This window comes from Streptomyces sp. NPDC107471 (genome assembly GCF_055582845.1).
Genome location: NZ_JBVJPC010000002.1, coordinates 563,133 through 676,974, shown reverse-complemented (window position 1 = coordinate 676,974; position 113,842 = coordinate 563,133). Strand labels below are relative to the sequence as shown.

Annotated in this window: 99 protein-coding genes and 1 riboswitch (2 of these 100 only partly in view); of the genes, 59 read left to right on the top strand and 40 right to left on the bottom strand. The window is 72.5% G+C overall.

Annotated features, from left to right (window positions below; all coding sequences use genetic code 11):
• On the top strand, nt 1–1,221 hold the 3' portion of the coding sequence (locus tag ACZ66S_RS07940) for a hypothetical protein (protein ID WP_469900491.1). 69 nt of this gene lie to the left of the window's left edge; only the last 1,221 of its 1,290 coding nucleotides appear in the window; its start codon lies off the left edge, out of view; it ends in the stop codon at nt 1,219–1,221.
• A 178-nt stretch (nt 1,222–1,399) separates the two neighbouring features.
• Nucleotides 1,400–1,930 (top strand): DoxX family protein, encoded by a 531-nt coding sequence (locus ACZ66S_RS07935; RefSeq protein WP_469900489.1) that lies wholly within the window; start codon nt 1,400–1,402, stop codon nt 1,928–1,930.
• Between the two features lie 148 nt (nt 1,931–2,078).
• Here the strand turns inward: ACZ66S_RS07935 and ACZ66S_RS07930 are convergent, their stop codons facing one another.
• Together ACZ66S_RS07930 and ACZ66S_RS07925 are read right to left on the bottom strand one after the other, a co-directional pair.
• On the bottom strand, nt 2,079–2,348 hold the full coding sequence (locus ACZ66S_RS07930) for a hypothetical protein (RefSeq protein ID WP_469900488.1): 270 nt from the start codon (nt 2,346–2,348) through the stop codon (nt 2,079–2,081).
• On the bottom strand, nt 2,335–3,735 hold the full coding sequence (locus ACZ66S_RS07925) for a PspC domain-containing protein (protein ID WP_469900903.1): 1,401 nt from the start codon (nt 3,733–3,735) through the stop codon (nt 2,335–2,337). Before ACZ66S_RS07925 ends, ACZ66S_RS07930 begins: the two co-directional genes overlap by 14 nt.
• A gap of 688 nt (nt 3,736–4,423) precedes the next feature.
• Here ACZ66S_RS07925 and ACZ66S_RS07920 point away from each other — a divergent pair.
• Nucleotides 4,424–5,716 (top strand): ATP-binding protein, encoded by a 1,293-nt coding sequence (locus ACZ66S_RS07920; protein WP_469900486.1) that lies wholly within the window; start codon nt 4,424–4,426, stop codon nt 5,714–5,716.
• The gene (locus tag ACZ66S_RS07915) at nt 5,713–6,438 is read left to right on the top strand and encodes a LuxR C-terminal-related transcriptional regulator (RefSeq protein WP_469900485.1); all 726 of its coding nucleotides are present in this window, start codon (nt 5,713–5,715) and stop codon (nt 6,436–6,438) included. Before ACZ66S_RS07920 ends, ACZ66S_RS07915 begins: the two co-directional genes overlap by 4 nt.
• 34 nt (nt 6,439–6,472) lie before the next feature.
• Here the strand turns inward: ACZ66S_RS07915 and ACZ66S_RS07910 are convergent, their stop codons facing one another.
• Nucleotides 6,473–7,534 carry a C40 family peptidase gene (locus tag ACZ66S_RS07910; RefSeq protein WP_469900484.1) on the bottom strand — a complete coding sequence of 354 codons (1,062 nt, stop codon included), beginning with the start codon at nt 7,532–7,534 and terminating at the stop codon, nt 6,473–6,475.
• Nucleotides 7,535–7,986: 452 nt separating this feature from the next.
• On the opposite strand from ACZ66S_RS07910, the gene ACZ66S_RS07905 reads away from it, so the two are divergent.
• Nucleotides 7,987–8,340, top strand: a complete 354-nt coding sequence (locus ACZ66S_RS07905) for a hypothetical protein (protein WP_469900482.1) — start codon at nt 7,987–7,989, stop codon at nt 8,338–8,340.
• Here the strand turns inward: ACZ66S_RS07905 and ACZ66S_RS07900 are convergent.
• The gene (locus ACZ66S_RS07900; RefSeq protein ID WP_469900481.1) at nt 8,318–9,301 is read right to left on the bottom strand and encodes a tellurite resistance/C4-dicarboxylate transporter family protein; all 984 of its coding nucleotides are present in this window, start codon (nt 9,299–9,301) and stop codon (nt 8,318–8,320) included. The genes ACZ66S_RS07905 and ACZ66S_RS07900 overlap by 23 nt on opposite strands.
• A 113-nt stretch (nt 9,302–9,414) precedes the next feature.
• Entirely contained in the window at nt 9,415–10,548 is a 1,134-nt protein-coding gene (locus tag ACZ66S_RS07895; protein ID WP_469900479.1) for a C40 family peptidase, read from the bottom strand.
• Between the two features lie 549 nt (nt 10,549–11,097).
• Here ACZ66S_RS07895 and pcrA point away from each other — a divergent pair.
• Complete coding sequence (gene pcrA, locus ACZ66S_RS07890) at nt 11,098–13,581, top strand: DNA helicase PcrA (RefSeq protein ID WP_469900478.1); 2,484 nt, start codon at nt 11,098–11,100, stop codon at nt 13,579–13,581.
• Nucleotides 13,582–13,649: 68 nt separating this feature from the next.
• On the opposite strand, the gene ACZ66S_RS07885 is transcribed toward pcrA, so the two are convergent.
• Together ACZ66S_RS07885 and ACZ66S_RS07880 are read right to left on the bottom strand one after the other, a co-directional pair.
• The gene (locus ACZ66S_RS07885; RefSeq protein WP_469900477.1) at nt 13,650–15,224 is read right to left on the bottom strand and encodes a M23 family metallopeptidase; all 1,575 of its coding nucleotides are present in this window, start codon (nt 15,222–15,224) and stop codon (nt 13,650–13,652) included.
• A 275-nt stretch (nt 15,225–15,499) separates the two neighbouring features.
• Nucleotides 15,500–16,369 (bottom strand): lipase family alpha/beta hydrolase, encoded by an 870-nt coding sequence (locus ACZ66S_RS07880; protein ID WP_469900476.1) that lies wholly within the window; start codon nt 16,367–16,369, stop codon nt 15,500–15,502.
• Between the two features lie 595 nt (nt 16,370–16,964).
• Here ACZ66S_RS07880 and ACZ66S_RS07875 point away from each other — a divergent pair.
• On the top strand, nt 16,965–17,381 hold the full coding sequence (locus ACZ66S_RS07875) for a cobalamin B12-binding domain-containing protein (RefSeq protein WP_469900474.1): 417 nt from the start codon (nt 16,965–16,967) through the stop codon (nt 17,379–17,381).
• 474 nt (nt 17,382–17,855) lie between these two features.
• Here ACZ66S_RS07875 and ACZ66S_RS07870 read toward each other — a convergent pair whose 3' ends face one another.
• Both ACZ66S_RS07870 and ACZ66S_RS07865 read right to left on the bottom strand, forming a co-directional pair.
• A complete protein-coding gene (locus ACZ66S_RS07870) occupies nt 17,856–19,460 on the bottom strand; it encodes a DUF5691 domain-containing protein (RefSeq protein ID WP_469900472.1) in 1,605 nt (534 codons plus the stop codon).
• Between the two features lie 41 nt (nt 19,461–19,501).
• Nucleotides 19,502–20,857 (bottom strand): SWIM zinc finger family protein, encoded by a 1,356-nt coding sequence (locus tag ACZ66S_RS07865; RefSeq protein WP_469900471.1) that lies wholly within the window; start codon nt 20,855–20,857, stop codon nt 19,502–19,504.
• Nucleotides 20,858–21,014: 157 nt separating this feature from the next.
• Here ACZ66S_RS07865 and ACZ66S_RS07860 point away from each other — a divergent pair, with 157 nt between their 5' ends.
• The 7 genes from ACZ66S_RS07860 (at nt 21,015) to sucD (ending at nt 33,001) form a co-directional block, all read left to right on the top strand.
• Nucleotides 21,015–22,145, top strand: coding sequence for an ATP-binding protein (locus tag ACZ66S_RS07860; protein ID WP_469900469.1), 1,131 nt, complete (start codon nt 21,015–21,017; stop codon nt 22,143–22,145).
• A gap of 687 nt (nt 22,146–22,832) precedes the next feature.
• Nucleotides 22,833–25,547: a DUF5682 family protein gene (locus tag ACZ66S_RS07855; protein ID WP_469900467.1), complete on the top strand. Its 2,715-nt coding sequence runs from the start codon at nt 22,833–22,835 to the stop codon at nt 25,545–25,547.
• 238 nt (nt 25,548–25,785) lie between these two features.
• A complete protein-coding gene (locus tag ACZ66S_RS07850) occupies nt 25,786–27,048 on the top strand; it encodes a VWA domain-containing protein (RefSeq protein ID WP_469900901.1) in 1,263 nt (420 codons plus the stop codon).
• Between the two features lie 249 nt (nt 27,049–27,297).
• Nucleotides 27,298–28,347 carry a hypothetical protein gene (locus ACZ66S_RS07845; protein WP_469900466.1) on the top strand — a complete coding sequence of 350 codons (1,050 nt, stop codon included), beginning with the start codon at nt 27,298–27,300 and terminating at the stop codon, nt 28,345–28,347.
• Between the two features lie 178 nt (nt 28,348–28,525).
• Complete coding sequence (locus ACZ66S_RS07840; protein ID WP_469900464.1) at nt 28,526–30,460, top strand: hypothetical protein; 1,935 nt, start codon at nt 28,526–28,528, stop codon at nt 30,458–30,460.
• A 459-nt stretch (nt 30,461–30,919) separates the two neighbouring features.
• Nucleotides 30,920–32,098: an ADP-forming succinate--CoA ligase subunit beta gene (gene sucC / locus ACZ66S_RS07835; RefSeq protein ID WP_469900463.1), complete on the top strand. Its 1,179-nt coding sequence runs from the start codon at nt 30,920–30,922 to the stop codon at nt 32,096–32,098.
• 18 nt (nt 32,099–32,116) lie between these two features.
• Nucleotides 32,117–33,001 (top strand): succinate--CoA ligase subunit alpha, encoded by an 885-nt coding sequence (gene sucD / locus ACZ66S_RS07830; protein ID WP_123762597.1) that lies wholly within the window; start codon nt 32,117–32,119, stop codon nt 32,999–33,001.
• Nucleotides 33,002–33,205: 204 nt separating this feature from the next.
• Here sucD and ACZ66S_RS07825 read toward each other — a convergent pair whose 3' ends face one another.
• A complete protein-coding gene (locus ACZ66S_RS07825) occupies nt 33,206–34,090 on the bottom strand; it encodes an RNA polymerase sigma factor (protein WP_469900461.1) in 885 nt (294 codons plus the stop codon).
• Nucleotides 34,091–34,203: 113 nt separating this feature from the next.
• Here ACZ66S_RS07825 and ACZ66S_RS07820 point away from each other — a divergent pair, with 113 nt between their 5' ends.
• Nucleotides 34,204–35,844, top strand: a complete 1,641-nt coding sequence (locus tag ACZ66S_RS07820) for a cell division protein PerM (protein ID WP_469900900.1) — start codon at nt 34,204–34,206, stop codon at nt 35,842–35,844.
• 25 nt (nt 35,845–35,869) lie between these two features.
• Here the strand turns inward: ACZ66S_RS07820 and ACZ66S_RS07815 are convergent, their stop codons facing one another.
• Entirely contained in the window at nt 35,870–36,649 is a 780-nt protein-coding gene (locus ACZ66S_RS07815; RefSeq protein ID WP_469900460.1) for a hypothetical protein, read from the bottom strand.
• A gap of 283 nt (nt 36,650–36,932) precedes the next feature.
• Here ACZ66S_RS07815 and purN point away from each other — a divergent pair, with 283 nt between their 5' ends.
• Together purN and purH are read left to right on the top strand one after the other, a co-directional pair.
• The gene (purN, locus tag ACZ66S_RS07810; protein ID WP_469900459.1) at nt 36,933–37,580 is read left to right on the top strand and encodes a phosphoribosylglycinamide formyltransferase; all 648 of its coding nucleotides are present in this window, start codon (nt 36,933–36,935) and stop codon (nt 37,578–37,580) included.
• Nucleotides 37,577–39,139 carry a bifunctional phosphoribosylaminoimidazolecarboxamide formyltransferase/IMP cyclohydrolase gene (gene purH / locus ACZ66S_RS07805; protein ID WP_469900458.1) on the top strand — a complete coding sequence of 521 codons (1,563 nt, stop codon included), beginning with the start codon at nt 37,577–37,579 and terminating at the stop codon, nt 39,137–39,139. Before purN ends, purH begins: the two co-directional genes overlap by 4 nt.
• A 45-nt stretch (nt 39,140–39,184) precedes the next feature.
• Here the strand turns inward: purH and ACZ66S_RS07800 are convergent, their stop codons facing one another.
• Both ACZ66S_RS07800 and ACZ66S_RS07795 read right to left on the bottom strand, forming a co-directional pair.
• Complete coding sequence (locus ACZ66S_RS07800; RefSeq protein WP_469900457.1) at nt 39,185–40,852, bottom strand: protein kinase domain-containing protein; 1,668 nt, start codon at nt 40,850–40,852, stop codon at nt 39,185–39,187.
• Nucleotides 40,853–41,069: 217 nt separating this feature from the next.
• The gene (locus tag ACZ66S_RS07795) at nt 41,070–41,753 is read right to left on the bottom strand and encodes an RDD family protein (protein WP_469900455.1); all 684 of its coding nucleotides are present in this window, start codon (nt 41,751–41,753) and stop codon (nt 41,070–41,072) included.
• Between the two features lie 246 nt (nt 41,754–41,999).
• On the opposite strand from ACZ66S_RS07795, the gene ACZ66S_RS07790 reads away from it, so the two are divergent.
• The 6 genes from ACZ66S_RS07790 (at nt 42,000) to ACZ66S_RS07765 (ending at nt 48,086) form a co-directional block, all read left to right on the top strand.
• A complete protein-coding gene (locus ACZ66S_RS07790; RefSeq protein ID WP_469900453.1) occupies nt 42,000–42,854 on the top strand; it encodes a bifunctional methylenetetrahydrofolate dehydrogenase/methenyltetrahydrofolate cyclohydrolase in 855 nt (284 codons plus the stop codon).
• Between the two features lie 88 nt (nt 42,855–42,942).
• Complete coding sequence (locus tag ACZ66S_RS07785) at nt 42,943–43,563, top strand: DUF3017 domain-containing protein (protein WP_469900451.1); 621 nt, start codon at nt 42,943–42,945, stop codon at nt 43,561–43,563.
• A 234-nt stretch (nt 43,564–43,797) separates the two neighbouring features.
• Complete coding sequence (locus ACZ66S_RS07780) at nt 43,798–44,274, top strand: helix-turn-helix domain-containing protein (RefSeq protein ID WP_469900449.1); 477 nt, start codon at nt 43,798–43,800, stop codon at nt 44,272–44,274.
• A gap of 233 nt (nt 44,275–44,507) precedes the next feature.
• Nucleotides 44,508–45,698, top strand: coding sequence for a helix-turn-helix domain-containing protein (locus tag ACZ66S_RS07775; protein WP_469900447.1), 1,191 nt, complete (start codon nt 44,508–44,510; stop codon nt 45,696–45,698).
• 377 nt (nt 45,699–46,075) lie between these two features.
• Entirely contained in the window at nt 46,076–47,065 is a 990-nt protein-coding gene (locus ACZ66S_RS07770; protein WP_469900445.1) for a malate dehydrogenase, read from the top strand.
• A 151-nt stretch (nt 47,066–47,216) separates the two neighbouring features.
• Nucleotides 47,217–48,086 (top strand): hypothetical protein, encoded by an 870-nt coding sequence (locus ACZ66S_RS07765; RefSeq protein WP_469900444.1) that lies wholly within the window; start codon nt 47,217–47,219, stop codon nt 48,084–48,086.
• 476 nt (nt 48,087–48,562) lie between these two features.
• Here the strand turns inward: ACZ66S_RS07765 and ACZ66S_RS07760 are convergent, their stop codons facing one another.
• Complete coding sequence (locus ACZ66S_RS07760; protein WP_469900442.1) at nt 48,563–49,459, bottom strand: bifunctional helix-turn-helix transcriptional regulator/GNAT family N-acetyltransferase; 897 nt, start codon at nt 49,457–49,459, stop codon at nt 48,563–48,565.
• Nucleotides 49,460–49,599: 140 nt separating this feature from the next.
• On the opposite strand from ACZ66S_RS07760, the gene ACZ66S_RS07755 reads away from it, so the two are divergent.
• The 8 genes from ACZ66S_RS07755 to ACZ66S_RS07720 all read left to right on the top strand — a co-directional run bounded on the left by ACZ66S_RS07755 (nt 49,600) and on the right by ACZ66S_RS07720 (nt 60,368).
• Nucleotides 49,600–51,384 carry a hypothetical protein gene (locus ACZ66S_RS07755; protein WP_469900441.1) on the top strand — a complete coding sequence of 595 codons (1,785 nt, stop codon included), beginning with the start codon at nt 49,600–49,602 and terminating at the stop codon, nt 51,382–51,384.
• A complete protein-coding gene (locus ACZ66S_RS07750) occupies nt 51,371–51,727 on the top strand; it encodes a hypothetical protein (protein WP_469900440.1) in 357 nt (118 codons plus the stop codon). Before ACZ66S_RS07755 ends, ACZ66S_RS07750 begins: the two co-directional genes overlap by 14 nt.
• A 159-nt stretch (nt 51,728–51,886) precedes the next feature.
• A complete protein-coding gene (locus ACZ66S_RS07745; protein WP_469900438.1) occupies nt 51,887–53,050 on the top strand; it encodes a hypothetical protein in 1,164 nt (387 codons plus the stop codon).
• Nucleotides 53,051–53,248: 198 nt separating this feature from the next.
• Entirely contained in the window at nt 53,249–54,775 is a 1,527-nt protein-coding gene (locus tag ACZ66S_RS07740) for an aldehyde dehydrogenase family protein (RefSeq protein ID WP_469900436.1), read from the top strand.
• Nucleotides 54,776–54,843: 68 nt separating this feature from the next.
• Nucleotides 54,844–56,373 (top strand): GMC family oxidoreductase, encoded by a 1,530-nt coding sequence (locus ACZ66S_RS07735; protein WP_469900434.1) that lies wholly within the window; start codon nt 54,844–54,846, stop codon nt 56,371–56,373.
• Entirely contained in the window at nt 56,373–57,479 is a 1,107-nt protein-coding gene (locus ACZ66S_RS07730; RefSeq protein ID WP_469900432.1) for a quaternary amine ABC transporter ATP-binding protein, read from the top strand. Before ACZ66S_RS07735 ends, ACZ66S_RS07730 begins: the two co-directional genes overlap by 1 nt.
• Nucleotides 57,479–59,419 carry an ABC transporter permease gene (locus ACZ66S_RS07725; protein WP_469900430.1) on the top strand — a complete coding sequence of 647 codons (1,941 nt, stop codon included), beginning with the start codon at nt 57,479–57,481 and terminating at the stop codon, nt 59,417–59,419. Before ACZ66S_RS07730 ends, ACZ66S_RS07725 begins: the two co-directional genes overlap by 1 nt.
• Before the next feature lies 1 nt (nt 59,420).
• On the top strand, nt 59,421–60,368 hold the full coding sequence (locus tag ACZ66S_RS07720) for an ABC transporter substrate-binding protein (protein WP_469900428.1): 948 nt from the start codon (nt 59,421–59,423) through the stop codon (nt 60,366–60,368).
• On the opposite strand, the gene ACZ66S_RS07715 is transcribed toward ACZ66S_RS07720, so the two are convergent.
• Genes ACZ66S_RS07715 through ACZ66S_RS07705 form a run of 3 tightly spaced genes read right to left on the bottom strand, consistent with a single transcriptional unit; the run spans nt 60,369 to nt 62,058 of the window.
• A complete protein-coding gene (locus ACZ66S_RS07715; RefSeq protein WP_469900426.1) occupies nt 60,369–61,097 on the bottom strand; it encodes an isocitrate lyase/PEP mutase family protein in 729 nt (242 codons plus the stop codon).
• Nucleotides 61,094–61,564 (bottom strand): carboxymuconolactone decarboxylase family protein, encoded by a 471-nt coding sequence (locus ACZ66S_RS07710; RefSeq protein WP_469900424.1) that lies wholly within the window; start codon nt 61,562–61,564, stop codon nt 61,094–61,096. Before ACZ66S_RS07710 ends, ACZ66S_RS07715 begins: the two co-directional genes overlap by 4 nt.
• Nucleotides 61,561–62,058 (bottom strand): carboxymuconolactone decarboxylase family protein, encoded by a 498-nt coding sequence (locus ACZ66S_RS07705; protein WP_469900422.1) that lies wholly within the window; start codon nt 62,056–62,058, stop codon nt 61,561–61,563. The genes ACZ66S_RS07710 and ACZ66S_RS07705 overlap by 4 nt, the downstream gene beginning before the upstream one ends.
• Nucleotides 62,059–62,104: 46 nt before the next feature.
• Between ACZ66S_RS07705 and pdxR the strand changes: the two genes are divergently transcribed.
• Nucleotides 62,105–63,526 carry a MocR-like pyridoxine biosynthesis transcription factor PdxR gene (gene pdxR / locus ACZ66S_RS07700; protein WP_469900421.1) on the top strand — a complete coding sequence of 474 codons (1,422 nt, stop codon included), beginning with the start codon at nt 62,105–62,107 and terminating at the stop codon, nt 63,524–63,526.
• A gap of 94 nt (nt 63,527–63,620) precedes the next feature.
• Here pdxR and ACZ66S_RS07695 read toward each other — a convergent pair whose 3' ends face one another.
• The gene (locus tag ACZ66S_RS07695; RefSeq protein ID WP_469900419.1) at nt 63,621–64,475 is read right to left on the bottom strand and encodes a DMT family protein; all 855 of its coding nucleotides are present in this window, start codon (nt 64,473–64,475) and stop codon (nt 63,621–63,623) included.
• A gap of 136 nt (nt 64,476–64,611) precedes the next feature.
• On the opposite strand from ACZ66S_RS07695, the gene ACZ66S_RS07690 reads away from it, so the two are divergent.
• The 4 genes from ACZ66S_RS07690 (at nt 64,612) to ACZ66S_RS07675 (ending at nt 69,184) form a co-directional block, all read left to right on the top strand.
• Nucleotides 64,612–64,995, top strand: a complete 384-nt coding sequence (locus tag ACZ66S_RS07690) for a hypothetical protein (protein WP_469900417.1) — start codon at nt 64,612–64,614, stop codon at nt 64,993–64,995.
• Nucleotides 64,996–65,007: 12 nt separating this feature from the next.
• On the top strand, nt 65,008–66,195 hold the full coding sequence (locus ACZ66S_RS07685) for a glutathionylspermidine synthase family protein (protein ID WP_469900416.1): 1,188 nt from the start codon (nt 65,008–65,010) through the stop codon (nt 66,193–66,195).
• Between the two features lie 444 nt (nt 66,196–66,639).
• A complete protein-coding gene (locus tag ACZ66S_RS07680) occupies nt 66,640–67,491 on the top strand; it encodes an LLM class flavin-dependent oxidoreductase (RefSeq protein WP_469900415.1) in 852 nt (283 codons plus the stop codon).
• A 110-nt stretch (nt 67,492–67,601) separates the two neighbouring features.
• Nucleotides 67,602–67,691, top strand: a riboswitch (ZMP/ZTP riboswitch).
• A 41-nt stretch (nt 67,692–67,732) separates the two neighbouring features.
• Entirely contained in the window at nt 67,733–69,184 is a 1,452-nt protein-coding gene (locus ACZ66S_RS07675) for a glycine hydroxymethyltransferase (protein ID WP_469900414.1), read from the top strand.
• Between the two features lie 53 nt (nt 69,185–69,237).
• Here the strand turns inward: ACZ66S_RS07675 and ACZ66S_RS07670 are convergent, their stop codons facing one another.
• The 4 genes from ACZ66S_RS07670 to ACZ66S_RS07655 all read right to left on the bottom strand — a co-directional run bounded on the left by ACZ66S_RS07670 (nt 69,238) and on the right by ACZ66S_RS07655 (nt 72,317).
• Entirely contained in the window at nt 69,238–69,891 is a 654-nt protein-coding gene (locus ACZ66S_RS07670; protein WP_469900898.1) for a hypothetical protein, read from the bottom strand.
• A 140-nt stretch (nt 69,892–70,031) separates the two neighbouring features.
• A complete protein-coding gene (locus ACZ66S_RS07665; protein ID WP_469900413.1) occupies nt 70,032–70,697 on the bottom strand; it encodes a hypothetical protein in 666 nt (221 codons plus the stop codon).
• A 152-nt stretch (nt 70,698–70,849) separates the two neighbouring features.
• On the bottom strand, nt 70,850–71,764 hold the full coding sequence (locus ACZ66S_RS07660; RefSeq protein ID WP_469900412.1) for a hypothetical protein: 915 nt from the start codon (nt 71,762–71,764) through the stop codon (nt 70,850–70,852).
• A complete protein-coding gene (locus tag ACZ66S_RS07655) occupies nt 71,757–72,317 on the bottom strand; it encodes an RNA polymerase sigma factor (protein WP_469900411.1) in 561 nt (186 codons plus the stop codon). Before ACZ66S_RS07655 ends, ACZ66S_RS07660 begins: the two co-directional genes overlap by 8 nt.
• A gap of 142 nt (nt 72,318–72,459) precedes the next feature.
• Between ACZ66S_RS07655 and trpS the strand changes: the two genes are divergently transcribed.
• Both trpS and ACZ66S_RS07645 read left to right on the top strand, forming a co-directional pair.
• Entirely contained in the window at nt 72,460–73,473 is a 1,014-nt protein-coding gene (gene trpS, locus ACZ66S_RS07650) for a tryptophan--tRNA ligase (protein ID WP_469900410.1), read from the top strand.
• 177 nt (nt 73,474–73,650) lie between these two features.
• Entirely contained in the window at nt 73,651–74,235 is a 585-nt protein-coding gene (locus ACZ66S_RS07645) for a 2'-5' RNA ligase family protein (RefSeq protein WP_469900409.1), read from the top strand.
• A gap of 71 nt (nt 74,236–74,306) precedes the next feature.
• On the opposite strand, the gene ACZ66S_RS07640 is transcribed toward ACZ66S_RS07645, so the two are convergent.
• Both ACZ66S_RS07640 and ACZ66S_RS07635 read right to left on the bottom strand, forming a co-directional pair.
• Complete coding sequence (locus ACZ66S_RS07640) at nt 74,307–75,062, bottom strand: decaprenylphospho-beta-D-erythro-pentofuranosid-2-ulose 2-reductase (protein WP_469900408.1); 756 nt, start codon at nt 75,060–75,062, stop codon at nt 74,307–74,309.
• Between the two features lie 56 nt (nt 75,063–75,118).
• Complete coding sequence (locus tag ACZ66S_RS07635; protein WP_469900407.1) at nt 75,119–76,492, bottom strand: FAD-binding protein; 1,374 nt, start codon at nt 76,490–76,492, stop codon at nt 75,119–75,121.
• A 178-nt stretch (nt 76,493–76,670) separates the two neighbouring features.
• Between ACZ66S_RS07635 and ACZ66S_RS07630 the strand changes: the two genes are divergently transcribed.
• The gene (locus ACZ66S_RS07630; protein WP_469900406.1) at nt 76,671–77,582 is read left to right on the top strand and encodes a YihY/virulence factor BrkB family protein; all 912 of its coding nucleotides are present in this window, start codon (nt 76,671–76,673) and stop codon (nt 77,580–77,582) included.
• Here the strand turns inward: ACZ66S_RS07630 and ACZ66S_RS07625 are convergent.
• Nucleotides 77,527–78,822 carry a D-alanyl-D-alanine carboxypeptidase family protein gene (locus ACZ66S_RS07625; RefSeq protein ID WP_469900404.1) on the bottom strand — a complete coding sequence of 432 codons (1,296 nt, stop codon included), beginning with the start codon at nt 78,820–78,822 and terminating at the stop codon, nt 77,527–77,529. The genes ACZ66S_RS07630 and ACZ66S_RS07625 overlap by 56 nt on opposite strands.
• A gap of 91 nt (nt 78,823–78,913) precedes the next feature.
• Between ACZ66S_RS07625 and ACZ66S_RS07620 the strand changes: the two genes are divergently transcribed.
• The 4 genes from ACZ66S_RS07620 (at nt 78,914) to ACZ66S_RS07605 (ending at nt 82,852) form a co-directional block, all read left to right on the top strand.
• Nucleotides 78,914–79,174 (top strand): SCO4848 family membrane protein, encoded by a 261-nt coding sequence (locus tag ACZ66S_RS07620; RefSeq protein WP_007384221.1) that lies wholly within the window; start codon nt 78,914–78,916, stop codon nt 79,172–79,174.
• Nucleotides 79,175–79,180: 6 nt separating this feature from the next.
• Complete coding sequence (locus ACZ66S_RS07615; RefSeq protein WP_469900401.1) at nt 79,181–80,584, top strand: metallophosphoesterase; 1,404 nt, start codon at nt 79,181–79,183, stop codon at nt 80,582–80,584.
• A 190-nt stretch (nt 80,585–80,774) separates the two neighbouring features.
• Nucleotides 80,775–82,331 carry an ABC transporter substrate-binding protein gene (locus ACZ66S_RS07610; RefSeq protein ID WP_469900399.1) on the top strand — a complete coding sequence of 519 codons (1,557 nt, stop codon included), beginning with the start codon at nt 80,775–80,777 and terminating at the stop codon, nt 82,329–82,331.
• A 122-nt stretch (nt 82,332–82,453) separates the two neighbouring features.
• Entirely contained in the window at nt 82,454–82,852 is a 399-nt protein-coding gene (locus ACZ66S_RS07605) for an ATP-binding protein (protein WP_469900398.1), read from the top strand.
• Between the two features lie 18 nt (nt 82,853–82,870).
• Here the strand turns inward: ACZ66S_RS07605 and ACZ66S_RS07600 are convergent, their stop codons facing one another.
• Complete coding sequence (locus ACZ66S_RS07600) at nt 82,871–84,325, bottom strand: ATP-binding protein (protein ID WP_469900397.1); 1,455 nt, start codon at nt 84,323–84,325, stop codon at nt 82,871–82,873.
• Nucleotides 84,322–85,023: a response regulator transcription factor gene (locus ACZ66S_RS07595; RefSeq protein ID WP_469900396.1), complete on the bottom strand. Its 702-nt coding sequence runs from the start codon at nt 85,021–85,023 to the stop codon at nt 84,322–84,324. The genes ACZ66S_RS07600 and ACZ66S_RS07595 overlap by 4 nt, the downstream gene beginning before the upstream one ends.
• Before the next feature lie 164 nt (nt 85,024–85,187).
• Here ACZ66S_RS07595 and ACZ66S_RS07590 point away from each other — a divergent pair, with 164 nt between their 5' ends.
• Nucleotides 85,188–87,599, top strand: a complete 2,412-nt coding sequence (locus tag ACZ66S_RS07590) for an MMPL family transporter (RefSeq protein ID WP_469900896.1) — start codon at nt 85,188–85,190, stop codon at nt 87,597–87,599.
• Nucleotides 87,600–87,629: 30 nt separating this feature from the next.
• Here ACZ66S_RS07590 and ACZ66S_RS07585 read toward each other — a convergent pair whose 3' ends face one another.
• From ACZ66S_RS07585 to ACZ66S_RS07570, 4 genes are all read right to left on the bottom strand, one after another.
• Nucleotides 87,630–88,367 carry a TetR family transcriptional regulator gene (locus ACZ66S_RS07585; RefSeq protein ID WP_469900395.1) on the bottom strand — a complete coding sequence of 246 codons (738 nt, stop codon included), beginning with the start codon at nt 88,365–88,367 and terminating at the stop codon, nt 87,630–87,632.
• Between the two features lie 11 nt (nt 88,368–88,378).
• A complete protein-coding gene (locus ACZ66S_RS07580) occupies nt 88,379–88,903 on the bottom strand; it encodes a thiol-disulfide oxidoreductase DCC family protein (protein ID WP_469900393.1) in 525 nt (174 codons plus the stop codon).
• Nucleotides 88,900–89,295 carry a hypothetical protein gene (locus tag ACZ66S_RS07575; protein ID WP_053853181.1) on the bottom strand — a complete coding sequence of 132 codons (396 nt, stop codon included), beginning with the start codon at nt 89,293–89,295 and terminating at the stop codon, nt 88,900–88,902. Before ACZ66S_RS07575 ends, ACZ66S_RS07580 begins: the two co-directional genes overlap by 4 nt.
• Before the next feature lie 117 nt (nt 89,296–89,412).
• The gene (locus ACZ66S_RS07570) at nt 89,413–89,823 is read right to left on the bottom strand and encodes a VOC family protein (RefSeq protein WP_469900392.1); all 411 of its coding nucleotides are present in this window, start codon (nt 89,821–89,823) and stop codon (nt 89,413–89,415) included.
• Between the two features lie 128 nt (nt 89,824–89,951).
• Here ACZ66S_RS07570 and ACZ66S_RS07565 point away from each other — a divergent pair, with 128 nt between their 5' ends.
• The 4 genes from ACZ66S_RS07565 to ACZ66S_RS07550 are packed head-to-tail and all read left to right on the top strand — an operon-like array spanning nt 89,952 to nt 93,763.
• Complete coding sequence (locus tag ACZ66S_RS07565; RefSeq protein ID WP_469900390.1) at nt 89,952–90,419, top strand: TM2 domain-containing protein; 468 nt, start codon at nt 89,952–89,954, stop codon at nt 90,417–90,419.
• A complete protein-coding gene (locus ACZ66S_RS07560) occupies nt 90,391–90,846 on the top strand; it encodes a DUF2752 domain-containing protein (RefSeq protein WP_469900389.1) in 456 nt (151 codons plus the stop codon). The genes ACZ66S_RS07565 and ACZ66S_RS07560 overlap by 29 nt, the downstream gene beginning before the upstream one ends.
• Before the next feature lie 50 nt (nt 90,847–90,896).
• Complete coding sequence (locus ACZ66S_RS07555) at nt 90,897–91,289, top strand: hypothetical protein (protein ID WP_469900388.1); 393 nt, start codon at nt 90,897–90,899, stop codon at nt 91,287–91,289.
• Nucleotides 91,290–91,291: 2 nt separating this feature from the next.
• Complete coding sequence (locus ACZ66S_RS07550) at nt 91,292–93,763, top strand: DUF4132 domain-containing protein (protein WP_469900387.1); 2,472 nt, start codon at nt 91,292–91,294, stop codon at nt 93,761–93,763.
• A gap of 21 nt (nt 93,764–93,784) precedes the next feature.
• On the opposite strand, the gene ACZ66S_RS07545 is transcribed toward ACZ66S_RS07550, so the two are convergent.
• The 6 genes from ACZ66S_RS07545 to ACZ66S_RS07520 form a co-directional block, all read right to left on the bottom strand.
• Nucleotides 93,785–95,056, bottom strand: a complete 1,272-nt coding sequence (locus ACZ66S_RS07545; protein WP_469900385.1) for a M48 family metallopeptidase — start codon at nt 95,054–95,056, stop codon at nt 93,785–93,787.
• A 197-nt stretch (nt 95,057–95,253) separates the two neighbouring features.
• Nucleotides 95,254–96,033, bottom strand: a complete 780-nt coding sequence (locus tag ACZ66S_RS07540) for a succinate dehydrogenase iron-sulfur subunit (RefSeq protein ID WP_469900383.1) — start codon at nt 96,031–96,033, stop codon at nt 95,254–95,256.
• Nucleotides 96,033–97,787 (bottom strand): succinate dehydrogenase flavoprotein subunit, encoded by a 1,755-nt coding sequence (gene sdhA / locus ACZ66S_RS07535; RefSeq protein ID WP_469900382.1) that lies wholly within the window; start codon nt 97,785–97,787, stop codon nt 96,033–96,035. The genes ACZ66S_RS07540 and sdhA overlap by 1 nt, the downstream gene beginning before the upstream one ends.
• Nucleotides 97,788–97,806: 19 nt before the next feature.
• Nucleotides 97,807–98,289 carry a succinate dehydrogenase hydrophobic membrane anchor subunit gene (locus tag ACZ66S_RS07530; RefSeq protein WP_469900380.1) on the bottom strand — a complete coding sequence of 161 codons (483 nt, stop codon included), beginning with the start codon at nt 98,287–98,289 and terminating at the stop codon, nt 97,807–97,809.
• Between the two features lie 5 nt (nt 98,290–98,294).
• On the bottom strand, nt 98,295–98,675 hold the full coding sequence (gene sdhC, locus ACZ66S_RS07525) for a succinate dehydrogenase, cytochrome b556 subunit (protein ID WP_007384241.1): 381 nt from the start codon (nt 98,673–98,675) through the stop codon (nt 98,295–98,297).
• A gap of 190 nt (nt 98,676–98,865) precedes the next feature.
• On the bottom strand, nt 98,866–99,414 hold the full coding sequence (locus ACZ66S_RS07520; RefSeq protein WP_469900378.1) for a 2-oxo-4-hydroxy-4-carboxy-5-ureidoimidazoline decarboxylase: 549 nt from the start codon (nt 99,412–99,414) through the stop codon (nt 98,866–98,868).
• A 200-nt stretch (nt 99,415–99,614) separates the two neighbouring features.
• Here ACZ66S_RS07520 and ACZ66S_RS07515 point away from each other — a divergent pair, with 200 nt between their 5' ends.
• The 4 genes from ACZ66S_RS07515 to ACZ66S_RS07500 all read left to right on the top strand — a co-directional run bounded on the left by ACZ66S_RS07515 (nt 99,615) and on the right by ACZ66S_RS07500 (nt 103,367).
• Nucleotides 99,615–101,213, top strand: coding sequence for a beta-N-acetylhexosaminidase (locus ACZ66S_RS07515; protein WP_469900894.1), 1,599 nt, complete (start codon nt 99,615–99,617; stop codon nt 101,211–101,213).
• A gap of 122 nt (nt 101,214–101,335) precedes the next feature.
• Nucleotides 101,336–102,100 (top strand): DUF4328 domain-containing protein, encoded by a 765-nt coding sequence (locus ACZ66S_RS07510; RefSeq protein ID WP_469900376.1) that lies wholly within the window; start codon nt 101,336–101,338, stop codon nt 102,098–102,100.
• Between the two features lie 87 nt (nt 102,101–102,187).
• Complete coding sequence (locus ACZ66S_RS07505) at nt 102,188–102,691, top strand: hypothetical protein (protein WP_469900374.1); 504 nt, start codon at nt 102,188–102,190, stop codon at nt 102,689–102,691.
• A 76-nt stretch (nt 102,692–102,767) separates the two neighbouring features.
• Nucleotides 102,768–103,367 (top strand): hypothetical protein, encoded by a 600-nt coding sequence (locus ACZ66S_RS07500; protein WP_469900372.1) that lies wholly within the window; start codon nt 102,768–102,770, stop codon nt 103,365–103,367.
• A gap of 27 nt (nt 103,368–103,394) precedes the next feature.
• Here ACZ66S_RS07500 and ACZ66S_RS07495 read toward each other — a convergent pair whose 3' ends face one another.
• The gene (locus ACZ66S_RS07495; protein WP_469900370.1) at nt 103,395–103,856 is read right to left on the bottom strand and encodes a DUF1877 domain-containing protein; all 462 of its coding nucleotides are present in this window, start codon (nt 103,854–103,856) and stop codon (nt 103,395–103,397) included.
• A gap of 176 nt (nt 103,857–104,032) precedes the next feature.
• Between ACZ66S_RS07495 and ACZ66S_RS07490 the strand changes: the two genes are divergently transcribed.
• Nucleotides 104,033–104,473, top strand: a complete 441-nt coding sequence (locus ACZ66S_RS07490; protein ID WP_469900369.1) for a hypothetical protein — start codon at nt 104,033–104,035, stop codon at nt 104,471–104,473.
• Between the two features lie 77 nt (nt 104,474–104,550).
• Here the strand turns inward: ACZ66S_RS07490 and ACZ66S_RS07485 are convergent, their stop codons facing one another.
• On the bottom strand, nt 104,551–106,755 hold the full coding sequence (locus tag ACZ66S_RS07485; RefSeq protein ID WP_469900367.1) for a peptidoglycan recognition protein family protein: 2,205 nt from the start codon (nt 106,753–106,755) through the stop codon (nt 104,551–104,553).
• Nucleotides 106,756–107,048: 293 nt separating this feature from the next.
• On the opposite strand from ACZ66S_RS07485, the gene ACZ66S_RS07480 reads away from it, so the two are divergent.
• The 4 genes from ACZ66S_RS07480 (at nt 107,049) to ACZ66S_RS07465 (ending at nt 110,668) form a co-directional block, all read left to right on the top strand.
• The gene (locus tag ACZ66S_RS07480; RefSeq protein WP_469900365.1) at nt 107,049–107,666 is read left to right on the top strand and encodes an RNA polymerase sigma factor; all 618 of its coding nucleotides are present in this window, start codon (nt 107,049–107,051) and stop codon (nt 107,664–107,666) included.
• Nucleotides 107,663–108,574, top strand: a complete 912-nt coding sequence (locus tag ACZ66S_RS07475) for a hypothetical protein (protein ID WP_469900363.1) — start codon at nt 107,663–107,665, stop codon at nt 108,572–108,574. The genes ACZ66S_RS07480 and ACZ66S_RS07475 overlap by 4 nt, the downstream gene beginning before the upstream one ends.
• A 322-nt stretch (nt 108,575–108,896) precedes the next feature.
• Nucleotides 108,897–109,559, top strand: coding sequence for an RNA polymerase sigma factor (locus ACZ66S_RS07470; protein ID WP_469900361.1), 663 nt, complete (start codon nt 108,897–108,899; stop codon nt 109,557–109,559).
• The gene (locus tag ACZ66S_RS07465) at nt 109,559–110,668 is read left to right on the top strand and encodes a hypothetical protein (RefSeq protein WP_469900359.1); all 1,110 of its coding nucleotides are present in this window, start codon (nt 109,559–109,561) and stop codon (nt 110,666–110,668) included. The genes ACZ66S_RS07470 and ACZ66S_RS07465 overlap by 1 nt, the downstream gene beginning before the upstream one ends.
• 221 nt (nt 110,669–110,889) lie before the next feature.
• On the opposite strand, the gene ACZ66S_RS07460 is transcribed toward ACZ66S_RS07465, so the two are convergent.
• Nucleotides 110,890–111,702, bottom strand: a complete 813-nt coding sequence (locus tag ACZ66S_RS07460; protein ID WP_469900357.1) for a L,D-transpeptidase family protein — start codon at nt 111,700–111,702, stop codon at nt 110,890–110,892.
• Between the two features lie 122 nt (nt 111,703–111,824).
• Here ACZ66S_RS07460 and ACZ66S_RS07455 point away from each other — a divergent pair, with 122 nt between their 5' ends.
• On the top strand, nt 111,825–113,405 hold the full coding sequence (locus ACZ66S_RS07455; RefSeq protein WP_469900355.1) for an acyl-CoA mutase large subunit family protein: 1,581 nt from the start codon (nt 111,825–111,827) through the stop codon (nt 113,403–113,405).
• Between the two features lie 17 nt (nt 113,406–113,422).
• Nucleotides 113,423–113,842: the 5' portion of a leucine efflux protein LeuE gene (gene leuE / locus ACZ66S_RS07450; RefSeq protein WP_469900353.1), read on the top strand. The gene runs 231 nt beyond the window's last position; the window shows 420 of its 651 coding nt (coding positions 1–420); its start codon is at nt 113,423–113,425; its stop codon lies off the right edge, out of view.

Below are 113,842 nucleotides of genomic sequence, written 5' to 3'. Positions count from 1 at the left end.
ACCTGTGGGGACTGCCCGCACGGGGCGCGGGCCGGACACCGGCGGGCGGTGGCCGAGTTCCTCCTCAAGCGGGACGAGTTCGCCGCCGGCCAGGGACTGCCCGCGGCCGTGGCGCACTCCGCGTCGGCCTCCCGGCAGTGGGTCTCGGAGGAACTGACCCAGTCCGCCGAGGCCGTGGCCGAGCGGGGGCGGGCCGAGGGCACCGCCTGGCTCGCGCGGCTGTGGCGCCGTACCGCGTACGCGGTGTGGGCCGCCGTCGTGGTGCTGCTCCTCGTCCAGGCGCTGACGGCCATCGGCGCGGGATGGAGCGCGGCGCGTACGGCCGGACTGGTGGCGGCGCTCGTGGTCGCGGGTGCGCTGACCGCCGCGTCCTGGTTCCACCGGGCCCGCGGCGGGGTCCTCGCGCCGGTCATCGGTGAGGACAACCGGCTGTCCACCTCGCGGGCCGTCGCGGTGGCCTGGGTGCTGTTCGTCGCCTACGCGGTCCTGGTGCTGGTGGGCCGGCTGGCCGCCGCCTCCGACGGCGCTGAGCGGGACACGCTGATCTCCGGTCTCGAACTGGCCCGCGGCGCCGGGATCGTGACCGTCCTGGCCGTGGTGTCCGCGATCGCCGTCCTGGTCCGGCGGGTGGTCGGGCTGCGGGTGCTCGGACAGCGGCTGCAGAAGGTACGGGCCGACCGGCCGCGCGCCGCCGATCTGCTGACGGACGACTCCGGGCGGGGTGCCTTCGCCGACATCCAGTACGTCGTGATCTGCGGGGTCGCCCTGCTGTTCGCGGCGGTACGACTGGCCCGGCGGCCGGACCAGTTGCCCGACCTGCCGTGGGGACTGGCCGTGGTGGTGCTCGTGTCCGCGGCGACCTATGTGGCGGGCAAGTACGCGGAGGGCGGCCGCCCGGTGATCCTCTCCGTGGTGCGGTCGCGGGAGGCGGGTGACCTGGACGGGCCCGTCCGCACCGGGGACGACATCGAGATCCGGGGCGCCGGGTTCGTGCCGCCGGGCGCACAGCGGGCGGACCGGCTGGCCCGCATGGTGGTGCGGATCGGGCCGGTGAACGTGCATGTGCCGTTGGTGCCGGTGGCCGGTGGCTTCAGCAACCCCACCGACGAGGTGCTGACCGTGCCGGTGCCGGCGGATGTGGAGCCGGGCCGGGTGGAGGTGCAGGTGGTGACGGCCGCCGGGGTGGAGACCAACCGGTACGCGATCGACGTGACGGACTGATGGATTGAGGGGCTGACGGACTCGCGGGGCCGTCGGACCGGCGGGCCCGTCGGATCGGCGGTCGGGGCCCGTGTCGTCACGGCCGCGGAAACCCGTCGGCGCATTGAGCACGGCCGTCCCTTCGTGCGTATGGTCTTGTGAGGGGTCTCGGCACCCTGGTGAGAGGCGGCTCGAAGCGATGACTCACAGTTTTCGTACGGACACGCACACCCCCTACTACGACGAACAACGCTCCTGGCGCGACAGCATCGGCCAGTACGCCCTGCTGCCGCTGCGGATCTTCCTCGGTGTCACTTTCGTCTACGCCGGCCTGGACAAGCTGACCGACAGCGCCTTCATGAAGGCCTCCGGCTCGGGCTCCATCGGCGACATGATGCGCGGCGTCCGGGACTCCGCGGCCATCCCCGCGCTGGTCGACCTGTCCCTGAAGAACCCCGTCGGCTTCGGCTACGCCATCGCCTTCGGTGAACTCGCCGTCGGTATCGGCACCCTGCTCGGCATCCTCGCCCGCCTTGCCGCACTCGGCGGGGCGCTGATCTCGCTCAGCCTGTGGCTGACCGTGAGCTGGGCCTCCGACCCCTACTACTACGGCAACGACCTCGCCTACCTGATGGCCTGGCTGCCGCTCGTCCTCGCGGGCGCCTCCGTGTTCTCCGTGGACGCGGCCCTGCGTGCCCGGCGACGACAACGGGCGGGCACCTACCGGTAGCTCCGGTCGGGGGTCTCGGCGGAGTCACCGGTGGCGGGGGAGCGGCCACGGTCCGGTGCCGGGCTGGGGGAGCGGCCACGGTCCGGTGCCGGGCTGGGGGAGCGGCCACGGTCCCGTGCCGGACTGCCCCCCAACCCGTCGTCGGTGATCAGTGGGGCACGGGCGGCCGGGTCGTCCGGTCGCCCTCCGGGGGCGTGCTCCCGGGGCTGTTGTCGCGGCGCCTGTCACGGCGGTTGCGCACGCTCCGGGCCAGCAGGCCCACCACGCCCGCGAGGCAGAGGCCGCCGACGACGATGGGGATCACCGCGAACCACGGGGTGTCCCAGGCGTCGCCCGCGTCACCGGCGTAGGTGATGCCCGCGACGGTCAGGAAGAACCCGGCGACCAGTTGTCCCGGTCGGAACTCATGACGCAGCACGGCTGACCTCCGCCTGTCCGATGCCCACCCGCAGGTCGATGTCGAGGGTGGCGGTGTTCTCGCTGCCCGGAGCCGGTTTCAGGGTGACCTCCTTGCGCTTGCCCGGTGCCACGTCCACGTCCTTCTGGTCGTCGCCCGGCAACTGGATGTCGCCCACGCCCACGTCCATCACCGCCTTCACGGTCACGTCCGGCGGCACGATCACCAGCAGCCGGCCCACTCCTACCTCCACCTGGGTCGTCACCGTGCGGCCCTCGGCGAAGTCGACGCGGGACAGGTCCAAGGTGCCCACGCCGGTGCCCAGTTCGTACTGGGAGCGGATGTTCTGCGGCGCGGTCGGCGTCCAGTTCGTGCGCACCCAGTGGGTGGTGATGTCCTTCGGGAGGGCGGCCGAGGTGGCGAGCAGACCGGCCGTGACGACCGCCAGGAAGATCGAGCCCGCTCCGGTACGGCCCAGGAACGAGCTGGTGGCTATGCCCAGGCCCAGGACGATCAGCGCGCAGGACAGACCGGTCTGCAGGCTGGTGCCCAGGGCGTGGTCCTCCCAGGTCGCCGCGGTGCCGAGACCGCCCGCCAGCAGGGCGAGCAGGAAGACCCAGCCGCCGATCCAGCGGGGCCCGCGGGGCTTCGGCGGGCGGGTACGGGCCGCGAACTCCTCACGCCGGCTCCAGGTGCCGCGGCCGATGTTGACGGCGGCGGCGATGTCACGGCCGCGCGAGTCGCTCGGTCCCCACAGATAGCCCGTGCCGCCGACATGGGTGCCGTCCTTGACGATGGGGTCGCGCCACCAGGACGGGTAGCCGGCGGCCACCGGCGGGGCCTGCGCCTCCGGCGGGGCGTCGGCCACGGCCTGGGCGGAGAGCGGGTCGGGGTCGGGGGTGCCGCGGTTGCGCGACCAGTACCCCGCGCCCGCGAGGAGCAGGGAGAGCACCACGGCGAAGGTCAGCACGCCGGTGTTGCTCAGCATGGTGAGGAACACCCCGCAGCCGACCAGGGCGAAGAGCACGCCGGTCAGGGCCTGGCCGTCGACCCGGCCGGTGAGCAGCTTGCGCACCTCGTTCTCGTCCTCGTCCTCGTACGGGACGAAGAGCCAGGCGAAGCCGTAGAAGAGGAGACCGATGCCGCCGGTCGCGGACAGCACGGTGAGCGTGATCCGGAAGATCACCGGGTCCATGTCGCACTGCCGCCCGAGCCCGGCGCACACCCCGGCGAGCAACTTGTGCCGCCGGTCCCGCCGGAAGCGCAGGGGGGCCAGGGGGCCGTCCTCGGCGGGGGCCGGGTCCTGGGAAGCGGGGGTGGGCGGGGGCGGGGGCGGGGTGGAGGTGCTGTCGGTCGCCGTGGCGCGCCCGAGGGGGTCGGTCGCCGTGGCGCGCCCGGCGGGGTCGATCGGCGTCGCGTGCCCGGCGGGGTCGGACGGTGTCCGGTGTTCCCGCGGGTCGGTCGTGGGCCTGTCGCTGACGAAGTCGGTCGGCGTCGGGTGTTCCTGCGGGTCGGTCGTGGGCCCGTCGCCGAGGTGCTCGGTCGTGGGCCCGTCGCCGACGGGGTCGGTCTGCGTCCGGTGCCCGTGGGCTTCGGTCGTGGGCCCGTCCCCGAGGTGCTCGCTCGTCGGTCCGTCCCCGAGGTGCTCGGTCGTCGGCCCGTCCCCGAGCTGCTCGGCCGCGGTCGGGTGCCCGGGGGACTCGGTCGCGGGCCGGTCTCCGGGGGCTTCGGTCGCGGGCCGGTGGTCGCGGGGCTCTGCGGGTGGAGCCGCCGGTGTGCCTCCTTCTTTCCGCGTGCCCGCCCGCCCGTGCGCGCGCGAGGCCCCGCCGGTGTCGGCGGGCCGGCCCGCGCCGGGACCGGTGCCCGGGTCCGGGCCTCCGCCGGATCCGGCGCCCGCGGCGTGCTGGTGATCTGTCATGTGTCCATGGTGACGGGCGAGAGGGCGCCACGGGAGTCGGAACGACCCTGGCCGGACCCTGATATCGGCCCTGAGAGGGGGGAGGGAAGCGTTCGGAGGGCACGCCGTTCGAAGATCAGGGGAGTCTCGGGGGCCAACCCTGATGCCCCCGCACTCCCGCCGTGTGACCATCGATGGCATGCCGGAAGCCGTAGCAGCGCCCCTCGTCGAACCGCGGCCGCCGCGCAAGCTCTACCGCAGCAGTGACGGACGCTGGCTGGGTGGTGTGGCGCGGGGGCTCGCCGGGCATCTCGGGCTGCCCGTCATCTGGGTGCGGCTCGTCTTCGTCGGCCTGTTCATGGCGGACGGACTCGGCGCGCTGCTGTATGCCGCGTTCTGGTTCTTCGTGCCGCTCGGCGTCGGCGGGGTCGGCGGACAGAAGCCGCCGTCCCTGGTCACCACCGAGACCTCGCCGGACGGCCGCCGCAGACTGGTCGCCCGCCGCCCGGACCGGGGCCAGATCGTGGCCCTGCTGCTCATGGTCGTCGTGGCCATGGTCTTCGTCGGCAATGTCAACGTGGGCAACGGCGCCAAGGCCTACCTCTGGCCCGTCGTCCTGGTCGGTGCGGGCGTCGCCCTGGTCTGGCGCCAGGCGGACAACGCCCGCCGGGCCCGCTGGATGGAGGTGGGCCGCCGCCGGCGCACCCTGACCCTGCTGCGCGCCGCGGGCGGTGTCCTCCTCGTCACCGCCGGTGTCTCCGGGGTCTTCGTCCTCCAGGGCTCCGCCGCCCACCTCGGCTCCGTCCTCCAGGCCGCGCTCGCGGTCCTCGTCGGGATCACGCTCCTCGCCGGGCCGTACCTCGTCCGCATGACCCAGGACCTCTCCGAGGAGCGCCTGATGCGCATCCGCGCCCAGGAGCGCGCGGAGGTCGCGGCCCACGTCCACGACTCGGTGCTGCACACCCTGACCCTGATCCAGCGCAACGCGGAGAACCCGAGCGAGGTCCGCCGCCTCGCCCGCGCCCAGGAGCGCGACCTGCGCACCTGGCTGTACAAACCCGAGGGCACCGGCAAGGACGAGGCCGACGAACCCACCGACCTCGCCGACGCCGTGCGGCGCAACGCGGCCGAGGTCGAGGACAAGCACGGAGTCCCGATAGAGGTGGTCGTCGTCGGCGACTGCCCCCTCGACGAGAGAACGAGCGCGCAGATGCAGGCCGCGCGTGAGGCGATGGTCAACGCCGCCAAGTACGGTGGCGAGGGCGGCGCCGTACAGGTCTACGCCGAAGTCGAGGGCAGGACGGTCTTCGTGTCCGTCCGGGACCGCGGCCCCGGCTTCGACCTCGACTCGATACCCGCCGACCGGATGGGTGTCAGAGAATCGATCATCGGCCGCATGGAGCGCCATGGCGGCACGGCCCGGCTGCGTGCGGTGCCGGACGGCGGCACGGAGGTCGAGCTGGAGATGGAGAGGGCGGAGAAGACGTCATGAGTGACCCCACCGAGGCGAACACGGACCCCGTGGAGCCGGCTGCGGCCGGCGGCGCGGGCGGGCGGCACGTGCGCGTGGTCCTCGTCGACGACCACCGCATGTTCCGCACGGGCGTCCAGGCCGAGATCGGCCGCACCGAGGAGACCGGCGTAGAGGTCGTCGGGGAGGCCGCGGACGTCGAGCAGGCCGTCACCGTCATCACCGCGACCCGCCCCGAGGTCGTCCTCCTCGACGTCCACCTCCCGGGCGGCGGCGGGGTCGAAGTCCTGCGCCGGTGCGCCCCGTTGATGGCCGACGCCGACCGGCCCGTCCGGTTCCTCGCGCTGTCCGTCTCGGACGCGGCGGAGGACGTGATCGGGGTGATCCGGGGCGGTGCGCGCGGCTATGTGACCAAGACGATCACCGGCACGGACCTCGTCAACTCCGTCTTCCGCGTCCAGGAGGGCGACGCCGTCTTCTCCCCGCGGCTGGCCGGTTTCGTCCTGGACGCCTTCGCCTCCACCGACGCCCCGCCGGTCGACGAGGACCTCGACCGCCTGACCCAGCGCGAGCGCGAGGTGCTCAGGCTCATCGCGCGCGGCTACGCCTACAAGGAGATCGCCAAGCAGCTCTTCATCTCGGTGAAGACGGTCGAGTCCCATGTCTCGGCCGTGCTGCGGAAGTTGCAGCTCTCCAACCGTCATGAGCTGACCCGCTGGGCGACGGCACGGCGACTGGTCTGACACGGCTGTTCGCGCGAGGCCACCTCACCCACGCTCACGCCACGCGCGTGGCGCCCGCGAACGGCATCTCGTCGATGGGCGCCACCCGCACCGGGGCCGACGGGTTCGGGGCGTGGATCATCTGCCCGTTGCCGACGTAGAGGCCGACGTGGCTGATGCCCGAGTAGAAGAACACCAGGTCGCCGGGGAGCAGTTCGGAGCGGGAGACGCGCCGGCCGGCGTCGATCTGGGCGTAGGTCGTGCGGGGCAGGGAGACGCCCGCGGAGCGGTAGGCGGCCTGGATCAGGCCCGAGCAGTCGAAGGCGTCCGGTCCGGTGGCGCCCCAGACGTAAGGGCTGCCGAGTTTGGAGTAGGCGTAGGAGACAGCCGCCGCCGTACGGGAGTTGGGGGCCTGCGCGGTGGCCGCGCCGGGGGTCGTCAGCTCCCCGCGGGCGCCCGTGGCGGCCCGTGAGGCGTGTTGCCCGTCCTCGCCCAGGGCCGCCCGTTCCTCGGCCGACAGCCGGGACATCAGGCGGCGGGCCGAGCCCAGTTTGCCGGTGATCGTCTTCTTGTGGCGCTGGAGCTCCGCCTGGCGCGACTTCAAGGCCGCCAGCTCGACGTGTGCGGCCCCGCGGAGCTGCTCGATCTCCCGCAACTGCCGGCGCACGTTCGACACGGAGGCGGCCTGGCGGGTGCCGGCGCGTTCGGCGAACTCGGCGCTGTCCAGGTACCGGTCGGGGTCGGAGGTCAGCGCGAGCTGCATCGCGGGGTCGAGGCCGCCGCCGCGGTACTGCGCCGCGGCCATCGAACCCAGCGCGTCGCGCGCCTCGTTGAGCTGCTCCGTCCGGCGTGCGGCCTCGTCCCGCAGACCGTCCAGGCGGTTCTCGGCCGCCTGTGCCTTCTCCTTCGCGCCGTTGTACTTCTCGGTGGCCGTCTCGGCCTCCTGGTACAGCCGTTCCACCTTCGCCCTGACCTGCTCCGGGGTGAGCTGCGGCTCGGCGTGTCCGATCCCGTCGAAGCCCGTCGCGGTCGCGGCCCCCGCGAGGGCGATCGTCGCTGCCGTACGGACCGTATGGCCGCCGGCCGAGCGCCTGCGGGACTTGCGGTGCGCTGCCACGTGGACTGCACGTCCTTTCGTACGATCGCCCGCCCCGGGGCTCAGGGCCGTACGACGCCGGGGAGCGGCCGTACGACCGCCCGGGGCGGTGTGCGCGTCCGGCGACGGCTCGCACAGGGGGAGCGGGCCGCCGCCGGACCTTCTCGGCGGTGGTGGCCGACTGCCGCCCCTGGCCCGGGCGGCGGTGGGGAGCCGGTCACCTGGGGGAGGACGCTAAACCTGACCGTGACCGGGAGGTAACGCGTTGTGCGGAACTGCCTCCAGGGGACCGCGGGGTGACCGAAGGTGACCGTGGTGCCGGGGTGGCGTCGTCGACTTCGCGCGGTGGGCTGACCGAACTCGGGATTCACGGACGCGCGGCGGGTGCGGAGTGCTATGGGGCGCATATATGCAAGGTCCGGGTGAGGGGGCGGTGCGGACGGCCGGGCCGCCCCTGCATAAGCTCCGGCCTCATGGACGTACTCATCCATCTCTTCGTCGGCCTGCACATCATCGGCATCGCCTCGCTGCTCGGCGGCTTCCTCACCCAGATGAAGGCGATGGGCTCGGGGACCGCCCGGTTCGTCCCGGCGATGCTGCACGGCGCCGCGACGATGCTGGTCACCGGAATGATCCTGGTCGGCCTCAACCAGGCCGACGACCAGCACGTCAACAACATCAAGATCGGCGTCAAGCTGGCCCTGCTGATCGTGATCCTCGGCCTCGTCTACGTGAAGCGGGACGACGAGAAGGTGGACAAGAGCCTGTTCGGCCTGGTCGGCGCGCTGACCACGGCCAACGTCTTCATCGCGGTGCTGTGGACCTGAGGGCCGCCCGGGCGGAGCCGACCGCCCCCGCCGCGACGGCCAGCCAGGCCGCCACGGAGATCCACAGCAGTACCTCGCCGGGCGTCTCCAGCCACGGGACGTCCACGACCGCCGAGACCGACAGCGTCGCGACCGCCGTCATCCCCATCGGGAACACGGTGGCCCAGCGGCGCACGTCGTAGCGCGGACGGGGCCGTACGACCTCGGCGGCCAGCAGGACGGCGTACCAGGCCAGGTCGAGCACCAGCAGGGCGACGGTCACCGCGCGCAGGACCCCGCGGTCGTCGTCGTTCCACAGGTACAGGCGCACGCTGTCGGCGGCCAGGAGTTTCGAGCCGGCCAGCGCCGAGATGGCGAGCGCGCCGCCCGCGATCCACTGGTCGCCCGGCCCCTCCAGGACCTGGCGCAGGTCGAAGCGGAACAGCGCGATGCCGTAGAGCACCAGGCCCAGCCAGAACAGCACCAGCGCGGTGTGCGCGAGCCAGGCCGCCGACTCGGTCGCCGCGAGGGTGGCGCCGAGGACCGCGAGGCCCTGGGTGGCCACACAGCACAGGAACACCCCGCCGGGCATCCGCCGCTTCCAGTGCCGCATGACGAGCGTGATCAGCAGCGGCCACAGCAGCACGGACAGGGCCAGCAGCGCCTCGGCGAGGGGCTGCCGGCCCAGCGCGGAGAAGCGGGTGCCGAGCACGGTGGTCGCCGCCACGGCCGTCAGGGCGCCCGGTGTCTCGGCGTCCGCGACCCAGCGCGCGCGCTCTCGCAGCAGTCGTACGGCGAACTCGGCGGCCAGCCCCAGCCAGGCCGCGCAACCGATCACCAGGGCGATGCGGGACAGCGTCTCGTGGCCGGTCAGATGGAGCCCGACCGACACGATGCCGGTCGCCATCACCGCGGCCCCGGCCGCGGGCGGGCGCTGCGTCCACCAGACGCGCTGAGCGGGGTGCGGGGAGGTACCGGACATGGGTCGATGCTAGGAAGTTCCCCGCGCCGTGCCGGCGGGGCGCGCACGCGCGCGCGTGAAATGCACGCGAGTGCGGGCTCCGCGGGACGGCCCGGGCACGGGCGGGACGGGGCTCAGGCCGGGCGGACCACGCTGTGGATGCCCGACTCGCCGTCGTAGTAGATCGACTCCTCGCGGACGTACGCGCCCGGCTTGGGGGCGTGGATCATCATGCCGTTGCCGATGTAGAGGCCGACGTGGCTGATGTCGTCGTAGAAGAAGACCAGGTCACCGGGCTGGGCGTCGGCCAGGGAGACCGTGGTTCCGGCGTTGACCTGGTCGTAGGTGACACGCGGGAGGTCGACGCCGGCGGCCTTCCAGGCGGCCTGGGTGAGCCCGGAGCAGTCGTAGGAGTCGGGGCCGGTGGCGCCCCAGACGTACGGCTTGCCGACCTGCGCGCGGGCGAAGGCGAGGGCCTTGGCGGCCTTGGTGGCGTACGACGAGTCGGGCGCCGTCGGCGTGCTGTCCTGCGGGGCGGTGGTCTCCTGCGCGGCCTTCTCCGCGGCGGCCTGCTGCTGCGCCAGCTCCGCCGCCTTGCGGGCCGCCTCCTGCTGCTTCTGCCGCTCGATCGCCGCGAGACGCGCCTTCTCCTGCGCCGTCAGCTCCGACAGCAGCTCGCGCGCGTCGGCGAGCTTCTTCTGGACGGTCGCCTTGGCGGTCCGCAGGTCGCTTTGCGTCTCGGTGAGCGTCCGGAGGCTCTGGGAGGCCTCCTGGCGCTTCTTCATCGTGGCGGACTGCTCGGTGACGTAGTCGTCGACCGCGCCCTTCTGGCGGCTGGTCAGCCGGCCCATGAGCTGGGTCTGGTCGAAGTAGTCCTGCGGGGTGTCGGCGAGCAGGAGGGTCGCCGTGTCGGGCGCGGCGGCGCCGGTGCGGTACTGGGCCGCGGCGAAGGCGCCGAGCTCTTCCCGCGCCTCGTTGAGCTTCTGGGTGCGCTGGGCGACGTCGTCGAGGAGCGTGTCGACCTGCTTGCGCTGCTTGGTCGTCTTCTCCTTGGCCGCGTTGTAGTTGTCGGTCGCCGACTCGGCCTGGCGGTAGAGGTCGTCGACCTTCTTCTCGACCTCTTCGAGACTCGGCTTGTCATCGGCCGGCGCGGCGTTCGCCGACTGGGAGAGCAGGGCCACGGAGGTGAGGGCGGCCGTCGCGAGGGCCGGGGTCCGTATGCCTGCTACGCGCGTACCGACGGGACGCGACTTGCGGTGCGACGCCAAGGGAGGCGACTCCTTCCCATGCTCCGCCTACCGGGTCAGTGGGGGTCCCCCCAGGCCGTTCAGGCTCTGGGGGAGGGTTCGGGCGGCGATGCTTCGGAAGGTTTGCCCTACGGCCCTCCCCTGCGCGGGAGTCGGCCGATTCACCCCGATTTCGGTGGGTCCCCGGCTCCGGGCGCGCGGCGGCGCTGCGGACTCGGCGGAGGCCGTGCGGCCCGGCGACGTTCGCCGGTGGGGGTCGTACGGCCTGCCGGAACGGTAGCCAACTGGTGTGGCCCGTGTGAAGGTTGATGTGCGATATGCCCGATACATTTTCGTGACCTTCGTCCCAGGGGACGCTCGGAGTGGTCGATCCGGGGCGGTCTGGACGGAGGTGTGTCGATCTTGTGTTGTGTGACACCTTCCGCCTGTTTTCGGGATCGTCTTCCGGCCGGCGTCCCCCGTTGCGCCCGGGTCGCGCCCGGGTCCGCAAGATCGTCGCCGCTCGGGTACGGGTGGATGTTCTCAGGGCGGCGGCGGGCTGTCAGTGGGGCACCCTAGACTCGGAGAGCGATGAGCAGCCTCTTTGACGACAGCTTCCTGGCGGACCTCCAGGCCCCTCGCGGGCACGCGGAGGAGCCCCCGCCACCGCCCGAGGACGAGCACGTACCGGACCAGGTTCCGGACGACCTGTTCGGTGGGAAGTTCGACGTGCCCCCGGACCGGGACGCCTACTACCGCGACGGCGCCCCCCGCCCCGCGGTGGACCCGGCCACCCTCCTGGAGGGGCTGAACGAGAACCAGCGCGCGGCCGTCGTGCACTCCGGCGGCCCCCTGCTCATCGTGGCCGGCGCCGGCTCCGGCAAGACCCGCGTGCTCACCCACCGCATCGCCCACCTCCTCGGCGAGCGCCATGTCCACCCCGGCCAGATCCTCGCGATCACCTTCACCAACAAGGCCGCGGGCGAGATGAAGGAGCGCGTCGAGCAGCTCGTCGGCCCGCGCGCGAACGCGATGTGGGTCATGACCTTCCACAGCGCCTGCGTGCGGATCCTGCGCAGGGAGTCGAAGAAGCTCGGGTTCACCTCGTCGTTCTCGATCTACGACGCCGCCGACTCCAAGCGGCTCATGGCCCTGGTCTGCCGCGACCTGGACCTCGACCCCAAGCGGTACCCGCCGAAGTCCTTCAGCGCCAAGATCAGCAACCTGAAGAACGAGCTGATCGACGAGGAGGACTTCGCGGCCCAGGCCACCGACGGCTTCGAGAAGACCCTCGCCCAGGCCTACGCCATGTACCAGTCGCGCCTGCGCGAGGCGAACGCCCTCGACTTCGACGACCTGATCATGACGACGGTCAACCTGCTCCGGGCGTTCCCCGACGTCGCCGAGCACTACCGCCGCCGCTTCCGGCACGTCCTCGTCGACGAGTACCAGGACACCAACCACGCGCAGTACGCCCTGGTCAGGGAGCTGGTCGGGACTTCTGAGCACCCGGTCGACGTACCCCCGAGCGAGCAGGACCTGCCGCCCGCCGAGCTGTGTGTCGTCGGTGACGCCGACCAGTCGATCTACGCCTTCCGCGGCGCGACCATCCGCAACATCCTCCAGTTCGAGGAGGACTACCCGGACGCGACGACGATCCTCCTGGAGCAGAACTACCGCTCCACCCAGACGATCCTCACCGCCGCCAACGCCGTCATCGAGCGCAACGAGTCCCGCCGCCCCAAGAACCTGTGGACCAACGCGGGCGCGGGCGCGCGCATCACCGGCTATGTCGCCGACACCGAGCACGACGAGGCGCAGTTCGTCGCCGACGAGATAGACCGTCTCACCGACGCGGGCGACGCGAAGGCCGGCGACGTCGCCGTGTTCTACCGCACCAACGCGCAGTCCCGTGTCTTCGAAGAGGTCTTCATCCGCGTCGGCCTGCCCTACAAGGTCGTCGGCGGCGTCCGCTTCTACGAGCGCAAGGAGGTCCGGGACGTCCTGGCCTACCTGCGCGTCCTCGCCAACCCCGAGGACTCCGTGCCCCTGCGACGGATCCTGAACGTCCCCAAGCGGGGCATCGGCGACCGCGCCGAGGCGATGATCGACGCCCTGTCCCAGCGGGAGAAGATCAGCTTCCCGCAGGCGCTCAAGCGCGTCGACGAGGCGTACGGCATGGCCGCGCGCTCCACGAACGCCGTCAAGCGGTTCAACGTGCTGATGGAGGAGCTCCGTACGATCGTCGAGTCCGGCGCGGGACCGGCGACCGTCCTGGAGGCGGTCCTCGAACGCACCGGCTATCTCGCCGAGTTGCAGGCCTCCACCGACCCGCAGGACGAGACCCGCATCGAGAACCTCCAGGAACTCGCCGCCGTGGCCCTGGAGTTCGAGCAGGAGACGGGTGAGGGCGAGGAGTCCGCCTCGCTCTCCGACTTCCTGGAGCGGGTCGCGCTCGTCGCCGACTCCGACCAGATCCCCGACGAGGACGAGGACGGCTCGGGCGTCATCACCCTGATGACCCTGCACACCGCCAAGGGCCTGGAGTTCCCGGTCGTCTTCCTCACCGGCATGGAGGACGGCGTCTTCCCGCACATGCGCGCCCTCGGCCAGGCCAAGGAGCTGGAGGAGGAGCGGCGTCTCGCGTACGTCGGCATCACGCGCGCGCGTGAGCGGCTGTACCTGACCCGGTCCGCGCTGCGCAGCGCGTGGGGGCAGCCGTCGTACAACCCGCCCTCGCGGTTCCTGGAGGAGATCCCGGCGCAGCACGTCGACTGGAAGCGCACGGGAGCGACCGCGGCTCCCGCGGGACCGGTCTCGGCGGTCGCCGCCTCGCTGTCGTCGTCGCGTTCCCGGTCCTCGGCGTCGGGCGCGTCCGGTTTCGCGACGCGCAGGACCGCGGAGAAGCCGGTGGTGTCCCTGGCCGTCGGCGACCGTGTCACCCACGACCAGTTCGGTCTGGGCACGGTGGTCGGAGTGAAGGGCACGGGCGCGAACGCCGAGGCGACGATCGACTTCGGAGAGGCGAAGCCGAAGCGGCTGCTGCTGCGGTACGCGCCGGTGGAGAAGCTGTAGCCCCGACCGGAGCCGGGAAGCCCCGGCTCCGGAAAGGCGGCCGGGCCCGAGGGATTACGTCGGGGGGTTTACGTCGGGTCCAGCCCGTGGCTGCGCAGCCACGGCAGGGGGTCTATGGCCGAACCGCCCGCCGGGTGCACCTCGAAGTGCAGGTGCGGGCCGGTCGAGTTGCCGGAGTTGCCGGAGTAGGCGATCGGGTCGCCGGCCTTGACCGTCGTACCGGAGGCGACGCGGTAGCTGGAGAGGTGGCAGTACCACGTCTCCGTGCCGTCCTTCGCGGTCACGACCATCATGTTGCCGTAGGCGCTGTTCCACTGCGTCCGTACGGTGCCGTCGGTCGCGGCCAGCACCGTGGTGCCGTACGACACCGGGAAGTCGATGCCGGTGTGGACGGACATCCAGTTGACGCCGGACTGGCCGTAGTAGGCGCTGAGTCCCCGCTGCGCGACCGGAAGCGCGAACTTCGGGCGCAGCCGCTCCTTGCGGGCCGCCTCCTCAGCCGCCTTCTTCTTCTCGGCCACCTGCTGGGCCTTGAGGTCGATGCGCTCCTGAGTGCGGCTGGCCCGGTCGGCGAAGTCGTCGGCACCGGCCGAGAGGCTCTCGAGCTGGGTGTCCAGCTTGTTGTTGGCGACGGACGGCTTGACGGCGCTCGTGTCCGCGAGGGTCGTCGAGGTGTCCTTGTCGTCGCCGGTCAGGGTGCCGACCGAGGCGGCGGCGATCCCGGCGACCCCCATGACGCACGCCGAGGGCACGGCGATCGTCAGCAGCGCGGAGCGCCTTGCGGGCATCCGTCGGCGGGAGCGGTTGGCGTTGCGCGCGGCGACACGGGAGCCGGGGGCGGGCGCCGAGGCCCGGGGTGCCTCCTCCTGGTCGTCCAGGAGCGGGGCGTCGGGGTCGTGGACGGCGGGCATCTCGCCGGTGTCCGTGGTGACGTTGTCCGCGTCGGCGTGCAACTCACCGTCGTGCGAAGTGTGTTCGGCGTAGGGCTCGCCGTAAGGATTCGCCTCGCCGTACGCGTGGCTCTCCTCGTAGGCGGCGGACTCGTCGTAGCCGACCTGCTCGAAGGCGGCCGTGTGCTGCGGGTCGGCCGGAGTGCCGTCGGTGTTCCACTGCGTGGCGTCGTACGCCCCGGTGTCGAAGGTCTGCGTGCCCCATTCCCACTGCTGGGTCTGGTCGGCCGGGGCCGCCGCGGACTGGTCCGGCTGGTGCCAGGAACTCGCGTCCCACTGCCCGGAGTGGTCGACGCTGCCGCCCTGCGGCGGGATCGCGGCGAGCTGCTGGTGGTCGGCGCCCCACTGCGTGGCGTCGTAGGCGCCGGTGTCGTAGGCGGCGTGGTGCTGGGCCGCGTACATGTCGTAGTTCAGGGTCTGGTGACCGCCCGTGGTCCACGTCGAGGCGTCGTACGAACCAGTCGCGTCCCCCGGCATGTTGCCGAAGAGCGGGTCGGTCTCGAAGGTGCCGGTGGTGTGTGCGCCGGCGTCCGGGGTACCCGCGGTGCAGAAACCGGTGGCGTCATAGCCGCCGTACGTGGTGAAGTCGCCGTACTGGGCCTCCTGGGTGCCGTACGACGCGTAGTGCGACGAGTCGGCGTCGGAGGCCGGAGCCGGGGTGGTCATGGTCCCCGACGGGTGACGGTCGTTCACCAACTTCTCTTTCGCCTCGACAACAGGGGCTGCCAGAGCAGTGCGGCGACTGTACCCGGCAGTACGCGGGCGCGACAATCTTCAACTGGTTTCGGGCGCGCAGGAAACGGGCATTCGGCCGTGTTTCGGGGGACTGCGGGCGGGACCTTGGCTCTGTGTTCGAAGCTTGTTCGATGTCGGTCCGGGCCGATCCGGGCTCCGGCGGCGCGCGGAAAGCTGTCGGCGGCCTGTGCGACGAGCTGTCCGAGGGCCGCGTCCGGCGACCGATACGACCGTTACGCCACGGTCAGTCCGCCCGCGCGCCCGGCCGTCTCCTCCCCGGCCCGCGCGGTGTCGAGCACCTGCCGTATCCCGGTCGCCACGGCGGGGTGCACGGGCAGGGCCAGATGTCCGATCCCGGTCACCCGGACGTTCTCCGCCATCAGGTCCTCGTGCTCGATGCAGGCGGTCTCCAGCGGGTCCATCACATGGTCGAGGTCGCTCCAGAAGCTGACGAAGTGCGTACGGCAGCCCGGGGCCGGCCGAGTGAGCTCCTCGAGCAACTCCGAGCCGGGGCGCATCTGGCGCACGATCGGGTGTGCGTTCGCCAGCGGCACCACCCTGGTGCCGGAGTGCGGGGTGCCGAGCGTCACCAGGGTGCGGACGCGGGCGTCGCCGCCGAGGCGCTGCACGTAGTACCGCGCGATCAGGCCGCCGAGGCTGTGCCCGACGACGTCGACCCGCTCGCTGCCCGTGCGCTCGCAGATCCCCTCTATGTGCCGGCCGAGCAGCTCCGCCGCGGCCCGGATGTCGCAGGTCAGCGGGGAGTAGTTGAGCGACTCGATCTGGTGCCTGCCGTGCTGGGCGAGGCTGCGGCGCAGGAGCACGAAGACCGAGCGGTTGTCGATGAACCCGTGCAGCAGCACGACCGGGGGCTTGGCCTCCGTCGGCAACTGCGCGGCGCCGTCCTCCGGCACGGGGAGCGGGGACACGGGGGAGCGGCGCTCCTGGGCGATGCCGGACGGGTACAGGAGGAGATGTCCCGCGAGGATCGCCAGCTCGAGCGCGGTCGCCTTCAGAAGGGCCATGGAGAGTCCCGCCAGCCTGCCGGGAAGCAGACGCTCACAGAGCGGGAGAAGGGGCAGCGCCGCCTTGGTGACCTTCATGGCCGACCTCCTGTCGGCACACGGGAGGACGACTCCGTCCCCCGTGTGCGCTCGTGGGGAGTCGTCGCGGAGTTCGTCTCCGACGCCGACGTGGCGCGAGGGGGTCGCGGGGGACGGGTACGGCGGTCGGCGCGCGGTTCCTGGGGTGCCGGACGGGCCGGCCGAGCCAATGGAACCGGTGGTGGGGGCGACGCCGACGGTGCCGGTGCGTTGTCCGGTCGTATCGGTGGTGCCGGTGCTGCCGATGGTGCTCGCGGTGCTGGTGGTGCGCCGGTGACGTGACGAGGCGCCCTGTCGGTGTGGCGACGAGGCTCCCCGCTGTCGTGCCTTACCTGTCCTGCGTGCCCTTCGTGCCGTCGCCGGCGCGCCGCGCCCCCGTGGCGCGCGGACTGCTGCGCGGCGGTGCGGCGACCTCGATACGGCTCCCGAACGTGTCCCACCATGTGTTTTCCCCCTCGGGGTCGCCTGGAAACTGCATGCTGCGAGATGAGGGCGATAACGTTCGTTCACATTCCCGGTCTGTGCGGTACTAGTCGGGAGGAATATCGGTAGGAATGTCGGTAGGAATGCACGCAGTCGCTTCATGGAGGCAGTGATGGGTGTGACAGCCGGTCCGATCCGCGTGGTGGTGGCCAAACCGGGACTGGACGGCCATGATCGCGGAGCCAAGGTGATCGCCCGAGCGCTGCGCGACGCCGGCATGGAGGTCATCTACACCGGCCTGCACCAGACGCCCGAGCAGATCGTGGACACGGCGATCCAGGAGGACGCCGACGCGATCGGCCTCTCGATCCTCTCCGGCGCCCACAACACGCTGTTCGCCGCGGTGATCGACCTGCTCAGGGAGCGGGACGCCGAGGACATCCTGGTGTTCGGCGGCGGGATCATCCCCGAGGCCGACATTCCGCCGCTGAAGGAGAAGGGCGTCGCGGAGATCTTCACGCCGGGGGCGACGACCCAGTCGATCGTGGACTGGGTCCGGGAGAACGTGCGGCAGCCGACGGGGGCGTAGGGCTTGGGGTTCTCGGCGTGCGTCGGGATCTCGGTCTGACGTTGGGTTCTCGGGCTTCTTGGCTTATGGGGCTGTCTTCGACTGCTGCATCTGCGGTTGTCTTCGGCTACTCGGGCTGCATTCGGTCCGGGGCTCGAGTGGAGGGCCGTGGGCCGGGCGGATGCCCTTAGGCCGGGCGGTCACGCGATTCCCGGGTCCGGGTGGACGGGCTCCGGGCGGGCCCCGGGCGGGTCGGCGGGACGTACCGCCCGCTGACGGCACGGCGTACGTGCACGCGCTCGGTGTGCCGCGCCGGATCGTGCACGCGACCGCGACCGCGACCCCGCGGCCGCGGCCGCTGGCGAATGGCCGGCCGGTCCGGGGTGCTGCCGGTGGCCCCGCAACTTCGGACGCCTCCCCACAACGGCGCGGACGCCTCCCCACGACGGCGCGGACGCCCACGCGTCCACCCCACCCTGCCGCTGACCTCCCTCCTTACGCGCCCTCCAGTTCCTCCGCCATCGCCGCCCGCAGCCGCAAGGTCGTCACCAAGCGCTGGAACGCCTCCGCCCAGTAACCCCCGGCCCCGGGACTCGCGTCCTCGCCCTCGTCGGGCACTGCCGTCAGCCCCTCCAAGCGCCCCGCCTCGGCCGGATCGAGACACCGCTCCGCCAGCCCCATCACCCCGCTGAAGCTCCACGGATAACTCCCGGCGTCCCGCGCGATGTTGAGCGCGTCGACCACCGCCCGCCCGAGCGAGGCCGACCAGGGCACCCTGCACACGCCCAGGAGTTGGAACGCCTCCGACAAACCGTGCGTCGCGATGAACCCGGCGACCCACTCGGCACGCTCGGCGGAGTCCAACGTGTTCAGCAGCTTGGCCCGCTCCGCCAGCGACACCGCCCCCGGCCCCCCGGCCTCCGGCGCCGCGGGCGTCCCGAGCAACGCCCGCGCCCACCCGGCGTCCCGCTGCCGTACGGCGGCCCGGCACCACGCCGCGTGCAGTTCGTTCCGCCAGTCGTCCGCCACCGGCAGCGCCACTATCTCCTCGGGCGTCCGTCCGCCGAGCCGCCCCGGCCAGCCGCTCAACGGCGCGGCCTCCACCAACTGCCCGAACCACCACGACCGTTCCCCCCGCCCCGAGGGGGCCTTCGCCACGACGCCGTCGCGCTCCATGCCCGAGTCGCACTCGTGCGGCGCCTCGACGACGATCGTCGGCCGGTCCCGGGTGTGGTCGACCGCCACGCACGCCCCGGCCCTGACCGCCATCCGCGCCGCCAGCGCCGACTCCGGCAGCGCGGACAGCAACTCGGCGGCCGTGGCACGTACGTTGCGGCTGCGGTCTGCCAGAGCCTGCTCAAGGAAGGGCTCGTCGTCGGGGCCCAGCCCCGTCCGCAGCGAGTCGAGGAACATCAGCCGGTCCTCGGCCCGCTCGGTCGCCCAGGTCGTCACGAGCAACTCGCGCGCGGCGGCGGGCTCCCGCGCACGGATCGCCCCGAGAAGCGCCACCCGCTCGGCGAACAGGCCCTCCTCCCACAGCGTCCGGACGGCCGCGGTGTCCTGCGGTGGCGGCAGGGCCGCTCCGCCGCCGGGTGTCGCCCGCAGTGCGAACCGCCACTCCGGGTTCAGCCGGGCGAGCCAGGTGGCCCGCGCGCCCGCGAACGCCAGCGCCGCCGGCCGCAGATCCGTACGCCCCCGGGCCGCGTCCAGCAACGCGGGCAGGAGATGCGGGGGTGCCGCGTAACCGTGGGTGTTCGCCGCCGCGAGCCACTGCGGGAGCAGCTCCATCAGATCCGGTGCCGTACCCCTGCGGCCGCCTCCGCCCGTGCCCGGCCGGTCGGTGAGCAGCATCGCGAGCCGGCGGGCCGCCGCCACCGGCAGCGCGGGGCGCGGGTCCACGGGCGCCGGCTCCGGCCGCTGAGCCGCACGCGCGGGCCTGAGCCCGGCCCGCCGCCGTACGGTCTCCACGGCCGCCGCGTCCAGCAACGCCACCGGCGCGTCGGGACCGGCCGTGACACCGGGTGGCGTGCGCCGTGCGGTGCCGAGCAGCGCCGAGGTGACGAGCTCCTCCCAGGCGTCCGGGGCGGAGGTCCTGTCCATGCGGTTCCTTTCCGTCCGGTCGAGTGCTCCGTCGGTTCCGTTCAGCACAGCGGGACCGCCTCGCCCGCGCCCTCCGGCCATGCCGTCAGCGGGGTGAAGCCGCGGTGCCCGCACTCCCCGAAAACCTTCACCGGCGCTCCGCCCGAGAGCGCGACCAGGCGCCACAGGCCCGGCCGGGAGCGGGCGGAGGCGGTGAGCGGCAGGGCCGAGTCCCCCTCGGCGTCGGCCAGTTGCCAGGAGTCGCCGTCCGGGGCCGGTATCACCTGGTCCAGGGTCACGGGGACGGAGTCGAGCCACGGGTCGTCCCGCAGCGCCTCGCCGTACCGGGCGGCGGCCTCCTCGGTCGTCACCCCCGGCGGACGCGCCGCCGAGGGCGCGGGCGGCGCGAACCGCTCGCCCAGCGCCGCCCGCACCTGACCGGTACCGGGATAGGCGGACACCTCCGCCTCCAGTTCCAGGCCCACCGGCAGCGCCAGTTCGGGAGCGCGGCCCGCCGCGCCGTAGGAGAGGAGCAGGGCCGTGCGGCCCGAGTCGGTGCCGTGCAGCCAGATCCGGCGGGTCGTCAGACGGGTGTCCGCGGTGTCGTACTGGGCGAGGACCAGCCAGCGGTCCCGTATCGCCGGGCCGTCCGCCGAGGCGGGCAGTCCGATCCGGGAACGGACCGTGGCCGCGAGGCCGTCCGGCAGCCGCTCGCGGCGCAGCCAGCCCTGGTCGAGGAGGTGCACGAGAGCGCACTCCTCCAGCAGCCGCACCGGCCAGCCCGGACCGGACGACGGGATCGACCCCAACTCCCGTACCCGCCCGGCGAGTCCCGGCGCCTGGGCGTCGACCATGCGGGCGGCCGTCTCCTCCCACATGCCGTACCCCGCCTGTTCCGCGCCCGCGAGGCCGCCGCGCAGCAGATCCGCCAGACGCTGCTCCAGCTCCGTCGCCCCCGCGGTGATCCGCGCCGCCCGGCGCTCCGCCCTGCGCCGCGCCGCCTCCGGATCACCGGACCCGGCAGCGGAACCGGCCTCCCCCGCCTCCTGCTTCTCCTGCGCCCGCTGCCTTCTCCCCTCCATCCACTGCTCGGCCCAGTCCGGCGCCTGCCCCGGCGGCACCGCGCCCTCCCCGCCCGCCCAGAGCAGCAGCAGCCCGAGGGCGTGCTTGCACGGGAACTTGCGGCTCGGGCAGCTACACCGGTACGCCGGACCCGCCACGTCCGCGATGTCGATGACCGTCTGATACGGCTTGCTGCCACTGCCCTTGCACAGCCCCCACACCGCCCCCTCCTCGGAACTCCCCGCCTCGGACCACGGCCCGGCCGCCCCGAGTTTGCTTCCCGCTTTGCGTGAGGCGGCGTCAGGAGCCAGTGCCAGCACCTGATCCGCCGTCCAGCGCACCCCCTGCTGAGTCATGTCCTCGAAGGTAGATCCCCCCACTGACAATCGACCCCGAGCCGACCGCCGATCCGGACCCCGTGAGCACGTTTCCGCAGCTCGGATCGCATTGTCAGTGGCGTGGTGCACGGTTGGTGACAGATCCGAACCGGCCGAGCTGGAGGGGGCCTCAGCCATGACTGTGTCCGTTGAACCGACGAGCGTGGAACCGAAGCGCGGAGAACCGGCCGAGGCGTTGCGGCCGCATGCCGAGGAGGCGTTCGCCGGCGAGCTCGCCGCGCTGGCCGCGCAGGACGACCGTCCGCGCCCGGCCCGCTGGAAGCTGTCGCCGTGGGCGGTGGCGACCTACCTCCTCGGCGGCACCCTGCCGGACGGCACGGTGATCACCCCGAAGTACGTCGGCCCGCGGCGCCTCGTCGAGGTCGCCGTCACCACCCTCGCCACCGACCGCGCCCTCCTCCTGCTGGGCGTGCCCGGCACCGCCAAGACGTGGGTGTCCGAGCACCTCGCCGCCGCCGTCAGCGGTGACTCCACGCTGCTCGTCCAGGGCACGGCGGGCACGCCGGAGGAAGCGATCCGGTACGGCTGGAACTACGCGCAACTCCTCGCCAACGGTCCCAGCCGCGACGCCCTCGTGCCCAGCCCGGTGATGCGGGCCATGGCGGAGGGGATGACGGCGCGGGTGGAGGAGCTGACCCGTATCCCGGCCGACGTGCAGGACACGCTGATCACGATCCTGTCCGAGAAGACGCTGCCGATACCGGAGCTGGGCTCGGAGGTGCAGGCGGTCCGCGGCTTCAACCTCATCGCCACGGCCAACGACCGCGACCGCGGGGTCAACGACCTCTCCAGCGCTCTGCGCCGCCGTTTCAACACGGTCGTGCTGCCGCTGCCGGAGAGCGTTCAGGCCGAGGTCGACATCGTCTCGCGCCGCGTCGACCAGATCGGCCGCTCCCTCGACCTGCCGGCCGCGCCCGACGGCATCGCCGAGATCCGCCGTGTCGTGACGGTCTTCCGCGAGCTGCGCGACGGGGTGACGTCCGACGGCCGCACGAAGCTCAAGTCGCCCAGCGGCACGCTGTCGACGGCCGAGGCGATCTCCGTCGTCACCAACGGGCTCGCTCTCGCCGCCCACTTCGGCGACGGCGTCCTGCGGGCCGGGGACGTCGCCGCGGGCATCCTCGGCGCCGTCGTCCGCGATCCGGCGGCCGACCGGGTCATCTGGCAGGAGTACCTGGAGGCGGTCGTCCGGGAGCGGGACGGCTGGAAGGACTTCTACCGGGCCTGCCGCGAGGTGAGTGCGTGAGCGATGGCCTGGTGGTCGGGCCGGCGGACGGGAAGCAGGGTGGGCGTCCGGGCGGGCAGTCGGCGCGTGGACTGACGGCGACGGACGGTCGTCCGTGGGCGTACGGGGCGCCGGGCCGGGACACCCTCGGGTGGCCTCGGCGAAGGGCGTCGGAGGGTGTTCCACGAGAGCCGTCGAGGGGTGCGGGGACGGCGGAGACAAGGGGGACGGTCGTGAAGGGTGTCGAGCGGATCGGCGGGAGCGGGGTCGGACGGGGCGGAGAGGACGACTCCAAGTGGCCTGGTAGGGGAGCGGTTCGGAGGGGAGGGGTTCGGCGTGACGGGCGTGGGTGAGGTCGAGGGAGGCGCGGCGAGCGGTCCCTTCGGGGGCGAGGTCGGAGCTGGGGCCGGGACCAGGTCCAGGGCTGGGGCCAGGGGCGAGGGGGCGGCTGGTGTGAGGGGGCCCGAAGGCGGGGGCGTGGCTCGGGGCGGAGTCGTGTGGGGCGGGGGTGTGGCCGACGTGGGCGTTCATGACAGCAGCGCGGGTGCTGCGGGCGATGCCGGCGCTCGTGACAGTGGCAGTGGTGCGGGCGGCGGCGCCGGCGTTCATGGCAGTGGCAGTGGCAGTGGCAGTGGCAGTGGCAGTGGCAGTGGCAGTGGTGCGGGCGGTGCCGGTGAGCGCGGCAGCCGGAGGGGCGGGTCCGGGCCGTTGCTGCTCGGGGTGCGGCATCACGGGCCGGGGTCGGCGCGGGCCGTGCGGGCGGCGTTGGACGCGGCCCGGCCCCGGGTCGTGCTGATCGAGGGACCGCCCGAGGCCGACGCGTTGATCCCGTTGGCCGCCGAGGAGGACATGCGACCGCCGGTGGCGCTGCTCGCGCATGCCGTGGACGAGCCGGGCCGTTCGGCGTTCTGGCCGCTGGCCGAGTTCTCCCCGGAGTGGGTGGCCATCCGCTGGGCGTTGGAGCACGAGGTCCCGGCCCGTTTCATCGACCTGCCGGCCACGCACACGTTGGCGTGGGGGAGGGATGAGGCGGGGGACGGGTCGACGAGCTCGCCGGGCGAATCCGCCGACGGGGAGCCCGGGACGAGTGAGCCCGAGGCCCCGGATGACAAGAGGGCGGGCGGCCCGCAGTCCCGTCGCTCCCGGGATGCCGGCGGCCCGGGCGCGCAGGGAGCCCCGGAGTCGGAAGCGTCCGACGCCGGGACCGCGGACGCGCAGGGCGCCGCCCCGTTCGGGGAGCGCCTGGCTCCCGCCGACAAGAACACCGTCCCGGAAGACGGCGAGGCTTCTTCCGCCGGTGAGGGCGCCGATTCCGCGGACGGGCCCGCCGTTCATGAGGCCGTCCGTGTCGATCCGCTCGGGGTGCTGGCCGAGGCCGCCGGATACGACGACCCCGAGCGGTGGTGGGAGGACGTCGTCGAGCACCGGGGCACGGGACAGGGAGACGTGTTCGAGCCGTTCACCGTGCTGGAAGAGGCGATGGGGGTACTGCGGGAGACGTACGGGACCGGCGGACACGACCGGGACCTCGTGCGGGAGGCGTACATGCGGCTCCAGGTGCGGGCGGCACAGCGGGAGTTCGGGGACGACGTGGCCGTGGTGTGCGGGGCCTGGCACGTGCCCGCGCTGCGGCACCGGAGCACGGTCACCGCCGACAAGGCCCTGCTGAAGGGGCTCCCCAAGGTCAAGGCGGACATGACGTGGGTGCCGTGGACACACCGCAGGCTCTCGCGGCACAGCGGCTACGGCGCCGGGATCGACTCGCCCGGCTGGTACGGGCACCTGTTCGCCGCTCCGGACCGGCCCGTCGAGCGGTGGCTGACCAAGGTGGCGGGGCTGCTGCGCGACGAGGACCGGATGGTGTCCTCGGCGCACGTCATCGAGGCGGTGCGGCTGGCCGAGACGCTCGCGGCGATGCGCGGCCGCCCCCTGCCCGGCCTGAGCGAGACGACCGACGCGGTGCGGGCGGTGATGTGCGAGGGCTCGGACGTGCCGTTGGCGCTGGTGCACGACCGGTTGGTGGTGGGGGACGTCCTGGGCGAGGTCCCGCAGGCGGCGCCCGCGGTGCCGTTGCAGCGGGACCTCGACCGGATCCAGCGGCGGCTGCGGCTCAAACCGGAGGCGCTGGAGCGGGAGTTGGAGCTGGACCTGCGCAAGGAGAACGACGCCGGGCGCAGCAGGCTGCTGCACCGGCTGCGACTCCTGGGCGTGCCGTGGGGAGAGCCGGTGGCCTCGCGGGGGAGTACGGGCACCTTCCGGGAGACATGGCGACTGCGGTGGGAGCCGGAGCTGTCGGTGCGGGTCGCCGAGGCGGGGGTGTGGGGCACGACCGTGCTCGCCGCCGCCACGGCCAAGGCGGAGGCGGACGCCGTCTCCGCGCCCGGCCTCGCCGACGTCACCGCCCTCGCCGAGCGCTGCCTGCTGGCCGAACTCCCGGACGCCCTGCCGACGGTGATGCAGATCCTCGCCGACCGTGCCGCGCTGGACGCGGACGTCGGCCATCTCGCCCAGGCCCTGCCGGCCCTCGTCCGGTCCCTGCGCTACGGCGATGTGCGGGGCACCGACACCGGCGCCCTGACCGAGGTCGCCGCGGGCCTCGCCGAGCGCGTCTTCGTCGGACTGCCCCCGGCGTGTTCCGCGCTCGACGCGGAGGCGGCGGAGGAGATGCGGCGGCACGTGGAAGCGGTGCACGGAGCGGTGGGACTGCTGAGCGAGACGGCGGACCCTGGGGGCACGATCCCCGCCTCCGGGCAGGACAGGGGCGGCCCGGGCGAGGTTCCGGCGGCTGGTCCGGGACAAGACGGCGAGAGTGCGGTGTCGACTGCTGTGCACCGCGGGCTGCGCGGCCGTTGGCAGTCCGTGCTCAGGGTGTTGTCCCTGCGGGACACCGTGCCCGGTGTCATCCGAGGGCGGGCGGTGCGACTGCTGCTGGACGACGGGGAGTTGGCGCAGGACGAGGCGGCGCGGCTGATGGGGCTCGTGCTGTCGCCGGGGACGGAGCCGGCGGACGCGGCCGCGTGGATCGAGGGCTTCGTCGGGGGCGGGTCCGGCGGCGGGATGCTCCTCGTGCACGACGAGCGGTTGCTCGGACTCGTGGACGCCTGGCTGACCGGGGTGTCGGCGGAGGCGTTCACCGATGTGCTGCCGTTGCTGCGGCGCACGTTCTCGGCGTACGAGCCGGGGGTGCGCCGGACCCTGGGCGAACTCGTCCGGCGGGGTCCGGGAGAGCGGGGGAGTGCGGCGGGGACCGGTTCCGGGGCGCCGGGGTTCGGGGACGACCTGGACAGCGGCCGGGCCGACGCCGTGCTGCCGGTGGTGCGACTGCTGCTCGGCCTGGACGACGAGCAGTTCCACGAACACGGTGGCGGTAAAGGCGACTTGACGCATACCGACGACAACGACTTCGCGGGGGTGGCGGGATGACGATCGAGGTGTCGCGGACGCCGAGGGGCAGGACCGACAGGACGGCCGTCGCTGGTACGGACGGGCGCGGCGGGGCGGCCAGGGACAGGACCGGTTCCCGGGTGCAGCGCGGCTCGGTGACGGGTGTGGCCGTGGTCCCGCTCTGGGACCGTTTCCGGACGGGGACACGGGCATGACGACAGAGCCGAACGACTCGACGACCGCAGAGACTCCGGCGACCGCAGAGACCCCAGCGATCATGGAGCCCCAGGCGACCACAGACACTCCGGCGACCGGGGCGGCCCCGTCGACTGCGGAAGGGACGGCCGTGGTTCCCGCGGGCACCCCGGTCGGGGCTCCCGATGACGCCTCGTCCGGCACCGACGAGCGGCTGCGGCGTTGGCGGCTGGTGCTGGGCGGCGAGGCGGCCGACGGGACCGGGTGCGCGCTCAGTGGGCGGGATGCCGCGATGGACGGGGCGTTGACCGCGCTCTACGGCAGGGGAGACGGGAAGGGGCAGCCGGGAAAGGAGCGTTCGGCGGGGCTCGGGGCCTCGGCACCGTCCGTGGCGCGGTGGCTGGGGGACATCCGGACGTACTTCCCGTCCTCCGTCGTCCAGGTCATGCAGCGGGACGCCATCGACCGGCTCGGGCTGTCCACCCTGCTTCTCGAACCGGAGATGCTGGAGGCGGTCGAGGCCGACGTACACCTGGTCGGCACGCTGCTCTCCCTCAACAAGGCGATGCCCGAGACGACGAAGGAGACGGCACGGGCCGTCGTGCGCAAGGTCGTCGAGGACCTGGAGAAGCGGCTCGCCACCCGCACCCGCGCCACGCTCACCGGCGCGCTCGACCGCAGCGCCCGGATCAGCCGGCCGCGCCACCACGACATCGACTGGAACCGCACGATCGCGGCCAACCTCAAGCACTACCTGCCCGAGTACCGGACGATCGTGCCGGAGCGGCTCGTCGGCTACGGCCGGGCCTCCCGGTCGGTGAAGAAGGAGGTCGTCCTCTGCATCGACCAGTCGGGGTCGATGGCGGCGTCCGTGGTCTACGCGTCCGTCTTCGGAGCGGTGCTGGCGTCGATGCGGTCGATCGACACCCGGCTCGTCGTCTTCGACACCGCGGTCGTCGACCTCACCGACCAGCTCGACGACCCGGTGGACGTGCTGTTCGGCACACAGCTCGGCGGCGGCACGGACATCAACCGGGCGCTGGCGTACTGCCAGTCGCAGATCACCCGCCCCGCGGAGACCGTGATGGTGCTGATCAGCGACCTCTACGAGGGCGGCATACGCAACGAGATGCTCAAGCGGGTGGCGGCGATGAAGGCGTCCGGGGTGCAGTTCGTGACGCTGCTGGCCCTGTCGGACGAAGGGGCGCCCGCCTACGACCGGGAGCACGCGGCCGCGCTCGCCGCGCTGGGCGCACCGGCGTTCGCCTGCACGCCCGATTTGTTCCCCGAGGTGATGGCGGCGGCCATCGAGAAGCGCCCGCTCCCGATACCGGACCCGGTATGAACCCGTGAACCCGGGCCGTCCGTTGGTGATTTGTCGACCCGGTGACCAGCGGATCGGCCAGCAAAACGGACATGACTACGCATCGGTAACAGGGGACTTGCGCGACCTCGGGCACCCCGTGCAAGGATCGGCTTCTCCACAGTCTTCACCCTTCCCCTCCGTTTTTCTTTCGCCGTCGCTCCCTTTCCCCTCCGTTTCGTTTCGCTTTCTGCCTCGCTCGTTCCGCCGCACGGAAGGACTCGCTCCCTCTTGACCTGGTCAGCAGCCTTTCCCGGTGCCGCCGCGCGTGTGCTGCGCGTGGTGGTCGGGCGGCGCGCGCTGCAAGTAGGTCTGCTGCTGGGCGGGTTGTTCGTGCTCGGCTTCCTCGGTGGGGAGCAGGCGCATGCGGCGGACGGCGTGGGGGCGTTGGCGGGCGGGGCGATCGGTCAGCCGGTGAAGCTTCCGGCCGTCGGTCAGCCGGTGAAACTCCCTGTCGAACTGCAGGCCCCGCCCACCTCCGCGGACACGGAAACGAAAGCCGACACGAACGCCGACCCCGAAAAGGCCGGCGCTCCCAATTCGACCGCCCCCGACGCCCCCGCCCACCCCGCCGACGACAAGGCCCCCCACCCGCGCCCGGTGACCGACGACGTCATCGGCACCGTGACCAACGGCGTGGTGCAGCCAGTCGGTGATCTGGTCCGGCCCGTGGGCGAGTTGGTCCAGCCGGTCGGTGATCTCGTGGAGACGGTGACCACGGGGCTGACGGAGACGATCGGGACACCGGCCGAGCCGAGCCTGCCGGGGTGGCCGACGTTGCCGTCGTTCCCGGAGTCGCCGTCGTGGCCGACCCTGCCGACGGTGCCCGGTGTCCCCACCGTTCCGGGACTCCCCGGGGCGCCGGGGCAGACCCTGCCCGCGCCCGCGCCGGTCACCTCTGCGCCGCAGCCCCAGCCAGGCGATCACGCGGCGGAGAAGCCGGCCGGTGACAAGGGCTCCGCGGCGGGCGGTGCCAAGTACGGGCCGCGGTCCGCCGGACACGGCACCGTGACCGAGCTCGACACGCGTTCCTCCGCCCACCGCACCACCACCAAGACCACCACCGCCCACGCCCCCGCCCACCCGGCGCCTTCGGACAACCCCGGTGGCACCCTGGGCGGCAAGTCGGCCGTGGACAACGGCTCGTCGCGACACGGCGACGCGCACGCCATCACCCCTGACCACCGGGCGCCGCTGCGGCTCGTGCCCGGTGCCGCCGCGAGCGTCGACGCGGCCGGGACCCGGGACAGGCACCGGGACATCCCCGTCTTCCCCGGCTAGGGCAGACCTCCCCCCGCTGATCTCCGCGGGGCGCAACAGGACTGCCCCAGCCGTTCGGACCCCCCAGATCTCCCCACAGATCGCTTCGTACCTCCGGACGGATCCCCCTGGAGCCCCGTGGCTCCGGATGTCCCCGTGCCTCACCAGGCACCCCAAGATCCAGGGATCTGACGCGCACATGAACAAGAACATCCGCCGTTCCATCGTCATAGCCGCCGGCGTCACCGGTGCGTGGGCCCTCGGCTCCACCGTCGCCGGCGCGGACGAACTCCCGGCGAGCTCCCTCTCAGCGACCGACACGACCACGGACAAGGTGACCGACACAGCCGCCGACCTCTCGTCCGACGCCGACGCCGACGCCGCTGCGACCACCACCGTCACCACCGCCGCCACCGCCGCCCTCGACACCCCGATCGACGGCATCACCGACCCGGCCTCCCACGTGGACACAGCAGCCTCGAAGTCCACGACGGCCACCGCACCCGTGTCCCAGCCCACCCGCGCGAACGCGTCCCGAGTGAAGGCCGCCGCCGCCATCCAGGGCGCGAAGGCTGCCCGGGCCGCGCAGGCCGAGGCGAGGACCAACGCCGCTCAGGCAGCCGCAGCCAAGGCCACCGAAATCGCCACACGCCCCACCCCCACGACACCCACCCCCACCAACCCCACTCCCGACTACCTCTTCGGCCCCCTCGCTGCCTTCGCCCCCGAGGTCGAGCAGGCCCTGGCCGGTGCTCAGACGAAGATGCAGGGCGTCCAGGCGGCGGCCCGTGCCCAGGCGCAGGGCGTCGACGGCGTCGTACGGACGAAGAAGCAGCACACCCTCGCGGGCGCGGACCGCACCGCGACGGGTGCGACGGATGCGGCCCAGGCCACGCTCACCGGAGTACGGGGCCGGGTCGCCGACGTGTCCGGCCCGGCGGGGACGGAGGCCGGCGCCGTAGGGACCGCGGGCGAGGCCACGGTCTCCTCCGTACCCGGCCATGTCACCGGCACGGTGACCGGCGTGCACGGGCAGGTCGTCGGCACGGTCGGCGGCGTCGAGCAGCAGGCCCTCGGCGTCGTCGCGGGCGTCCCCGGCACGGTCACGCCCGTCGTCGACCGGACGGTGGCCGCGGTCGTGCCGCCGGTCGTGACGGCCGCCGTGGGCGGCGTGGTGCCGGTCGCCGCGCAGGCGGTGGACGGTGTCGTGCCGGTCTCAGAAGGGGTCGTGCCCGCCGCGGGGCGGACCGTGGGCGGGGTGACCCCGGTCGTCACGGGCGGGGTGACCGGGGTGACCCCGGTCGCCGGAGGAGCCGTGGGCGGGGTCGCGCTGACCGCGGGGCACGCCGTGGGCGCGGCGACCGGGCTGGCGTACGGCGTCGTCGGGGACGTGTCCCCGGTCGTGGGCGGGACCGTCCAGGGCGTGCGGCCCGTGGCCGGCGGCGCAGTCGCCGGAGTCGGGGGACTCCAGGAGGGCGTGGCCGGGTACGCCGGCGGCACGGTCGCCGGTGCGGTCCCGGTCGCCGGTGGTGTGGTGGCCGACGTGCCGCCCTACGCCACCGGGCTCGTCGGGCAGGTCGCCCACGACACCGCCGACGCCGTGCTGCCGCCGGTCGTGAACACCGCCGTGCACGGCGTGGTGCCGGTCGCCGGGCAGGCTGTCGCCGACGCGTCCGCCCTCGCGCACGGCGTCACCCGGGACGTCCGGCCCTTCGCGACCGCGGTCGCCGGGGACGTCGCTCCGCTCGCGCACGGCGTGGCAGGCCACACCACCGACCTGGCGTACGGCGTCACGGGCGAGGTCCCGGCGTTCGCCGACGGGGTGACCGGGGCCGTGCGGCCCGTCGTCGACACCGTCACCCGAACGGCGGAGCCGGTCGCCCAGAGCGTCACGGCGCTGGCGTACGGCGTGACGGGTGACGTCACGCCCTTCGCGTACGGCGTCGTCGGCGAGGTCGCCCCCGTCGCCGAACAGGTCGGCCCCTTCGCCGGAGACCTGACCGGGACCCTCCAGGACACCTCGGGACCGCTCGCCGGGCACGCCGTCACCGGCGTCCAGGGCGTGACCGAGGGCGTCGCCGAGGGCGTGGCCGCATCCCGCACCCCGGGTCACGCGCGGGACCACCGCGCCTGACCGTCCCCACCACCGACTCCGTGAGGCGACGGCCCCGGACGGCCGAAAGCCGTCGGTCTGTCCTGCCGGAACCTCACGGGCGGGGCGGAGAGGTCCCCATCGGGGTGGGGACCCACCGCCCGGGCCCCTCATGAAGAGGGGCTGCACCATGGGCCCCACCGGGACAACCCCATCCCGGTGGGGCCCTTCCCCTTGTGCCGGCCGAGGACTTCCCGCACCTCACACACGGCACGCCGTGCCAGTGAGCGCGGCATCATGTGACAGGTATCACCGCTCAGGTGTGACCCTCGATTTAGAGGCCCTCCACAAGCAGCGATAACCTGCGAGACGGACATGCCGCGCGCTCGGACACCGTGTGCGCCTCCCTTGTGACACAGACAGTGGTCGGACGTCACGTTGCCCTCGCGGCACGCCCACGCAGACAACGAACCGCGAGATCACTGATAGGGACGGAAGCGCGTGGACCTGTTCGAGTACCAGGCGAGGGACCTCTTCGCCAAGCACGATGTACCGGTGCTGGCCGGTGAAGTCATCGACACGCCTGAGGCGGCCCGCGCAGCCACCGAGCGCCTCGGTGGCAAGTCCGTCGTCAAGGCCCAGGTGAAGGTCGGCGGCCGTGGCAAGGCGGGTGGCGTCAAGCTCGCCGCCTCCGCCGACGAGGCCGTGGAGCACGCGACCAACATCCTCGGCATGGACATCAAGGGCCACACGGTCCACAAGGTGATGATCGCCGAGACGGCCCCGGAGATCGTGGAGGAGTACTACGTCTCCTTCCTCCTGGACCGTGCGAACCGCACCTTCCTCTCCATCGCGTCCGTCGAGGGCGGCATGGAGATCGAGGAGGTGGCGGAGACCCGCCCCGAGGCCGTCGCCAAGACGCCGATCGACGCCAACGTCGGGGTGACCCCCGAGGTCGCCCGCCAGATCGTCGAGGCCGCGAACTTCCCGGCCGAGGTGGCCGACAAGGTCGCGAACGTCCTGGTCACCCTGTGGAAGACCTTCGTCGAGGAGGACGCCCTCCTGGTCGAGGTCAACCCGCTGGCCAAGGTCGCCTCCGGCGAGGTCATCGCCCTCGACGGCAAGGTCTCCCTCGACGAGAACGCCGAGTTCCGTCAGCCGGAGCACGAGGCCCTCCAGGACAAGGACTCCGCGAACCCGCTGGAGGCCGCCGCCAAGGCCAAGAACCTCAACTACGTCAAGCTCGACGGCGAGGTCGGCATCATCGGCAACGGCGCGGGTCTCGTCATGAGCACCCTGGACGTCGTCGCCTACGCCGGTGAGGCGCACGGTGGCGTCAAGCCCGCCAACTTCCTCGACATCGGCGGTGGCGCCTCCGCCGCCGTCATGGCGAACGGCCTGGAGATCATCCTGGGCGACCCGGACGTCAAGTCCGTCTTCGTCAACGTCTTCGGCGGCATCACCGCGTGCGACGAAGTCGCCAACGGCATCGTGCAGGCGCTCCAGTTGCTCGCGGACAAGGGCGAGGAAGTCACCAAGCCCCTCGTCGTCCGCCTCGACGGCAACAACGCCGAGCTGGGTCGCAAGATCCTCTCCGACGCCAACCACCCGCTGGTCCAGCGCGTGGACACCATGGACGGCGCGGCCGACAAGGCCGCCGAGCTCGCGGCTGCGAAGTAAGGACGAGGGAACACAGCCATGGCTATCTTCCTCAACAAGGACTCCAAGGTCATCGTCCAGGGCATGACCGGTGCCACGGGCATGAAGCACACCAAGCTCATGCTGGCCGACGGCACGAACATCGTCGGTGGCGTGAACCCCCGCAAGGCGGGCACGTCGGTCGACATCGACGGCACCGAGATCCCGGTCTTCGGCACCGTCGCCGAGGCGATCGAGAAGACGGGCGCGAACGTGTCCGTCCTCTTCGTGCCGCCGGCCTTCGCCAAGGCCGCCGTGGTCGAGGCCATCGACGCCGAGATCCCGCTCGCGGTCGTCATCACCGAGGGCATCGCCGTCCACGACTCGGCCGCGTTCTACGCCTACGCCGTGTCCAAGGGCAACAAGACCCGGATCATCGGCCCGAACTGCCCCGGTCTCATCACCCCGGGCCAGTCGAACGCCGGCATTATCCCGGGCGACATCACCAAGCCGGGCCGCATCGGTCTGGTCTCGAAGTCCGGCACGCTGACCTACCAGATGATGTACGAGCTGCGGGACATCGGCTTCTCGTCCGCCGTCGGCATCGGTGGCGACCCGGTCATCGGCACCACCCACATCGACGCGCTCGCCGCGTTCGAGGCCGACCCCGACACCGACCTGATCGTGATGATCGGTGAGATCGGCGGCGACGCCGAGGAGCGGGCCGCGGCCTTCATCAAGGACAACGTGAAGAAGCCGGTCGTCGGCTACGTCGCGGGCTTCACCGCGCCCGAGGGCAAGACCATGGGCCACGCCGGCGCCATCGTCTCCGGCTCCTCCGGCACGGCCGCCGCGAAGAAGGAGGCCCTCGAGGCCGCCGGCGTCAAGGTCGGCAAGACGCCGACCGAGACGGCGAAGCTGGCGCGCGAGATCCTCGCCGGCTGACGTAGGCAATCAGCGGTTGGTGGGTCCGTTCCCTGTGCAGGGGCGGGCCCATCGGCGCGTCACGGGGTGCCGGGGCGTGGGGTCGTCGGGCGGGTGCGGGCGCGTTGTGGTTGCTCGCGCAGTTCCCCGCGCCCCTGAAGGGGCACGTTCACCGCACCCACCTGAAAGGGGCGCGACCAGCCCCCACCGGCCCGCGGTCGGCGGCTAACGAGCAAGTGGCACCACCTTCTCCGGGCCGTTCCCCAGCGACGAGCGCAGCTTCTTGCGCAGCGACACCTCCCCCTCCGACAACGCCCCCTGCCCCACCCGCGGCGGCACCCCCTGGATCTCCGCCCCCGGCGCCACCGGTGGCTCGTAGTGCGTCGGAGCCGTCCGCAGGGTGAGGGCGGTCGCGCCGATCAGCGCCACCGTGAACGCGATCGCCGCCTGGGTCCAGAAGGTGGCCCGGCGCTCGCTCCCGGTCCTGACCGCGGGCGCCTGCGCGGCCCGCAGCCGTTCCCTGGACGCCAGTGAGACCAGCCGTTCGTGCAGCTCGGAGGGGTCGGCCAGGTCGGGGAGCCGGGTCGCGACCGCCGACCGCGCGTTCATCAGCCGGTAGGCCGTGGCCGGCGTGCTCGCCTCCGTCTCCGCGGCCGTCTCCGGAAGGTCGAGGCCCACACCGTCGTACAGCAGGAGCGTGCGCCGCTGCGACGGCGGGAGCTTCAGGAGTACGGCCATCAGCGCGCGGTCGGCCGGGTCGGCGACGGGCGCCTCGGGGTTGCGGTAGCGGGGCCGGAAACGGTGCCAGGGGGAGAGGGCGTACTCGTACGCCATGATCCGCACCCGGCCCGCCGGATCCCGGTCCACGGCCACCTCGGGCCAGTGCTGCCAGGCGAGTTGGAAGGCCCGTTCGACCGACTCGCGGGCGAGCTCGCGGCGGCCGGTGAGCAGATAGGTCTGCCGGACGAGGGCGGGCGCGCAGAACGCGTACAGCGCGTCGAAGGCCTGAGCGGGTGTCAGGGCGGTGGCGGCCGGTTCCTCGTGCTCCTGCTGAGGTTCCGTCAGCTCCCCGGCGGCGCCTGCCCTCTTCGCGACCTGATCCTGCGTCACCGGGCGCCCCTTCGTGCGAAAAAGTACATAGTCGTATATTGAGCGACACATCCGAGCTTCGCCTGTTACGACGAGAAAGCGCGTGTCGTTGGGAGCATGGCGGCGTGATTCAGATGACCGCTCGCCGCACGTCGTTGGCACCCCTGCTCACCCGGTTGCGCGACCGGACGCCCGGCCTGACCGCCGCCCTCCTGGGCGGTGCGGTGGCCGCCGGGCTGGGGCTCGGTTCGTTCGCCGTGCTCGTGATCGTGCTGTGGATCAGCTCGCCGTACCCCGACAGCGGTCCGGGGGGCGCGCTGCACGTGGCCGCGGCCCTGTGGCTGCTCGCGCACGGGGTCGAACTGGTCCGCACGGACACGCTCTCCGGTGTTCCGGCGCCCGTCGGCGTCACCCCGCTGCTGCTGCTCGCGCTGCCCCTGTGGCTGGTGCACCGGGCGGCTCGGGACCTGGCCTCCGGGGACGAGGCGCCGCCGCAGGCCTCCGGGCGGACGGCGTGGACGGGGGTCGTGCTCGGCTATCTCGCCGTCGGCGCGGCCGCCGCGCTGTACGCCTCCGGCGGGCCGCTGCGCCCCTCGTGGACCTGGACCTGCGTGTGCCTGCCGTCGGTCGCCGGGGGCGCGGCCGGCGCGGGGGTGTGGACGGCGTACGGCCGCCCCGCCGACGCGTTGGACGGGGTGCTGGTGCTGCTGCCGGCCGGGGTGCGGCGGCTGGTCCTCGGCGCGGAGGCGCGGGCACGGCTCGCCGCGGCCGCCCGAGCCGCGGGAGCCGGGGTGTCCGTGCTGGTCGGCGGCGGGGCGGTGGTGCTGGCGGTGTCGCTGGTGGCGCACGGCGACGCGACGCGGAACGCGTTCCTCACGCTCACGGAGGGATGGTCGGGACGGTTCGCCGTCCTCCTGCTCTGTCTGGCGTTGCTGCCCAACGCGGCGGTGTGGGCCGTGGGGTACGCCGTCGGCCCCGGGTTCGTCCTCGGCGCGGGACATGCCGTCGGGCCGCTGTCGTCGGACCCCGCGCCGCTGCTCCCGCCCTTCCCGCTGCTCGCGGCGGTACCGGAAGCGGGGGCCGGCCGCCCTGAGCACTGGGCGGCTGGGGCGGTTCCGGTGGTGGCCGGGGCGGTGGTGGGGTGGTTCGTGGGGCGGGCCGCCGACGCGGGCTGGTCGCGGAGGCGGACGGCGGGCGCGGTGCTGTGGGCGGCGGTGCTGTGCGCGACGGCGGTCGCCGTACTGGCCGCGCTCGCCGGTGGACCGCTCGGGGTCGGGGTGCTGGCCCGGTTCGGACCGGTGTGGTGGCAGGTCGGCGCGGCGGTCGCGGGATGGATCACCGCGGCGGGCGTGCCGCTGGCGCTGACGGTCCGCGCCTGGCGGGGCCGGACGAAGGGCGGGGTGCGGGGGCGGCTGTCCTCGGCGAACGGCCGGCTCCACCGGCGCGAGAAGGCGGAGGAGCCCGGTGCCGGACCGGAGGGCGTACCCGAGGCGCGACCCGAGGCCGGACCGGGGGCCGTGCCGGTCGGGGCGCCGGTGGCGGCGCCGCCCGCCCCGCGGGACGCCCGCCCCTTCGACGAGGACGACGCCTTCGAGCCGTACGACTACCTGCCCCCCGCGCCCTCCGCGGAGCAGGTGCCCTCGCCGACGCCCTGGTACGACGACGCACTCCTGGAGGCCCGCTGGGCCGCGCTGAAGGAGGCGTCCGCGCTGCCGGAGAAGCCCGCCGAGAAACCTGCCGACAAGCCCGCCGAGAAGCCCCAGGTCACCGACTGACAGCTACCGACGCCGCGCCCCCACGTCAGCCGTTCGTGCTCAGCAGTCCCCGGAGCTCCTTCGGGAGCAGATCGGTGCAGGACTTCTCGGCCGCGTTGGTGAGGGCGTCGTTCGTGCAGGTGTAGTAGTCGCTGTAGACGAGCCTCGCGGTGAAGCTCGCGGCGACCAGCACGATGGCCAGCGAGGCCGTGACCAGACCGCTGATCGCCGCGGTGGTCTGCGGGCGGGCGGACTGCGGCGGGGCGGGCGTGTCCGGGTCCGGGGTGCGGGGCTTGGCACGCAGGGCGCTGCCGCCCCAGTACAGGGCCAGCGCGCCCAGCAGCAGGCTCACGTACGGCCAGCCGAACAGGACGAAGAAGAAGGCCCACATGCCGCACAGCAGGGCGTAGCGGGCGCGGCGCTGGGAGGGGTCCGTCGGGTCCCAGCGCGGACCTGGTCCCGCGCTGCCCGTCCCCTGCGGACCGCTGCCGGGGTTCGCGCCCGGGCGCTCGCCGAAGCCGCTGTCGGAGCGGCCCGGCTGGCGGTCGCTCCACTGGCTGCCCCATGGGGTGCGGCCGTCGCCGTCGCCGTCGTCCGAGCCCTCGGGGCGGCGCGGCTGCCACGGGCGGTCGGGGGTGCCCTCCGGCGGCGGGGCGAAGGGGTTGTCGTCCTCGGCCTGACCGCCCTGCCCCTCGCCGTTCTTCTTGCCGGAGGAAGGGGCATCCGGCGGGGAGGCGGGCTGCTCCCGCAGCAGCACGCCGCTGCGCTCCCCTCCCCGCACCGACTGCTGGGAGAGCGTGAGGAGTCGCAGGCTGCGGTCCGACATCAAGTGAGCGTCTTCCCCTTGGAGTCCGTCGAGTACGTGAAGCGTCCGGCATGAGCCGTCACCCCGTGAACGCACCGCGCACCACCCGCGTTCCCGGACCGGCTCCGTGCAGACGCTACCTTCCGGCCACGCCCCCGTCCCACGGGGGCCGTCCGGTGTGCCGGTATCGTTGCTGACGGTCGGCCGCTTCGTAGACTTCCCCGTATCCCCGGGCCCGAAGCATTCGTATGAATGTACAAAGCGTCGACCGTAGGAAGACGCTCCCCCGAGAAAGGGCCCCGCCGTGGCCGCCAAGCCCGTGGCCGAGCAGGCCAGGCCGGTTCAGCGCCTGGTCGTGCTGGTCTCCGGATCCGGTACGAACCTCCAGGCGCTGCTGGACACCATTGCGGCGACCGGCACCGAGGCGTACGGCGCCGAGATCGTGGCCGTCGGGGCCGACCGCGAGAACATCGAGGGCCTCGCGCGGGCCGAGCGGGCCGGGCTGCCGACCTTCGTGTGCAGGGTCAAGGACTTCGGGAGCCGCGAGGAGTGGGACGCCGCCCTCGCCGAGGCGGTCTCCGCGCACGAACCCGACCTCGTGGTGTCCGCCGGGTTCATGAAGATCGTGGGCAAGGAGTTCCTCGCGCGCTTCGGCGGGCGGTTCGTGAACACCCACCCCGCGCTGCTGCCCAGTTTTCCCGGCGCCCACGGCGTCCGTGACGCGCTCGCGTACGGAGCCAGGGTCACCGGCTGCACCGTCCACTTCGTCGACGACGGCGTCGACACCGGACCGATCATCGCCCAGGGCGTGGTGGAGATCCGGGACGAGGACGACGAGAGCGCTCTGCACGAGCGCATCAAGGAAGTCGAGCGAAGGCTGCTCGTCGAGGTCGTGGGGCGGCTCGCCCGCAACGGCTATCGCATTGAGGGACGAAAGGTAGTTATCCAGTGACCGCCGAGAACAAGCGGCCCCTTCGCAGGGCGCTCATCAGCGTCTACGACAAGACCGGCCTCGAAGACCTCGCGCGCGGCCTGCACGAGGCGGGCGTGGAGCTCGTCTCCACCGGGTCCACCGCGGGCCGTATCGCCGCCGCCGGCGTCCCTGTCACCAAGGTCGAGGAGCTCACCGGCTTCCCCGAGTGCCTGGACGGCCGGGTCAAGACCCTGCACCCGCGCGTGCACGCCGGCATCCTCGCCGACCTGCGCCTCGACAGCCACCGCGAGCAGCTCGCGGAGCTCGGTGTGGAGCCGTTCGACCTCGTCGTGGTGAACCTCTACCCGTTCCGCGAGACCGTCGCCTCCGGCGCGAGCCCCGACGAGTGCGTCGAGCAGATCGACATCGGCGGGCCGTCCATGGTGCGCGCCGCCGCCAAGAACCACCCCTCGGTCGCCGTCGTCACCAGCCCCGAGCGCTACGCCGACGTCCTCGCCGCGGTCAAGGACGGCGGCTTCGACCTCGCCGCCCGCAAGCGGCTCGCCGCCGAGGCCTTCCGGCACACCGCCGAGTACGACATCGCGGTGTCGAGCTGGTTCGCCAGCGCCTACGCGCCCGCGGACGACTCCCCGTTCCCCGAGTTCGTCGCCGCCGCCCTGGAGCGCAAGAGCACCCTGCGCTACGGCGAGAACCCGCACCAGCCGGCCGCGCTCTACGTCGACGGCACCGGCGTCGGTCTCGCCGAGGCCGAGCAGCTCCACGGCAAGGAGATGTCGTACAACAACTACACGGACACGGACGCCGCCCGCCGTGCCGCGTACGACCACGCCGAGCCGGCCGTGGCGATCATCAAGCACGCCAACCCGTGCGGTATCGCGGTCGGTTCGGACGTAGCCGAGGCGCACCGCAAGGCGCACGCGTGCGACCCGCTGTCGGCGTTCGGCGGTGTGATCGCGGTGAACCGTCCGGTCTCCAAGGAGATGGCGGAGCAGGTCGCCGAGATCTTCACCGAGGTCATCGTCGCCCCCGACTACGAGGACGGCGCCCTCGAGGCCCTCGCCAAGAAGAAGAACATCCGCGTGCTGAAGGCCCCGGCCGCGCCCGCGCACCCCGCCGAGGTCAAGCCCATCGACGGCGGCGCGCTCCTCCAGGTCACCGACCGGCTCCAGGCCGAGGGCGACGACCCGGCGAACTGGACCCTGGCGACCGGCGAGGCGCTGAGCGCCGACGAGCTGGCGGAGCTCTCCTTCGCCTGGCGGGCCTGCCGGGCCGTCAAGTCCAACGCCATCCTGCTCGCCAAGGACGGCGCCTCGGTCGGCGTCGGCATGGGCCAGGTCAACCGCGTCGACTCCGCGAAGCTCGCCGTCGAGCGGGCCGGCGCCGAGCGCGCGCAGGGCTCGTACGCCGCCTCGGACGCCTTCTTCCCCTTCCCGGACGGCCTGGAGGTCCTCCTGGAGGCCGGCGTGAAGGCGGTCGTCCAGCCGGGCGGCTCGGTCCGTGACGAACTCGTCGTCGAGGCCGCGAAGAAGGCCGGCGTCACCATGTACTTCACGGGGACGCGCCACTTCTTCCACTGAGACACCTGACCACAGGGGCGGCTTCCGAACGGAGCCGCCCCTGTGTCATGTCGAACTGCGCAGCGCCGCCCATGTGTTGGGACCCACCTGGCCGTCCACCTCCAGGCCCTTGGCGCCCTGGAACTGCTTGACCGCCGCCTGGGTGTCCCTGCCGAACTCGCCGTCCACGCCCGAACCGCCCACGCCGTAGCCGCGCTTGGTGAGCATGCACTGCACCTGGACGACCCGCTGGCCCTTGTCGCCGTAGTCGGTGAGTTCGGTGCCCGAGTAGTAGGTGCAGCCGGAGATCCAGGCGGGGGTGGCCGGGGGCGCCGCCGTCCTCGTCACGGTGGCGGTGGGGGTGGGCGCCTTGCTGCCGCCGCCCCCGTCCGCGCTGCCGCCGCCCGTGGTGCGGGTCGCCGACGGCGTGCTGTCCGGCGCACGGCTGCTCGCCTCGGCGACGGCCTGCCGTTCCTCGCCCTTGTCCTTCTTCCTGCCCTTGCCCGTGGCGGACGGCGAGGGCGAGGCGCCGGGCCCGGAGGAGGTCGGTGCGGCGGAGGCCGCGACACCGCCGGAGCCCGTCGGGGCGGCGGCGGCCGCGGCGTCGGGGCCGGGACGGGTGAGCAGGAAGGCGCCGACGGCCACGGCGCCGACGGCGATCCCCGCGACGGCGGCCAGGAGGGGCCTGCGCCGGCTGCCGGTCCCGCCGGCCGGAGCGGCGACCGTCGCGAGCAGCGGCGCCATGGGGGTGCGGAAGTGCGGGGACTGCCGCACGGGTCCGCCCTCCAGCACCGCGCAGCCCTGCTGCCGTTCGCGGAGCCGGACGGCCAGCGGTTCGTGCCAGTCGGACGCGCGGCCGTACCCGGCGGCGGCGGCCGCGTCGATCAGTCCCCGCGGGGCGGGGCGCCCGGCGGGGTCCTTGGCCAGGCAGGCGGACAGCAGCGCGGCCAACGCCGGGTCCGTCCGGGCGAGTTCGGCCATGACCTCGGTGTCGGGCGCCTCGAAGGCGACCCGGTGCATCACGTCCACGCCGGTCCCGTCGCCGAAGGGGGCGTGCCCGGTGGCGGCGTAGACGATGGTGCAGCCGAGGGAGAAGACGTCGGAGGCGGCGTCGCAGCGGCCCTCGCGCAGGTACTCGGGCGCCATGTACGCGGCCGTGCCGACCCGGTTGCCGGTCGTGGTGATCGCGCTGCTGTCGGCCGCGCGGGAGATGCCGAAGTCGATGACGTGCGCGCCCCGCGGGGACAGCACCACGTTGGACGGCTTGAGGTCCCGGTGCACGACGCCGGCGGCGGCCAGCGCCGACAGGGCCTCTCCGAGCTCCGCCACCAGCCGCCACACCCCGGCCGGCCCCGGCAGCCCGCACTCGCGGACGGCCTCGGCGAGGCTGAGGCCGGGCAGGTACTCGGTGGCCATCCACAGCAGCGCGTCGTCGAACCCGGTGCCCAGCAGGTGCGGAGCGCGCGGGGTGCGGACCCGGCCGTGCACGGCGGCCTCCCGCTCGAACCGCCGCCGGAAGTCCGGGCCCTCGGCGTACTCGGGCCGGATCACCTTCACCGCGGCGAGTCCCGGGGAGTCGTCGGCGCGCCGGGCCATGTAGACCCGGCCCATGCCGCCGCTGCCGAGCAGCCCGAGCGGGACGTAGGGGCCGATGCGCGCCGGGTCGGCGGGCAGCAGCGGTACCGCCCCCGCCTGCCGCAGCGCGGTGCCCCCGGCCGCCGGTATGTCTGTCACGGTCCCCCCGACCTGCCTCTTCGTACCTCAACGTGCTCTCACGTCACACCAGTTGACGGAAGAGAGGCTAGCGCCCCGGCGGCGGCGAGTTCCGGGATACGAGGGGAACGTGGCGCAGGTGACGCCCCGGGGCCGTGTCACGGTCTGACACGGCCCCGGGGGAGGTGCGGTGGGAGGGCGATGCGGTGGTCCGCCCCCGACTGTGCCGCGCAGATGCTCAGTTGGTGCGGATGACGATCGACGAGCAGACCTTGTCCGCGAAGGTCTGGCGCTTGGCGTCCCAGGCCGGCCACAGCCAGCCGAGGTAGCACGCGAGGCTGTCCAGGAAGTGCGCGAGACGGCGGACGAAGGCCATGCCGACACCGAGGGGCTGTCCGTCGCTCTCCCGCACCAGGCGGATGCCGAGCGCCTTCTTGCCGAGCGTCTGGCCGGTGCGGCCCTCCATGATCAGCAGCCAGATCGCGAGGCCGATGACGGCGAGGTAGCCGATGATCACCAGGGCCGGGGTCTTGTTGGCCGCGCCGACGCCGACGAGGACGTACGGGACCGCGAAGACGAGCATGTCGACGAGGGTGCCGAGGAAGCGCTGGCCCCAGTTGGCGTACGGGGGCTGCATGCCGTAGCCCGGCTGCTGCGGGTAGCCGTAGGCGGAGGCCGGGACCTGCGGCGCCTGCGGGTAGCCGTAACCCGGCTGCTGCGGATAGCCCTGCTGCTGCGGGTAACCCTGCTGCGGCGGCACACCCTGCGGAGCCTGCTGCGGGGCCTGCTGAGGGTAGCCGTACCCGGGCTGCTGCGGCTGCTGCTGGGGGTAGCCGTACCCGGGCTGCTGGGGCGGCTGCTGCTGGGGGTTCTGCGGGTTCTGCGGCTTCTCGTAAGGGTTGTTGGGCGAGCCGAAACTCATGGGATCCTCCGTCGGCCAAGCTGGGGACAATGCGGACTGCGCGGAGGAACGTCGTGTCTGAGCGGTCTGCCCCCCGAACACCAACCGCGATACCGCGATACTGCGCCAGACATCGTTCTAGGCAGGTGTGTTGTTGTCCAGCCTCATTCGGTATGTGTTGTGCAAGTGCAACCTCGTCGATCTTGGCCGCGGCCGTGGTGGAACCCTGATTGGAACCGGGGCCGGGTCATCCGGGAGGATGGGGGCATGACCGCCCAGATTCTCGATGGCAAGGCCACCGCAGCCGCGATCAAGTCCGATCTGACCGCCCGCGTGGCGGCGCTGAAGGAGAAGGGCGTCACGCCCGGCCTCGGCACGATCCTCGTCGGGAGCGACCCCGGCAGCCAGAAGTACGTCGCGGGCAAGCACCGCGACTGCGCGGAGGTCGGCATCGCCTCCATCCAGCGTGAACTGCCGGAGACGGCCACGCAGGAGGAGATCGAGGCGGTCGTCCGCGAACTGAACGACGACCCGGCGTGCACCGGCTACATCGTCCAGTTGCCGCTGCCCAAGGGCATCGACGAGAACCGCATCCTGGAGCTCATGGACCCGGACAAGGACGCGGACGGGCTGCACCCCATGAACCTCGGCCGCCTCGTCCTCAACGAGCCGGCGCCGCTGCCCTGCACCCCCAACGGCGTGCTGACCCTGCTCCGTCGCTACGGCGTCGAGATCAAGGGCGCGGAGGTGGTGGTCGTCGGTCGTGGCGTGACGATCGGCCGCCCCATGCCGCTGCTGCTCACCCGGCGCAGCGAGAACGCCACGGTGACCCAGTGCCACACCGGCACCCGTGACCTGTCGTCCCACCTGAAGCGCGCGGACATCATCGTCGCCGCCGCCGGATCGGCGCACCTGATCCGCCCCGAGGACGTCAAGCCGGGCGCCGCGGTCCTCGACGTCGGTGTCTCCCGCAACGCCGAGGGGAAGATCGTGGGCGACGTCCACCCCGGCGTCGCCGAGGTCGCCGGCTTCGTCTCCCCGAACCCGGGCGGCGTCGGCCCGATGACCCGCGCCCAGTTGCTCGTCAACGTGGTCGAGGCGGCGGAGCGCGGTGTCGGCTGAGGCACGGAACCCCGGACAGCGGGGCGCGACGCCGGGGGAGACCCCGGCGGAGGGTACTCATGAGGAGGCCGCTGCGACGTCCGCCGAGATGCGCGGACGGCGGCAGGCCGGGGACGAGGAGTCGGTGACCGCAGGCGCGGAGCGGGATTCCCGGAAGGCCGGCGTGGCCTCCGACGCGGCACGGGCCGACGGCGGTGACGACGGTGCCGCCCGGCGTGCCGAGGACGGGACGGACGAGGTGGCGGAGCCCGAGGAGCAGGCCGAGCTCGTCGTGCGGGACGCGATCAGCGCGCCCGGCGCCGACGGGCGGCCGCGCCGGGTGACCCGGCGCTTCCCGCTGTTCACCCGGGACACCGCGCGGCCCGAGGGCGGCGGCCGTGCCGCCCCGCGGGACGCCCCGGCGCCCGCCCGGCAGTGGCCGGTGCTCGCCGTGCTGTCCGTGGTGGGGCTCGGGCTGCTGCTGACCGCCCTCGACCAGTTCCGCTACGGCACCCTGTTCGTCGGTCTCGCCCTGCTCGCCGGTGGCGTGCTGCGCTGGCTGCTGCCGGACGTCGGCATGCTCGCCGTCCGCTCCCGCTTCACCGACATCGCCACCTACGGCGTGCTCGGCACCGCGATCGTCCTGCTGGCGATGATGGTGCAGCCGAACCCCTGGCTGGAGATCCCCTTCCTCAAGGACACCCTGCACTTCACCGTCAGCAGCAGTTGACCGCGGCGGGCCGGCGGTCCGCCCCCACCCCCGACGAGGGACGGACCGCCGACACCCCCCAGCCTCCCGTGCCGTGAACCACCTGTTCAACCGCTGTCCGTTCGCTGTGGCACAGCGGTGACGGTTCCGGCACGGTGTGCGAGACGTGCCACAGCCGGCCCCGGAGCAGGAACCGATCAGGGCTGTGACGTCGTCACTTGCCTGGAACAGGTGAGGACGCCGCGGAGGTGGGCGATGAGTGGCTGGCAGGCGCTGCCCGACGATCTGCCGCCGGAGGTACGGCATTTCGTGGAGCAGCTCAGGCAGCTCAAGGACCGCACGGGGCTCAGCCTCGTCGCGCTCGGCGCCCGCACCGCGTACAGCAAGTCGTCCTGGCACCGCTATCTGAACGCCACCCAGCCCCCGCCCCGTCAGGCCGTCGCCGCCCTGTGCCGGATCGCGGGCCTCGACACCCTGGACGCCGAGCGCTTCGGGGTGCGCTGGGAACTGGCGGTCCAGGCCTGGCCCCGCCCGGCGACGGCCCCCGCGCCGGCCGCCGGGGGCGAGGCGGCCGGGACGGACGAGCGGTACGAGGAGGACCCCACCCTGCCCTGGTGGGACGAGCCCCCGCAGGGGCGCGCGAACGGCATGAACCGCCTCCTGCTGGCCGCCGCGCTCCTGCTCGTGCTCGTCCTGCTGCTCGGGGTGGCCGGGGCCGTTGCGTCCGGGTGAGGCGGGACGCGGGTGACGGCCGTTATCTCCGGTGTGTTCCGCCTGTGACGATGTATCGACGGGTTTGCGTATTTGACGGGGAGCTGTTCGACAGCACGGCTAACGTGTCGAACTTGCGGATGCTCCCGTGCGCCCCCGCCCGGGGAGCTGAGATCCTTGTGGCAGGGGGAAGAGCGGGGAACAGCCAGCACCGACCGGGGGGAAGAGGGGGAGCAATGCCTCGTTGGAGGGCCTTGCCGGATGAACTGGATCCGCAGGTCAGGGAGTTCGCGAGCCAGTTGCGGCGGCTCGTGGACCGCAGCGGCCTGAGCATCGCGGCCGTCGCCGACCGCACGGGTTACAGCAAGACGTCCTGGGAGCGGTATCTGAACGGCCGGCTGCTCGCGCCGAAGGGTGCGATCGTCGCCCTGGCCGAGGTCACCGGCACCAATCCGGTGCACCTGACCACGATGTGGGAGCTCGCCGAACGCGCCTGGAGCCGTTCGGAGATGCGCCACGACATGACCATGGAGGCCATCCGGATCTCCCAGGCGCGGGCCGCGCTCGGCGAGTTCGGGGCGCCGCCCGCGAACGCCAAGGGTGGCAGGACGGCCCGCAGGAGCGGCAGCGCGACGGCGACGCCCGGGGTGGCGGGACCGGCGGGGGTCGCACCGACGGTGCCGCCCCAGCCGATGGCCTCGGAGAACGACAGCGCGGAGGCGCGGCGCGCCGGGTCCTCGGGGTCCAACTCCTGGGGAGTGGCCGGGTACCAGGGGCCGTCGCAGGCGCCGGGGCGTACGGCTCCGACCGGGCCGGCCTCCGCGGGCGGGCCGGGGTGGACTCCGGGGACGCCCGGGCCGTACGACCAGCCGCAGGACGCGCGTCCCGGTGCCGGGGCCCCCGGTGCGGCCGGAGGCTCCGGCGGTTCCGGTGGCTCCGGTGGTTCCGGCCGGGGCAAGCGGCGGCTGACGATGTTCCTCGCGGGGGTCGTGGGGGTGCTGGTCGTGGTCGCCGCCGTGTTCTTCCTGACCGACCCGGGCGGCGACAAGAAGAACAAGGCCGAGAAGTCGCCGTCGCCGTCCGCCAGTGCCTCCGTCCCGCTGCCCCCCGGCGTGAAGTGCAGCGGTCAGGGGTGCACCGGCAAGGACGCCGAGGCCATGGGGTGCAGCGGCAACCTCGTGACGACCGCCAAGACCGCGACGGTCGGGGCGGCCGTGGTCGAGGTGCGCTACAGCAAGACCTGCGGGGCGGCCTGGGGGCGGGTCACCCAGGCCGGGCAGGGCGACAAGGTCGAGGTGAGCGCGGGCAAGGTCGCCGAGCAGAGCGGGAGCATCACGGAGGCCGGGGACACGATCGCCTACACGCCGATGGTCGCCGTGAAGGACGCGGGCGAGGCGAAGGCGTGCGTGACGCTGGCCTCGGGGCAGCGGGGTTGCACCGGCTGAGAGGGTGCCGGGGGTCTTCGGGTCGGCCGCGGGTGCGTCGCGGCTTGTCGCGCGGTTCCCCGCGCCCCCGGGTGGGTGAATTTTCCCGGAGTGCGCATGGACTGTTGAATCCAGGGCACGCGAAACGTACCCCCACGGGAGTCCGGAAACGGTACCCCCATACGGCGGCCGCCTCCGTCCCCCCTCTCCCGGACGGGCGGCCGCCTCTTCTGTCGGGGCGGCGGTGCGCGCGGTGTGTGGGCTGGGCCACAGGGGGCCGGACGTCCGGGATCCCGGATGCGCGATAGCCTGACCGCTGGAGATCTCTTGACGCCGAGAGATCGATCAAACGTCCGGGGCAGGGACGCCCCACTGCCGTCTGTCATACGGAGAACGCCATGACCCGCACTCCCGTGAACGTCACCGTCACCGGCGCGGCCGGCCAGATCGGTTACGCCCTGCTCTTCCGCATCGCCTCGGGCCAGCTCCTCGGCGCTGACGTGCCGGTCAAGCTTCGCCTCCTGGAGATCACCCCGGCGCTCAAGGCCGCCGAGGGCACCGCGATGGAGCTCGACGACTGCGCCTTCCCGCTGCTCCAGGGCATCGACATCACGGACGACCCGAACGTCGCCTTCGACGGCACCAATGTCGGCCTGCTCGTCGGCGCCCGCCCCCGCACCAAGGGCATGGAGCGCGGTGACCTGCTGGAGGCCAACGGCGGCATCTTCAAGCCGCAGGGCAAGGCCATCAACGACCACGCCGCGGACGACGTGAAGATCCTCGTGGTGGGCAACCCGGCCAACACCAACGCGCTGATCGCCCAGGCCGCCGCCCCGGACGTACCGGCCGAGCGCTTCACCGCGATGACCCGCCTCGACCACAACCGCGCGCTGACCCAGCTCGCGAAGAAGACGGGCACCACGGTCGCCGACATCAAGCGGCTGACCATCTGGGGCAACCACTCCGCCACCCAGTACCCGGACATCTTCCACGCCACGGTCGCCGGCAAGAACGCCGCCGAGACCGTCAACGACGAGAAGTGGCTGGCCGAGGACTTCATCCCGACCGTCGCCAAGCGCGGTGCCGCGATCATCGAGGCCCGGGGCGCGTCCTCCGCCGCCTCGGCCGCCAACGCCGCCATCGACCACGTGCACACCTGGGTCAACGGCACCGCGGACGGCGACTGGACCTCCATGGGTATCCCGTCGGACGGCTCCTACGGCGTCCCGCAGGGCCTGATCTCCTCCTTCCCGGTCACCACCAAGGACGGCGTCTACGAGATCGTCCAGGGCCTGGACATCAACGAGTTCTCCCGCGCCCGCATCGACGCCTCCGTCAAGGAGCTGGAGGAGGAGCGCGAGGCGGTCCGCGCGCTCGGCCTCATCTGAGTCCTCCCGGCGTCCGTCGGCGGGGTCTTCTCGACGACTCTGTCACGAGCCTGCACGGGCCCTGTTCCGGTTCCCACCGGAACAGGGCCCGTGGCCGTTTTCCGCCCTACGGTCGAAGTCTTGCCCGGTGGGGTGATTCGGGGGGTTCGCGATGAACGGCTGGAACGGCTACAGCTCCGGTTCCGGGGCGGGACACGGTCCGAGCGAGGAGAGAGGCCGGTCGGCCTGGGGCTCGGAGGAGCCGGGGACCGCCCCGCCCTGGGCCTCCGCGGAGACGCAGACCTCCTTCGCGCCGCCCTGGGCGACGTCCGGGACGCAGGCGTCGCCCGCCCCGCCCTGGACCCCGGTCACGCCGGCGCCCCCGGCTCCCGCGCCCGCGCCTCACCGCATCCGGCGGGTCCTCGCCGCCCTCGCGGTGGCCGTCCTGGTCGGGGTCGCGGTCGGTACCGGTGTCTGGTGGCTCCTGCGGGACACCGCCCTCGGGTCCGGCACCCGCACGGACGCCGGTCCGACCCCGGGTGTCACCGCGTCCCCCTCACCGACACCGTCCCCCTCCGCCTCCACCGCCGCGGGATACCGCCGGGTCCACGACCCCGTCGGCTACACCGTCGACGTCCCGCTGGGCTGGACCCGCACCGAGAAGCAGGGCGGGGAGGCTCCGGTCGTCCTCTACGCGGCCCCCGCCGACGGCCGCCGGCTCCAGGTCTTCCGGATCGCGGAGGACACCCCGGCCCAGTCCCTCGACCTGGCCGAGCACGACCCCGGCTACGGCTTCGCCCGCCAGCCCGGCTACCAGGTCCTCGACCGGGCCTCCGGCACCACCTGGGCCGAGCTCGTCTACCGCTACGAGGACAAGGACCTCGGCGCGCGCCGGGTCGTCGACCACCGCTTCCAGGCCGCCGACGGGACGCTGTACGCGATCCGCGCGACGGGCCCCGTCTCCCTCTCGCCCGCCGTGGTGCGCGAGCCGCTCACCAGGGCGCTGGCCTCCTTCTGCCCGGCGGACACGGAGTGCGTCTGAGCGGCCGGTGCCGGGCGGAGCACACCCGGTTCACCGGGTCCGCCGAGCGGCCCTCGGCGCCGGTGGGCAGCCGGGGGAGTCGGGGCCGGTGAGCAGCGGACCCGCCGGCCCACCGTGCTCCCGTCCCGCCCCGCTGCTCCGGTGCCGCCCAGGACGCACCCCTCGCCCGCACCGGACGGCTCGTGACCCCGCGCCGCGCACACGTACGAGGGGCCGGGCCGGGCCGGACCTCGGGGCCTGTGACCGTCTCGCCTCCGGTGCCCGCGCGGAGCATCAGCAGGCCGAAGACCGGGTTCAGCAGGGAGGGCACGGCGGCTCCTCTGGTCAACTGGGGCGCGGGCTGGGGCGGTTGGACCGTCGCCTGGGCAACGGAACGAACGCGATAGTACTCGTTCCCGGCCGAACGCGATAGTGCGTGATTCTCCGGATGTCGTGGGTGTCTGTAGGTCTCTGTAGGTCTCCGTAGGCCGGGGTGGTCAGCTCGCCGGGCCCGACAGCCGCTTCTCGAACCAGTGGTCGCCGTAGGCGTGCTCGCTGTAGGGCGGGATCTCCCTGTAGCCGCTCGCCCGGTACATCGTCTGCGCCTCGGTGAGCGACGCGTGGGTGTCGAGCCGCAGGACGGTGAGACCGCGGGCGGCGGCCTCCGTCTCCAGGGCGGCGAGGATCCGGCGGGCGAGGCCCAGGCGGCGGACGTCGGGGTGCACCCACACATGGCGGAGCTCGCCGACCCCCGGCTCCAGCCGGCGCAGCGCCCCGCAGCCCACGGGGCGGCCCTCCTCGTACGCCACGAAGAACGCGCCCGCCTCGCCCGAGACCTCCTCGGGGCGCACCAGGTCGGACGGGTCGAAGCCCTCCGGGAAGCGGGCGTCGATGTCGGCGGCGTAGGCGTCGAGGCAGGCGCGGGCGTCGGGGGCGGCGCCGTCGACCGGGGCGACGGTGATGGCGGCCAGGCGCAGCAGGCGCTGGGCGGTGTCCATCGCCTCGGCGAGCCGGTCCCGCTGGGCCGTGGTGAGCCCGTCGAGCAGGCCGGCGGCGACGGCGTCGGCCCGGCGGTTCTGCTCCTTGAGCTCGGTGCGTCCGGCGCGGGTCAGCTCGACCACGCGCAGCCGGCTGTCGTCCGGGTGGACGCTGACCCGGACCAGGCCCTGTGCCTGGAGGGTCTTCGCCATCCGGCTCAGGTATCCGGCGTCCAGTCCGAGGCGGGTCCTGAGCTCGCGCAGCGAGACCCCCTCGCCGATCTCGAACAGCAGCCGTGCCTCGCCGAGCGGGCGGTCCTGGCCGAGGTAGTGGTCGTCCAGGGCGCCGATGCGGCGGGTGAAGTAGCGGTTGAACCGGCGGAGATCCGCCACGTGCTGAGTCGACACCGGGTCCATAACCTTTGACTCTAGTCAAAGGAATGCGGTGGCGTCCACGGGTGCGGGATTCCGGTTTCCCCGACCCACCCGCACCTCTATGCTGATGGTTTGTCAACAACGGACCTGAGCAAGGACTTTGCACGCATCGGGGGAGTCGCGTGACTACTACATCTGTGCCTCGGCAACCGCAGGCGGCACCGCCGGGCCCGGTCACGCCGCCGCACGCCAGCGAGGCGACCCGGCTGCTGTGCGCGGGCACCTACCTGGATTCCGGTTACCGGGACCGGGTCATCGAGCAGCTCCATCTCAACGAACAGCGGATCGTGGCGCCCTCGCTCGGCCTCGACGCGGCCCGGGTCCTCGCGCACGCGCTGCGGGCCCGGCGCCAAGAGCTGCTGTGGGCCGGGCTGATCCTCGGCCTGTGGGTGATCGGGGTGCCGCTGACCGGCGGACTGATGGCCATGTTCCTCGGCCCCAGCCTGCTGCTCGCGGCGGCCTCGTGGGTCCGGGGCAAGGACGCGAACCCGCCGCTCTACCGGCGGCTGCCCGCCTTCGCGATGCGCTGGTGGGGGCGGCTGCTCTTCGCGACGTTCCTCGTCCTCGCGCTCGTCGTCGCGTTCGGCGGAGGCGACGACGACTCGTCGTCCTACGGCGGCTCGGGCTCCTTCGGCGACTCGTACGGCTACAGCGACGGGTACGGCTCCTACAGCGACCCCTCCGACGTGTCCGACCTGCTGTTCCCCGACGTCGACGGGGTCAGTGAGCTGGTCGGCGCGCTGCAGGCCTGGCTGCTGATCGTCGTCTTCGCGCTGATCGCGGTGTGCGTGGCCGCACAGCGCGGCCAGTTCGCCCGGGCCGTCGCCGCCGAACTGTCCCCGCAGCGCTTCCCGGACGCGGCCGGCGACCCCGCCGAGCGCGCCGAGGGGCAGCGGTTCCAGCGGCTCAAGGACCGCATCCGGATCGAGCAGCACGCGCCGCTGGTCATGTACCACGAGAAGCGGCCCTTCTGCGGTGCCGGGTTCGCCTACGAGACCTGGGTGCTCGCCGTCGAACTGCGGCCCGACGAGAGCAAGAAGGAACAGCTCCCGCTGAACAACCGGGCGGTCCTGGAGAAGATCCGCCCGCTGCTCGAACAACTGCGGCTGCCCTCCGAGTTCGCCGGGCACACGGTCCGCGACCGGCTGCGCTGGCTGGAGATCGACGAGTGCGTGTTCCTGCCCGCGGAGGGGCTGCGCCGGCGCGAGGAGGCGCCGTACCACCCGGAGGCCTTCGAGGACCACCGGGCGCGCGCGGTCGAGGAGGGCGCCGAGAAGCGGCGGCACTTCCTGCGGATCCGGGTCGGCGGCTGGGAGGAGGAGCTGGTCGTCACGGTCTTCGTGCGCGTCCACACCCAGGGCCGGATGCTCATGTTGGAGATCGCCCCGCATGTGCTGCTGCCGGTGCGCGAGGACTTCAAGGACGCCGACCGCGCGGCCCACACCTACCGGCACAACAACGTCCTCGGGAAGGCGGCCTGGGCGGTGGCCCGGGTGCCGGGCTCCGCGGCCCGCTCCCTCGCCACCCTCGGCCGGGGCGTGGGGTACGCGTGGAAGCTGCTGACCGGCGGTCACGCGGGCGCGCTGCCGGACGGCCCGGCGCTGTCGGTGCGGGAGCTCGGTTCGATGGACGAGGGCTCCCGCTTCCAGGAGATGGACGCCTACCGCTACCTCAGGAGCGTCCAGGACCGGGTCGCGCACGGCGTGCTGACCGCGCTGGCCGAATCCGGCTACCAGACCGGCGAGTTCGTCCAGAAGATCGTGAACATCAGCAGCGGCGGTGTGAACGTCGAGGGCGGCGTCCACGGCAGCACCTTCGCGGTCGGCAAGAACGCCACCGCGTCCTCCACCACCGGCGGCGCGGGAGCCGCGCCGCAGAAGGGAGCCAGTGGCAATGGCAACGGATGAGCCGGGCGTCAGCATCAGCGGCGGTGTCCACGGCAGCACCTTCGCGATCGGCAGCCACGCGCACGCCGAGAGCCACCACGGCACGGCCCCCCAGCGGGACGAGACGGCCGAGGCGCTCCTGACCGCCGTACGCGAACTGCGCGAGGACCTCACGCGGCTGCGGTCCACCGACCGGACGGCCGCCCTGGACACCGCGCTGGCCGAGACGGAGGAGGAGATCGTCACGACGGGGCAGGCGGGGCCGACCCGTCGGGAACGCCTGCGGGCCCTGCTGGACGACTCGCAGGCGCTGGTCGGCCTGGTCGCGTCGGCGGGAGCGGTGGCCGGGCTGCTGGGGTTGTGAGGACAGGCGTACCGTGCCCGTCGGTGCGGGCACGGTGAGCCGGACCGTACGGCAGGGGCGGGCACGGTGAGCCGGACCGTACGGCAGAGGCGGGCACGGTGAGCCGGACCGTACGGCAGAGGCGGGAACGGGGGACGCGGTGAGTGGGAAGGGGACGCCATGAGCGGGGGAGTGCGGTACTGGAACGAGGAGACGCAGCGGTGGGAGGACGGGGACGGGAGCCGGACGGCGACCGGTCCGGTCACTCCGCCGCCGCCGGCCCGACCGGGCGCGGTCCCGCCGGCCGGCGGCACCTCCGCGTCCGCCTCGGGGCCGGTCGCGCCCGTGTGGCCGCCGGCCGCCGGGACGGAGCCGGACTCCGACCCGGCCGCGCGGCCCCGTTCCGCGGAACCTCAGTCGCCCGCCGTCCCCGCGCCGCCGCCGCCCCCGCCCGCCCCTCCCGCGGGCTGGCCCGCCGCCGGTGACGGCAGCACCTGGCACGGGCCCGGCACCACGGGCGGAGGCTGGTCCTCGGTCGAGCAGCTCGGGGGCGGGACCGTCCCGTCGGCCGAGTGGTCGGGGGCCGCGTGGTCGACAGCGGGTGGGACGACGGTTCCCGAGCCCGCCGCCGGGACGAACCGGCGGCTCCTGTGGTCCGCGCTCGGCGGTGTCGTCGCCGTCGGCGTCGCCGTGACCCTGGTGCTGACACTGGTCGTCGGCGGTGACGAGGACGACAAGGCCGGCGGCCCGAGCCCGACGCCCACACCGACCGTCACGCAGCAGAGCGGCCCCGACGACTCGCCCACCCCCTCGCCGACCGAGGACACGCCCTCGCCGCTCGCCTCGACCCCCCAACTCCCCGCCGGGTACGAGCTGTACGAGGACGCCGAGGGCTTCCGCATCGCACGGCCCCTGGGCTGGTCGCGCACCACCAAGGCGTCCCAGTACGGCATGGACGTGGTCAACTACCGCAGCACGGACGGCAAGCGAAGAATCCAGGTGTACCAGGTGGCGGAGGAGTCCCCCGAGGCGTCCTTCGAGCTGTACCTCTCCGCCGACACCCCCAAGCCGGACGGCTTCGAGCAGTTGGGCCTCCAGCCCGTCGAGGAGGCCGGGTTCACCGGCGAACGCCTGGAGTACCGGGCCGACTCGCTCAGCGGCGAGCCGGACATCGGCCCCTGGCACGTCTACGACGAGCGGTTCGTCGCCCAGGACGGCCTCATCTACGCGGTCGCCGCGTACGGCCTGGAGAAGGACGGCGGCCAGGACGAACTGGAGCTCCTGACGACCGCGCTCTCCGGATTCTGCGCCTCCTACGCCTGCGACCCGGCGTCGATCGACTGAACCGGCGACTGAACCGGTGCCCGGCCGCACCCGTCGCATCGCCTTTCACCCTGTTTGTCCGCAATTTCAGTGAGCCAGCGCACTTTCCACCATCGATTGCGCATGCAATCGAGGCGCTGGGGCATGCGACGACGGTCCCCGTGAGTGACACCCGTGTGACACAGGGGAACCGAACAGGAACGGAAGGCAACACCGATCATGGCCGGACAGCACGCGCGGCAGGAGCCGCACACCATCCACGCGGGCGGCGAATGGCGCGCAGCCGTCTCCGGAGCCACCCGCGAGATCCTCGACCCCGCCGACGCGCGGCCGTTCGCCGTGGTCGCCGAAGGTGACGAGAAGGACACCGACCTCGCGGTCGACGCCGCCCGCCGGGCCTTCGACTCAGGACAGGGCCCCTGGCCGCTCACCCCCGTCGCCGAACGCGCCGCACTGCTGCGCCGCGTCGCCGATCTTCTCGTACGCGACCGCGAAGAACTCGGCCTCCTGGAGAGCCGGGACGCGGGCAAGACGGTGGAGGAGGGCCGGGTCGACATCGACTGTGTCGCCGACGCCTTCCGCTACTTCGCCGACCTCGTCGCCGGCGAGTCCCCGGGCCGGGTCGTCGACGCCGGCTCGACCGACGTCCACAGTGTCGTCGTGCACGAACCCGTCGGCGTGTGCGCCCTGATCACCCCCTGGAACTACCCGCTCCTCCAGGCCAGTTGGAAGATCGCCCCGGCGCTCGCGGCCGGCAACACCTTCGTGGTCAAGCCGAGCGAGATCACCCCGATGACGACCATCGCGCTCATCGAGCTGCTGGTCGAGGCCGGACTGCCGGAAGGCGTCGCCAACATCGTGACCGGGCCCGGCCACACCGTCGGCGCCCGGCTCGCCGAGCACCCCGACGTCGACCTGGTGTCCTTCACCGGCGGCCTCGTCAGCGGCACCAAGGTCGCCCAGGCGGCCGCCGTCTCGGTCAAGAAGGTCGCCCTCGAACTCGGCGGCAAGAACCCCAACGTGGTCTTCGCCGACGCCTGCGCCACCCCCGGGGGCTTCGACACCGCCGTCGACCAGGCCCTCAACGCCGCCTTCATCCACAGCGGCCAGGTCTGCTCCGCGGGCGGCCGCCTCATCGTCGAGGAGTCCGTCCGGGACCGCTTCGTCACCGAACTCGCCCGCCGGGCCGGGAAGATCCGCCTCGGCCGCGGCACCGAGGACGGTGTCGAGTGCGGGCCGCTGGTCTCCGAGCAGCAGCGCGCCAAGGTCGAGTCCTACGTCGCCTCCGCGCTCGCCGAGGGCGCGGTGCTGCGCTCCGGCGGCCAGCGCCCCGAACCCTCGCCCGAGCGTCCCGCCGACGGCTACTTCTACGAGCCCACCGTCCTCGACCGCTGCCACCGCGAGATGCGGGTCGTGCGGGAGGAGGTCTTCGGACCGGTCCTGACCGTCGAGACCTTCCGCACCGAGGCCGAGGCGATCGCCCTCGCCAACGACACCGAGTACGGCCTCGCCGGTGCCGTGTGGACCGCCGACGCCGGGCGCGCCCGCCGCGTGGCGGGACGGCTGCGCCACGGCACCGTCTGGATCAACGACTTCCACCCCTATCTCCCGCAGGCGGAGTGGGGCGGCTTCGGCAAGAGCGGAGTGGGCCGCGAGCTCGGCCCCGCCGGCCTCGCCGAGTACCGCGAGAGCAAGCACGTCTACCAGAACCTCGCGCCCAAGCCGGTCCGCTGGTTCGCGGGCTGAGCCCACTCCCGCCCCCCTCTCCGCTCTCTTCGCTCTCTTCGCTCTCAAGACTTCCCTGGAGTACCCCCATGTCCGAGTCCAAACAGGAGTACGACTACGTCGTCATAGGCGGCGGAACAGCAGGTTCCGTCATAGCCTCCCGGCTCACCGAGAACCCCGATGTCACCGTCGCCGTCATCGAGGGCGGCCCCAGCGACGTCGGCCGGGACGACGTCCTCACCCTGCGCCGCTGGATGGGCCTGCTCGGCGGCGAGCTCGACTACGACTACCCGACCACCGAACAGCCGCGCGGCAACTCCCACATCCGGCACAGCCGCGCCCGGGTCCTCGGCGGCTGCTCCTCCCACAACACCCTGATCGCATTCAAGCCGCTGCCGTCCGACTGGGACGAGTGGGAGGAGGCCGGCGCCAAGGGCTGGGGCGCGGTCCCGATGGAGGCGTACTACGCCCGGCTGAAGAACAACATCGTCCCGGTCGACGAGAAGGACCGGAACGCCATCGCCCGCGACTTCGTCGACGCGGCGCAGAAGGCCCTCGACGTCCCCCGCGTCGACGGCTTCAACAAGAAGCCCTTCGACGACGGCGTCGGCTTCTTCGACCTGGCCTACCACCCGGAGAACAACAAGCGTTCGTCGGCGTCGGTGGCGTATCTGCACCCGGTCATGGACGAGCGGCCCAACCTCACGATCCTGCTGGAGACCTGGGCGTACCGGCTGGAGCTGGACGGCACGCGGGCGGAGGGCGTGCACGTACGGTCCAAGGACGGCCGGGAGACGCTGATCCGGGCCCGCCGCGAGGTCGTCCTGTGCGCGGGCGCCGTCGACTCGCCCCGCCTGCTGCTCCACTCCGGCATCGGCCCCCGCGCGGACCTCGAAGCCCTCGGCATCCCGGTCGTCCACGACCTGCCGGGCGTCGGCGAGAACCTCCTCGACCACCCCGAGTCGGTCATCGTCTGGGAGACGAACGGCCCGATCCCGGAGAACTCCGCGATGGACTCCGACGCCGGGCTCTTCGTGCGCCGCGACCCCGAACACCCGGGCCCGGACCTGATGTTCCACTTCTACCAGGTCCCCTTCACCGACAACCCGGAGCGCCTCGGCTACGAACGCCCCGCCCACGGCGTCTCGATGACCCCGAACATCCCCAAGCCGAAGAGCCGCGGCCGCCTGTACCTGACCAGCGCGGACCCCGAGGTCAAGCCCGCCCTCGACTTCCGCTACTTCACCGACGAGGACGACTACGACGGCCGCACCCTCGTCGACGGCATCAGGATCGCCCGCGAGGTCGCCGCGACCGAACCGCTCGCGAGCTGGCTCAAGCGCGAGGTGTGCCCCGGACCCGACGTCACCGGTGACGAGGAGCTGAGCGAGTACGCCCGCAAGGTCGCGCACACCGTGTACCACCCGGCGGGCACCTGCCGGATGGGCGCCGTCGACGACGAACTGGCCGTGGTGGACCCCGAGTTGCGGATCCGCGGCCTGGACGGCATCCGTATCGCGGACGCCTCCGTGTTCCCGACCATGACCGCCGTGAACCCGATGATCGGGGTGCTCATGGTCGGTGAGAAAGCCGTGGACCTGCTGGGAGGTGGTGCGTGATGAGTACGACCGCGACCATGGAGAAGCCGCCGACGACGGACAACCCCGTGTTCTCCGTCGACGGGCTGTGGAAGGTCTTCGGCCCCAAGGCGGACCGCGTCCCCGAGGACGCCGAGCTGTGCGCCCTCGACCCCGCCGAACTGCGTGAGCGGACGGGCTGTACGGCCGCCGTACGCGACGTGAGCTTCGACGTCCGCAAGGGCGAGGTCTTCGTCGTCATGGGCCTGTCCGGCTCCGGCAAGTCCACGCTGGTGCGCTGTCTGACCCGGCTCATCGAGCCGACGGCCGGCACGATCTGCATCGACGGCGAGGACGTCCGCGCGATGGACAAGTCCCGGCTGCGGGAACTGCGCCGGCACCGCGCCGCGATGGTCTTCCAGCACTTCGGGCTGCTCCCGCACCGCACGGTCCTCGACAACGTGGCCTACGGCCTGGAGATCCAGGGCGTCGGCAAGGCCGAGCGCCGGGCGCGGGCCGCCGAGGTCGTCGCCAAGGTCGGCCTGGAGGGCATGGAGCAGCGCAAGCCGTCCCAGCTCTCCGGCGGCCAGCAGCAGCGCGTCGGCCTCGCCCGGGCGCTCGCGGTGGACCCGCAGGTCCTCCTGTTCGACGAGCCGTTCAGCGCCCTCGACCCGCTGATCCGGCGGGACATGCAGGAGGAGGTCGTCCGCCTGCACCGCGAGGAGGGCCGCACCATGGTCTTCATCACGCACGACCTGAGCGAGGCGCTGAAGCTCGGCGACCGGATCGCCCTGATGCGCGACGGCAAGGTCGTCCAGCTCGGCACCCCGGAGGAAATCGTCGGCTCCCCGGCCGACGGATACGTCCGTGAGTTCGTCCGGGACGTGCCCCGCGAACAGGTCATGACGGTCCGCCGGGCCATGAAGCCGGGTGACTGCGCGGGCCCCGCCCACCCGGGCGCCCTCGCCCCCGACGCCGTCGTCGCCGACGCCATCAAGGTCGTCGCAGGCAGCGGCCGGCCGGCCTGCGTCGTGGAGAACGGACGCTGCCTCGGCGTCGTCGACCACGAGCGCCTGCTCGGTGTGGTCGCCGGTACGGAGCTCCCCGGGGGAGCCTCCGGAACGGAGCTCCGCAAGGAGGCGGTCTGATGGCCACCGTCACCGCGTCCAACACGCCCCGCGCCCTGCCCACCGGACTGCTCAGGCACCGGGCGGTCCACAAGCTCCTGCTCATCGCCCTCGCCGCCGCGATCCTCGTGCCCCTGGCCAACGCGCGCTGGGCCAGCGGCAGTTGGCCGGGCGCCCTCACCGTCGACCTCACCAAGCCGCTCGGCAGCGCCAGCGACTGGATCATCGACAACCGCGACAGCCACCCGCTGTTCCTCTACGGCTTCGGCTACGTCAGCAACGTGGTCGTGATCTCCGTACGCGCCGTCTACCTCGTCCTGCTCGGCGCCGGCTGGGCCGGTGTCACCGCGTTCGGCGCCCTCGTGGCCTGGCGCGTCGCCGGTGTCCGGCTGGCCCTGGGCACGGCGGTGGCGCTCCTCGCCTGCGGTCTGCTCGGCATGTGGGTCCCCACCATGCAGACCCTCGCCCTGATGGTCGTCGCCGTCCTCGCCTCGGTCGTCGTCGGCGTCCTGCTGGGGCTCGCCGCCGGACTGTCCCGCCGCATGGACAAGGTCCTGCGCCCGGTCCTGGACACCATGCAGGTCATGCCCGCCTACGCCTACCTCCTGCCGGTGGTCCTGGTCTTCGGCATGGGCGTGCCCGCCGCCGTCCTCGCCACCGTCGTCTACGCCGCCCCGCCCATGGCCCGCCTCACCGCGCTCGGCCTCCAGGGTGCCGACAAGGAGGTGCTGGAAGCGGTCGAGTCGCTCGGCACCACCGCCCGCCAGCGGCTGCTGACCGCCCGGGTCCCGCTGGCCCGCAAGGAACTCCTCCTCGGCCTCAACCAGACCATCATGATGGCGCTGTCGATGGCCGTCATCGCGTCCGTGATCGGCGCCGCCGGCCTCGGTGACCGCGTCTACCAGGCGCTGGCCTCGGTCGACGTGGGCGCCGCCCTCGCGGCCGGCATCCCGATCGTGCTGCTGGCCGTCGTCCTCGACCGTGTCACCGGCGCGGCGGGCGACGGCAGCGAGGGACAGGGGCGCGCGGGATGGGCGTACGCCCTCGCCGGGACCGTCCTCGTGGCGGTCGCCGGACGGCTGCTGGGCCGCCTCGACTGGCCCGACGCCTGGACCCTGAACATCGCCGAGCCCGTCAACCGGGCCGTCGACTGGATGACGGCCCACCTGTACTCCGGTGTCCCCGTGATCGGCGGCACCGCCGACTGGGCCGCCCACTTCACCACCTGGGTCCTCGACCCGGTCCGCGACGGACTCCAGGGACTGCCCTGGTGGTCCGTGCTGCTCGTCGTCGCCACCCTGGCCTGGCTGATCGGCACCTGGCGCACCGCGCTCACCGCGGTCCTCGCCATGGCCTCGATCGGCGTGCTCGGCGTGTGGACCCCGGCGCTGGACACCCTGTCGCAGGTGCTCGCGGCCGTCGCCGTCACCCTCGTCCTGGGCTTCGCGACCGCCGTCGCGGCGGCCCGCAGCGACCGCGTCGAACGACTGCTGCGGCCCGTCCTGGACGTCTTCCAGACCATGCCGCAGTTCGTGTACCTGATCCCGGTCGTCGCGCTGTTCGGCGTGGGCCGCGCGCCCGCCGCCGCCGCGGCCGTCGTCTACGCGCTGCCCGCCGTCGTCCGCATCACCACCCAGGGCCTGCGCCAGGTCGACCCGGCCGCCATGGAGTCCTCCCGCTCGCTCGGCGCCACCAGGTGGCAGCAGTTGCGGCAGGTCCAACTCCCGCTCGCCCGCCCTGCGCTGCTGCTCGCCGTCAACCAGGGCGTGGTCCTCGTCCTCGCCGTCGTCGTCATCGGCGGTCTGGTCGGCGGAGGCGCGCTCGGCTACGACACCGTCTTCGGCCTGGCCCAGGGCGACCTCGCCACCGGCCTGGTCGCGGGCGCCGCCATCGTCTGCCTCGGCCTGATGCTCGACCGGGTGACCCAGCCGACGGAACGCCGGCCGGGGAAGGGAGCCTGACATGCGTGTACGTGCCATCGCGGGCGTCGGCGCCCTGCTGCTGCTCACCGGCTGCGGCGCCGCCGACATGACCAAGCAGGCCTCGCCCTTCGCCAACGCCCAGGGCGCGAAGTCGGTGACCCTGTCCGTCCAGTCCTGGGTCGGCGCCCAGGCCAACGTGGCCGTCGCCCAGTACCTCCTGGAGCACGAGCTCGGCTACCGCGTCGACACCGTGCAGGTCGACGAGGTGCCCGCCTGGGACGCGCTCAGCCAGGGCCGCGTCGACGCCATCCTGGAGGACTGGGGCCACCCCGAACAGGAACAGCGGTACGTCAAGGACAAGAAGACCATCACGCCGGGCGGCGGACTCGGCGTGACCGGGCACATCGGCTGGTACGTGCCGACCTACTTCGCCAAGCAGCACCCGGACGTCACGAACTGGAAGAACCTCAACAAGTACGCCTCGCAGCTCCGTACCGCGGAGAGCGGCGGCAAGGGCCAGTTGATGGACGGCTCCCCGTCCTACGTCACCAACGACAAGGCCCTGGTGAAGAACCTCAAGCTGGACTACCAGGTGGTGTTCGCCGGCTCGGAGGCCGCGCAGATCACCCAGATCCGGCAGTTCGCCAAGGAGAAGAAGCCCTTCCTGACCTACTGGTACGCCCCCCAGTGGCTGTTCGAGAAGGTCCCGATGACCGAGGTGAAGCTGCCCGCCTACAAGGAGGGCTGCGACGCCGACCCGGCGAAGGTCGCCTGCGCCTATCCGCACACCCCGCTCCAGAAGTACCTCAACACGGACTTCGCGAGGAGCGGCGGCAAGGCGGCGGCCTTCCTCAAGAGGTTCAAGTGGACGACGGAGGACCAGAACCAGGTCTCCCTGATGATCGCCGACCAGAAGCTGACGCCCGAGGAGGCCGCGAAGAAGTGGGTGGACAGCCACGAGTCCACATGGAAGGCGTGGCTGTCCTGATCACGGGCGGGCCGCGAGCTCGCCGCACAGGCCGCGCAACGCCAGCGCCGCCCGACGCTGGAGCCCCGGCCCGAACGTGACGCGAGTGGCCCCGAGTTCACCGAGTTCGGTGGGCGAGGGGCCCTCGCCGTCCAGCTTCCCGAACACGTTCAGCGGGCCCTCGATCCCCGACCGCAGCAACGGCAGCACCCTCACCGGGGCACCGATCGGATAGACGCAGTCGGCGCCCGCGGCGACGTACAGCGCGGCCCGCTCGACGGCCCGCTCGGGGTCACCGTCGCCGTGGGCGAACGTGTCCACGCGGGCGTTGACGAAGAGCCGGTCACCGGCCGCGTGCCGCACCTCGGCCAGCCAGTCGGCGTGCCGGTGCGGGTCCTTGAGGGCGCCGTTCTCGGAGTCCTCCAGGTTGCAGCCCACGGCCCCCGCCTCCAGCAGCCGCTCCACCAGCTCCTTCGGCTCCAGCCCGTACCCGCCCTCGACGTCCGCCGACACCGGGATGTCCACGGCCGAGCAGACGCGCGCCACCGCGGCGAACATCTCGTCGGCGGGTGTGTGCCCGTCCCGGTGGCCCAGGGCGGCCGCGATCCCCGCGCTGGGCGTGGCGAGCGCCGGGAACCCCGCCTCCTCGCACACCCGGGCGCTGACCGCGTCCCAGGGGCCGGGCAGGACGAGGGGGTCACCCGGCAGCCGGTTCCGGTGCAGGGCACGGAAGACGTCCACACCGCTCACGGCCGATGACCCCCCGGTGCGATCCGGCGCGCGACCATCACCCGGTTCCAGTTGTTGATGGCGACGATCAGACCGATGAGATGGGCGAGCCGGACCTCGTCGAAGTGCCGGGCCGCGGTGGCGTACACGTCGTCCGGCACGAAGCCTTCCCCCGACTTCGTCCCGGAGGTGCTTCCCGTCAGGACGGTCACCGCCTCCGTCAGCGCGAGCGCGGCCCGCTCCCGCTCGTCGAAGACACCCTCGGCCTCCTCCCAGGCGGCCAGCAGGTCGAGCTGCTTCTCGCCCACCCCGTGCTCACGGGCGATCGCGAGGTGCATGTCCAGGCAGAACGCGCAGTGGTTGAGCTGCGAAGCCCGGATGACGACGAGTTCGGCGAGGGCCGGGTCGCCGAGCCCCTGCTTGGCGGCGGCGCTGAGCGCGGACAGCGCCCGGCCGACCTCGCGGTCGAGGACGTCCGTACGGCTCACTGGTGCTGCCCCGCCTCGTAGTGGCCCGGGACCAAGCGGCACGTCACACCGAACCGGTTCCACGCGTTGATCACCGTGACCGCGGCGATCAACTGGGCCAGCTCGGCCTCCTCGAAGTGCTTGGCGGCGTGCTCGTACACCTCGTCCGGCACGAAGCCGTCGGTGAGCACGGTGACGGCGTCGGTCAGTTCGAGGGCCGCGACCTCCTTCTCCGTGTAGAAGTGCTTCGACTCCTCCCACGCGCCGAGCTGGATGATGCGCTCCACGCTCTCCCCGGCCGCGAGGGCGTCCTTGGAGTGCATGTCGAGGCAGAACGCGCAGTGGTTGAGCTGCGAGGCACGGATCCTCACCAGTTCCAGCAGCCGCGGGTCGAGACCCCGGCGGGCGGCGGTGTCCAGGCGGAGCATCGCCTTGTAGACCTCGGGGGCGTGCTGGGCCCAGGCCAGCCGGGGCGTGTGCTCGGGGGTGTACCGGACGGTTTCCTCTGTGGTCATGGCTCGACCCTAGGAGCCGGGCAGCCCAAGGGTATGGTCCACTTCCATGGCGAAACCGCGGGCCACTTCCGGCATCGACCTGCACCTGGAACCCTCCGGCGGGGGTGTCCGGCGGGGCCTGACCGACGCCCTGCGCGAGGCCGTCCGCACCGGCCGCCTCGCCCCCGGCAGCCGGCTGCCCTCCTCCCGCGCCCTCGCCGCCGACCTGGGCATCGCCCGCAACACCGTCGCCGACGCCTACGCCGACCTGGTCGCCGAGGGCTGGCTCACCGCCCGCCAGGGCTCGGGCACCCGCGTCTCCATGGGGGCACCTCCCACGCCCTCAAGGCAGTGGGGGAGTACGGTCGTCCCGCCCACCGGGGCCGCGCCCCGCCCCCGGGAACCCGGGCGCCCCATCCACAACCTCGCCCCCGGCACCCCCGACCTCGCCTCCTTCCCGCGCGCCGAGTGGCTCAAGGCCGCCCGCCGCGCCCTCGCCACCGCCCCCTACCAGGCCCTCGACTACGGCGATCCGCGCGGCCGCCCCGAACTGCGGACCGCCCTCGCCGAGTACCTCTCCCGCGCCCGCGGGGTGCGCGCCGACCCCGACCGCATCCTCGTCTGCGCCGGCATCGCGCACGGACTGCGCCTCCTCGGCGCGGTGCTGCGGGCCCGGGGCGCCCGCACGGTCGCCGTGGAGTCGTACGGCCTCGACGCGCACTGGAACCTGCTCGCGGCCGCCGGCCTGCGGACCGTGCCACTGCCCTTCGACGAACGGGGCACCGACCCGGGGGAGTTGACCGACCAGGACGCGGTGCTGCTCACCCCCGCCCACCAGTTCCCGATGGGCGGCACCCTGCACCGCGACCGCCGGTCGGCCGTCGTCGATTGGGCCCGCCGCACCGGCGGCCTGGTCGTCGAGGACGACTACGACGGCGAGTTCCGTTACGACCGCCAGCCCGTCGGCGCCCTCCAGGGCCTGGACCCCGACCACGTCGTCTACGCGGGCACGGCCAGCAAGTCCCTCGCCCCCGGCCTGCGACTGGGCTGGCTGGTGCTGCCGCCCGGCCTCATGGAGGAGGTGTCGGCAGCCAAGGGCGACCTGGACACCTGCGGGGCCCTCGACCAACTGACCCTCGCCGAGTTCCTGACCTCCGGCGCCTACGACCGTCATGTGCGTGCCGCCCGGCTGCGCTACCGGCGCCGCCGCGACGCCCTCGTCGCCGAACTCGCGCGGCGGGCCCCGCGGGTCCACGCCACCGGGATCGCGGCCGGCCTGCACGTGGTGCTGCGGCTCCCGCCGGGCACCGAGCAGCCGGCGCTGCGGGCGGCGGCCTGGCAGGGCCTCGCGGTCCACGGACTGCACCGTTACCAGCACCCCGACGCCGTCGTCGAGCGGCGCGACGCGCTCGTCGTCGGCTACGGCACACCGCCGGACCACGCCTGGTCAGGAGCGCTGGAGGCACTGTGCGCGGTGCTGCCCGAATAGCACCGCCCCACCGAAAATCACCGGATCTCATTCCGTCGGTAGGGCTCACAACGCTGAGCCCTACCGGCAGCAACTCAAGCAACCCGCACGGGACTCACGGCGCGGGCTCCTGAACGGAATGCGCCGGGGCCTCACCGAACCGGGCCAGGGCCAACGCCCCCGCGACGGCCACCGCGAACCCCAGTACCGCCACCCACGCCAGCCCCTCCCGGGTACGGTCCCCGAGCCACACCACCCCCACCAGCGCGGGCCCGATCGTCTCCCCGATCACCATCCCCGCGGTCGCCGTGGTCACCGACCCCCGCTCCAGCGCCGAGGTCAGCGAGAGGAAGGCCGCGCCGCCGCCGACGAGCAGCGCGTACGTCGCCGGGTTGGCCAGCAGCGCCGACGGCTCGAGCGAGTCGATCAGGCGCACCGCCACCTCGACCACCCCGAACCCGAACCCGGCACCCAGCCCGAGCGCCAACGCCCGCCCGCGGTCCGGCAGCCGCCCGCCCCACAGCGCGAGCCCCAGCACGGCCAGGGCCGTCCCGAGCATCACGTACCCCAGGGCCGCGGGACCGCCCCGGTCGCCCTCCGTCCCGGACGCGATCCCCAACAGGGCCATTCCCGCGCACACCACCCCGACCGCCCCCCACTCCGCCCCGCTCAGCCGGACCCGCAGCAACCGCGCCGACACCACCGCCGTCACCGCGAGACTCGACGCGAGCGCCGCGCCCACCGCGTAGATCGGGACCGACCGCAACGCGGCGATCTGCAGCAGGAACCCCACCCCGTCCAGGGCCAGCCCGGCCAGATACCGCCACTGCCGCACCGCCCGCAGGAACAGCGTCACCGCGAACGCCGACCCCCCGCTGTCACCGCCACCCACTTCCGCGGCCCGGGCCGCCATCGCCTGCAACACGGTGGCCGTGCCGAAGCAGACCGAGGCACCGAGAGCACACACCATTCCAAAGAGCACAAAGTGACCCTAGGGGAGGTGAAGAGAGGTGGGCTGCCTTGGGTGAAGCTCTTACTGATCTCTAAGCTGTCCGCCGGACACACGCACACCAGGCCCACGGCCTGACCAAGGGGGAGACACCGACATGGCGGACGCACGCCGGCAACTTCGCTCGGGCACGGTCGCACTAGGCGGCGTGGGACTGCTCGCCATGGCCCTGACCGCCTGCTCCTCCGACCCCGACAAGCGCTGCGTCGACCGGGACAGCTACACCCTCGGCAAGGGCTACAAGGTCGTCGCCGACAAGAACTGCAAGTCCAGCACCTCGGTCAACGGCTCCTACTACTACGGCGGCAAGAAGAAGGGCACCTGGGTCACGGGCGGCTCCTTCACCAAGAAGTCCGGCAAGGGCTCCGGCAGTTCGTCGGGCAGCGGCGGCAGCGGGGTCGACCGCGGCGGCTTCGGCAGCGGAGGCAGCGGGGACAGCGACAGCCACAGTGGCGTCGGCAAGGGCAGCTCCGGCGGCTGACGGCCGAGCATCATGCGCCGACACACCATCACCCCCCGCCCCGACTGGCAGCGGACCGTCGAGACCCAGGGCCTCGTCTACCCGCTCACCCGTCACCCCGACGGCTCCCTGCGCCCCTACTGGGACGAGAGCGCCTACTACTCCTTCACGCTCCCCGAGGTGGAGGAGCTGGAGGAGACCGTCGAGACCCTGCACCGCATGTGCCTGGCGGCCGCCGACCACATCGTCACCGCGAACCGCTTCGCCGACCTCGGCATCACCGACCCGCGCGTGGCCGAGGCGGTCGCCGAGTCCTGGCACCGGCGTGCCGAACTACCCTCCCTCTACGGCCGTTTCGACCTCCGCCACGACGGCGAGGGCGGCCCGGCCAAGATGCTGGAGTACAACGCCGACACCCCCACCTCCCTCGTCGAGGCCGCCTCCCCGCAGTGGTTCTGGATGGAGGAGCGCTTCCCCGGCGCCGACCAGTGGAACTCCCTCCACGAACGCCTCGTCGCCGCCTGGAAGAAGCAGGCCGCCCTCCTGCCGCCCGGCAGCCCGCTCTACTTCGCGCACTCCTCCGCCGACGAACTCGGCGAGGACCTCATGACGGTCGCCTACCTCAAGGAGACCGCCGAACAGGCCGGCCTGGACACCGACTGGATCTCCATGGAGGAGATCGGCTGGGACTCCCTCTCCGGCCGCTTCGTCGACAACCAGCTCCGCTTCATCCGTAGCTGCTTCAAGCTCTATCCCTGGGAGTGGCTCACCACCGACCGCTTCGCCACCCATGTCCTCGACAGTCTCGACAACGGCGGCGGCACCGGCAGCACCCTGTGGATCGAACCCGCCTGGAAGATGCTCCTCAGCAACAAGGCCCTCCTCGCGATCCTCTGGGAGCTGTACCCCGACCACCCCAACCTCCTCCCCGCCTACCTCGACGGCCCCCGGCACCTGGCCACCACGACCGGCTACGTCGCCAAGCCCCTGCTCGGCCGCGAGGGTGCCGGCGTGACGGTCCACGCGCCCGGCACCGCTGCGGTGCCCCGCGAGGAGCCGTGCTGCTACCAGGAGCTGGCCCCCCTCCCCGCCTTCGACGGCAACCACGTGGTCCTCGGCGCCTGGGTCGTCCAGGACGAAGCGGCCGGCCTCGGCATCCGCGAGTCCTCCGGCCTCATCACAGACGAGTACGCACGCTTTCTGCCGCACGTGATCCTTTGAGGGGGAGGGCGGGGCAGAGGCTGAGGGCGGGGGCGGCAGGCGGCGTCTTCCGGGTGGGGTGAGTCGGGAGCGTTGGCTGGCTCGAGGTGAGCTGGGGTGCGGGCCTGGGTGAGCCGGAGTCCCGCCCGCCGTGGGTCGGAGTGCCGGCCTGGATGAGTCGGAGTGAGGCCCGCCGTGAGCCGGAGTACTGGCCTGGGTGAGCCGGAATGCCAGTCCGACGTGACACCCCCGAGCCGCGCCCCCGCACCCCCTCCGCGGCCGACAAGAAAACGCGTTGTCGCGTCCCGCCCGCCCGCGCTACGGTCACCTCACTCTGACGCACATGCTCTCTTGAGCCATCGCCGCAGAACGGGAGCAGGTCCGCGCACAGCGCGTGGGACCACGGAGGGGCGGCACAGGATCCGGCCGACCGGCGGATCCCGCACGCCCTCCGGAGGACTCTCCATGAACATCGGCCTCGGCCTCCCCATCGACGACCCCGCCGAACTGCTCACCTGGGCCCGGCGCGCCGACGCGGGCCCCTTCCGCACCCTCGGCCTGCTCGACCGTCTCGTCTACGACAACCCCGAGCCCCTCGTCACCCTGGCGACCCTCGCCGGTGCCACCTCCCGCATCCGCGTCCAGACCGAGGTGCTGCTCGCGCCCCTCCACAACACCGCCCTGCTCGCCAAGCAGACCGCGACCCTCGACCGCCTCTCGGGCGGCCGCTTCACACTCGGCATCGGGATCGGAGGCCGCGAGGACGACTGCCTCGCCGCCGGCATCGACCTGCACCGCCGGGGCCGCCGCCTCGACGCGCAGATGACCCTGCTGCGCCGCGCCTGGGCGGGCGAGCCGTACGGAGAGGGCGCCGGTCCCATCGGGCCCGCACCCAAGACCCCCGGCGGCCCCGAGGTCCTCTTCGGCGGCTTCGCCCCCGCCGCCCTCGACCGTGTCGGCCGCTTCGGCGACGGCTTCCTCGGCGCCGCCCTGCCGCCCTCCTTCATGTCCAACCTGTTCCGCGACGCCGAAACCGCCTGGCAGAAGCACGACCGCCCAGGCCGCCCCCGCCTGGTCGCCCAGGCGAACGTCGCTCTCGGCCCGGACAGCACCCTGGACCAGGCCCTCCGCAACCTCCGCGACTACTACGCCTTCAGCGGCCACGTCGCATACATGGAGGCCGGCCTGCTCACCACGTCCCGGCAGATCCGGGAGACCGTCGACGCCTACTTCGACATCGGTGCCGACGAGGTGATGCTCTACTGCTGGGCCTCGGACGCCGACCAGGTCGACCGCCTCGCCGAGACGCTGTTCTGACCTCCACCGCGCCCACGGCTTCGAGGCCCGGACCCCGCGGTCCGGCCTCGAAGCCGTCGCTCGCATGGTGGACGCCGCACAGGTGCCTTTCGGCGTGCCCGGTAGGCTGGCCGACAGGCCGTGACTGGCGCGCTGGGATGGGACGGACCATCAGGGAGCGGCCTGTGAGTGACCAAGTGCCGTGCGCCTGGGCCGAACCGTGAACCGTGACCGCTTCAAGCCACGCAGCCCGGAGGCCGCCATGTCAGAGCAGCAGCCCCTGTCCACCGAGTCCACGGCCTTCCGCGCCGCCCTCGACGTGATCCGCGCCGTCGAGCCGCGCGTCGCCGACGCCATCGGCCAGGAGGTCCACGACCAGCGCGAGATGCTCAAGCTGATCGCCTCCGAGAACTACGCCTCCCCGGCCACCCTCCTCGCGATGGGCAACTGGTTCAGCGACAAGTACGCCGAGGGCACCATCGGCCGCCGCTTCTACGCCGGCTGCCGCAACGTCGACACCGTCGAGTCCCTGGCCGCCGAGCACGCCAAGGAACTCTTCGGCGCCCGCCACGCCTACGTCCAGCCCCACTCCGGCATCGACGCCAACCTCGTCGCCTTCTGGTCCGTCCTCGCCCAGCGCGTCGAGGTCCCCGCCCTGGAGAAGGCCGGCGTCCGCCAGGTCAACGACCTCTCCGACGCCGACTGGGCCGAGCTCCGTCAGGCCTTCGGCAACCAGCGCATGCTCGGCATGTCCCTGGACGCCGGCGGCCACCTCACCCACGGCTTCCGCCCCAACATCTCCGGCAAGATGTTCGATCAGCGCTCCTACGGCACCGACCCCGCCACCGGTCTCGTCGACTACGACGCCCTGCGCGCCTCGGCCCGTGAGTTCAAGCCGCTGATCATCGTCGCCGGCTACTCGGCCTACCCGCGGCTGGTGAACTTCCGGATCATGCGCGAGATCGCCGACGAGGTCGGCGCCACGCTCATGGTCGACATGGCCCACTTCGCCGGACTCGTCGCCGGCAAGGTCCTCACCGGCGACTTCGACCCGGTGCCGCACGCCCAGATCGTCACCACCACCACCCACAAGTCCCTGCGCGGCCCGCGCGGCGGCATGGTGCTGTGCGACGACTCCCTCAAGGACCAGGTCGACCGCGGCTGCCCGATGGTCCTCGGCGGACCCCTCCCGCACGTCATGGCCGCCAAGGCCGTCGCCCTCGCCGAGGCCCGGCAGCCCTCCTTCCAGGACTACGCCCAGCGGATCGTCGACAACTCCCGCGCCCTCGCGGAAGGTCTGATGCGCCGGGGCGCCACCCTGGTCACCGGCGGCACCGACAACCACCTCAACCTGATCGACGTGGCCTCCTCCTACGGCCTCACCGGCCGCCAGGCCGAGGCGGCCCTGCTCGAGTCGGGCATCGTCACCAACCGCAACGCCATCCCGGCCGACCCCAACGGCGCCTGGTACACCTCCGGCATCCGCATCGGCACCCCCGCCCTGACCACTCGCGGTCTCGGCACCGCCGAGATGGACGAGGTCGCCGGTCTCATCGACCGCGTCCTCACCGCCACGGAGCCCGGCACCACCAGCAAGGGCGCACCCTCGAAGGCCCAGCACGTCCTGGACCCGAAGGTCGCCGACGAGATCGCCCACCGGGCCACCGACCTCGTGGCGGGCTTCCCGCTGTACCCGGAGGTCGACCTCGGCTGACCCGCGTCCTCTCTTGAGTTGTCAAGGAGCGGTGGCTCCTGGACCGGTGACTCCTAGAGATCGATGAGTTCCTGTCGTGGTTCGTCCCGCGGCGGTCCGGCTCCCGGCCCGACCGCCGCGCGGCGTATCAGCCGCGTGCCGCCGATTCCCGCAGCGAACCCCACGACGAGCCCCGGCACCGCCCACCACACGCCGTGGTCCGGTCCCTCCGACCGCTTGGCCTCCGCGCCCGGTCCGCCGGCGGCACCGCCGGCAAGTCCCGCGAGGCCCGCCCGGTCGAGCCGGTCGTAGACCTCCCGCGGGGCCCGGTGCCAGCGGATGTCGTCGTCCTCCCGCTCCGGCGCCGGATCCGAACGCACCCACGGCGTGCCGTCCCCGGCGAGGAACAGTTGGTCCTCCCGCGCCACCGCCACATCACCTCCCGGCGCCGAATCCGTCCGGGGCCAGCCGCCGACCCCCGTCAGCCCCCACAGCACGGTGAACCGCACCGCCGGATAGCGGCCCTCCTCCCACGCGCCCGACACCCGCTCGGTGCCCGTGTACGTCGGTTGCAGGAGCTGCCACAGCCGCGTGAAGTACGGCTCGTCGGCACGCACGGCTCGCGCCCGCCCCGAGTGACCGGTGACGACCATGGCCAGGTCGGGCCTGTCCAGGCCCGCCCGCCCGGTCGGCGGTGTCGCCGCACCGGCCGCGGGTGCCGCGAGCACGGTCACCACGACGGCCAACGGTGCGAGCACCGCGAGCGACCTGTGTCGTGTGCGCCGGAGTAATGCGAGTCTGCTCCGCACTGTCATCCCCCTCGATCGACTCGGCCTCGCTTCCTCAAGCTCGCGAGCACCTCCTTTCGTCACACATCACGCAGTTCCTGGCGCGGCCCCGGCTCTCGGCGCGGCCGCTCCCACGGCTTCCGCAGCACGAGCGGCCGCAGCACCAGCGCCAGTACCGCCCCCGCAGCCAGACCGGGAAGCGCCCACCACCACTCGGTGTCGTCGTCGACAGTGGAGGCCGAGCCCGCGGACGCTGTCGTGTCCACCGCCCCCGCCTCGCTCCCCGGCCCGCCCGCAGGGGTCGGGAAGATGGCGTGGCCCTCGCCGGAGACCTTGCCCATCACGCCCAAGTCCTTGAGCAGGGAACGCAGTTGGGCGGGGTTCTTTGTGAGGTGCCAATGGCCGTTCACCGTCTCCGGGACGTCTGCCGCGGTGTGTATCCACACCTGGTTTCCGTCCGCCACCGGGAAGACCTGGTCCAGTCGCCACGGTGAGACGTCGTGTGCCATCCAGGTGACGTTGATCTGCCGGGCGGCGAGCAGATTCGCCTCGGGCGGCTTCGTCCGGGTGCCCGCGCTCGGGGGACCGAGCAGCCGCGCCAACTCGCTGTACTCCTCTTCGGAGCAGTACAGCGACGCCGTCTCCCCGCTCTCCGGCGAGACCACCAGCACGCTCGTCGGGCCGCCCGCCGACGCGGACGGCGCACCCCACACCGACACGGCGAGCACGGCCGTCAACACCCCCATTCCCGCCGTCAGTTCACGACAGCGACCCCTCAGTCCACTCGCGACGCTCCTCATGCCGACCCCCAACAGACGATCCCCGTGCGGCCCGTCCGCGAGCCGCGTGTCACTTCTGGTACACCGCCCGGCCCGGCGGGGTTCCCACTCCGCCCGCACTAATCCGAGGGCTTCCCGACGCCCTCGCCCTGCGGCTCACCGACGGACCTCGCGATCTCCACCGCTCGCGCCTTCGACGGGACCCCCTCCAGCCGCAGCGTCACGTCCGCCGCGTCCGGGACGCCCGCCCGGTGCATCCACAGCAGCGTCGGCCCGGCGGTCCGCTGCTCGCGGACGTAGGGGGAGCCGGACGCGTCCACCAGCCAGAAACTCAGCAGATGGGGCCGCGGGAACCACAGAGCCGTGTCGTGGACCGCCCCGGGGTCCGAGGCGTCCCCGCGCAGCGAGAGCCACTCCGGCTGTTCCCGCACCCGCTTGGTGAAGCCGATGTCCAGCCGCGCCGGGTACTGGTCCAGCCGCACGGTGTGCCCCCGCTCCCGCCAGCACAGGCTCACCAGGGACCGCCCCCGCGGCTCGGCCGTCACCGTCACCGCGTCCGGCGCCCCGAGCGCGGCCGGCACCAGCGGCTCGAACCCCGCCCGCCGTTCGGCCTGCGCCAGTGACAGCGAACGCCCGCAGCCGGGGACCTGCGCTCCCGGCGAGGGCACCGCCGACGGGTCGTACCGCACCTCGACGCCGCCGAAGTCGAACCAGTCCAGGACCGCCGCCCGCACCGGAGGAGTGAGCGCGAGGACCGTCAGCAGCCCGCACAGGGCCGCGGTCAGCGAACGCCACCGTGCCCGCGTCCACCGCCGCACCGCCCGCAGTCGCTCCACGGGCCCCGTGGTCCGGGCCACCGGGGCGGGCAGCCGCTCGGCGAGTATCTGCTCCAGCACCCGCTCCACCATCGACTCGGTCCCGCCCGCACCCGGGGCGTCGAGCGAGCGCCCGAGCGCCCGCAGCTCCTCGGGCAGCCGGGAAGCACGCTCCCGCGCTCCCTCGCCCGGGCCCTCACCGCCGTAGGACTCACTCACGCTCGTCACCCCCTTCCCGGAGCTCCACGTCGGGCAGCAGCTTGCCGAGTTTGCGCAGCGCGCGGTTGAGCCGGGACTTCACGGTCCCCCGGGGCCAGCCCAGGGCCTGGGCCGTCTCGGACTCGTCCATCTCCAGCAGATAGCGGTAGGTGACGACCAGGCGGTGCTCCTCGCTCAGCTTCCGCAGCGCGGTCTCCAGCGCGGCGCGGCGCTCTATCTCCACGGCCGCCGTCGCCGGGTCGGCCGACTCCGGTATAAGCGGTTCGGCCTCCACGAGGGCCGCCTCGCGGCCGACGAGGGTGCGTTGGCGTGCGGCCGTGCGCACTGTGTTCCTCGTCTCATTGGCCACGATCGACATGAACCACGGCTTGAACGCCGAGCCCTCCCTGAAGCGGCCCAGCGAGCAGTACGCCTTGACGAAGGCCTGCTGCACCACGTCCTCCGCGTCCGCACCCGCCCCGAGCGCGGCGGCCGCTCGCAGTGCCAGGCCCGTATGGGCCCGCACCAGCTCCGCGTACGCCTCCGGCTCTCCGGCGCGTACGCGTGCGATCACCGCGGCCTCATCGACGATGCGGCCCCCCTCCCGCGTCCTCACATGTTGGGTACACCGCCCGGACCGAATCGGTTCCCACCCGTGGCACATCTGTTTCCGACTGGTTCCGGATCGGCCCCCGGCACCTGAGAGAATGGTGGGCATGGCCTCTGATCGACCCCGTGTGCTCTCCGGAATCCAGCCCACCGCAGGCTCGTTCCACCTCGGCAACTACCTCGGCGCCGTCCGCCAGTGGGTGGCCCTGCAGGAGTCCCACGACGCGTTCTACATGGTCGTCGACCTGCACGCGATCACGGTTCCGCAGGACCCGAAGGAGCTCACGGCCAACACCCGCCTGGCCGCGGCCCAGCTCCTCGCCGCCGGCCTCGACCCGGAGCGCTGCACGCTCTTCGTCCAGAGCCACGTCCCCGAGCACGCCCAGCTCGCCTGGGTCATGAACTGCCTCACCGGTTTCGGCGAGGCCTCCCGCATGACCCAGTTCAAGGACAAGTCCGCCCGGCAGGGTGCCGACGGCGCGAGCGTCGGCCTGTTCACCTACCCGATCCTCCAGGTCGCGGACATCCTGCTCTACCAGGCCAACGAGGTCCCGGTCGGCGAGGACCAGCGCCAGCACGTCGAGCTGACCCGCGACCTCGCGGCGCGCTTCAACGGCCGCTTCGGCGAGACCTTCACGATCCCGAAGCCGTACATCCTCAAGGAGACGGCGAAGATCTACGACCTCCAGGACCCGTCGATCAAGATGAGCAAGTCGGCGTCCACGCCGAAGGGCCTGATCAACCTCCTCGACGAGCCGAAGACCACCGCCAAGAAGGTCAAGAGCGCGGTCACGGACACCGACACCGTCATCCGCTACGACGTCGAGAACAAGCCGGGCGTCAGCAACCTGCTCACCATCTTCTCGACCCTGACCGGCACGAGCGTCCCGGAGCTGGAGCAGCGGTACGAGGGCAAGCTCTACGGCGCGCTCAAGACGGACCTCGCCGAGGTCGTCGTCGACTTCGTCACGCCGTTCCGGGAGCGGACCCAGCAGTACCTGGACGACCCGGAGACGCTGGACTCGATCCTGGCCAAGGGCGCGGAGAAGGCCCGCGCGGTCGCCGCGGAGACGCTGTCCCAGACGTACGAGAGGGTCGGCTTCCTGCCCGCCAAGCACTGACCGCCCCGGCCCGTCGGCACCGGCCGCCGGGCGTACCACCGCACACCAGCACCACCGGGCAGAGCGCTGCACATCACTATGCCTGCGCCTGCCCACAGCACAGCCGTGGCCGTACAGTCGATAGGCGGACGGCTGGGAACCAGTCCGACAGGACGACCGGGACGAACAGGAGACGACGTGGGGACCGTAACGATCGGTGTGTCGATCGCGGTCCCGGAGCCTCACGGCAGCCTGCTCCAGGAGCGGCGCGCGGGCTTCGGCGACGCCGCGGCTCACGGCATCCCCACCCATGTCACCCTGCTGCCGCCCACAGAGGTCGCGGACACCGCGCTGACCGCCATCGAGGCGCACCTCACCGAGGTCGCCGCGGCGGGCCGGCCGTTCCCGATGAAGCTGTCCGGCACCGGCACCTTCCGGCCCCTGTCACCCGTCGTGTACGTGCAGGTCGTACAGGGCGCCGAGGCCTGCACCTGGCTCCAGAAGCAGGTCCGTGACGCCTCCGGGCCGGTCGCACGGGAACTCCAGTTCCCCTACCACCCGCACGTCACGGTCGCCCACGGCATCGACGAGGCGGCCATGGACCGCGCCTTCGAGGAGCTCGGCGACTTCGAGGCCGAGTGGCCCTGCACCGGCTTCGCGCTCTACGAGCAGGGCGCCGACGGGGTGTGGCGCAAGCTGCGCGAGTTCACCTTCGGGGGATCGGTCGTGCCGCCCCAGGCGGGACATGTGGAGCGCGGCTCCCTGCCCACGAGCCAGTGGTAGCTCCCGGTACAGCCGCTCTGTAACTCCTGGTACAACCGACCGCACCGCCGTTCCGCGCGCCATACCTGGAGTTACAGCGGCAGGCGCCGGAACAGCGCCCGCGGCACGTGCCGCACCGCCGCCATCACCACGCGCAGCGCTCCCGGCACCCACACCGTCTCCGAGCGGCGCCGCAGACCCAGCTCGATGGCCGCCGCCACGGCCTCCGGAGTGGTCGCGAGGGGCGCCTCCTCCTGACCGGCGGTCATCCGCGAGCGCACGAAGCCCGGCCGTACGACCATCACGTGCACGCCCGTGCCGTGCAGGGCGTCGCCCAGCCCCTGCGCGAAGACGTCCAGGCCGGCCTTGCTGGAGCCGTAGATGAAGTCGGCGCGGCGGGCGCGCTCGCCGGCGACGGAGGACAGCACGACGAGCGAGCCGTGCCCCTGGGCCTGCAACGCGCGCGCGGACACCAGGCCGGCCGAGACGGCACCCGTGTAGTTGGTCTGCGCCACCCGCACCGCGGCGACCGGCTCGCGCTCGTCGTGGGCCTGGTCGCCGAGGATCCCGAAGGCGAGCAGCACCATGTCGACGTCACCCTCGGCGAACACCTTGCCGAGCACCGCCTCGTGCGACTCGGGGTCCAGCGCGTCGAAGGCGACGGTGCGGACCTCGGCCCCGAGGCCACGCAGTTCCGCGGCGGCCGACTCCAGGCCGGGGGAGGGGCGCCCCGCCAGCCACACCGTGCGGGTGCGGCGGACGACCAGACGGCGGACGGTGGCCAGCGCGATCTCGGACGTACCGCCGAGGACGAGCAGGGACTGGGGGATGCCGAATGCGTCCTTCACGAGCAGCTCCTTGCGAGGGCTTGGGTTGTACGGGCGGCCGGGGCCGGGCGGCGGACTCAGAGGGTGAGGCGGCGGGACAGGTCGGAGGTGAACACCCCGCGCGGGTCCAGCTCCGCGCGCAGCGCACGGAAGTCGTCGAGGCGCGGGTACATCGCGGCGAGCAGCTCCGGCCGCAGCCGGGAGTCCTTGGCGACGCAGACCCGCCCGCCGACCGCTGCCACCTCCTCGTCCAGCTCGTCGAGGAGGGCGCCGAGTCCCGGCAGGGCGGCCGGGACGTCCATGGCCAGGGTCCAGCCGGGCACCGGGAAGGAGAGCCATCCGGGGTCCGCGTCCCCGAACCGCTGGAGAACGGCGAGGAACGACGGGCACCGCCGTCCCGAGACCCGCCGCACGATCCGGTGCAGGGCCTCCTCCTGCCCGTGGCCGACGACGAACTGGTACTGCACGACGCCGCCGCGGCCGTAGACCCGGTTCCAGTGGGGCACGGCGTCCAGGGGATGGAAGAACGCGGAGATCCGCTGCAGCCGGCCGGTACGCGCGCGGGGCGCCCGCCGGTACCAGAGGTCGTTGAACAGCCCCACGGTCGTGCGGTTGACGAGCCCGTCGGGCAGGAGCGCGGGCGGGGCCGGGAAGCGCCCGGGCCGAAAGGCCAGCGGGTCCCTGCGCGCGCGGGTGCCGCCGGTGAGCAGTCCCGGCCTCTCCAGCGCCTCCAGCGGCGCGTGGTCGCCCCGGGTGAGCACCGCCCGCCCCGTCGCGGCCCCGCGGGCCAGCAGGTCGATCCGGGCGACCGAGTAGCGGTATTCGCGGTCCCCGGTCGTCAGACGGACCATCAGGTCGTCGAGGTCGCGCGCGCGTTCCGTGTCGACCGACATCAGCGAGGTCTCGACCGGCTGGAGCTGGACCGTCGCGGTGAGGATCATCCCGGTCAGACCCAGGCCGCCGGTGGTCGCGTCGAACAGGGGCGTGCCGCGGCGCACGGTGCGGATCCCGCCGTCGGCGGTGAGGAGTTCGAAGGACAGCACATGGCGGGAGAAGGAGCCGGACACATGGTGGTTCCCGCCGTGGACGTCGGCGCCGATCGCGCCGCCGACCGTGACGTGGCGGGTGCCGGGCGTCACCGGCACGAACCAGCCGAGCGGCAACAGCACCTCCATGAGCCGGTGCAGGGAGACGCCCGCGTCGCACAGGACGGTGCCGCCCTCGGCGTCGATCGCGTGCACGCGGTTCAGGGCGGTCGTGTCGAACACCTCGCCGCCCGCGTTCTGCGCCGCGTCCCCGTAGGCCCGCCCCAGGCCCCTCGGAATGCCGCCGCGGGCCCCGCAACCCCGGACGGCGGCCACGGCCTCCTCGTAGCTGCGCAGACGGATCGCACGGGCCGCGGTGGGGGAGGTGCGGCCCCATCCCGTGACGGGAACGGTGTCGACAGACATGCCGGTGACCGTATCGCCGCTATAGAGGCGATTTGTTCATAAACCTCATCCCTCTACCCGAAATGGGTGATTAGTGGGATGTCGCTCAATAGTGCCGCAGCCCCGGAGCCCTCTTTCGGCGCCCCGCTTTTCGGGGTACTCACACATCGGTCTTCCGTACGGAGGGCAGGATCCGATCATGGACTGGCTGAAGAGACTCCCCGTCGTCGGGCCCCTCTGGGTGCGCCTGACGGCCACGCACGCGTGGCGGTCCTACGAGCGGCTGGACCGGGTGAAGTGGACCCGGCTGGCCGCCGCGATGACGTTCACCAGCTTCGTCGCGCTGTTCCCGCTGCTCACCGTGGCCGCCGCGATCGCCGCCGCCACGCTCAGCAGCGAGCAGCAGAACGACCTCCAGGACAAGATCGCCGACCAGGTCCCCGGCATCTCCGACCAGCTCAACATCGACGACCTGGTGCAGAACGCCGGCACCATCGGCCTCATCGCGGGCGCCGCCCTGCTCTTCACCGGCATCGGCTGGGCCGGCTCGATGCGCGAGTGCCTGCGCGCGGTGTGGGAGCTGCCCGACGAGGAGGAGAACCCGGTCCTGCGCAAGGGCAAGGACCTGGGCATCCTGGTCGGGCTCGGCGGCGCCGTCCTGGTCACGCTCGCCATCTCCACCGTCGCCTCCGCGCTGGTCGACTGGATCGGCGGACAACTCGGCCTCCAGGAGGGCGGCGCGGGCCGGGCCCTGCTGCAGGTCGCCGCGTTCGTCATCGCCGTGCTCGCCGACTTCCTGCTCCTGCTGTACGTCCTGACCCTGCTGCCCGGGGTCGAGCCGAGGCGCCGCAGGCTGTTCGTGGCCGCGCTGACCGGAGCGGTCGGCTTCGAACTGCTGAAGCTGCTGCTGAGCGGCTATATGCAGGGCGTGGCGACGAAGAGCATGTACGGCGCGTTCGGCGTCCCCGTCGCCCTGCTGCTGTGGATCAACTTCACGGCGAAACTGGTGCTGTTCTGCGCCGCGTGGACGGCGACGGGGAGCAAGGAGCAGGAGCTCACGGACGGGGCGAGCGACGACGTACCAGATCCGGCAGCGGCCAGCGGCGGTTGACGAGGAACGCGGCGCCCGCGAGCAGCACGAGGAGGCCGCCGGCGATCGCGAAGGCCGTCTCCATGCCGCGGGAGCCGCCGTCGGCCGCGGCGGACGCGACGGGGCCGTCCGAGGCCTTCGGGCCCGCGGACTGACCGGAGCCCCCGGAGCCGCCCCCCGCCTGCCCGGAGTTCCCCGACTGGGCGGCGCCCTTCGGCGGCACCAGCTCACCCACCGGCTGGACCTTGCCGGCCGCCTGGAAGCCCCAGTCGAAGAGCTTCGCGGTCTCCTTGTAGACCTCGTTGTGCCCTTCCTTGGACGGGTTCATGACGGTGACGAGGAGCACCCTGCCGTTGCGCTCGGCGACACCGGTGAAGGTGGCCCCGGCGTTGGTGGTGTTGCCGTTCTTCACACCTGCGATGCCCTGGTACTGCGAGATGTCGTAGTCGCCGCTCAGCAGCCGGTTGGTGTTCTGGATCTCGAAGGGCGTGCGGACCGTCTTGCCCTTCTTGTTCTTCTTGGTCTCGCCGGGGAACTTCGCGGTGACCGTCGAGCAGTACTCGCGGAAGTCCTTCTTCTGCAGCCCGGAGCGGGCGAACAGGGTCAGGTCGTAGGCGGAGGACACCTGGCCGGGGGCGTCGTAGCCGTCGGGGCTGACCACGTGCGTGTCGAGGGCCTGGAGCTCCTCGGCGTGCTCGTTCATCTCCCCGACGGTCTTGGCGACGCCCTTGTTCATCGCGGACAGGACGTGCACCGCGTCGTTGCCGGAGCGAAGGAAGACACCGAGCCACAGATCGTGGACCGTATACGTCTCGCCCTCCTTTATCCCGACCAGGCTGGAGCCCGCGCCCATGCCCGCGAGGTCGGTGGGGACGACCTTGTGCTTCTCGGTCTTGGCGAACTTCGGCAGCAGGGTGTCCGCGAAGAGCATCTTCATGGTGCTCGCGGGGGGCAGCCGCCAGTGCGCGTTGTGCGAGGCCAGCACATCGCCGGACTCGGCGTCGGTGACGATCCAGGACCGCGCGGTGATGTCCTTCGGCAGGACCGGGACCCCGCTCGCGAGATTGACCTGGGTGCCCGCGAGACCGAGCCGCGCGCCGCCCACGGTCGACATCTTCGCCGGGGGAGTGACGCTGGGGGAGGCGCTCGGGGTGGGGCCGGGGGCCGCGAGGGCGAGGGGCGCGGTCAGCGCGAGGGACGACAGGGCGGCGGAGGTGACCAGCAGGGATCGCCCGGCGGTCTTCTTCAGGGGTGCGGACACGCTCAGGAACGTACATGCCGCCGACGGCGAAGTCCCACCGCCCTCCCCACCCCGGCCGCCGCACCGCGCGGCGGCTCGCGATACTGGACCCATGAAGCTCAGCCGCCCCGTCTCCTGGTTCCTGCTCGCCTTCGGGGTGTGGAGCTGGATCATCTGGATCACTTTCGTCAAGAACCTCGTCAAGGACGCCAGCGGGCTCGCGTTCGACGACGCGGGCGACCCCACGGGGTACTTCTGGGTGCACCTGCTGCTGGCCGTCGTCTCCTTCGTATTGGGGACGGTCGTCGGGCTCATCGGGTTGCGTGGAGTGCGCGCACTGCGCCGGAACTCACAGCCGACCCCGGAGAGTTAGCAGACCGTGGTCATCGTCTTCGCACTGCTCGCCCTGACCGTCCTGGTGACGGCCAACTGGTACCTGTGGCGTCGCCTCTTCCGCGACACCACCTCCGGCCCCGGCCGGGCCCGCCGCGTGGGCGCGGTGCTCATCGGGGGCGGCTGGGCCCTGGCGATCGCCGCCCTGGTCGCGGAGCGCACGGGCGCGCCCTTCTGGCTCCAGCGGGTGCTCGCGTGGCCCGGCTTCCTGTGGCTCGCGCTGTCGATCTACCTGCTGCTCGCGGTCGTGGCGGGCGAGGTCGTACGACCCCTGCTGCGCCGCTTCCTCGAACGCCGGGACCGGCGCGGGGAGCCGGCCGCGGCCGCCGTACCGCGTCCGGAGCGGGTGCCCGCGGGCGCGCCCTCCGAGAAGGCACAGGGGCAGGGCGGCCCGGCGTCTGGGCAGGCGCAGGAGCCGGTGTCCGAGGAGCCGCGGGAGCGCGGGCGGGGCGGAACGGCGTCGGAGGAGCGCGGGCGGGGCGGAACGGGGTCCGAGGAGCGCGGGCGGGGCGGAACGGGGTCCGAGGAGCCGCGGGAGCCGCGGGAGTCCACCCTCGCCGCCGCCCCGTCCCGTCGCCTCTTCGTCTCCCGGATCGTCGCCGGAGCCGCCGCCGCGGCAGCCGTGGGAACCGTCGGCCAGGGCACCTACGGCGTGCTGCGCGGCCCCGGGGTCAAGCGGGTCACCGTGCCGCTGGCGAAGCTCCCGCGCGCGGCGCACGGCTACCGGATCGCGGTCGTCAGCGACATCCACCTGAGCCCCGTGCTCGGCCGCGGGTTCGCCCAGAAGGTCGTCGACACCATCAACTCCACCCGGCCCGACCTGATCGCGGTCGTCGGCGACCTGGTCGACGGCAGCGTGAAGGACCTCGGCCCCGCGGCCGCCCCCCTGGCCCGGCTGGAGGCACGGCACGGCTCGTTCTTCGTCACCGGCAACCACGAGTACTTCTCCGGCGCCGAGCAGTGGGTCGAGGAGGTACGGCGGCTCGGTCTGCGCCCGCTGGAGAACGACCGTACGGAACTGCCCTGGTTCGACCTCGCCGGTGTCAACGACATCGCGGGCGAGAACGAGGGCCAGGGCCCCGACTTCGCCAAGGCCCTCGGCGACCGGGACACGGCACGCGCGTGCGTGCTCCTCGCCCACCAGCCGGTCCAGATCCACGACGCCGTCGACCACGGCGTCGACCTCCAGCTCTCCGGCCACACCCACGGCGGCCAGCTCTGGCCCGGCAACCTCCTCGCCGAGGCCGCGAACCCGACGGTCGCGGGCCTGGAGCGCTACGGCGACACCCAGCTCTACGTCAGCCGCGGCGCCGGCGCCTGGGGCCCGCCCACGCGCGTGGGCGCCCCCTCGGACATCACGGTCGTCGAACTGGCGTCGAAGCAGACCTGATCACGGCGCGATGCCCTCCGGGCGCTGTGCGAACCCTGTGAAACCTGGCCGAAACCCCCTCGCGGTAACGTCTTCCCCAACTCGACAAATCCCTCTTCCCCCAGGTGAAACACCTGTGATTAGGTGATCCGCGCCACTAGGGGGTGGCACGTGCATTGTGGACCCGAAGGGGTCAGGGGAGGGCAAACCGATGCGTTCGGTTCGCATGCGGATTCTTGCGACGCTGCTCGTTCTGGGAGTTGTGGGGGTAGGCGGCTGGCAGTTGCTGCCGTCCGACGGGGAGACGGGCAGGACGATCAAGGTGGGGACGACCGACGAGGTCACCGCACTCGATCCGGCCGGCGCCTACGACGCCGGTTCATGGGCGCTGTTCAACAACGTGTTCCAGTCCCTGCTCGCCTTCGAGCCGGGCAGTGTCGCACCGGTGCCCGACGCGGCCGAGAGCTGCGCCTTCGTGGGCAGTGATCTGCGCACGTACCGCTGCGAGCTGCGCGAGGGGCTCAAGTTCCCGAGCGGACGCGAGATGACCGCCGAGGACGTCAAGTACTCCTTCAACCGGGTCAAGAAGATCAACTCGGACGTCGGCCCGGCCGCCCTCCTGGACACCCTGAAGTCGGTCGGCGCCGGCGGCCGCACGGTCACCTTCAGGCTCTCCTCGGCCGACGCCACCTTCCCGTTCAAGGTGGCCACGGGGGCCGGTGCCATCGTCGACAGCACCAAGTACCCCGCCGACTCCCTGCGCACCGACAACGGCGTGGACGGCACCGGGCCGTACGAGCTGACGTCGTACACCAAGGGGAAGAAGGCGGTCCTCGCGCCGAACGGCGACTACAAGGGCGAGATCAAGAACACCGGTCGCCCCGTGGAACTCGACTACTTCGGCGACTCGCACAAGCTGAACGACGCCTGGAAGTCCCAGCGGATCGACGTCGCCTACCGCCAGCTACCGCCGGACGTCCTCGCCGGGCTCAACCCGAGCGACCCCCGCCAGCGCGTCTCGGAGGCCGACAGCTCCGAGGTCCGCAACCTCTACCTCAACACCCGCGCGGGCAAGCCGCTGCACGACGTCGAGGTGCGTCAGGCCATGGCCTGGCTGATCAACCGCGAGGAACTGGCCGCCTCGGTGTACGAGGGCACCGTCGACCCGCTCTACTCGCTGATCCCGACCGGCATCACCGGCCACACCACGTCGTTCTTCGACGCCTACCCGGAGCCGAGCGTCAAGAAGGCCCGCGCCCTGCTCACGGCCGCCGGCGTGACCACCCCGGTCCGTTTCACCTACGGCTACGGACTGAACAGCGGTTCCGCCGCCGCGGAGGCCAAGGAGCTCAAGCGGCAGCTCGAGGCGAGCGGCCTGTTCGAGGTGACGCTCAAGGGCTACGAGTGGACCGACTTCCAGAAGCGCTGGGCGACCGGCAAGCTCGACGCCTACGCGGTCGGCTGGGTGGCCGACTACCCCGACCCCGACACCTACGGCGCCCCCCTGGTCGGCACCGACGGCACCATGAACACCGGCTACAGCAGCAACGAGGTCGACCATCTGATTCAGGACAGCCAGCGCTTCGCCGACCGCGGCGAGGCCGAGCAGGACTTCCGCGACGTCCAGGCGTCGGTCGCCCACGACGTCCCGGTCATCCCGCTGTGGCAGGCCAAGGACTACGTCGTGACCAGCGAGGACGTCGGCGGCGGCCAGTACCTCTCGGACGGCACGGGAGTCTTCCGGCTGTGGAGCCTGGACTGGATCTGATCCGGACGCCATCGCGCCGTATCCGACGGACTTGCGCGGAACCGACATTCGCCCGGGTGACGCCGGGCAGTCACTCCACGCAGCACCATGTGACGGAGGTGTGCGCGGGGTGAGGAGCAGATGTGCTGAGACGCAACTCCTTCCGGCTGCCCCGGCACCCGGCTTCCGTCGGACTCGCGCGGCGCCGGGTCCGGGACCATCTGGCCGACTGGGGGCACGGACCCGATGATCCGGCACTGGCCGACGCGGTGCTGCTGGTGTCGGAGCTGGCCACCAACGTGGTGCGCCACGGGCCGCTCCTGGAGCGGGAGTTCGAGGTCGCGGTGACCGCCCTGGCGGACGGTTCCTGCCTCATAGAGGTCTCCGACGAGGGCCGGCTGGAGCCCCGGCTGCGGGTGGTCGGCCAGTTCGAGGAGGCCGGCCGCGGTCTGCACCTGGTGGAGCACATCGCCGCCGCGTGGGGGGTGTGGAGCCGGGGCCGGCACGGCAAGACCGTGTGGGCCCTGGTGATGGCCGACTGAGCGGACCCGCGCTGTGGGTCACGGCCCCGCGCACGCCCGCACCGGCAGCGTGACCGTCACCGCCAGCCCCTCGCCCGGGGCCGTGCGCACCGCCACCTCGCCGCCGTGCGCCCGGACCACACCCTGCACGATCGCCAGACCGAGGCCGCTGCCCGCGCCGCCGCCGACCCGGAAGAACCGGTCGAAGACCCGGGCCGCGTCGTCCGCGGACAGCCCCGGACCCTCGTCGGCGACACACAGCCGTACGACCCCGTCCTCGCGCTCCACCCCCAGCCGCACCGGCACGTCGGCGGGCGTGTGCGTGCGGACGTTCCCCACCAGGTTGCCCAGCACCTGCCGGAGCCCCGACTCGTCGGCCCGCACCAGCAGGGAGCCCTCGGCGGCGACCTCGACGGGCCGGTCGGGCTGCTGTACCCGCAGGTCCTCGGCCGCGTCCCGCACCAGCCGGCTCAGGTCGACGTTCCTGAACCGCAGTTCGGGCTGCTGGTCGAGGCGTGCGAGGGTGAGCAGCTCGTCGACGAGGCGCCCCATCCGGTCGGTCTCCGCGAGGACCCGCGCCCAGGCACGCTTGCGCTCGTCCGGGTCGGACAGCATGCCCTTGTCGTAGAGCTGGAGGTAGCCGCGTATCGCCGACAGCGGGGTGCGCAGCTCGTGAGAGGCGTCGGCGACGAAGCTGCGGAGCTGGGCCGCGCTGCGCTCGCGCGTGCGGTACGCCGACTCGACCTGGTGGAGCATGGAGTTGAGGGCGACCCGGAGCTGCTCGACCTCCAGGGTGGCCTCGCAGCTAGAGGGGATGCGCCGGGTCAGATCGCCCTCGGCGATCGCCGACGAGGTCTCCACCATGTCCTCCAGCGGCCGCATCCGGCGCCGGACACTGAACATCGTCAGACAGGCCAGCAGCGCGAGCAGCAGGGTGCCGATCGCGAGGTCGAGCTTGACGGCCTTGGCGACGCCCTGGTGCAGGACGTCGGTGGGAGCGGCGAGCAGCGCGTACGTGCCGTCGCCGAGCCGGGCGGCGGTGGCGCGGTAGGTGGAGCCGTCCATGGTGACGTCGTGCGGCTCGGAGTCGGCCGCGAGCGCACGCGGGTCGCCCACGGCCTTCGCCAGGTCCCGCTGGGACTCGCTCGGGTCGAAGCCGAGGATGCCGATCGGCTCACCGCGGGTGTCGACGGCCGCGAAGACGGTCTCCGCCGAGCGCTCCTCGTCCTCCTGCGCGGGAATGAGCCGGTCGCGGACGAAGCTCAGCATGCTCAGCGAGTCGATCTCGCGCAGGGTGAGCCGTGAACCGCCCAGGGAGTCGCGGGTCTTGATGAGTTCGCTGTCGATCTGGTCGAGCAGGTAGTACCGCATGCCCATCACGCTCACGGCGGTCGCCGCGACGATGCCGATCGCGAGCAGCACCACGTTGGCCAGCGTCAGCTTGCCGCGCAGCGAGTGGATGCCGTGCCGGCGTCGGGGCAGGCGGAGCTTCATGCCAGCCCGTATCCGACGCCCCGCCTGGTGGTGATCACCGGCGGTCCCAGGGCGTCCAGCTTGCGCCGCAGATAGCTGATGTAGGTCTCCACGACGGTCGACTCGGGCGGGGTGTGCTCGTACTGCCAGACGTGGCGCAGGAGTTGCTCCTTGGGGACGATCCGGCCGCCGTTGCGCACCAGGAAGCGCAGGAGGGCGTACTCGGTGGGGGTGAGCTGGACCGTGCGGCCGTCGCGGTGCACCGAGTACGTCGTCTCGTCCAGCTCCAGGTCGCCGTAGCGCAGCGGGGGCCGCTGCGGCAGGACGTCGGCGGGGCGGGTGCGGCGCAGGACCGCGGTGATCCTGGCGACGACCTCGTCGATGTTGAACGGCTTGGTGATGTAGTCGTCGCCGAAGCCGAGGGCGCCGACGATCTCGGCGGGGGAGTCCCGCGCGGTGAGGAAGACCACGGCCAGGTCGGGCCGCCGCTCGCGCAGCTCACGGCCGAGGGCACGGCCGTCGCCGTCGGGCAGCATGACGTCCAGCAGGGCCGCGTCCGGGCGGGTGCGGTCGGTGAGCGCGAGCGCCTCGCGGACGGAGCCCGCGACCATCACCTCGAACCGGTGGTAGCGCAGGGCGATGGCGAGGACGTCGGCGATGCTCTCCTCGTCCTCCACCACCAGCACGGTGCCCGGACTTCCGCTCTCTCCCCCAGTCATGCCCCCAGTATCGGCCGGGCCACTGACAGTCGGGCCGGTTCGCCCTTTGGAGTTCCTTGAGAGTCATGGGCCTCTCATGTCCACGCGCGCGTGTGCCGCCAATCCTGTTGCCAGGACCTGGGGGACCGACCGACGACGGACAGGGAGTGTGGAGCGTGGCGGTATTGGCACGCTGGTGCTATCGGCACCGGCTGGTGGTCCTGTTGCTGTGGGTGGGGGCGTTGTTCGGGCTGGGAGCGGCGGGTTCGTCCGCGGGCACGAACTACGCGGACGTCTTCTCGCTGCCCGACACGGACTCCAAGAGGGCGTACGACCTGCTGGAGAAGGCCTTCCCGGAGCGCGCGGGCGACACCGACACCGTGGTGTGGAAGGTCGACGAGGGATCGGTGCGGGACGCTTCCGTACGGTCCCGGATCGAGCCCGTGCTGAAGGAGATCGGCGCCATGAAGGGCGTCGGCGAGGTCACCGACCCGTACGCGGCGCGGGGCGCGGGGCAGGTCAGCAAGGACGGGCGGATCGCCTACGCGCAGGTCACGTTCGCGGAACAGGCGAACGCCGTCCCGAAGGACCTGGTGCAGGACGTCGTCGACGCGGCGGAGCACGCGCGCGGTGACGGCCTCCAGGTCGAACTGGGCGGGCAGGCCATCACGCGCGTGCAGGAGCCGCCCACCGGCACCGCCGAGATCGTCGGCATCCTCGCGGCGGCCGTCGTGCTGTTCCTGGCGTTCGGCTCGCTCTTCGCGATGCTGCTGCCGATCCTGGTCGCGCTGTTCGGCGTGGGCACCGGCGTCTTCTCCACGACCCTGATCAGCCACGTCACCAACGTGCCCGAACTCGCCTCGCTGCTGTCGACGCTGATCGGCCTCGGGGTCGGCATCGACTACGCCCTGTTCATCGTCACCCGGCACCGCAAGGGCATCCAGCGCGGCCTCGACCCCGAGGAGGCGGCGGTCACCGCCCTCAACACCTCCGGCCGGGCCGTGCTGTTCGCGGGCGGCACGGTGTGCATCGCGCTGGCCGGCATGCTCGTGACCAACCTGCGCTTCCTGGACGGCGTGGTCATCGGCACCTCGCTGACCGTCGTCCTGAGCGTCCTCGCGGCCGTGACCCTCCTGCCCGCGCTCTTGGGCCTGCTGGGCCACCGCGTGCTCAGCCGCCGCCAGCGGCGCAGGCTGGCCGCGCACGGCCCCGACACGGACCGTCCGAGCGGTCTCGCCGCCCGCTGGTCCGCGACCGTCGAACGCCGCCCGCGCACGGTCGCCGTCCTCGCGGTCGCCGTCATGGCACTGCTCGCCCTGCCGCTGCTGTCCCTGCGCCTGGGCACCGTGGACCAGGGCAACGACGAGGCGTCCTCGACCACCAGGAAGGCCTACGACCTGCTCGCCGAGGGCTTCGGACCCGGCTTCAACGGGCCGCTCCAGGTCGTCGTGGAAGGCGACGCCGGGGAGTCCCTGGTCACGACGATCCGCGGGACACAGGGCGTGGCCCAGGCGGCCTCCGCGCCCCCCGCCAACGGCGTGACGGTGATCCAGGTCGTCCCGACGACCTCACCGCAGGCCAAGCAGACCGACGAGCTCATCGACACCCTGCGGGGCGAGGTGATCCCGGACGCGGGCGTGAAGGCGCACGTGGGCGGTGTCACCGCGGTCTCCAAGGACTTCGCGTCGGTGACCGCCGACCGGCTGCCGTACTTCATCGCCACCATCATCGGGCTGGGCTTCCTGCTGCTCCTGATCGCCTTCCGCTCGATCGTGGTCCCGCTGACGGCCGCCCTCATGAACCTGATCGCGGCCGCGGCCTCCTTCGGCGTCCTGGTCGCGATCTTCCAGTGGGGCTGGGGCCTCGACCTGCTCGGCCTCGGCAAGGAGGGCCCCATCGCGGCCTTCCTCCCGATCATCATGCTGTCGCTCCTGTTCGGCCTCTCCATGGACTACCAGGTGTTCCTGGTCAGCCGGATGCACGAGGAGTGGGTGCACACGCGGGACAACGCGCGCGCGGTGCGCGTCGGGCTCGCCGAGACGAGCCGCGTCATCAACTCCGCGGCCCTGATCATGGTCTGTGTGTTCCTGGCGTTCGTGCTCAGCGGTGACTACGGCGCCGCCATGGCGGGCGTGGGGCTCGCCGCCGCGGTCGCCCTGGACGCCTTCATCCTGCGCACGGCCCTGGTGCCGGCCGCGATGCACCTGCTCGGCGACTCCAACTGGTGGCTGCCGAAGGGGCTGGAGAAGCGCCTGCCGCACCTGGCGGTGGAGCCGAAGGAGGAGGCGGCGCCCGCGCCGGCGGCCCGCGCGGACAGCGGCCCCGCCTCGGCGGTCCACGGCTTCGTCCGTACCGCGGACGGCGAGCCTGTGGCGGGCGCGGCCGTCACGCTGCTGTCGGCCGGGGGCCGCCAACTGGACCGGGTGGAGTCGCTGGCCGACGGCTCGTACATCGTCTCGGTCCCGGCGCCGGGGACGTACCTGCTGGCGACGACGGCCCCGGCGTACGGCTCGCGCGCGCGGCACGTCGTCGTGGGGGAGGGGCCACTGGTGTACGACGTCGAACTGGTCGAGGGCGAGGTCGACGCCGTCAACTGACGTGACCGTCGACGCCGTCGACTGACGTGACTAGGGCTTCCCGCCGGGGGCCGGCATCACCTTCGTCATCCCCGGCAGGAAGTCCGTGAACAGTTCGTGCACCTCCCGCACGAGCGGCCTGAGCACCCGGAAGCGGGCCAGGGACACGCCCCGCGCGGTGAGCCGGGCGCCGCGCTCCGCGAGCCGGTAACTGCGCTCCCGGCCCTCCGTGCGGTCGAAGATCCAGTACAGGACGAGTCCCATCTGGGACAGCCACAGCAACTCGGGCAGGATGTCCCGCAGTTCCTCGGGCACCTTCGTCCTGGTCGCCCCCCGCAGCACCTCCCGGTGGACGGCGATCGCCTCCACGCGCGCGTGCTCCGACTCGGGTGAGAAGGGACTGAGCGGGCTGTCGGGATCGGCGGCGTTCTTGAAGAACTGCACCGCGAACTCGTGGTACGGCTGCGCGATGTCCAGCCAGACCTTCAGGACGCCCGCGAGCCGGGCCTCCAGGTCGCTCTCCCGGGCCAGCACGTCCCGGACCGCCACCTGGTGCTCGGCGGCGATCCGGTCGTAGAAGCCCTGGATCAGGTGCTCCTTGCCGGCGAAGTAGTAGTACGCGTTGCCGACGGAGACACCGGCCTCCTGGGCGATGGCCCGCATGGTGGTCTTGTCGTACCCCCGCTCCTGGAACAGCCGCATGGCGGTCTCCAGGATCAGCGCGCGAGTCTGTTCGGACTTGGTGGACGGCGCGGAGCCCTCTTCGGGGCCTTCGTTCTTGGCGGGCACGACAAGAGAGCCTAGCCAGTGGCGCAGGCGCCGCTGTCACACCCCGGCGGAGTGCGGCTCCAGCCCCGACCCGGGTCGTACGACCACCCGTCCGTCGACCGGTACACCTGCCCGCCCCACCCCGCGCCGCCGGGACGCGTCCCGCCGCCCCACTGCGCCCCGCGCCACTTCGCCGCGGCGAGTACCGCCCCCCTGGCGAACCGGGCGCCCGAGGGGGTGCTGAGGCGATGCGCGAGTCCCCTGTGCTCGCGCAGCGCCCACAGCGTGACGATCCAGGCGGCCGCCGAGCGGTAGACCTGCCCGGAGTCGCCGACCACGGTGATCTCGTCGAGCGTGGCCCGGTGGTCCAGCCCGGGGAACCGCCGCCGGGCCTCCTCCGAGGCGGCCGGCACCAGCTCCAGCGGCACCAACTGCGGCTGCCGTGCGAGCCAGTCGCGCAGGAAGGCGCAGAGCGAGCACTCGGCGTCGTAGAGGACGGTGAGCCGGCGGACCGGAACCCGGTCCGGCCGGTCCGCCGTGCCGGCGTTCGCCGTCATGCCCGGACCCAGTCCTGCGGCGCGACCGGCGGCACCTGCTCGCGCTCCATGGCACCCCGCCTGCGGATGCGGTTGAGGACGTACACGTTGGCCAGGTGCATCACGCCGAGCACCAGAAGCACCACACCCAGCTTGGTGGACAGGGCCTCGAAGATGCCGCGGGTGTCCTCGATCGTGCCGTCGCCGCTGAGGTACAGGGCGACGAACCCGAGGTTCACGAGGTAGAAGCCGACCACCAGGAGGTGGTTGACGGCCTCGGCGAGCTTCTCGTTCCCGCGCAGCACGTCGGCGAGGAAGATCCGTCCGTTCCTGCTGAGCGTGCGGGCCACCCAGACCGTCAGGGCGATGCTGACGACGAGGTAGATGACGTAGGCGACGACCGTGCGGTCCATGCGCCTCCCCCTTCTTGAACGCGTTCAAAACGCTGACGGGAGAGACTGTAGCCCTACTTTTGAACGTGTTCAACTCGTCGGCGGAGAGGTCTGCGTCACGCGTGCGCGTGCTCGTCCTCAGGCGCGCCGGGCGAGCTCCGGGCGCTTGGTGTAGTCGGTGAGGCCGAGGACGTTGCCCCAGGGGTCCGCGATCTCGACGGTCCAGCCGGTGGCCCCCGAGAAGGGCTCGTCGAGCAGTTCGACGCCTGCGGTGCGCAGTTCCCGGGCGGTGGTCCTGGCGTCCGGGACCTCCAGCCACACGCGCGTGGCGGGCCACGGCGGCGGCCGGTGCCCCAGCCCCTCCTCCTGCCGGAGCAGGATCCCGGGCGTCTCGCCGCCGACCTTCAGCAGGGCGATCCCGGCCTCGTCGAGCCGGAAGCCCACGGTGAAGCCCGCGCGCTCGTAGAAGGGAACGGCCTCGGCGAGGTCCCCGACGGGCAGCAGCACGTTGTCGAAACCGAGCAGTTCGTACGACTGGTCATCTGACATGTCGTCAGATTAAGCCTGGGGTGCCGGAACGGGCTTCTGCGACGCGGTGTCCGTCGGGCATGATGACCGGGCTCATTGTCGTCTTTTCACGCGGGTCCTCCCGCTTCGGTCCCCAGGAGCAGTCCCCCTTGAGCGAACAGCAGGGCCACGAACAGCAGGACCCCAAGCAGGGCCCGCCGCCGGGATACCAGCAGCCGGGACCTCAGGGCTACCCGCCGCCGGGCTACCCGCCCCCGGGCCCGCAGCAGCAGGGCCCGCACCAGCAGGGCTACCAGCAGCAGGGCTATCCGCCTCCCGGGTTCCCGCCGCCGGGCTACTACCCGCCCCCGGGGACGTACACCGGCGACCCCAACGCCCCGTACGGCTACGACCCGTACGGACGGCCGTACTCCGACAAGTCGAAGGTCATCGCGGGCATCCTCCAGCTCACCCTCGGCGGCTTCGGCGTCGGACGCTTCTACCTCGGCAACGTGGGGATGGGGCTCGCCCAGCTCTTCACCTGCGGCGGCCTGGGCGTCTGGTCGCTGATCGACGGCATCCTCCTGCTCACCGGGAACGACCACACCGATGAACACGGCCGGATCCTCCGCAGCTAGGGCACGGGGGACCGAACCCCCGCTGCCTCCGCCGCCCCCGCGGCGCTCCCCGCTCCGCCACCCCGCGACGGCACCCGCGGCGGTGCTCGCCGCGGGTGCCGCCGGTGCCGGGTACCTCTACGGCACCGACCCGCACGAGCCCGGCCACGTCCTGCCGCAGTGCCCGTTCCGCATGCTCACCGGCCTGCTCTGCCCCGCCTGCGGCGGCACCCGCATGGTGTACGACCTGATGCACGGCCACCTCGCCCAGGCCTGGCTGGACAACCGGGTCCTGCTGCTCGCCTCGCCGTACGCCCTCGTCCTGCTGGGGCGCTGGGCGTGGGCGGGCCTGCGCGGCCGCCGCTGGCGTCCCGTGCTGAGCCCCCGGGCACAGGTGGCCGTCCTCGCGCTCGCCCTGGCCTGGACGGTGGCCCGCAACAGCGTCTAGTCCCGTTCGCCCGGGGCCCGTTGTCAGTGCCGCCTCGTACTGTCGTCGGCATGGGAATCGTGATGTTCGTCGACGAGACGACAAGCGGGAGCCGTAGCGACGGCTGGGGTCTGGAGATCGCCGAGGAGCGGCTCACCGTGCGTGAGGTGATCCGCCGCCGGGTCTTCCAGGAGGTCGCCGAGTACAACGCGCGCACACCCGCCGTCTTCCAGGGCCTGGTCCAGCCCGAGGACACCGAACGCGTGCTGAACGGCTACGCGTTGCGCACGCCCCGCCGCATAGACCCCGAGACCCAGACCGAGCTCGCCCTCCAGGCCTTCACGGGCAACGGCTTCCTGGTGCTGGTCGGCGACCGTCAGGTCACCGAGCTCGACGAGGAGATCGACCTCGTGCTCGGCACCGAGGTGACGTTCCTGAAGCTCGTCCCGCTGGTGGGTGGCTGACCATGGGCCAGATCCAGAAGTACAAGGATCTGATCGGCCGCCGCGTCACCGACGACGAGCCGGAGGAGCTCGCCGCCGACCTGCTCAAGGCAGCGGCCGTCAACAACGGCAACTGGACCGGACTGTGGGAGGGCGTCCTCGCCCGGCTGCACGACCTGCCGCCGCAGACGCGGTCGCGGATCGCCGACGGCCTCGTGACGCAGTACCACGCGAAGCAGGCGGGCCCCATCGCCCGCCAGAACACGCTGGTCCTGCTGGGAATCGTCTGCCGCGACCTGCCGCCCCACGACCGCCTCACCGCGGAGCGCCTGGCACTGCTCGACACGATCTCCCGGCAGCACTCCTTCTGGTACGGCGCCCGCTACGAGAACCTCATCGAGGCGGAGCTGGCCGCGGGCCGCCCGATCGCGCCCGCCGTCGTCGCCACCGTCCGCCGGGCCGTCCTGCACGCCTATCACAACGAGGACCTGCCCAGGACGGCGAGGAAACTGACCGAGCCGCCCCTGAACGTCGGCGAGGAGTGGGCCGAGGAAGCCCTGCGCGAGACCGACGCCGACTGGCGGCAGCTCCTCGCCCATATGGCGACCGCCACCGCCGCCAAGCCCTCCGCCAAGTGGGACAAGCAGGCCACCGCCCTGGTCGGCCCGCTCGGCGCCGACCGGGTCCGCGCGGCGGTGATCCGCTGGCTCGCCCTCGTCGGCCGCCCCCGCACCTTCGAGCTGGACCGCGGCCGCTACGAACCGGACGTCAACAGCGCCTACGACCCCTACAACGCCAACGCCCTGCGCGGTCTCGCCTGGCTGCTCTCGCTGCTGCCGCCGCACCCCGACACCGCCCGCGCCCTCGGCACCCTCGTCGAGACGTCCCTCAAGAAGGTCGCCGGCATCGGCCCCCGCAACCCGAAGGTCGCCAACGCCGGGGTCAACGCACTCGCCCGCATCGACAGCGAGGCCGCCCTCGCCGAACTGGCCCGGCTGGCCACCCGGGTGACGTACAAGAACACCGCCAAGCTGCTCGACGCGGCTCTGGAGGCCCGTGCCGTCGCCCTGGGGCTCAGCCGCGAGGAGATCGAGGAACTGGCCGTACCGGCCTACGGCCTTACCGGGGTCGGCCGCGCGGAGCACCGGCTCGGCGAGGCCACCGCGGTCCTCGAGGTCCAGGGTTCCAAGGCCGTGCTGACCTGGAGCAACGCGAGCGGCAAGCAGGTCAGGAGCGTGCCCGCCGCGGTACGACGGGACCACCCGGAGGACCTGAAGGAGCTCAAGGCGGCCGTCAAGGACATCGACAGGATGCTGTCGGCGCAGAGCGAGCGCCTGGACCGCCAGTTCCTGGCCGACCGCACCTGGTCCTACGCCACCTGGCGCGAGCGCTACCTCGACCACCCCCTGGTCGGCACCCTGGCCCGCCGCCTGCTGTGGACGGTGGACGGCACGACGGTCGGTTACGCCGAGGGCGCCCTGCGCACCGTCACGGACACGCCGGTCACCGACGGCACGGAAGTCCGCCTGTGGCACCCGGTGGACCACACCCCCGCGGAGATCGTCGCCTGGCGGGACTGGCTGGAGCGCCACGCCGTCACCCAGCCCTTCAAGCAGGCCCACCGGGAGGTCTACCTGCTGACGGACGCCGAGCGCGCCACCGGCACCTACTCCAACCGCTTCGCGGCGCACGTCCTGCGCCAGCACCAGTTCCACTCCCTGGCGGCGGCACGGGGCTGGAACAACAAACTCCGCCTGGCCGTCGACGACGAGGCCCCGCCGGCCGTCCGCGACCTGCCGCGCTGGGGCCTGCGCGCCGAGTTCTGGATCGAGGGCGAGGGCGGCGAGGACTACTCGGACATCACCGACTCCGGCAGCTTCCTGCGACTGCGCACCGACCAGGTCCGCTTCTACCCGATCGACGCCCCGGAGAACTCGGCACACTGCGCGGGCGGCGCGTACCACATGTGGCTGCGCGACGGCGCGGACCCGGTGGACCCCCTGCCCCTGACCGACATCCCGGCCCTGGTCCTGTCCGAGGTCCTGCGCGACGTGGACCTGTTCGTCGGCGTCGCCAGCATCGGCAACGACCCCACCTGGCAGGACGGCGGCCCCGGCGGCCGCTTCCAGGAGTACTGGACGTCGTACGGCTTCGGAGAGCTCAACCAGAGCGCCGAGACCCGCCGTCTCCTCCTGGACCGCCTGATCCCGAGGCTCGCGATAGCCGACCGCTGCACCCTGGAGGGCCGCTTCCTCCACGTCAAGGGCGACCGCCACACGTACAAGATCCACCTCGGCTCGGGCAACATCCTGCGCACCCCGAACGACCAGTACCTGTGCATCGTCCCGAAGTCCGGCCCGTCCGGTTCGTCCGCCCCGCAGGCCGGCTACCTCCCCTATGAGGGCGACCGCATGCTCGCGGTCATCCTGAGCAAGGCGATGATGCTGGCGGACGACACGAGGATCACGGACCCGACCATCCTGAGCCAGTTGTGACGGACCCGGCCCCGGAGGCCGTCACACGTGCTCGTATCCGTCCCTGACGACCTCCCGGGCCAGCGTCCGGCGCACGTCCGCCAGTTCGCCCGCGATCCGCTCGGACCGGTCGGGGTCCGCCGTCACCGAGGCGGGCACCGGCGGGCCCTCCAGCAGGAGCCGACGCCGCAGATGGGTCGGCGGGTGACTCGCGTCGACGCTGTGCCCCCGGAGCGCCCCGACCCGGCGCTGACGCTCGTACTCGGGCTCCGGGATCGAGTCCATGTGCGCGGCGAGCGCCTCCCACAGACCTTCGGAGTCCTGTCCGGCGGCGCCCCGTGCGTGCATCCGGCGGCTGTTGATCTCGCGGTGCAGCGTGGTGGCGATCGAGTCGACCACCAGCAGACGGTCCATCAGGCCGGCCGCGCCCTCCGTGGACCCGGTGCGGGCCGAGGCCGCGTCGGCCAGGTACTCACCGCGCTGGGAGGCCGGGGCGGTCAGCAGTTCGAGCAGCGTCACCAGAGCGGTGACCAGCAGCCGGAACGGGATGAAGGCCAGATTGGTGATCGCGTGGATCACGTTCGGGTTCGGGATCGGCTGGAGGTAGTACAGCCAGGTGCCCACCGTCCGGAAGGCGGTTCCCACGACCATGCCGTACCGGGTGTCGCCGTGGGTGAAGTGGCCGAGCTCGTGGCCGAGGAGCGCGATGCGCTGCTGGGGGCTCAGCACCTCCCAGAGCGGCAGGCCCAGCGTCAGGAGCCGGCCCCGCAGCCCGAGCTGGGTCACGCTCGCGTTCGCCTCCACGTCGACGACGACGGCGTCCACGCCCCGGGTGCCCTGGGCTGCGGCGATCTCGTCGATGAGCGCGTACAGTTCCGGCGCCTGGTCCCGCAGCAGGACCCGGTCGTCCTCGGACAGCCGGTTCAGCCGCGGCCGCAGCGACCAGGCCAGCGCCAGGAAGAACAGCCCGAACGCCATGCCGAGCCCGCCCCAGCCGGCGACCAGCCCCCACACGCCGACCGCGGCCAGGACACAGGTCAGCCCGTGCACGGCGAGCGCGATCGCGTAGGCGAGCAGCCCGGACACCGTGCGCCCGCCGCTGCTCCCGGCCCGCAGTTCCTTGAACAGCAGCGTGCCGTAGTGCTGCGCGATCCTGCGCCGCACCTTGGCCGGCCCGCGCGTCTGCTCGCCGGGCCCCTGCGGATCGACGTTCCAGTCGCAGACGGCACACCAGGTGGTGAACCGTCTGTCCGCACGGATCTGCACGCCGCACCGCGGGCACGACGACACGATCTCCTCTTCAGCGGTACGCACCGCTGCCCCCTCGCCCCCGTGGCCCCTCCCCAGAGGCCGCCCAGCTCATGACCGGCGCAGTCGATCACGCCCGGCACCCCCCGCGCAATCCCGAATCCAGCCGCCGTTCCCCCACGCCCCCGCGCCAAAAACGGGAAGGCCCCGTTCCCCGGCGCGAACCGGGGAACGGGGCCCATCTCACCGCAGGAGAACGGAGATCAGAAGCGCCGAGTGATCAGCGCCCGCTTGACCTCCTGGATCGCCTTCGTGACCTCGATGCCGCGCGGACAGGCGTCCGTGCAGTTGAACGTCGTGCGGCAGCGCCACACGCCGTCGCGGTCGTTGAGGATCTCCAGGCGCTGCTCGCCCGCCTCGTCACGCGAGTCGAAGATGAAGCGGTGCGCGTTGACGATGGCCGCCGGACCGAAGTACTGGCCGTCGTTCCAGAAGACCGGGCAGGAGGAGGTGCAGGCCGCGCACAGGATGCACTTCGTGGTGTCGTCGAAGCGCTCGCGGTCCTCCGCCGTCTGCAGGCGTTCCCGGGTCGGCTCGTTGGTGTCCTTCGTGATCAGGAAGGGCATCACGTCGCGGTACGCCTGGAAGAACGGCTCCATGTCGACCACGAGGTCCTTCAGGACCGTCAGGCCCTTGATGGGCTCGACCGTGATCGGCTTCGACGGGTTGATGTCCTTGATCAGCGTCTTGCACGCCAGCCGGTTCTTGCCGTTGATCCGCATCGCGTCCGAGCCGCAGATGCCGTGGGCGCAGGAGCGGCGGAAGGTGAGCGTGCCGTCCAGTTCCCACTTGATCTTGTGAAGGGCGTCGAGGACACGCTCCTTCGGGTCGATCTCGAGCTGGAAGTCTTCCCAGGTCGCCTCCGCCGAGACCTCCGAGTTGAAGCGGCGGATGCGGAGGGTGACCGTGATGTACGGGGAGTCGGCGAAACCGGGCTCGGGCGTGCCGGCCGCGTCCGCCTTCTCCAGGGTCGGGGTAGCCATCAGTACTTACGCTCCATCGGCTGGTAGCGGGTCTGGACGACCGGCTTGTAGTCGAGACGGATGGACTCGGTGCCGTCGTCGCCCACCTCGCGGTACGCCATGGTGTGGCGCATGAAGTTGACGTCGTCGCGGTTCGGGTAGTCCTCGCGGTAGTGACCGCCGCGGGACTCCTTGCGGGCCAGCGCGGAGACCGCCATGACCTCGGCGAGGTCCAGCAGGTTGCCGAGCTCGATGGCCTCCAGCAGGTCGGTGTTGAAACGCCGGCCCTTGTCCTGGATGGCCACGTTCCTGTAGCGCTCGCGCAGCTCCGCGATCTTCTCGACCGCCGTCTTGATCGTCTGCTCGGTGCGGAACACCATGACGTTCGCGTCCATGGTCTCCTGCAGCTCGCGCCGCAGCACCGACACGCGCTCGGTGCCGGTCGACGCCCGGAGGTGCTCCACCTGCGCGACCACGAGCTCCGCCGGGTTCTCCGGCAGCTCGACGTAGTCCGCCTTCTGGCTGTACTCCGCCGCCGCGATACCGGCCCTGCGGCCGAACACGTTGATGTCCAGCAGCGAGTTCGTGCCCAGACGGTTCGCACCGTGCACCGAGACGCAGGCGACCTCGCCGGCCGCGTACAGACCGGGGACGACGGTGGTGTTGTCCGCCAGGACCTCACCCTCGACGTTCGTCGGGATGCCGCCCATCGCGTAGTGCGCGGTGGGCTGGATCGGGATCGGGTCGGTGTACGGCTCGATGCCCAGGTAGGTGCGGGCGAACTCGGTGATGTCCGGGAGCTTCGCGTCGAGCTGCTCCGGCGGCAGGTGCGTGAGGTCGAGGTAGACGTGGTCGCCCTCGGGACCGCAGCCGCGGCCCTCACGGATCTCCGTGTAGATGGAGCGGGACACGACGTCACGGGACGCGAGGTCCTTCATGACCGGCGCGTACTTCTCCATGAAGCGCTCGCCGTCCTTGTTGCGGAGGATGCCGCCCTCACCGCGGGCGCCCTCCGTCAGCAGGATGCCCATGCGCCAGATGCCGGTCGGGTGGAACTGGAAGAACTCCATGTCCTCCAGCGGCAGCCCGCGACGGTAGACGGCGGCCTGGCCGTCACCGGTCAGGGTGTGCGCGTTGGACGTCACCTTGAAGAACTTGCCGCAGCCGCCGGACGCGTAGATCACGGCCTTCGCCTGGAAGACGTGGATCTCGCCGGTCGCCAGCTCGTACGCCACGACACCGGCCGACCTCTTGACGCCGTCGACCTCGGTGATCAACTGGTCCAGGACGTAGAACTCGTTGAAGAACTCCACGCCCTCCTTCACGCAGTTCTGGTACAGCGTCTGAAGGATCATGTGGCCGGTGCGGTCGGCCGCGTAGCAGGAGCGGCGGACGGGCGCCTCACCGTGGTTGCGGGAGTGACCGCCGAAGCGCCGCTGGTCGATCGTGCCGTTGGGCGTCCGGTTGAACGGCAGGCCCATCTTCTCCAGGTCGAGGACCGAGTCGATGGCCTCCTTCGCCAGGATCTCCGCGGCGTCCTGGTCGACCAGGTAGTCGCCGCCCTTGACCGTGTCGAAGGTGTGCCACTCCCAGTTGTCCTCCTCCACGTTGGCCAGCGCGGCGGCCATGCCGCCCTGCGCGGCGCCCGTGTGGGAGCGGGTGGGGTAGAGCTTGGTCAGGACCGCGGTGCGGCTGCGCTTCGTGGACTCGATGGCCGCGCGCATGCCCGCGCCACCGGCGCCGACGATGACGGTGTCGTACTTGTGGATCTTCATGATTCTCGCAGCCCCGTGCCTAGCGGATGTTCGGGTCGAAGGTGAAGATCACCAGCGTGCCCAGCAGGATGGTGAACACCGTGGCGGTGTAGAGCAGGCCCTTGAGCCACAGCCGGGTGTTCGGGCGCTCCGCGTAGTCGTTGATGATCGTGCGCAGGCCGTTGGCGCCGTGCAGCATCGCCAGCCACAGCATCATCAGGTCCCAGACCTGCCAGAACGGGGACGCCCAGCGGCCGGCCACGAAGGCGAAGCCGATCTTCGAGACACCGCCGTCCAGCACGAGCTGGATCAGCAGGTGACCGATGACCAGGACGACCAGCACGACACCCGACAGCCGCATGAACAGCCACGCGGCCATCTCGAAGTTGCCGCGGGTGGAGCGGGGGGTCTTCTTGGTGCGCTTGCGCGGGGCCTCGATCAGCGGCGCCGGGTTGTCGACGCCGAAGCCGGAGTCGCCCTCGACGGGGCCGATGCCGGAAGCGGTGGTTTCAGTGGTCGCCATCGGTATCAGCTCCCGAACAGTTCACGAGCGGCGTGGCCGAGGACGGGGTAGATCGCCCCGATCATGAGCACGACCCACAGGCCCACGACGGACCAGAGCATCTGCTTCTGGTAGCGCGGGCCCTTCGACCAGAAGTCGACGGCGATGACGCGCAGGCCGTTGAGCGCGTGGAAGAGGATGGCGGCCACGAGGCCGTACTCCAGACACGCGACGAGCGGGGTCTTGTACGTGGCCACGACCTTGTCGTAGTCCTCGGGTGAGACACGGACGAGAGCGGTGTCCAGCACGTGAACGAACAGGAAGAAGAAGATGAGGACGCCGGTGACTCGATGAGCCACCCAGGACCACATTCCTTCCCGGCCGCGGTACAGCGTTCCAGCCGGCACGGAAGTCCCTCCGGGAGCGGGGTGTCGGGGCCAGCCGGCTTGTGCTGTCGGTCGGGCCCGGCCGGGTACGGTCCACCGGCCCCCAGCATCGTAGCGACGTGTTGTCGGAACGCTTACGCCGGGCCTATCTGTGTGATCAAAGTGGCACGCGGATGGGGGAACTGGGCGGCTAATGGGGTGGTCTGCGCTGTTATGTGCCGGGTGCGGGTTGTGTGTGGCTGGTCGCGCGGTCCCCCGCGCCCCTGAGCGACCTGGCCAGCCGTCCTCGTGCCAGGCGGCGGAGTTCCTCTGCCGCGACCACCCGCTCGTCCTCCGGATCGTTCGCCAAACGTGACCGGATGCCTGCCAGGACGTGATCGAGGGCCTCGGACGGAGGCAACCCGTCCAGGCAGATCACGAAGGCGTGGCCGAAGCGGGCCTCGTAGGCGGCGTGGGCCGCGTCGAGAGCCATGTGGGCGGCGACGTACGCGCCGTCCGGCAGGACCGCGAGCGTCTCTCCCGCCAACGCCTCCGACAGGTCCGCGGGTGTCAGGTCGTACGTCGCCTCGTCCGACGCGGCCAGCAGGGCCTCGACCGTCGGGTAGGGGCGGTGGGCCGCGATGCGGTCCGCCCAGCGCAGGCTGCGGAGGCAGTCCAGCAACAGGCCCCGGGCCTCGTCGGGCGGCGCGATGTTGAAGGCGTCCAGCACGGTGGGCAGGGACGGTATGGCCAGTCGGCCGAGAGAATGTGTGGGCGTCACGTGTGTTTCGACAGGGGAAGCTGTGAGCGGTGTGACCTCACGTTATCGAGAGTGGACATGACCTGTCCGACGGATGCCCGAATTTCACCCGCACGGGAGAGTTTCGGAACGTGTGGTGGACACAGCCCTGCCTCTCAAGGCCCTAGGTTGACGATGTGAGCCAGCACAGGAAGCGACCGGAGAAGCAGGCGCGGGGGCTGATGATCGCGGGCGCGGTCGCCGTCACCGTCGCGGCCGGAGTGGGTCTCGGGCTGTGGGCGGGCGGCGACGGCGAGCCCGCCGGATCGGCGCAGTCCCGGGCCCAGTCGCCAGAGGGCGGCAGAGCGGAAGGCTCCCGGGCCCCGAGTCCGGCCCCCAGCCCCACCCGTTCCTACCCCTTGTCCACCACCCCCCGCACCATCCCCGCCGTGCGCGCCCACACCCCCGCGCGCGGTCCCGGCTGGCGTCCCGCCTCCGGCCTGCGCGTGGTCGTGAACGACGCCGACCTCGCCGACGAGGGGCGCCTGCTCGCGAGTGAGCTGGGGCTGACGTACGCCGGGCGGAAGGACGACGTCCGCGCCGGGGACGTACGCCTCACGCTCAACGACGACGAGGGCGCGGACCCGGAGTCGTACCGCATGACCGTGCGCGGCGGGCGGGTGGCCATCAGCGCGCCGGACGACGCGGGCGTGTTCTACGGCACCCGCACGCTCAAGCAGGAGGTGCGCGGCGGCGGCACGGCCCCGGAGGGCGTCGTGCGCGACGAGCCCGCCAAGCCGGTGCGCGGGTTCTCCCTGGACATGGCCCGCAAACCCCTCACGGCCGGCTGGATCGAGGACCGGGTCCGGGAACTGGGCGACCTGAAGTACAACCGGCTCCAACTGCACTTCTCCGACGACCAGGGCTTCCGGATCGCGTCCGACTCGCACCCGGAGATCGTGTCGCGGCAGCACCTGACGAAGGCCCAGGTCAGGAAGATCATCGCGCTCGCGGCGCAGCGGCACATCCAGGTCGTGCCGGAGCTCGACTCGCCCGGACACCTGGGCGCGGTCCTCGCCGCGCACCCCGAGCTCCAGCTACGCAGCGCGGCGGGGGCCGCGACGCGCGGGGCCGTCGACATCTCCGACCCCGCGTCGGGCAAGCTCGTGGACGATCTGCTGAAGGAGTACGCGGGGCTGTTCCCCGGCGCCGACTGGCACCTCGGCGGCGACGAGTACCAGGCGCTGACGGTGTCCGACCCGGCGGCGACCTACCCCCAGCTCGCCACCGCCGCCCGCAAGGCCTACGGCTCGGGCGCCACCGTCGCGGACCTGACGACCGGGTGGCTCAACGACCGCGCCGAGACCGTCCGAGCGCTCGGCAGGAAGCCGCTGGCCTGGAACGACGGATTCTTCCGGGGGACGTCCGTCCGTCCCGCCGACGACATCCGGGTCGCCTACTGGACGGGCAAGGAGATCGGCGCCCGGCCGCCGCTGGACTACCTGAGCGCGGGCCGGGACGTCGTCAACTACAACGACGAGTTCCTCTACTACGTCCTCGGGCAGCCCAACCGGTTCTACTACCCGACGGGACAGCGGATCTACGAGGAGTGGACCCCGAGAGTCCTGCGCGGCACGACGGCCGTCCCCTCCCGGTACGACGACCAGATCCTCGGCGGGTTCTTCGCGGTGTGGGGCGACTTCCCGAACGCGCAGACGCAGGACCAGATCGCCGCGGGCATCCGGATGCCGCTGCGGGCGACCGCGCAGAAGCTGTGGGACCCGGGGAAGCCCGCGCTGACCTGGACGCAGTTCAAGGCGCTGGCGGACAAGCTGGGCTGAGGAGCCGGGCGTTCCCTGTGGACGTACGAGGCCGTCGAACCGTATGTTCCGCATGCCGCGCGTGAGGCTCTGGGGAGAACCCGCGCGGTCTGCTGATCGTCCACACCTCGGGGGAACTCGCCATGCTCTGCACGCGCTGCCACCACTTCGAAGCGGTACCCGAGGGAGTCCTGTGCACCCAGTGCGCCGCGGCGCCCGCGGTCCAGGCCCCGCCGGCCGGCGCCCCGAAGGCCTGGCTGCGCTCGCCGATCGGGCTCGGACGGGCCACCGCGGTACTGCTCGCGGTGGCCGCGGCCGTCGACGCGTTCGCCCTCGGGGCCGACTTCCTGACGTACGACGTCACGGGTGACGCCCTTGGGGGCGACCCCGGGGACTCCGTGCTGGACCGGGCCGACCTGGCGGACACGCTCACCGGCGTGGCCGCCTCCGCGCAGGCCGCCGTCCTGCTGGCCTGTGCCGTCGTCTTCGTGATCTGGCTCTGGCGGGTGCGGGTCAACGCCGAGGTGTTCGCCCCGGAGGGGCACAGCAAGGCGCGCGCCTGGGTCATCGCGGGCTGGGTGGTGCCGATCGTGAGCTTCTGGTACCCGCGCCGGGTGGTCCTCGACGTCTGGGACGCGAGCAGCCCGGAGGACAGGCGCGAGGGGCACGCCCTGGTCAACGTCTGGTGGACGCTGTGGCTCCTGACGAACGTCGTCGGGCGGTTCCTGGCCGGCATGGCGGGGGAGGCCGACACCTTCCAGGAGATCCACGACACGGCGGTCCAGATGCTGTTCGCCGACGGTGTCGACCTGGTCGCGGCCCTGGTCGCCGCCGCCCTCGTGCTGCGGCTGACCCGGATGCAGGACGAGAAGGCCCGCCGGGGACCGGTGGCACCCGTCGCCGGATGACGGATTTGGTCCATCCTGCTGCGAACTGCCGTACGAATGTGGTGTATTCGGGCCCCAACCGTACCGAGCAGCCGGGGGGAACCGGGGATGGGCTACTGGGGTTACTTCGTCGTGGGCCGCGGGGAGCGGCCGCTGGCCGAACTGGACGCGCTGGCCGGCGCCGAGGGCATGGTCCTGCGCGAGTCGGCGCCCGGGGGATGGCAGGTCTGGGAGTACGCGAGCGGCGAGGGCGACGTCGGGAACATGAACACCCTCGCCCAGGAGACCGGTTCGCCCGCCCTCTTCGGGTACGTGATGGACAGCGCCTCGGTGGTCCTGGAGGCGGCGGGGCCGCGGAGCGGGGCCTGGACGACCTGTCTGGCCCGGACCGCCATGGCCGGGTACCTCGGGGACGGCGGGGAGGGGCTGACCCTGGAGGACTACTTCCTCGAACCCCGGGACGCGGCCGCGCGGGCCGTCGCCTGGGCCGCGGAGGCGGGGCACGAGGTGGCCGAGGAGCCACTGCTCGACGTACTGAACGCGGAACCCGACCCGTTGGCTGAAAACCTCTTCTTCCGTATGCTCGACCGGCTCGGTGTGGTGCCCCTGTGACACTCCCGGGCCGTCGCACGCAGTAAGGGGAAGTGCGGGTTCCGTAAGGGAATGCCGCTCGGCGAGGGAGGCGTGGATGAGTCTGGTGGAGCTGATCGGCCAGGCCGACGAACGCGGCCTGGCCGCCAGCGGGTTGGCTTGTTTGGATCGGTGCGTACCGCTGCTCGGCGGCGACGACGAGGTCCTGCGACCGCTGTGGGCGGGGCTCGCGGACGACGCCGGGGCCGCGGAGTGGGGCGAACGGCTGGAGCAGGTGCGCGGAAAGCTGGGCGGGGGCGCGGAGTTCGGCGACACCGACGCCGACGCCGACCGTCCCTCCGGCTCGGGTGAGGACGAGGCCGTGCTGCTGGCCCGCCGGATGCTCGCCGCCGCGCCGGCCGAACGGTCCGCCACCGGGGTGCGGGAGTGGGCCGACGCCTGCTCGGTCGCCGCGCTGCAGATCCACCGGCTGCTCGACCCCCTGACGGACGCCGGCGAGTCGGTCGACGCCCGCCGAGAAGGTCGTACGGAGGGCATGTCCCCGCTCGTCGCCGCCGAACTGCGCCGTCAGATCACCGTCCTGGAGCTGCTGGCCGGTCACGGACCGGCGGGTCTGCGGCCGGCTCTGGAGGTGTGCACGGAGGGTCGTCGGGTGCTGCGCGCGGTGGTGTCCCGCAGGAGCCGCCGGCGCGGGTGAGAGCCGTCGGCCCGGTGGCCGGGTGGCTCAGTGGACGAGCCACTTGACCACGGCGTCGCCGTACTGGGCCGTCTGCCCGTAGAACGCCGTGAGATCGCGGTGCGCCGCCGCGAACACCCCCCGCGCCTCGTGTTCCGCGGGCGCCCCGCCGTGTCTCGGCAGCAGTTCCTCGCGGGCGACCCGCCACAGGGCCTCGAAGTCGGCCGACCCCAGGTACGCCGAGACCCGGTTCGCCCGGGCCGCGGTCAGCAGCAGGAACGGGGGCTTGTCGTGGTCGCCCGGGTAGACCGGGAGGCCGCCGAGGACCACCTCGGCTCCGGCGTACAGCAGTTCGTGGTCCAGGTAGGACTTGTCCAGCACCTCCTCCCGGTGCCGTCCGATGCGTTCGCGTACGGCGTCCCAGTCGTCCTCGAACAGCCGTTGCATCCAGTTCGCGCTGTTGCGCAGGGCCGAGGGCGGCACCGCGCGGAGATGGAAGTAGTCGCTCATCAGAGACAGGAGCGCAGGGCGGGGGCGAATCGTCACTCCGGCGTCAACCTCGCTACCGGAAGGGTCCTGTGACCGTCCGTGGAGGGATGCGGCGAAGGTGCGTCGGTCCTGCACCGTTCCCGCCGAGGTCCCCCGGTCCGGGTGACGAAACACCGGGCCCAAACGCTCTCTCCCTTGTGACGACTGATGTGACGGTTCAGGCCACTGCCCCTACGACGGCTGATGCGACCACCCGCCAGACCAGCCGCCCCGCCGCCGCGGCCAGACCCGTGCGGTGGGCCGCCGACGCCGTGTCGGCGCTGCGCGAGGGCGCGCGGGTGCGGCTCGACTACTCGGCGCAGAGCCTGTGGCGCGTCGACCGGCTGATCGAGGAGATACGGCGGGAGGGGGCGCCGTTCGCCGCCGTGGAGACCGTGCTGCGCGGGCTCGGCGCCTACGCCGGTGAGGTCGTCGTCCGCCAGACCGGCGCCGAGTGGTGGACGAGCGCCGGCGAGCACTGGGTCCGCACGCCCGACGGGCGGCTCTGGGACCCGGTGGACGAGGCCCGCCGCTGCTTCGCCGGGGACGGCTCGCTGCGGCTGCTGTGCCGCGACGCGACGGGTGCCGGACGGCGCTGAACGCGGAACGGGCGCCCGCTCCCCCCTCGATGCGGGGGAGCGGACGCCCGTGCCGGTGAACGCGGCGCCGCGGCGGGCTACTTGATGTAGACCAGGCCGTCCGTCGTGATCGTCGGGCGGCCGCTGGTGCCGACCACCACGATCTTCACGGTGTGCTTGGCGCTGCTCGACCAGGACCTGGTCCAGATCGCGTCGCGGTACTTCGTGGTCGAGGACTTCAGGTCCACGGTCGCGACCTTGGTGCCGTCCACGTACACGTACGCCTGCCCGGAGGTGGACGCCCGCGAGACCACCCAGGCCGCGGACCGGCCGGTGAAGGTCCACGTGAGGCTCGCGCCCTTGGAACCGCTGGAGTACGACTTCCCGCCGAGGTAGCTCGTGGAGGAACGGCTCGTCCAGCTTCCGGACTTGGTCGCCGAGGTCTCCTGGAGAATCATCGGCGTGTAGGACGGCGACGAGGTGCGGGTGTTGCCCGCGACGTCGTACGCCTTCATCGACCAGGTGCTCGCGGTGCCGGACTTGGCGGTGCGGCTGGAGCTGGTGGTGGTCGGGCCGAAGGTGGCCGTCGTCGGGGAGAGCAGGCTCACCTGCTTGAGGACCGCGTTGTCGGCGGCCTTCCAGCCGAGGGTGACCGGGACGGCGGTGGTGTTGACCGTGCCGGCGCGCAGCGTGATCTTCGGGGTGGTGGAGAAGGTCGGCGCGGTGGTGTCGGTGACGACGGTCAGCGCGGTGGTCGTCACCGTCCTGCCGGACTGGTGCACGGCCCGTACGGCGACCTTGTGGCTGCCCGCGGCCAGGGTGGTGGCCGCCGAGGCGGCCGTGCCCGAGGTGGTGGCGACGACCTTGCCGTCCACCAGCAGCTCGAACTTCGAGATCAGCGAACCCGGAGTGGTGGCCGACCACTTCGCCGTGATCGCGCCCTTGGTGTAGTACGTCGAACCGGACAGGGTCGCGCCGGTCAGCGAGGTGACCTTCAGGCCCTGCACCGGACCGGACGCCCAGGCGCGGACGGTCGGGAGCTGGGCGTAGAGGGAGTTGCCCGGGCACTCGGTGGCGTAGCCGTCGCGGTGGCCGGAGACCCGGTTGAAGGTGTAGAGGCTGCCCGCGGTGTAGCTGGTGCCGGCGAGGTTCTTCTGGGTCGCGCCCGCCTTCAACTGGACCGTGGAGCTGGGGTCGACGCCGTACTGGCCGAGCTTCCAGGCCGTGATGCGGGCGACCGAGGCGAGGGCGGCGCTCGAGGCGCCCGTCGCGGTGTATTCGCCGATGACCGCGATGCCGGTGGACTCACGGTTCCAGCCGTAGGTGTGGGCGCCCAGGACCGGCTTGTCGACGCCGCCCTTGCGGCCCTCGAAGATCGTGCCGCACTTGTCGACCAGGAAGTTGTAGCCGAGGTCGTTCCAGCCGTTGCCGCTGGGCTCCGGGGCGGTGTGGTACGCGTAGATGGCCCGCACGATCGACGCCGACTCGGCGCAGGTGTAGTCGTTCGACCCGGCCGTGTGGTGCACGAAGACGGCCTTCACATCGGCGTTGTACTCCGACGGGTCGGGGCTGAGCGACTCGTCGGCACCCCAGCCGGCGCGCGAGACGATCGGCGGCTCGGGGACCGTCGACGGGGGCGCGGTGGGGGTGGTGGCGGTCGGGGTCGGCGTGGGTGTCGGCGTCGCGGTCGCGGTCGCCGTCGCCGTCGGGGAGGCGGTGGAGGTGGCCGTGTCGGTCGGGGTCGGGCTCGGCGTCACGTCCTCGGCGTACGCCGCCGGGTCCTTGTCGTCGCCCGCGGCCCGCTGCTCCGCGGCGGTCGCGATGCCCGGGTCGACCAGGTTGACCTTGAGACCCGAGGGCAGTCCGGCGCTGGTGGTGCCGTCCTCGTGGACGACCTGGACCTCGACACCGTCCGAGGGGCCCACCCACAGCGGTTCGGACGCGCCGCGTGCCCCGGCCCGCTCGTCGGCGTCCTCCACCGGGTCCGCGTTCGTCTCCAGGTCCTGCCAGGACGTCCACACGCCGGTGTCGATGCTCCGGGTGCGTACCTGCGCCTTGCCGTCGAGCCGCTTGGTCGCCCCCGTCCAGGAGATGCCGAGCAGCGAGAACTGCTTGGTCTCGGTGCGCGGCAGCTCGCGCTCGCCGGCCTCGGGAGCCTTCAGCGCGAGGTTGTAGACCTTCACCGGCCGCTTGGGCTGCAGATCCCCCGCGGTGTCGGCCGACGGGCTGGCGACGGCGTAGGTCGCGATGCCGCCGCCTCCCAGGACCACCGCACCGAGCGTCAGCCACGCCCGCCGCTTCATGCTGAGCGGTCTGTACGCACGGCTTTGACGACGACTCACTACCCCACCCCTGAATTGGTCACAGACCTTGAATCCGGTCACAGAAACACCACCTGTCTCACAGGTGGCACTTACACAGCGTACGAAGGGTGCCAGGTGTCACAGGTGTGCGAGGTGAGGGGGTCGGCCGGTGCGGTGCGACCTGCTGTGACACTTCTGTCGGGTCCGGCGCTGTTGACCGTGGGGGACATGGGCAAGGGCGACCGTGCCGGAGGGTGCGGAATCGCCACGAACCGGTACGGACGGGAAAGTTCTTGGGCCAGGGAGGGGAACCCCGCCGCGTGCAGGCGTACGACGGGGAACTGGGCACGGCCGTCGCGCGGGCCCAGGAGGGCGACGAGGCAGCCTTCGCGGTCGCCTACCGGCTGGTGCAGCCCGGACTGCTCGGGTATCTGCGCGGGCTGGTCGGGGAGGACGCGGAGGACGTGGCGTCGGACGCCTGGCTGGAGATAGCCCGGGACCTGGGCCGGTTCAAGGGGGACGGGGCGGGCTTCCGCGGCTGGACGGCGACCATCGCCCGGCACCGGGCCCTGGACCACCTGCGCCGGCAGAAGGTGCGCCCCCGGTCGGCGGCGCTGGAGCAGGACATGCTGGATCTGCCGGGCCCGCACAGCACGCACGACCAGGCGCTGGAGTCGCTCTCCACCGAGTACGCCCTGGGGCTGGTCCGGGGGCTGCCGCGCGACCAGGCCGAGGCGGTGCTGCTGCGGGTGGTGGTCGGACTGGACGGTCCCGCGGCCGCCCGTGTCCTGGGCAAGCGCCCCGGCGCGGTGCGCACCGCGGCGTACCGGGGGCTGAAGCGGCTGGCGCTCCAACTGGGCGTCGAGAGTGTGACGGATGACGGCCCCCGGACGCTGGGGGAGTCGACATGACAGGCGAGGACGGCACGTCGGACAGGGACGGACACGGCATGGGTGACGAGCGGAACGGCGACGCCCCCGGCCGCCGGCATGCGCGCCCGGCGGAGACCGTGCCGGGCCCGGAGCGGGGCGCCGCGCCCCCACCCGGCGCGACGTACGGCGAGCACACCGCGCCCGGGCCGCGTCCCTCGTACGACCATGCGTCCCGCTACGACGACAGCCCGCTGGAAGCGCTGCTCGCGGCGGCCATCCGCGGGGAGAAGCCCGAGGACGAGGCGGAGCGGCGGGCCGTGGCCGCCTTCCGGTCGGCGCGGGACGCCGGGGCGCACCGGGCGCGCACCCGCCGCCGGGACGACTGGCGGCCCCGCTCGCGGCGCCGGACGCTCTCGCTGAAGGCGACGCTCTCCGTCCTGCTCGCGAGCCTCACCCTCGGCGGGGTCGCCTACGCGGCGATCGGCTCGGCGGGCGACGCTCCGGACCAGGGCGCGGCCGGCGGCAAGGGCGCACGCCCGAGCGTCTCCGCCGACGCTCCGGCCGAGTCGCGCGGCGGCGCGCGGCCGTCCGTGTCCGCCCCGGCCGGGCACCCGCCCACCGCCAAGGACACCCTGGCCCACTGCCGCGCCTACGAGAAGCTCCGGGGCCGGGGTGCGGCGCTGGACGCCACGGCGTTCCGGCAGCTCGCGACGGCGGCCGGCGGCGAGGCGGACGTGAGCGCTTACTGCGCCGCGCTGACCGCGGCGGCCGACGCGAAGGCCACGGGCGCCGCGAAGGACCCGGGGAACGCCAACGGCGGAGGCAACGCGAACGGCGGAGGCAACGCCGACAGCGGGGGCAACGCGAACGGCGGGCAGGCGGGAAAGCCGCAGGACGGGACGACCGGCCGGTCGAACACGGACGAGAACAAGTCGAAGAAGCAGTGACCCGGCGCGGCCGAGGCAACGGCCGGGGCCGCCACCCCCCACAGGAGAGGCCCCGGCCGTCGCGCGGCACGGGCCGCGCGGCGGCCCGTACTTCCTTCAGCGTCATGAGTGCGGTTTCTGTCACACCCCCTCGGACCGCCCCTGGATCACGAGCTAGTTGCATTTTGTACGGACATGGACGAGCAGCGGTTTCAGGTCGTAACGTGCCTTTCGCGCCGGGCGCGGAAGTTGAATGATCAACGCGACTTCGAACGATCACCACAACCCCTCGACGGCTCGAAGCGGCGACCATCGATCGCGACCACGTATTGAGGATTCACGGGTGCTGGGGGACGACGCGGAGTTGACTGCCGCGGTGCTTGCGGCACAGGACGGGGACGAGACCGCGTTCCGGACTGTGTACCGCGCGGTGCACCCGCGGCTGCTCGGATACGTCCGGACCCTGGTCGGTGACCCGGACGCCGAGGACGTGGCCTCCGAGGCCTGGCTCCAGATAGCCCGTGACCTGGACCGTTTCGACGGGGACGCGGACCGTTTCCGCGGCTGGGCCGCCCGGATAGCCCGCAACCGGGCCCTCGACCACATCCGGATGCGCGGCCGCCGGCCCGCCATCGGCGGCGACGAGACCGAGCTGACCGGGAAGCCCGCCGAATCGGACACCGCGGGCGAGGCCATCGAGGCGCTGGCCACCGACACCACCCTCTCCCTCATCGCCCGGCTGCCCCAGGACCAGGCCGAGGCCGTGGTGCTGCGCGTGGTGGTCGGCCTGGACGCCAAGACCGCCGCCGAGACCCTCGGCAAGCGTCCCGGCGCCGTACGCACGGCCGCGCACCGCGGTCTGAAACGGCTCGCGGAGCTCCTCGGCGAGGATCCGGAATCAGCCGGCGCGCTCGACGCCCTGCCTCCGCAGCGAGAACCGCAGGACCGTGCGGTGACGTCCGCGAGTGTGACGCATCTGCGTCCGCGGACGCAGAAGGACATGTGATGGCCGACGAGAGCTACGAGTGGCTGGACCTCGAGACAGCGGAGCGGTTGCTGCGCGGCGAGTCACTGGAAGCTGTCGACGAGGCCGACCGCGACCGGGCCGAACGGCTCGCGAAAACACTGGACGCGCTGACCGTCGAACCCGCGCCGACCAGCGGCGAACTCCCCGGTGAGGAGGCCGCGCTCGCCGCGTTCCGCACGGTGCGCGCGGATCGCGCGGAGGACTCGGTGAGCCCGTCCGCGCAGGGCGGGCACCGGGCCGCGGAGGGTTCCGCCGACGCCGGTCTGGTGCGGATCGGCGCCCCGGACGCAGGGGCCCGCCGTTCCCGCAGGCGGCGTCCCGCGCACCTCGGACTGGCCGCCGTACTGGCCGTCGGGATGGCGGGCGGGGTGGCCGTCGCGGCCGGAATCGGAGTCCTGCCGCACCTCGGCGACGGCGAACCGGAACCCGCGGTGACGGTGTCCGCCGCCACCACCCCGGACCGCCCGCTCGACTCCCCGCCGGCCTCGGCGCCCGGGGTCGCGCCCTCACCCGGGGGCTCCCCCTCCCACGGGTCCGGCTCCCGGGACACGGCAGGCGGCGGCACCGGCGCGACGCCCGGCAAGGGCTCCGAGGGGCTGGGCGTACGGCCCCGCGGCGACTGGAACGGAGCCGCCTCGGCCTGCCGGGACGTGCGCGCGGGCAAGAAGCTCGACCCGTCACGCAAGCGCTCCCTTGAGGGTGCGGCGGGCGGTGCCTCGCAGGTCTGGAAGTACTGCCAGGGAGTCCTGTCCGGCTCCGGCGCCCAGGGCGGCGACGCCCAGTCCGCCCCCGACGACCACAAGGGCGACGCGAAGAGCGACGGCAAGGGTGAGGGCAAGGGCGACGGCAAGGGTGAGGGCAAGGGCGACCACGAGGGCAACGACAAGAGCGGTCACGGCGCGGGCCACGGCCACGGCGGTGGCAACGGCGGGAACGGCGGGAACGGCGGGAACGGCAACCAGTTCACGGCCCCCCGCAAGAACCACCACGGCCCCGACGGCGGCACCGCCTCCGACGCCCCGATCGCCGCACCCGGGGCAACGATGTCACCGGAGCCCGCGCCCAGCCCGTCGTACAGCGCGCTGTGACGGTTTCCGACCCCGCTGACCTGCGCTTTTCCCGCCTGCCGCGCTTTCGGTCGCGGCGGGTGTGACGTTTTCGGCCGCCGCAGCGCAGTACTGAGTGAGCCGACTGGTCATCGGCCGTCGCACAGAGCCGGGGTTCCCCCCGTACCTACGGCTCGTGCACCTGGCGCGGGCGGGACACGTTCCCCCGGTCCCGTCCGCGCCCCTGAATCCCCTCGCGGGACTCACCAGTGGACGACGACCTTGTCGCCGTTCCGCACCTGGGTGAACAGGTCCGCGATCGCCGCCTCGTCGCGCACGTTGACGCAGCCGTGGGAGCCGCCCGCGTAGCCGTGGGCCGCGAAGTCGGCCGAGTAGTGCACCGCCTGGCCGCCGCTGAAGAACATGGCGTACGGCATCGGGGAGTCGTAGAGCGTCGACACATGGTGCCGTGACTTCCAGTAGACGCTGAACACGCCCTCGCGGGTCGGTGTGCCCACCGAGCCGAAGCGGACCGGCACGGTCATGACCGTCCGTCCGTCGACCATCCAGCGCAGGGTCCGGCTCGACTTGCTGATGCACAGCACCCGCCCGGTCAGGCACCGCGCGTCCGGCGCGTCGGCCGGCTGGCCGCCCATCAGGTACAGCTCCCACTTGCCCGGCTCGCGTGTCATGGCCGTCAGCCGCTTCCAGGTGACCGTGTCGGTCCTCCCGGTCCGCGGCAGGCCGCGCTTGCCCTGGAACCCCTTCACCGCCCGCTCGGTGAGGTCGTCGTACGACCCGGTCGGCCCGTCGAAGAGCCACGCGACCTGGCGCAGCCGCGCCTGCAACTCCCGTACGTCCCGCCCGGAGTCGCCGCGCGACCACAGCACGGCGGGCGCGGCGGCCGGGGTGGACGGTGTCGCGCTCGGCTTCGGGTCGTCGTCCGCCGGCGGTGTGCTGTGCTCCGGGACCTCGATCCGCACGGGCAGTCCCCGCTTGCCGTCCCCGTCGGCGGTCTGCACCGTGCAGCCGCAGGCCAGCGCCAGGACCAGCAGCGCCGCGAACGATCTCCCCATGCCCGTACCACTCATCCGGACCCCCTGTCCTCTCACCGGCGTCCCTGACATGTCTCCCCCCGGACGGCCGGTTGCGAACGACCCGGCGGCGCTTCGCCCGCGACCGCAATACGGTGGTGGGCATGACGCGTGAGTCGGAGTCCGGACTGCCCATCGAACCCGTCTACGGCCCGGAGGCCCTTCAGGGCTGGACCCCCGAGGAGAAGCTCGGCGAGCCCGGCGGGTACCCCTTCACGCGGGGCGTGTACCCGTCGATGTACACGGGCCGCCCCTGGACCATGCGCCAGTACGCCGGTTTCGGCACGGCGGCGGAGTCCAACGCCCGCTACCGGCAGCTCATCGCGCACGGCACCACGGGCCTGTCGGTCGCCTTCGACCTGCCCACCCAGATGGGCCACGACTCCGACGCCCCGATCGCCCACGGCGAGGTGGGCAAGGTCGGGGTCGCCGTCGACTCGATCGACGACATGCGGGTGCTGTTCGACGGGATCCCGCTCGACCAGGTGTCCACGTCGATGACGATCAACGCACCGGCCGCGCTGCTGCTCCTGCTGTACCAACTGGTCGCCGAGGAGCAGGGCGTCGGCGCCGACCGGCTGACCGGCACCATCCAGAACGACGTGCTCAAGGAGTACATCGCGCGCGGCACGTACATCTTCCCGCCCAAGCCCTCGCTGCGGCTGACCGCGGACATCTTCAGGTACTGCCGGGCCGGGATGCCCCGGTGGAACACGATCTCGATCTCCGGCTACCACATGGCCGAGGCGGGTGCCTCGCCCGCGCAGGAGATCGCCTTCACCCTCGCCGACGGCATCGAGTACGTCCGCACGGCGGTCGCGGCCGGCATGGACGTCGACGAGTTCGCCCCGCGCCTGTCGTTCTTCTTCGTCGCGCGGACGACGCTCCTGGAGGAGGTCGCCAAGTTCCGCGCGGCCAGGCGGATCTGGGCGAAGGTGATGCGGGACGGGTTCGGCGCGCGGAACCCCAAGTCGCTGATGCTCCGCTTCCACACCCAGACGGCCGGCGTGCAGCTCACGGCCCAGCAGCCGGAGGTCAATCTGGTCCGGGTCGCCGTCCAGGGCCTCGCGGCGGTCCTCGGCGGCACCCAGTCGCTGCACACCAACTCCTTCGACGAGGCCATCGCGCTGCCCACCGACAAGTCGGCGCGGCTGGCGCTGCGCACCCAGCAGGTGCTGGCCCACGAGACCGACGTGACGGCGACGGTCGACCCCTTCGCCGGGTCGTACGCGGTCGAGAGGATGACCGACGACGTCGAGGCGGCCGCGCTGGACCTGATGCGCAAGGTCGAGGACCTCGGCGGCGCGGTCGCCGCGATCGAGCACGGCTTCCAGAAGAACGAGATCGAGCACAACGCCTACCGCATCGCCCGGGAGACCGACGCCGGCGAGCGGGTCGTGGTCGGCGTCAACCGTTTCCGGCTCGACGAGGAGGAGCCGTACGAGCCGCTGCGCGTCGACCCCGCCATCGAGGCCCGGCAGGCCGAACGCCTCGCGAAGCTCCGCGCCGAGCGCGACCGGGCCGCGGTGGACTCGGCGCTCGCCGCCCTCAAGAAGGCGGCGGAGGGCGAGGACAACGTCCTGTACCCGATGAAGGACGCGCTGCGGGCCCGGGCGACGGTGGGCGAGGTGTGCAACGCCCTGCGCGAGGTGTGGGGGACCTACGTGCCCTCGGACGCGTTCTGAGTGCGACACTCGTCTGCATGTTCGGTGTCATCGACCTCCCCACCTATCTGGCCGGCCTCGTCCTGATCGTCCTGCTGCCCGGCCCCAACTCGCTGTACGTCGTCTCCGTCGCCGCCCGGCGGGGCGTGCGCGCCGGATACACCGCCGCGGCCGGGGTGTGGTGCGGGGACGCCGTGCTGATGACCCTGTCCGCCGCCGGGGTCGCCTCCCTTCTCCAGGCCAACGCCGTGCTGTTCGGGATCGTGAAGTACGCGGGCGCCGGATATCTGACGTGGCTGGCCGTGGGGATGATGCGGGCCGCGCGGGAGCTGTGGCGGTCACGGCGCTCGCCCGTGGCCGACGCGGAGGTCACCGACGCCGGACCGGGTGAGCGGCCCTACCGCAGGGCGCTGGTGATCAGCCTGTTCAACCCCAAGGCGATCTTGTTCTTCGTCGCC

Bases quoted from the DNA above. Each gene is read 5' to 3' on its own strand.
- ACZ66S_RS07935 (WP_469900489.1), top strand. From the start codon at position 1,400: ATGACTCACAGTTTTCGTACGGACACGCACACCCCCTACTACGACGAA.
- ACZ66S_RS07515 (WP_469900894.1), top strand. From the start codon at position 99,615: ATGATCGCGGGCGCGGTCGCCGTCACCGTCGCGGCCGGAGTGGGTCTC.
- ACZ66S_RS07860 (WP_469900469.1), top strand. From the start codon at position 21,015: ATGACTGTGTCCGTTGAACCGACGAGCGTGGAACCGAAGCGCGGAGAA.
- ACZ66S_RS07840 (WP_469900464.1), top strand. From the start codon at position 28,526: ATGAACAAGAACATCCGCCGTTCCATCGTCATAGCCGCCGGCGTCACC.
- ACZ66S_RS07875 (WP_469900474.1), top strand. From the start codon at position 16,965: ATGGGTGTGACAGCCGGTCCGATCCGCGTGGTGGTGGCCAAACCGGGA.
- ACZ66S_RS07795 (WP_469900455.1), bottom strand. From the start codon at position 41,753: ATGAGTTTCGGCTCGCCCAACAACCCTTACGAGAAGCCGCAGAACCCG.
- ACZ66S_RS07725 (WP_469900430.1), top strand. From the start codon at position 57,479: ATGGCCACCGTCACCGCGTCCAACACGCCCCGCGCCCTGCCCACCGGA.
- ACZ66S_RS07870 (WP_469900472.1), bottom strand. From the start codon at position 19,460: ATGGACAGGACCTCCGCCCCGGACGCCTGGGAGGAGCTCGTCACCTCG.
- pdxR (WP_469900421.1), top strand. From the start codon at position 62,105: ATGGCGAAACCGCGGGCCACTTCCGGCATCGACCTGCACCTGGAACCC.
- ACZ66S_RS07920 (WP_469900486.1), top strand. From the start codon at position 4,424: ATGCCGGAAGCCGTAGCAGCGCCCCTCGTCGAACCGCGGCCGCCGCGC.
- ACZ66S_RS07865 (WP_469900471.1), bottom strand. From the start codon at position 20,857: ATGACTCAGCAGGGGGTGCGCTGGACGGCGGATCAGGTGCTGGCACTG.
- ACZ66S_RS07785 (WP_469900451.1), top strand. From the start codon at position 42,943: ATGCGCGGACGGCGGCAGGCCGGGGACGAGGAGTCGGTGACCGCAGGC.
- ACZ66S_RS07790 (WP_469900453.1), top strand. From the start codon at position 42,000: ATGACCGCCCAGATTCTCGATGGCAAGGCCACCGCAGCCGCGATCAAG.
- ACZ66S_RS07570 (WP_469900392.1), bottom strand. From the start codon at position 89,823: ATGTCAGATGACCAGTCGTACGAACTGCTCGGTTTCGACAACGTGCTG.
- ACZ66S_RS07745 (WP_469900438.1), top strand. From the start codon at position 51,887: ATGAGCGGGGGAGTGCGGTACTGGAACGAGGAGACGCAGCGGTGGGAG.
- ACZ66S_RS07510 (WP_469900376.1), top strand. From the start codon at position 101,336: ATGCTCTGCACGCGCTGCCACCACTTCGAAGCGGTACCCGAGGGAGTC.
- ACZ66S_RS07720 (WP_469900428.1), top strand. From the start codon at position 59,421: ATGCGTGTACGTGCCATCGCGGGCGTCGGCGCCCTGCTGCTGCTCACC.
- ACZ66S_RS07465 (WP_469900359.1), top strand. From the start codon at position 109,559: ATGGCCGACGAGAGCTACGAGTGGCTGGACCTCGAGACAGCGGAGCGG.
- ACZ66S_RS07690 (WP_469900417.1), top strand. From the start codon at position 64,612: ATGGCGGACGCACGCCGGCAACTTCGCTCGGGCACGGTCGCACTAGGC.
- trpS (WP_469900410.1), top strand. From the start codon at position 72,460: ATGGCCTCTGATCGACCCCGTGTGCTCTCCGGAATCCAGCCCACCGCA.
- ACZ66S_RS07630 (WP_469900406.1), top strand. From the start codon at position 76,671: ATGGACTGGCTGAAGAGACTCCCCGTCGTCGGGCCCCTCTGGGTGCGC.
- ACZ66S_RS07635 (WP_469900407.1), bottom strand. From the start codon at position 76,492: ATGTCTGTCGACACCGTTCCCGTCACGGGATGGGGCCGCACCTCCCCC.
- ACZ66S_RS07760 (WP_469900442.1), bottom strand. From the start codon at position 49,459: ATGGACCCGGTGTCGACTCAGCACGTGGCGGATCTCCGCCGGTTCAAC.
- ACZ66S_RS07880 (WP_469900476.1), bottom strand. From the start codon at position 16,369: ATGAAGGTCACCAAGGCGGCGCTGCCCCTTCTCCCGCTCTGTGAGCGT.
- ACZ66S_RS07610 (WP_469900399.1), top strand. From the start codon at position 80,775: ATGCGTTCGGTTCGCATGCGGATTCTTGCGACGCTGCTCGTTCTGGGA.
- ACZ66S_RS07735 (WP_469900434.1), top strand. From the start codon at position 54,844: ATGTCCGAGTCCAAACAGGAGTACGACTACGTCGTCATAGGCGGCGGA.
- ACZ66S_RS07620 (WP_007384221.1), top strand. From the start codon at position 78,914: ATGAAGCTCAGCCGCCCCGTCTCCTGGTTCCTGCTCGCCTTCGGGGTG.
- ACZ66S_RS07500 (WP_469900372.1), top strand. From the start codon at position 102,768: ATGAGTCTGGTGGAGCTGATCGGCCAGGCCGACGAACGCGGCCTGGCC.
- ACZ66S_RS07770 (WP_469900445.1), top strand. From the start codon at position 46,076: ATGACCCGCACTCCCGTGAACGTCACCGTCACCGGCGCGGCCGGCCAG.
- ACZ66S_RS07475 (WP_469900363.1), top strand. From the start codon at position 107,663: ATGACAGGCGAGGACGGCACGTCGGACAGGGACGGACACGGCATGGGT.
- ACZ66S_RS07730 (WP_469900432.1), top strand. From the start codon at position 56,373: ATGAGTACGACCGCGACCATGGAGAAGCCGCCGACGACGGACAACCCC.
- ACZ66S_RS07905 (WP_469900482.1), top strand. From the start codon at position 7,987: ATGGACGTACTCATCCATCTCTTCGTCGGCCTGCACATCATCGGCATC.
- ACZ66S_RS07580 (WP_469900393.1), bottom strand. From the start codon at position 88,903: ATGACGGCGAACGCCGGCACGGCGGACCGGCCGGACCGGGTTCCGGTC.
- ACZ66S_RS07900 (WP_469900481.1), bottom strand. From the start codon at position 9,301: ATGTCCGGTACCTCCCCGCACCCCGCTCAGCGCGTCTGGTGGACGCAG.
- ACZ66S_RS07750 (WP_469900440.1), top strand. From the start codon at position 51,371: ATGGCAACGGATGAGCCGGGCGTCAGCATCAGCGGCGGTGTCCACGGC.
- ACZ66S_RS07695 (WP_469900419.1), bottom strand. From the start codon at position 64,475: ATGGTGTGTGCTCTCGGTGCCTCGGTCTGCTTCGGCACGGCCACCGTG.
- ACZ66S_RS07850 (WP_469900901.1), top strand. From the start codon at position 25,786: ATGGAGCCCCAGGCGACCACAGACACTCCGGCGACCGGGGCGGCCCCG.
- ACZ66S_RS07575 (WP_053853181.1), bottom strand. From the start codon at position 89,295: ATGGACCGCACGGTCGTCGCCTACGTCATCTACCTCGTCGTCAGCATC.
- ACZ66S_RS07705 (WP_469900422.1), bottom strand. From the start codon at position 62,058: ATGACCACAGAGGAAACCGTCCGGTACACCCCCGAGCACACGCCCCGG.
- sdhA (WP_469900382.1), bottom strand. From the start codon at position 97,787: ATGAAGATCCACAAGTACGACACCGTCATCGTCGGCGCCGGTGGCGCG.
- ACZ66S_RS07530 (WP_469900380.1), bottom strand. From the start codon at position 98,289: ATGGCGACCACTGAAACCACCGCTTCCGGCATCGGCCCCGTCGAGGGC.
- ACZ66S_RS07780 (WP_469900449.1), top strand. From the start codon at position 43,798: ATGAGTGGCTGGCAGGCGCTGCCCGACGATCTGCCGCCGGAGGTACGG.
- ACZ66S_RS07915 (WP_469900485.1), top strand. From the start codon at position 5,713: ATGAGTGACCCCACCGAGGCGAACACGGACCCCGTGGAGCCGGCTGCG.
- sucD (WP_123762597.1), top strand. From the start codon at position 32,117: ATGGCTATCTTCCTCAACAAGGACTCCAAGGTCATCGTCCAGGGCATG.
- ACZ66S_RS07505 (WP_469900374.1), top strand. From the start codon at position 102,188: ATGGGCTACTGGGGTTACTTCGTCGTGGGCCGCGGGGAGCGGCCGCTG.
- ACZ66S_RS07675 (WP_469900414.1), top strand. From the start codon at position 67,733: ATGTCAGAGCAGCAGCCCCTGTCCACCGAGTCCACGGCCTTCCGCGCC.
- ACZ66S_RS07600 (WP_469900397.1), bottom strand. From the start codon at position 84,325: ATGAAGCTCCGCCTGCCCCGACGCCGGCACGGCATCCACTCGCTGCGC.
- ACZ66S_RS07460 (WP_469900357.1), bottom strand. From the start codon at position 111,702: ATGGGGAGATCGTTCGCGGCGCTGCTGGTCCTGGCGCTGGCCTGCGGC.
- ACZ66S_RS07815 (WP_469900460.1), bottom strand. From the start codon at position 36,649: ATGTCGGACCGCAGCCTGCGACTCCTCACGCTCTCCCAGCAGTCGGTG.
- ACZ66S_RS07540 (WP_469900383.1), bottom strand. From the start codon at position 96,033: ATGGCTACCCCGACCCTGGAGAAGGCGGACGCGGCCGGCACGCCCGAG.
- ACZ66S_RS07595 (WP_469900396.1), bottom strand. From the start codon at position 85,023: ATGACTGGGGGAGAGAGCGGAAGTCCGGGCACCGTGCTGGTGGTGGAG.
- ACZ66S_RS07555 (WP_469900388.1), top strand. From the start codon at position 90,897: ATGGGAATCGTGATGTTCGTCGACGAGACGACAAGCGGGAGCCGTAGC.
- ACZ66S_RS07485 (WP_469900367.1), bottom strand. From the start codon at position 106,755: ATGAAGCGGCGGGCGTGGCTGACGCTCGGTGCGGTGGTCCTGGGAGGC.
- ACZ66S_RS07665 (WP_469900413.1), bottom strand. From the start codon at position 70,697: ATGGGGGTGTTGACGGCCGTGCTCGCCGTGTCGGTGTGGGGTGCGCCG.
- ACZ66S_RS07765 (WP_469900444.1), top strand. From the start codon at position 47,217: ATGAACGGCTGGAACGGCTACAGCTCCGGTTCCGGGGCGGGACACGGT.
- ACZ66S_RS07680 (WP_469900415.1), top strand. From the start codon at position 66,640: ATGAACATCGGCCTCGGCCTCCCCATCGACGACCCCGCCGAACTGCTC.
- ACZ66S_RS07820 (WP_469900900.1), top strand. From the start codon at position 34,204: ATGACCGCTCGCCGCACGTCGTTGGCACCCCTGCTCACCCGGTTGCGC.
- ACZ66S_RS07740 (WP_469900436.1), top strand. From the start codon at position 53,249: ATGGCCGGACAGCACGCGCGGCAGGAGCCGCACACCATCCACGCGGGC.
- pcrA (WP_469900478.1), top strand. From the start codon at position 11,098: ATGAGCAGCCTCTTTGACGACAGCTTCCTGGCGGACCTCCAGGCCCCT.
- ACZ66S_RS07455 (WP_469900355.1), top strand. From the start codon at position 111,825: ATGACGCGTGAGTCGGAGTCCGGACTGCCCATCGAACCCGTCTACGGC.
- ACZ66S_RS07560 (WP_469900389.1), top strand. From the start codon at position 90,391: ATGAACACGGCCGGATCCTCCGCAGCTAGGGCACGGGGGACCGAACCC.
- ACZ66S_RS07685 (WP_469900416.1), top strand. From the start codon at position 65,008: ATGCGCCGACACACCATCACCCCCCGCCCCGACTGGCAGCGGACCGTC.
- ACZ66S_RS07550 (WP_469900387.1), top strand. From the start codon at position 91,292: ATGGGCCAGATCCAGAAGTACAAGGATCTGATCGGCCGCCGCGTCACC.
- ACZ66S_RS07495 (WP_469900370.1), bottom strand. From the start codon at position 103,856: ATGAGCGACTACTTCCATCTCCGCGCGGTGCCGCCCTCGGCCCTGCGC.